This is a genomic window from Pseudomonas batumici (assembly GCF_036585405.1).
GTDB classification, from domain to species: domain Bacteria; phylum Pseudomonadota; class Gammaproteobacteria; order Pseudomonadales; family Pseudomonadaceae; genus Aquipseudomonas; species Aquipseudomonas batumici.
In genome coordinates this window covers 4842237-4957579 of sequence record NZ_CP144470.1, presented here as the reverse complement: position 1 = coordinate 4957579, position 115343 = coordinate 4842237, and the positions used below count along the sequence as shown (strand labels likewise).

Sequence of the window (115343 nt, the reverse complement as noted above, 5' to 3'; positions counted from 1 at the left end):
TGATATTGATCGTCACCGTGTCGGCCGAGGCCATGAACGGTCCACTGTAGAACCCCAGGTGTCCGACGGGATAACCCGGTATGTTATGCATGGCAAAGATCGCGTCACACGGAAAGCGTTCGAGCAAGCCGTCCTCCAGCATTTTCCGGGCACCGCCCAGCCCTTCTTCGGCCGGTTGGAAGATCACCTGCAGCGTGCCGTTGAACGCCCGGGTCCGGGCCAAGTGCCTGGCGGCTGCCAGCAAGGTTGCCGTATGACCGTCGTGGCCGCAGGCATGCATGACCCCGTCGATCCGGCTGGCATGGGGCAAACCGCTGGTTTCCTGAATCGGTAGCGCGTCCATGTCGGCACGCAAGCCGATGGAGCGGCCCTCACCATTTCTCAGGGTACCGACGACACCGGTCTTGCCGACACCCGTGCTCACCTGAAAACCCCACTGGGTCAAACACTGGGCAACACGTTCGCTGGTGACGAACTCTTCAAAGCCCAGTTCGGGATGCGCGTGAATGCTGCGACGCAGCGCGATCATTTCATCTTGCAGCGCTGCAATACCAGGCAGGACATGGCCAGCATCCATTTTTGTACCCCTTCGACAAGAGCTGAGCGGTTGATGGAGTGGATCTTAGGGAAGGGACCCTGGGCTGGGGAGACGCAGTTTGGTTATGATGACAACCATGAGTTGTCACCAGGGTGCGCAGATGAAGCTGCATCAATTACAGGCGCTGATCGCCTGTGCCGAAACCGGCAGTATCCGGGCTGCTGCGCGTTCGCTGGACATCTCCCAGGCCGCGGTGACCAAAGCCCTGCGCGAGCTTGAAACCAGCCAGCAGCTACCGCTGTTCAGCCGAACGCCCAGCGGCCTGAACTTCACCGAATACGGCAAAGTCCTGCTGACTCACGCCCGACTGGTGATCAAGCAGCTGGAACACGCGCAAACCGAGCTTGATCACCTGCGTGGCAAGGCTCAGGGACGGCTATGTGTCGGAGTCACCCCCTGGATCGCGCTGACCTTCCTGCCCGAAGTGGTGGTGGCCTTTCGCGAACGCATGCCGGAAATTCACCTGGAACTGTTCGAAAGCCTGATGGCGGTGGCCCAGCCGCTGTTGCGCGATGGCAGCATGGATTTTGCGATTGGCCAGTTGCACCCGACGCCATCCGCCCAGGAGTTCGCCAGTGAGACCTTGCTGGACTACCAGACATCGGTGCTGGTCCGCCAGGGTCATGCCTGCCAGGGTGCGCGATCGATCCATGAACTGCTGGAGCAGGACTGGACCCTGAACTATGCGCCGGACGGGCACGATAGGTTGATGCAGGAATTGTTCTGGCAACACGGCGCTCGGATCGATGAAAAACGCATCGTCCGCGCTCATTCGCTGGCCATCCTGCAAATGCTGCTCGAGCGGGCCGACATGTGTACCTGGGGGCCGTCCATCCTCAGTATGGCACCGCCCTTTCTTGGTCGATTGGTGTCCCTGGAGTTGCTTGAACAGTTCGAACCGAGGCAGCTCAGCATCGTGACGCGCCGCAATGGCGCGTTGAGCAAGCCGGCGCAGTGCTTCACGGATTGCCTGTTGCAGGTCATCCGGCGCCATGCGCGCTCGGCGAAAAAGGAAGATCGGCAGCTTTTTGAAACCTTGCGGCTGAGACTGTGAGGACGCCTGCGAAAGAGCGAGAATCGAGCGGCGTTACGACGGGAGAAACCCAGGATTCGATATCATCACCTATGCTTTCGGCGACCACTCCAGCGCATCGCCGCCATGGACTCGCCCAGCCCCGTCGACATCATCGAAGGTCCGGGCTGGAAAGGCATGCAGACAACCCAGACCTGTGGCGTCGGTGACGAAGAGAGCGGTTTCCATGCCGCCGGGGGCACCTGCCTGATGGCTATCGTCTACAACACCAAGACGCAGTTGCTGTTCGACACCGTCGGTTACTACCAGGACTTCGACACCATTGGCGCGATCATTCGGTCGGTTCGGTTTGATGAGAAGAAGTAGAAAATGCGCTGCCAACGGAATGGTGGCTTCTGAACTTAAGTGCGACTCACGCCCTTGAAATCGGCAATGCCTTTAAGCCACTGGGTGTTTGAATATGCGCGATCAAAAACGGGGTTGAAGTATCTTTGAGCGCATGAAGATACACCGGCCCCGAAAAATTCATGGTCATCAGAACCGCTTTGACTTTATCCGGATCAGTATGGAAGACGTCCAATGCCAATAGTGAACAGCCTTTGTCTTGTAACGCGCTTGCGGGATGAGTCGCATGTTCCCATTGGATTATCGTGGGGGCTGATCCGCCCAAAGGGAGGCTTCCGTCCGCAGGTATCGTTATCTGCCAGGACAATGTTCCTCTAGTCATCGGCTCGACATCCCCAACGATGTCGTGGCAGGAAGCGCTAACAGCATGGATATCATCGGTTCGTGCAACCCATGCCGCCAAGCGTGCGGGTGAGTCAGGCGCAAGTTGATCAAGGCCGAACCAGCGAGGCCGATTCGGGCGTTCAGCTGATGGGTCAACGGCAATCACTTCCAGGTAGAGCTGGGGGCCAAGGCGCAGCAGCCTGTTGTGGGTGCCCATGCGTGGATGGGCACCGCCCGGTTGAAGGTCCACGCCCAGCAAGTCGGTGACGAACGCACAGCCGGTATCGAGGTCCGGCGCCACGATAGTCAAGTGATCGATAGTGCTTTTCACGTGAGCAGCTCCTTCAAGAGATTTTTCCGCCCCGGTTTTATTCAGCCTCGCTCGTGCTGTCACCCCGCCAAACTGAACGGCGCCCTTCCCCTCCACGCCCTGCCGCCTCACGCGACTCACGCAACTGCCTCTTCAGCGTGCGCAGCGGAGGCGCGTACAGAAAGCCGAACGACACGCTGTTCTCGCGCCCCTTCACCGCGTGGTGCAACAGGTGCGCCTGATACAGGCGCTTCAGATAGCGATGGCGCGGTCGTGGCCGAAACGGCCAATAGCGGTGGACGATGCCGTCATGCACCACGACATAGATGATCCCGAACGCTGCCACCCCGGCACCGATCCACTGCAGAGGGTCGTACCCGCTATTGCCCAGCACGATCAGGGTGATGGCCACCGCCGCCAATACCAACAGGTAGACGTCGTTGGTCTCGAAGGTGCCCAGATGCTCCTCATGATGGGAGCGGTGCAGAAACCAACCCCAGCCGTGCATGACGTACTTGTGCGCCAGGTAGCCGACCCCTTCCATGGCCATCAAGGTGCAGAGAAACAGAGCAACGTGGGTGATCATGGAACGCCGTGAGCTCGCAGGTACGTCGGGAAAAGCGGCTGGGAAATGCTTGAGCCGTGCTCAAGCATACCTCGGTAGGCGAGCAAATCGAATGCGATGAGTGATTCCACATCCGCTTTTTTCAAAGGATTCAGTCTCTGACGAGGAAGGAGGCAACCCAACAGCCGCCCCTGGGATCCGAATCAAAACCCGCCCCGATCGAAACCGGGGCAGGCCACTTCAATAACCCTTACCGCTGATTATCGTAGTGATCCCGCAGAAACTCATACAGGTGATAAACCCGTAATAAGTTAACTACGAGGCTCCAGGTACGTCGAAGAAACTTGGACATACATTGACCCCCAAAGTGGGCCAACTCTCCAGCATACTTACCGGAACACGTATGCCTTCGAGAACTCCGCTAGCAGTCTCATTGAGGTGGCCAGGCTGATGGCCCCCTGAGCCAATCCGGCACGGGTTACTAAGCCGTGTCAGGAGGTCCCAAATGCGCGCGCTGGCTTGACCACTTCAAAAAGTCTTTTTAACGAAAGAGCCAGAAAATCATACCCCAGCTCGAATGCGGCAATAGAGATAAAAAGTGTTACGTTCCCCGATAAACTTCATTCAAAAAATTTCAAGCTCCTTCCTTAAATATTCAGAAACATCAAAAATAACTCTCGGACTTGCGCAACATACATGATTTCAGTAACGTAAGGGTCCGCTAGCGGTCTCTGTGAGATGAGCAAGCCGGTCCCATATCAGGCTTGCGGAAAAAACCACCCTACTAAGGTGGTTTTTTTTCGCCTCGATTTTTTAGGCGACTACCACATGGCAGCTCGCTTGCCCTCAAAACCGGGACCTGCGTGAAGAGGCCGCGTCAGCCTGACGGCCACCGCGAGCAAGCGTGTTCAGAGGAAATGTCGAGAGGGTAAGGCACAGCAGGTGTACAGACAGGATGCTCTTCAGTCGAACAGGAGCACCCAACGTGCCCCTGCCCATCGGCGCCAACACCGACGACCAACCCGGACTCACTCAAGCCCGAAATCAGCGACTCAGAACCAGCCTCTTTTACCGACCACATAAGTCTGCTCGAAGTCTTCATCGGACTTGATCAGGTAAATGATGAATTCGATAAAGGCGACAATACTGATCACGATCGACGGGATGCCGAGCAACAGCCAGCCGAACAGGAACACCAGCAACATGATCACGCCTTGGGTTTTGTAACCCAGGTAGAACTTGTGCACGCCAAAGGCACCGAGGAAGAACGCCAGCAAGGCCGCCGGGATTTTCTTGGAGTTGCCGCTCGCCGCCGCGCTGTCGGCGAAGATGGCTTCGGCAAACGCACCATTGCTGGCAAAGTCGACACTCGCGCCGACCTTGGGCAGTACCGCCGCTTTCCACTCGACAACGTCGAAGGTGTAACGGTTGCCGTCATCACCGGAAATAATGCCGTTACGGGTGTTGTTGTCGTAACTCAGAATCTTGCCTTTCATTTACAGCTCCTTGGGAAGTGCGGGACGGGGAACGCGGGATAGCCTCTAGGAGATTGAACGCCGTGGGATCACTTTTACCGGACAACCTGCACCTGCGCGAACGCTCCGTCGACAATCGCCGAACAGAGGTCGTCGATATCTATCAATACGGTCAGGTGTTTTCAGGTTTGAGAAGCTGGACCGACAGGCCATCGCTCATCCTTGAAAAGTGATTGCCGAGCCGGGCTGAAAGCGTTCAGCACGTCATCGGCAGTTTCACTGCATCTTCCTTAACCGCTATGAAGGCCTGGGTCGCTGGCACATGGAGACGGCCAGGAGCAAAGGGCTTTGGTGAGAAAAGCTACTATTTCGCCGGCGCGGCGTCTAGAGGCAGCACGGGAGTACTGCCTCTCTGCCCCTCAAACCAAAGGTCGACCCATCATCCGTGTCAGGATCGCCAAGGGGTTGGCCTGGGGGTCGTACTGCTTGTCGGCGGGGATGTGCAGGGTCTGTTCGAGCATGTATTGGCCGGACATGACCGCGTGCGGCACCTGGTCCGAGAAGCACACCCAGACCGAACCCGCGGCGAATGGCATGGTCACCTGCTCGGCGGTTTCCTGGTAGGCCTGATCACCCTTCATGCCGTCATGCAACTGCAGCATCAGGTGATCATATTCACTGCGGTATGACTTGGTGATCCGCAACGCCTTCAGCAGACCCGCCTGCCAGGCCACATAAGGTTTGGCCCGTGGCAGGAACTTGCGAGCGACCGTTTCGAAAGGCTCGCCGACACGCCACACGCGGGGTACGCCTTCGGGGTTGATGTTGCTGAACACCCGCAGAATGCGCTCGCCATAGTTGGGACGCGAAGGAAAGGCGTCGACATGCAGGCGACGGTCATCGGCACGCCAGGACTGCGCGCGGGTCTCGACCTGCATCGGACGGTAGCTGGTAGGGGCCAGACGCAAGGCGCCCTGATAACGGGGCAGCAGCGAGTACACCAGCGTCTGCGCCTGCTCACGGAAGCGTCCGATCATCTCGGTCAGCGCCTGTTGCACGGCGGCATCGCCTTCGGCACCCTTGAGATGATTATTTGCATCCAGGCTGATATTGCGTGCCTTGGGCGAGCGAATATCCGGACGGAGCAAGGACTTCTCTTCTTCCCGCAACTCAAACGACAAGCGCGGGAAGTACAGCACCTTGCCTGCTTCCAACGCGGCAATCCAGTCCGCGTTCACTTCAGGCATCCGCCAGTCGGCGAAGTCGATGCCTATGATCTGAGAATCCATTTCCTCAGGGGGCCTCTTGGTGGAATAGGCCGGTAATGATGCGGCGCTCCGACCGACCATTGCAATGTTTTGTTACCCCTGATTTCAAGACGCCCCCTCTCAAGAGAGCCAAGCTAGACACTTCAACGACTTTGTAGAACCCTCTGAAAAGCCCGGGAGTCATGGGCGCAAAAGATTGCAGTGACCTGCAGCCACGCCTCCCGGAAAGGGGAGCTCGAAGCGACAAACGGTCGTATTTTCTGGAAAAACGTCAGGGAATACGGATGAGCAAAACCCCCGGCGATTAACCGGCCTGATTGATCAGATCGACTCTTGCCCGGGCGCCCACGGCCTCTCCGATCTCAGCCGATACGGCAAATTTCAGAATCGCATCGCCGTGTGCAGAGGTTTTCAGCCACAGGTTGTATTCACCCGCACTGGTTTCAACCCATTCATAATGTGTTGCACTTTGCATTCTCCGTATCGCCTCTTGCGAGGGCGCTTTATAGAGTGCGCAAAAACTGCCTTCGACGTCGCACTCGGGATTAGCGAGCAAGGCATCAAAGACAATGTTCAGGCGCTGGTCCTGCTCATCGTATTGAATGACACCCGTCAGGGTTTTATCCTGGCTCGCGGCGCTGTACAGACAGGTCATCCGCCCTATGAATCCATGCCCCGCCAGGATCTCGAAACAGGGCCACATATTATCCGGCCACTCGAAGGTATCGAGCATGGGCAAAAACAGATACCGCCCCACTAATGATTCAAATGTCATCACGACCACTCCTTTGGCATGAGTAAAAACTATAACACCCCGTTCCCACGCCACTGGAGCGACTGTATGAACACTTGTTTCAAATCAGGCCCGTCACCAAGGCCACCGTCTTATACATCCGCCTGCACCACTTCAACGCCCATTCGCCGATAAGCCTCAATAACGTCCGACGGCACGAAACGCTCGGTAATCATCGTCTGCAAGCGCGTACAGGGCGCCACCACAAAAGGCTCCACGGCCCCGAGCTTGTCGGCCGTGGTCACCGCCACCACGTGCGAGGCGCTGTCGAGCATGGCCTGTTTCACCGCGACTTCGTCGTAATGCACGGAGGTAATCCCCATCTCCGGATGAATCGCGCAGACGCCGGTAAACAGCAGGTCGGCCTTGACGCCCTGGATCAGCCGCAGCGCCTCGTGCCCGCCAGAGGCCATGGTCGCGGGGTTGAGCTTGCCGCCGGCCAGGATCACGGTGATGCCCGGGTGCTCGGCCAGGGTCATGGCGATCATCGGCGAACAGGTGACAGCGGTGATCGATAGTCCAGACGGCAGCGACTGGGCGATCTGCAAGGTGGTGGTGCCGGAGTCGAACAGCACGATCTGCCCTTCCTCGACCCGCTGTGCCGCCAGCTGCGCCAGGCGGGTTTTCACTTCGTTGGGTTCGGCGATCCGGGTGAGGTAATCCTTGCCGGTGTCCTTGGGCCGCGGCAACGCGCCGCCATGGACCCGCTGCAACAGCCCGGCCTGGGCGAGTTCCGCGAGGTCGCGGCGGATGGTGTCTTCCGAGACCGCGAAATGCTGGCCCAGCTCAGAGGCCATGACCTTGCCATCCCGTTCGAGCAATAACAGGATCTTTTGCCGCCGCAGGTGCGGCAGTTCCGACGCTTGATGAAGGTTTTGCATGCTTTTGCCTGGATCTGCACGTTTATGCCGATTTATACGAGACTCCCGGGCGAATGGCAACTCTGCGTGAAGGCGCCCCTGAATGAAGGGCTCCTCAAATACGGAAACCGCTGACCAACTGCTCCAACCGGGCCGTCTGCTCTTCCAGGTCGGCACAGGCCAGCAGCGTGGCATTGAGATTCTCCACCGCGTCCTTGTTCAAGGTGTCGATCTGGGTGATGTCCATGTTGATCGCCTCGACCACGGCGGTCTGCTCTTCGGTGGCGGCGGCCACCGACTGGTTCATCCCGTCGATCTCGCCGATGCGCCGGGTGACCTGCCCCAGATGCTCGCCGGCCTGATTGGCGATGGCCACGCTCTGCGCGCTGTACTGCTGGCTCTCGGTCATGGTGCGGACCGCCTGGCGGGACCCGACCTGCAGTTCCTCGATCATCCCGTGGATCTGCTGGGCCGAGGCCTGGGTGCGTCCGGCGAGATTGCGCACCTCATCGGCGACCACCGAGAAACCGCGCCCGGACTCGCCCGCCCGGGCAGCCTCGATGGCGGCATTCAGCGCCAGCAGATTGGTCTGCTCGGAGATCGCCTGGATCACCTTGAGGATCTGGCCGATGCTCGACGTGTGGCTGTTGAGTTGCTCGATCCGCGCGCTGGAGGACAGGATCTTGGCCGACAGTTCATCCATCGCCTGGATCGAGCGCTCGACCACCCGCCGCGCTTCATCCGCCGTGTCCCGCGCATCGGAGGCGCCCTGCGAGGCGTCCGCGGCATTCACGGCAATCTCCTGGGCGGCGGCGCCCAATTGATTGATCGCCGCCGCGACACTGCTGGTGCGATGGGACTGATCATCCGAGTTGCTCATCGAGGCATTGGAGGCCTCGACGACCCGGCTGGCCACCTGGCTCAAGCGGGCGGTGGTCGAAGCCACTTCGCGGATCGAACCGTGGATGCGCTCGACGAAACGGTTGAAAGCGCCCGCCAGGTTGCCGAACTCGTCGCGCGACTGGATCGCCAGGCGCTGCGTCAGGTCGCCATCACCCTGGGCAATGTCTTCCAGTGCACGGGTCATGTGGTGCAAGGGCTTCATCAGCAACCGGATCAACAGGCTGAGCAGGACAAAGGTGATCGTCAGCAATACCACGGTCGCGATCAGCACCGAGAGGCGAAACCGGGTCAACGCCGCGTAGGCTTTGTCCTTGTCGACGGCCAGGCCCACATACCATTTCACCGAAGGCAAGCCCTGCACGGGCATGAAGGTCAGCAACTGCGCGCTCCCCGCCTGTTGCACCTGGGTCAGGTCGGCACCGATCCGCGACGGCTCCATGCCGTAGATATCCCGCAGGTTCTTGGTGACCAGGGTTTTGTCGGGATGTACCAGGATATTGCCGTCGGCACTGACCAGGAAGGCATAGCCGATGCCGCCGAAATCCTGGGCATTGATCATCCTGGCCATCTTGTCCAGGCTGATGTTGACGCCCAGGACACCCAGGACCTGGCCACCGGACTTCACCGGGGCCGCCTCGCTCATGACCAGGTAGTCGCTGCCCACGCCGATATAGGGCTCGGTCAGGATCGGACCGTTTTTGACCGCATCCGAATACCAGGGCCGCAGGCGGGGATCGTAGCCATCGGGCATGACCCGCTCGGGAAAGATATCGAAGGCGCCGTCGCGTGTCGCGCTGTAGCTGGCGACGAAGGTCGAGGTGAGCGCCGGCTGTTGAAGTAGCGTGCGGACTTTCTCCCGGGCCGGGTCGAGCGCGACCACCTGGGCCATCGCCTCGACCAGCAGTAAACGATCGCTCAGCCACGTCTGGATATTCTGGGCCAGGACCTGCCCGGTGGTGTGCAAGTTGCTTTCGATATTTCCACTGATTTCATTGCGTTGCTGATAATCGCCATAAAGTGCGAAAACCGCAAAGACCACAACTACAACTGTAGAAACGGCGAGCAGGATCTTCTGACTGAACTTCAAACGAATATTCATAGTTTTGGCTACTGCACAATGGAGGACTTTTTGTTGGGTGTTATATCAAGGCAGGACAAAACAATGGGCAGGGTAAAAACCACCCTTAATAGGGAAAGTTTCAGCGCTCGCTAAAATGTTGTCAAACAACAAATAGTTGGGGGCTGGGATCAAAAAAAGTGATCACCTCACTTCGATAAGTGAACATATAGCAGGGTGTGAAGTTGTAATAACGTCACTGACCAGTTTCTGACACGATGACCGACACATCCGCCGAACACCGCCTACAAGCCCCCTTGCACCGGTAACGCCACCAAGGCGATCAACCCGCCACCCGCGCGATTGCTCAGTGTCAGCTCGCCCCCCTGCTCCAGCACAATCGCCCGTGCCGCCGACAATCCCAATCCGACGCCCCCCGTGCTCCTGTTGCGCGAACTCTCCAGTCGAAAGAACGGTTCGAACACCCGCTCAAGATCAGCCGGCGCAATACCCGGCCCACGATCCTCTACGCGGATCAACAGCCGCTCGCCTTCCGGCTCCAAGCGGATCGTTGGCTCACGGCCGTATTTGATGGCGTTATCCAGCAAATTGCCGACAACCCGCTTGAGTCCCAGCGGGCGCCCGAAATACACCCATCTGGCCGGTCCCTCGAAGCCAACCTCAATGGTCTGGTCGCGATAATCGTCCACCAGGGTTTGCAGCAATTCCGCCAGATCGAAGGACGTCGTCTCTTCCAGGCGCGCATCGTCGCGGAAGAACTCCAGCGCGGAGTTGATCATCGCCTGCATCTCATCGACATCGCGAAACAGTCGCTGTTGTTGCTCCTCGTCCTCGATGAATTCCCCCGCAGGCGCATGCGGGTCAAGGGCGTGCGCAGGTCATGGGAGATGGCCGCGAGCATCTGCGTGCGATCCTTGATGAAGTGCTGCAACTGAGCCTGCATGGCATTGAAGGCGAGGATCGCCTGGCGGATTTCATGGGGCCCGACCGGCTCCACCGGCGGCGCGCGGAAGTCGACGCCAAAACGCCGCGCGCCCTGGGCAAACTGTTGCAGGGGTCTGGCCAGACGGCGGGTGGCAATCAAGGTGACCACCGCAGTGGAGATCAGCACCAGTATGATCACGATCAGCCGGCGCGGCCCCTCCTCCAGCCCCCAACTGCGCGACGCGGCAGAACACATCAGCCAAGAGCCGTCGGTCAACTGGATCAGCAACGCATAACGCCCGTTCGGCCCCTCCCAATCGGAGGGTTGATAGGCCTCGATCCAGCGATTTGGCGAGCCCAGCGCTTGACGCATGGCCTGTGCACCACGGCCCTCGGCGGCTTTGACAGTTTTCGGCAGGACAATGTCGTGACGATCAGCGTACCAATTCACCTGCGTGTTCGGATCACTGACCAGCGCGGCCAGACGGGCACGCTGCCCGGGCTCCGAGGCCTCGATCACACGGCTGAGGGACGCGACCTTTTCCAGCAGGCCGGTCTCGCTCAGCGGCGGATAAGCCCAGACACCGGCCAGCTTCACGAACAACGCATTGAACGCCAGCGCCGTGAGCATGGCCATCAGGATGGTCAAGGCGATCCAGCGCGCCACGGTGTCCTTTGGACGATAACGCCCGGTTCCGCGGCCGCTCACTGGCGTGTCACATCAGGGGTGAACAGGTAGCCGCCATTGCGCACCGTGCGAATCATCGCCGGGCGCTTGGTGTCGAACTCCAGCTTGCGCCGCAGGCGACTGACCTGGACATCGATGCTGCGGTCAAAGGCGTCATGCCTGTGCCCCCGCGCCAGATCCAGCAGTTGCTCGCGGGTAAGGATGCGCTGGGGATGCTCGACAAACACCAGCAGCAGATCGAATTCCCCGGCCGACAGCGGGATCATCACCTGATCCGGCGAACGCAGCTCGCGTCGGGTCAGGTCCAGTTGCCAGTCGGCAAAGCGGATCAGCGGGCGCGGCAGCTCGCCGCTCAAGGGCCGGCTTTCCCCGGCCCGGCGCAACACCGCCCGGACCCGTGCCAGCAGCTCGCGGGCGTCGAAGGGTTTGCTCAGGTAATCGTCGGCGCCCATTTCCAGGCCCACCACCCGGTCGCTCAACTCGCCCATGGCGGTCAGCATGATCACCGGGGTCGCGTACTGCCGGCGCAGGCGCTGGCACAGCATCAGGCCGTTCTCCCCCGGCAGCATCAGGTCGAGGATGATCAGGTCCGGGGCCTGACGCTCCAGCGCGGCCCACAGCGCGGCGCCATCGGCGGCGACCTCTACCGTATACCCCTGCAGCACAAAGAACTTCTTCAACAGGGCAAGGACCTCGAGGTCATCGTCCACGATCAACAGACTGCTCACCGGCGGCCATCACTTGAAGTTGGAAAGAGCCCATCTAAAACCATTCGACGCGTTCCGTCATATATTTCAATCCGGTAATAAACCGTCAGCGGTGCAATAAAGCAGACATCTTTGAGCAAGACGCGGCTGGCAGCATCCGCCAATCTTCTTCCGCAGAGACCGTTTGCCCATGTCCTCGCTCAAGTGTTCGCCCGCCCTGATCCGCCACGCCACGCTGTTGCTGGCCGCCTCGTACCTGGTCGGCTGCAGCAGTCCGGCTCCGGTGGCAAGCGCCCGTTGCGCGCAGGTCGACTACCCGGTCTTCGACCCGGCCCAGCGGGTCAACCGGGGGATCTTTGCCTTCAACAAGGCCGTCGATGACTATGCCCTGGCCCCCGTGGCCCGGGGTTATCGCCACCTGCCGAATGTTTTCCAGCAGGGTGTGCACAACTTCACCACCAACTTTGCCGAACCCAAGGTGTTCGTCAACGACCTGCTGCAAGGCAACCTGAAGCGTTCGGCCAATACCCTGGGGCGTTTCACGGTCAACACCACCCTCGGCCTGGTGGGCCTGATCGACGTCTCGGACCCGATGGGCATCCCCCGTCATACCGCCGACTTCGGCCAGACGTTCGGCGTCTGGGGCATCGGCAACGGCCCTATCGTCGAACTGCCGCTGCTGGGCACCGGCAACGCCCGCGACGCCGCCGGACGCGTGCTCGGCTTGGCCTTCAACCCCTTCGGCAGCAACAGCGACAGCCTGCAGACCCTGGCGACGACCAGCCTGGTCGGTGGTGTGATCGACCAACGCGCAGAGCTGCTGCCGCTCACCGACAGCCTGCAAAAACTGCCGGACTACTACAGCGCACTGCGTGACGTCGTCGCCGAACATCGTGCGGCTTTCGTGCTGGAAGGCAAGCGGGGCAGCACCCAACCGGAGAAAGACCGCTGCCAGGGAGCCACCCGGGATGGCTTCTGAACAGCCGGCACTGATCCTTGAACAACGGGTGAGCAAGCACGCCGACAGCGACCTGCACTGCCATGAAGTCAGCCTGCGGCTGTCGAACGACCGCCACCACCTGATCCTCAGCCACTATACCGAGCACTACAGCCCGCAAGGGTCGCAATGGGTCGAACGCCATCACCAGGTGCCGATGAACGAGGTATTGCACTGGTTTGCCCAGCAGGCGGGACACAACGCCTGACGCACGGCCCTCGAGGCCCGCCACGATCCTACAGCTGATTCTCTATTTCCCGCTCGAACCCGCGTAATACTTGAGCCCCGCACCTTCGGGATTTAATATCCACGCCGCTTATGTCGAGCATTCAGTACCGGTTGCACGCCTGGCCCGCTCAGGTCGACACCGAGAAGAAAAACTAGAGAAGGTGAAGCAATGACGGGTGAAAACCTGACACCGGGTTTGCTCAAGCGCGGCCTGAAAAACCGCCATATCCAGCTGATTTCCCTGGGCGGGGCCATCGGCACCGGGTTGTTCCTGGGGTCTGCCGGCGTACTCAAGTCCGCGGGCCCAGCGATGATCCTCGGCTATGCGATCTGTGGTTTCGTCGCGTTCCTGATCATGCGCCAGCTCGGCGAAATGATCGTCGAGGAACCGGTGGCCGGCTCGTTCAGCCACTTCGCCCACAAATACTGGGGCGGCTACGCGGGCTTTCTCTGCGGCTGGAACTACTGGGTGCTCTACGTGCTGGTGGGCATGGCCGAGCTCACGGCCGTGGGCAAGTACGTGCAGTTCTGGTGGCCCGACGTGCCGTCCTGGGTCAGCGCGGCGGTGTTCTTCGTGCTGGTCAACCTGATCAACCTGACCAACGTCAAGGTGTTCGGCGAAACCGAATTCTGGTTCGCGATCATCAAGGTGGTGGCAATCATCGGCATGATCGCCCTCGGTTGCTACCTGCTGATCAGCGGCACCGGCGGCCCGCAAGCCTCGGTCAGCAACCTGTGGAACCATGGCGGGTTCTTCCCCAATGGTTTCAGCGGCCTGCTGATGGCGCTGTGTTTCATCATGTTTTCCTTCGGTGGCCTGGAGCTGGTGGGTATCACCGCCGCCGAGGCCAGCGAGCCGCGCAAGGTAATCCCCAAGGCGATCAACCAGGTGGTGTTGCGGATCCTGATCTTCTACGTCGGTGCACTCACCGTGCTGTTGTCGCTGTACCCGTGGGATCAGTTGCTGATCACCCTCGGCGCCTCCGGCGACGCCTACAGCGGCAGCCCGTTCGTGCAGATCTTTGCCCTGATCGGCAGCGATGCGGCGGCACAGATCCTCAACGTGGTGGTCCTGACCGCCGCCCTGTCGGTCTACAACAGCGGCGTGTACTGCAACAGCCGCATGCTGTTTGGCCTGGCCGAACAAGGCGATGCGCCAAAATCGCTGATGAAACTGAACAAACAGGGGGTGCCGGTACGGGCCATCGGCGTCTCGGCCCTGGTGACGCTGCTGTGCGTGGTGGTCAACTACGTGGCGCCCCATGAAGCGCTGGAGCTGTTGATGGCGCTGGTAGTGGCCTCGTTGATCATCAACTGGATCGTGATCAGCCTGACCCACCTGAAATTCCGCAAGGCCATGGAACAGCAACGCGTGGTTCCGGGCTTCAAGGCGTTCTGGACACCGTTCAGCAACTACCTGTGCCTGGCCTTCGTCGCGCTGATCCTGGGGGTGATGTTGATGATTCCGGGGATCAGCGTGTCGGTGTATGTGATGCCGGTGTGGGTGCTGTTCATCTATGGGCTGTACCGCCTGCGGCTGGCCAAGGGCCGGGTGCGGACCGTCAGCTGAGGCGTCAGTTTTCACGTACTTGCGGGGGATTGCTGATCCCCCACAAGTGCCCGCCTTCATCCACCGTTCAAGGCAAGCGCACGTCACCGTCATACGGCGTCTGCAGATCCCGCTCCGGAATCTCCCAGATCAGCAACTTCGGCGGCGTCTGCCGGAATGCCGGGCTGTCGAAGTAGGCTTTCGCCGCCCCGGAAAACTCGCCGCCATCCTTGGCAAAGTTACCCACCGGCGCCCCCACCGCAGCCTCCAGGAATCCGACAAAATTCGAGTTGCGCGAAAACGACGTGCCGATCAACGCGGTGTTCGGCAGATTGCCATCGCCAAACAGATCGTCGAGGTTCTCACCCGTTGCCGCATCGGCCCGTTCCTTGACCTGCGTCGTCGCCACGCTCTCGGCCTTTGGCTGCAGCGCCAACGGCAACCTATCAATCCCCGCCAACCGCACCAGGTCACCCGGGCGCACGGCACTGGCTTGCGTACTCAACTCATAGCCCTTGTGCGGCGTCGCACTGAACTTCAAGGCACTGACCGCCTCGACAATCCGCCCCGCCGCCGCCCTGGCCCCGGCCTCGCTCCAGTGGGTGTCGGTGCGCAGGTAGGCGCCCTCGCCCAGTGCCTGCAAACCCGGCGTCAGGTCCACCGCCGCCACGCCCGCGCCTTGCAGCCCGGCCAACCAGCCGGCAATCCGTGGCTGGAATGAGGCCGGACGCCTGAGCGCACACAGTTGCGCCGCCGCGATTCGGCTCTTGTCCGGCACCACCGCCACCAGCAACTCGATACCGCGTTTGTTCAACGCCTGGCGCAACTCGATCACCGCCTGCGCCTTGGCCTGGGCATTGACCGCCGCGTTACGGTTCAGTCGCAGTTCGTCACTCAGGAACAACCAGTCCGGGCAGCCTTCGCGTACCCGTGGCCCGAGGTCGCCGACGATCAGCCAACTGCCACCGCGTTCAAGGTCGGCGGCCTGTTCAGGCAACGGCGCATCCGACAGTGTCTTGGCGAAACGATGGGTGATTTCGCCGTGCAGGAGCATGTCCGGCGTCACCACCTTGGGCACGAACTCGATCGAACCCTTGATCATCAACCAGACGCAGGACAACGCCCCAACGCCAGGAACAGGGTGAATATCACGCCCGCCAGGGGACTGGCGCGCACCGCCAGCGCGCTGGGTGGCGTGGGGGCGACGGACGGGGATTGCGTTGGCTGGTTCATCAGAATTGGAAGTACAGAAAGGGCACGGCTTCACGGCTGGCGATCAGGGCGAACGACAGGGTGAACCCGAGCACGGGCCAAAGGGCCGCAGCCAACACGAACAGCTCGTTGCCTGCGAATCGTCGTTCCACCCGCGCCTGCAACAGCGGCGCGAGAATGCACACCAGACCCAGCAACGCCGCCAGTCCGTGCACCGGGCGCAAGGTCACGGCCAGGGCGTCGCCGAGGGCAAAGCCGTGCCGACCGAACTGGCCGCCGTACATGCTCAGGGCCGTGGCGAAGTCCGGCGAACGGAACAGCGTCCAGGCCAGGCAGACGAACAACAAGGTGGCGACATGGCAGGCCCAGAGCGGCAGACCCGGCAGGCTGGAACGCGACCAGGCCCGGTCGACGCACAACGCCACGCCATGGGCCGAGCCCCAGAGCAGGTAGTTCCAGCTGTCGCCGCCATGCCAGAGCCCGGCGATGGCCATGGTCAGGAACAGGTTGTGGTAGGTTTTCCACATACCTTTGCGATTGCCACCCAGGGCGATGTACAGGTAGTCGCGCAGCCAACTGGACAACGACAGGTGCCAGCGCCGCCAGAAGTCCTGGATGCTGTAGGCCAGGTAGGGTCGGTTGAAGTTTTCCGGAAAGTGAAACCCCAGCATGAGCCCCAGGCCGATGGCCATGGCGCTGTAGCCGGCGAAGTCGAAGAACAGCTGCAGCGAATACGCCAGGCAACCGATCCAGGCGTCGGCGAAGGACGGGTTGTCCAGGTGAAAGGCCACGTCCACCAGCGGCGACAAGGTGTCGGCCACCAGCACTTTCATGCACAGGCCGATCATGAACCGGCGCGCGCCCAGGGAGAAATTCGGCCAGTTGAAATAGCGCTGGTTCAGCTCGCGACGGACCCAGTCATAACGAATGATGGGCCCGGCGATCGAATGGCCGAACATGGAAATGTAGGTGGCGTAGTTGATGAAGCTGCGCTCCACCGGTACCACGTGGCGGTGCACGTCCACCAGGTAGGAGATCGCCTGCAGGACAATGAACGACAACCCCGCCGGCAAGGCCACGCGCTGCCAGGCCATGGGCATGGCGCCGTACCAGGTGATCCACTGGTTCCAGGTCGCGGCGAGGATGTTCGCGTACTTGTACCAGCAGAGCACGGCGGTGTTGATCACGACCAGCGCGATCAACAGGCGTATCCGGCCCCGCGAATCCTCCCGCGAGCGGTCCACCAGCAAGCCACCGACCCAGGCCAGCAGTGTCAGCACCATGTGCAGGAACAGGAACAGCGGACTCAACCAGCCATAGAACAACCAACTGCCCAGCAACAGGATGAGGTTACGCCAGCCAGGTCGGGCCAGGGCATAGACCAGCAGGAACGCTGGCAGGAACAGTGTCAGGAATTCAAGCGAGGCGAAGACCATGGCAACGGGCGCTTCCGATTCAGTTGGACAAGCTATCCGTGGCGGTAATCAGGCGCGGCCCCGTCGACGAAGGCAGTAATAACAAACTGTAGCGCTTGTTCGCTTCCAGCGCCCCGAGTTCGACCGTCGAACCCACCGGGCTGCCCGCGCAGACCAACTGCACCGCCAGCGATGCCCGTGGATTCAGCTCCTGGCGCCGGGGGTTGCCGGCAGGCGCCTTCTGGAACAGGTCGACATCACGCCCGGCCAGGTTGACCCGCGCATCGCTACAACCGGAGTCGGCATCGAACAGCGCCAGCGATGCCTTGAGCTGGTTGGGGATATCGAAGGCCTCGCTGACCAGCACTTGCCGGATGCCCTGCCGCGCATCGACCAGGGCGAACACCGTGGCGAAATCGCCCGCGTTCACCTTCACGTCCAATGGCACGCTTTTGCCGTCGCGGCTCAAGGTGCCCCTGATCGGCCGACCGCCCGACACCGGTATAAAGCCGCTGACCGCCTGGCCATTCTCCAGTTTCAGGCTGGTCTTGGCGCCCTCGGGCGTCAGTTCCAGAGAGGTGTCGCCGGCATTGACGAAGCGCAGGTAGGCCGAGTCCTGGGACGGGCCGGTGGGATACAAGGCAATGGGACCGCTGAATGCACTCGCACTCAGGGCCAGGCCGGCCAGGGCGCCAACGCCATTTAAAATCCGTTTCACTTGGCTGCTCCTTTCACCGCTTCGGCGGGCAGTTCGTTCAATGATTTACCAATGGCCGCCGCCCAGGATTTGTAGCCGGCGATGGTGAAGTGCTGGCCGTCGGAGGTGGTCCACTCGCCGGGCTTGGAGAACTTGGTCGAGTCGATGTAGGTGCACGGCGCGACCATATTCGCCAGGGTGCCCGCCACCAACTGGGTGCGGACCTGGTTCTTGCCGTACTGGTTTTCATTGGTGTTGCTGCCGTTGGCCTTGCCCCACGCCGGCCCTACCCACACGCACTTGGCACCGCTGTCGGCGATCTGCTTGGTCAGCGCGGTGACGCTCTGGTAGGCCCAGACCTTGGGAAACGGCGTGGTCTTGTAGGAAGCCATGGTGTCGCCCATGATCAGCACCACCAGGTTCGGCTTGTCCTTGGCGATCACGTCCTTGATCGGTTGCGTGTCCAGGGTGCCGCGACTCATCACCTTGATCTTTTCGCCCGGCTCGCGAATCGCGCCGCAATCGAGCTTCAGCTTGGGGGTGACCCAATCCGCCGGGTTGGCGCCGCAGGCACCGATGGCGTGGACCTGGGCGCCTTGCTGGGTCAGGTTGTCGTAGAGCGGATTCATCAGCGAGTCGGGGAAACTCATGTGGCTTTCGCCAATCACGAGCAAGGTCAAACCTGCGAGTACGGAAGAAGCCATGAATCATTTCCTCGTTGAGTCAATTCGAATAAGGGGAGCCGAAGGGGCTGACCGGCAGGGCCATCGGCCCGGTCATGTCCTCGAAGGTGTAGCGCAGGTACAGGCCGCCACTGAGCTGCCGGTAATCGCTGGAGTTGTCCACGCCCAAGGTGCCGCCGAGGAAGAAGCTCGAACCGAACTTGTACTCGCCGGCGGCATTGAGGCTGTAGCCGATGCCGGTCTTGCTGGTGCTGCCGTAGCCGGTCAGCCCGGCGGCCGTGGCCCGTGGTTGCAACTCGCTGTGGCCGGGGAAGACCTCGGCGCTGTCCTGGCCGATATGCTGGACACCCACCGAGCCTTTGATCCGGTAGGTGAAGCGCTCGGTGCGTTGCGACCAACTGATCGGCACGCCCAGGGCGAAGAAGGTCTGCGGGCTGAAGTAACCGCCGTGGCCGTAGGTGTAGAAGTCCTGGTTGTTGGCATAGGTCAGCGCCGAACCGCTCAGGCCCAGGGTGAGGATGCTGTCGGGGGCGTTGCGCAGGTACCAGTAGATACCGCTGCCCAGTTCGAAGCGGTTGTTCGACTCGACGTTGTTACCCAGCAGCACATGCGCCGAACTGTAGCCGTAGGCGCCGACTTGCTGGTCGTCGTAGCTCAGTTCACCGCGTACGCCGTTGGCCGTCACACCGCCCCACTTGTCCCCGGTGCGCGAATCGCGGGAGCCGGCAAAGGAGGTCACGCTGTCGGTCACCGCCCGGCGCGAGACACTCACCCCGTAGCGGTAATCGGAATTGCCGTCGAAGGGTCGATTGAGGCTGACACCGCCGATCGGCGTGCTGTAGAGGAAGCCCACGGGGCTGACACCCAGATCGGCCTTGAGGCCTTGCTCCTTGTCCCGGTAGGCCACGGCCACGCCGGTGCCGTTGGCTGTCTGCGAACCGACGGGGTCCAGGCCGCTGGCCCCGAAACGCGCCTGGGCGGAATTGGAACTGTCCGGGCTGCCGGAAGACAGCGACACCGGGGTGATCTGCAGCGCCATGCTGGCGCTGTTGTCGCCCACCGGCACGCTGACTTCGAACGGGGCCTCGATGTCCGTCAGCTTGCTCAGGCCCTTTTCGCCGTTGTTGCTGCGCACGGTCAGTCCCTGGGCGACATAGCCGGTGCGATCTTCGACGATCTCGTTCAAGGCCCGTTGCGCAGGGCTCAATGCCGGACGCGAGGTGCTTTCGCGGGCGTAGGGATTGTCGAAGGCATTGGCCGCCACTAGACCGCTCCTGCGTTCGATCGCCGTCGGTACCGCGTCGCTGTCGCCGCTGCCCAGGCCCACGCCCAAGCCTACGACCGGGGCATTGACCGGCGGCGGAACCTGGTTCGCCGATGCCAGGGTGGTCACCTGACTGCGTTGTCCGGGCAAGCCGACGAAGGGGTTGGCGGACTGCGCCGGGGCTTGCGCGGGCGCCATGACATAGAGCTCCTGGCGCTGGCTGTCTTCGATCTCGATGGCCTTGCGCAGCAGCTTGCCGGCCTCGCCGGTCTTGCCCATGCCACGATAGATCCGCGCGGAAGCGGTCAGGGTCTGCGGCACCCCGGGCTCCAGCTCGAGGGCCTTTTTCACCGATTGCTCGGCCAGGTCGAAGTCCCGTCCTTGCAGGGCGATATCGGCCAGTCCCAACTGCAGTTTCGCATTGCCCGGGTCGGCCTTGATCAGCGGTTCATAAAGCTCCCGGGCCTTTGCCGTATTGCCGCTGGCGGCATACATGCGCGCCAGGGACGATACCGCCTGGCTGTCGTTGGGCCGTTGCTTGAGGGCCGGCGACAGCATGTCGAAGGCCGCCACCAGGTCGTTCTTTTCCCGCAGCTGATCGGCCTGCTTGACCCGGTAGAGGAACAGCAGGTCCTCATGGCGCTTGCTGGCGGTCTCGCTCATCGGCTTGCCCTGCAAGTCCCGCAGGATATCGCTGGCCTGCACGTCCTGGTCGGCCTTGAGCAGCACCCCGGCATAGAGCAATTGCAGGTCGGGGGTCGACGGCGACTTGTCGAGCAACTGGCGCATCAGGCTCACGCCCTGTTGCGGGTTGCCGGCTTCGGCATAAGCCGCCGCCAGCACGGCAACCCGCTCGGGCTTCTGCCCGGCCAGCGGCTCGCAGCGCGACAGCAGGGCCCAGGCTTCCTGGCGCTGGCCACGGCGGGCCACGTCCACCGCCAACTCGGTCTGCAGATGCAAACGGATATCCAGCTCCATCTCATTCATGTCGCGGCTGCGCTTGTCCGGCGGGATCCGCGACAGGGTGCGCTTGGCCTTGCTCCACTCACCCAGTTCGGCCGAGAGCAAGGTACTGGTGTAGAGCGCGTCGGGCTGATCGGGTTGTTGCTTGAGCAATTCGTCGATCAGGTCGCGGGCCACCTGGGTCTGGCCGTCACGCAGGTAGACACGGGCCAGGGCGAAGCGGGTCCAGGGATTTTTCGGGTCGTCGGCCAGCGCGTCCTTGTAGGCCTTTTGCGCCGCTGCCAGATCACTGCGACGTTCGGCCAGCTTGGCCACCTGAATGGCGCGCAGGGCACGAATTTTCACGCTGGGTGCCAGGCGTGCCTGGTCCGCCGCCGACAATCCGTCGATCAGGCGCAACGCCTCGTCGGACTTGCCGCCCCGGGACAGTACGTTGATCAGCCCGGCCAGCGCCTCCGGATAATTCGTCGTGCGCGCCAGCACCTGCCGGTAACCGGCCTCGGCGGCGTCCAGTTGCCCGGCCTGGGCCTGCCAGTTGGCCAGGGCCGTGGGACCGGCCGGCTCGGCGGGATTCTTGGCAATCGCCTGTTCGATCAGTTCGCGGGCCTGGGCCTGGCGACCGCCGCGCTGGGCCTCGCCGGCCTTGTCCAGCAGGATCCAGTAGCGCACGTCCTCGAGGGCTGCGTTCCACTGCGCGCCGCCCGGCAGGCGGGTGGCTTGCACCAGGTAGCTTTCGGCCTCGCCCAGGCGCTTCTGCTGCTGGCGCACGATGCCCATACCACCGAGGGCATCGTAGTCGTTGGGGCGCTCCTTGAGACGGGCCTGCAGGGCCTGTTCGGCAGCGGCGATATCACCGCCATCGAGAGCCTTGAGACCGCGCGCCACCTGCGGGTCGCGCTGCCAGCCGGCACCGCCACGACCCTGGGCGATGCCCTTGTCCATGAGGGCACGGATCTCGTTATCGCTGGGGTGCGCCTGCAAATACTGCTGGAACAACGACACCTGGTCGCGGGACGGCGGCCCCAGCCATTGCAAGGCGAAGCGCCAGGTTTCGTCGGCGTTGCCGCCGATGTCCGGGTTGTGCGACAGGCGCGCCAGGGCGCGAATGCCTTCCGCACGACTGTCGGGGTTGCGCGCCAGGTGCAGGGCCAGGAACAGGTCGAGGATCGCGTCGTCGGGGCGCTCCCGACGCAGCCGCTCCAGGCCCGCGCGGGCCTCGGGCCAACCACCGGTGGCAAAGCCCAGGGTGTTGTAGTACTCACGGGCGATCAGGCCTTGCGGCGGGTGTCCGTCGAGCAATTGCCGGTACACCGCCACCGCTTTGTCGCGCTCGTCGGCATCGCTCAGTTGCCGGGCCTTTTCCAGCAGTTGCTGCTTGTCGTCCGGGCTCAGGGCGATGTCCTGCTCCAGTTGCAGGGCCAGGCGCGGCAGCGGCTTGATCGCCTGCAACCGGGCCAGGTACTGGCGGGCACCGTCCAGGCGCTTGCGCTGCAGGTCGATCAGGCCCAGGCCATAGAGCGCGTCGGGCTGCTCGGGGGCCAGGTTCAACAGCTTGCTCCAGGCTTCGGCGGCCCGGTCGGGATGTTCCTTGGCCTGCCAGTAGTAACCCTGCTGGATCAGCAGCGACTGCGGGGTGCCGATATCGGCGGCCAGGCCCGGCAGGGCGACCAGCGCGGCACACACCGCCAGGGCTAGGGTTTGCTGGCGCATGGAGCCTCCCAGGACACTTTCAAGGTACCGTCCTTGTTGAACTGATAACGTTTTTCGCTCCAGCCCAGTGAAAACAGGCTCAACATCACGTGGTAGTACTGGTGCTGGTTGTAGGCCGGATCGGCGGGATTGCGGTAGTGCGCGATGGCCTCGTCGACGATGCGCAGCTGTTGGTCCGCCAGCAACGGCAGGCCCTTGGCCCGCAGGTAGGGCACCAGGGACGCAGAGAAACCGTAAGGGCCGATGCCCTCGGTGACGCCGGTGACGACCTGGACCTTTTCCGGCGGCACGCCGGTGGAAGCGACGGACTGGGCCATGCCGTCGAGGCTGTCGAGGATCGGCTTGGCCAGCGGGTCCGCGGGTGAGGTCAGGCCGGCCCACAGGTAGGTGCGGATGGCGTCGTAGCTGCCCTGGGCCGAGGTGAACTTGTCGACCACGAACATGCCCTTGTTGACGTCCGTCCCCCGGTAGCCGACCCAGTCGGGCACGAAGCCGAAACGGTTCATGTTCTTGTCGGCGATCATCTTCGCAGTGCTTTCGGCGATCTCCTTCCAGGCGCCGGACGGGCTCTCCAGGCTGAAGCGCCGCAACAGCGGGATCGGCGTATAGCTGGCGTTGAAGCGCCAGAGCTGGTCCGGGTGCTCATAGCCGACCGGGCCCGGCAGCAACATCCTGCCCAGGCCCGGGATGTTGCGCACCAGGGTCTTGTCCAGGTTGTCGAGAATCCGCCGGGCATCGCTGCGGTACTCGGGCTTGTGCCACAGGCGGTCGGCCTCCAGCAGCGCATAGGCGATCCAGAGGTCGGCATCGCTGGCCGAGTTACGGTCGAGCACGCCCCAGGTGCCGGTGTTCGTCGCTCCCCACAGCCAACCGGGCAGATTCTGCGCGATATCGGCGCCGGCCATGTTGTCGCGGGTCCAGTGCCACAGTGTCTCGAAGGTCAGCGGATCGTTGCCGACCAGGGCGAAGAACATCCCGTAGGCCTGGCCTTCCGAGCTGCTCTGGTTGGGGTCCATGCTCGACCCCAGCATGCGCCCGTCCTTCTGCACGAAACGCTCGGCGTAGTCTTTCCACAGCGGCCAGTTCTGCAATGAGCAGGACTCGGCCCGCGCGGCCATCGGCACCAGCAGCGCCAAGGACAACACGAGTGTGCGCAGGATCATGACAGGCGCTTCCTGGCACGGGCACGCAGGGCGAGGAACAGCAGGCTGGCCACCAGCAACAGTCCCGCCACGGTCACCAGCAGCATCCAGTGCATGTTCTGCGACAACAGCCATTGCACGCGCTTGAACAGGTTCAGCTCGCCGACGTAATACTGCTCGTCGGCCACCAGCGAAGTGATCTGCGTCCCCTGCACCACCGCCAGGCTGCCCTGGAGGCTGTCCTTGTAGGCGTCGCCGCCGATCATCGCGGCCGAGGCCTCGGCCAGCCCGTCGGGCTTGCCGCTGGCAATCACCACCACGCTGCGGCCGGACTTGAGCGGCGATTCGAAACCGGCCAGGTAGGTGCTGCTGCGCGGACCGCTGTAGCTCAGGTTCAAGGTCGGCTTGCGCTGGTTGGCCTCGGCGTCCGGGCTGATCCACTGGCGCACGCGCAAGGTCAGGTCGGACAACGAGAAGCTGTGGTTTTCTCCCGAAGCAACGGCCGGCAACCGGTCGGCCCACAGCTTGAGCAAAGGCTGGTTGTCGCCCGAGGCAAGCACCAGCAGGTCCTTGTCACTGACCGAGCGCACCTCCGCGGCCGTCACCACCTGCACGGCGGTGGCCGGGTAGCCGGTGGACTCGCCGAAGCGACCGAGCACGGTCAGGTAGGCGCCCCACTCCGCCGACCCGCTGCCATCGGGCAGCACCACGGCGCTCTGCGAAAGGTCGGCCAGGCGGGTGAACGGGAAGCCGCTGTCGTTGAACACGCCCAGGTTCGGCAAGGCGATGTAGTGGTTGTAGCCGCTCAGGTCGAGGGTCGAATCCGGGTCGACCAACCCGCGCATGTTGTCGATGATGATGTCGCGGCATTCGCCCTGCTTGATGTAGTCGAACATGAACCGCAGTTGCAGTAGCGACTGCGCGCCGGCGGAGCCCAAGGGGATCCGTACCGTGGCTTCGCGGGGCAGGCTTTCGTCCTTCTGCAACAGCGTCAGCAGGCTTTCTCCACCGCCCAGGCTCTTCATCGAAGGCAGGGGCATCGACTTCATGAAGGTGTCGTTCAGACTCACCAGCAACGCGGAATTGCTCGACGCCTGCTGCGGCGTGTAGCGGTATTTCAGGTCCAGCCGTACGCCTTCGTCGCGCCAGTGGAACAGATCCGGCGGCAGGCGCAGCGGCACGCTGATCGAGCCTGGGTTGTAGCCCGATACGCTGAGCAGCTTGGGATCGAGCAGTTCGCCGAGCTTCACCGGCCGGTCGGACGGCAGCCAGTTGGGCGCGTCATAGGGCTTGCGCGGGCTCAGCGAATCCAGACGCTCGATGACCACGCTGTTGCCCACCAGCGCCTTGTTGCCCAGGGCCACCGCCAAGGCCGCGAGCTTGAGTTCGGCGCCGTCGCGGCCGGCGACGACCAGGACCTTGCCGTGGGAGTCGCCGGGATGGCTCACGAGGCTGACCGTCGGGCCCTTCGGTGCGGGAATGGTCAGCCCACCCAGCTGCACGGCGTCCTTGCTCTCGACCAGGACGATGGCGTTGCCCTTGTCCGGCAGCTGTCCCACATTGCCGGTAAAACGGGCCCCGCGATAAGCCGCCAGGGCCCCCAGCCACGACGACAGCGCACCGGCCCCTTCCAGGGCGGCAGGATCCGGCGCCTTGGCAAACACGAACGGCAGGTTCAATGGGCGCGCGTCGCGACGGTCGAAAAACGGCAGTGGCAGGATCGACAGATCGTCCTTGAGCGGGATCGGCGACACGTTGAGTTCGAGCTGCGAACTGTTGTTGATCTTGGCCCACAGGCTGCTGTGCTGCGGGTCCTCGCACTGCATGGTGTAGTGCCCGATGAACTGCAGGCGCAGGCGGTTGAACTCGGTGATCAGGTGCGCCGGAATATTCACCACCTGCTCTTGCGGCTTGCCGGCGCCGTCCTTGGGCAGGGCCAGGCTGGCAGCCACTTCATCGTTGACCAGCACGTTGATCTGCGACAGGTCGGCCAGCAACGCCGGCGAATAGCTGTAGCGCAGCAACAATTGCGCACTGTTGACCACCTCGTCGGCGCGGATGTTGAAGCTGACGCTGTCGGCCGCTTCCACGCCCTGCAGGTTCATGGTGTCCAGGCGCCCCAGTTGCTTGAGGGTCAGGCTGTGGCTGTAACTGTCGGCCGGCGCTTGCGGCGCGACGTTGGCCGGCACGACGTTGGCCGGCACGACAGGTACCGCGGCGGCGGTCTCGGCCCAGGCATCATGGACCAGCCCACCCAGGCACAGCGCGGACGAAGCCAGGAGCATGAGCGAACGACGTGTGTGACGCAAAGCGCTGCGGGTCAAAGGTGTGTGGGTCATGACTTGTCCATAAGTGGTTCGAGCGGTTTCAAAGAAGCCTTTTTCCTGACAGCTGGAGCCGGGCGCGCAGACGCCTGCGGGTCGACCCGACGCTGACGCACCGGCAGCAACAGCGCCTTGACCAGCGTGCCCATGCCGGCCAGGCCGATGGCACTGACCTCACGCAAGGCCGACAGCGGTGTATCGAGCTTCCCGCTGCCCCAACTGGTGGCCCAGGTGTCGGCGCGGGAAAAGGTCATGCGCACCAGCTCGCTTTGCTGGCGCAGGGTCAACGGGTCAAACAGCGCCCCCAGGTACTGTCCCTTGCTGAACACCACCGTGGTGTCGAACTCGCAGGTAATGGCACTGCGGGACAGCGTCACCCGCACCCGCTCACCCGCCGTGACCGTGGTGCCCACCGGCAACTTGATGCCGAGCCCGCGCTGGGAGAAGTCCTGGGTCACGCCATGCACCGACGAGCCATCGGGCAGTTCGACCTTGACCGGCAATTCGGCGCCCACCCGCGGCTCGGCACGGATCTGCCGCGACTCACTGGCCACCGCCACCGCGGCACTGGTGATGATCAGGTTGTAGAGGGTCCAGAGGGCGTTGATCAGCACCGTGATCGCCGTGTCAGGATCGCCCCAGATCCATTGGTGGACGGCAAAGCCCAGCCCGGTGAGGTTCAGCACCAGCAGGACGAGATAGGGCCGGGCCAGCTTCCAGTCGAAGAACTGCTGGTCGATGATCCCGCCCTTGTCGGTGACGTTGAAACCGCCGAAGCCGGGCTTGACCAGCGCCATCAGCACCGGCGGCATGATGTACCAGGCCAGCACCGTCTCGTAGACCTCGTTCCAGAACGAATGCCGGAAACGTCCCTGGATACAGGAGTTGGTCAGGTTGGAATGGAACAGGTGCGGCAGCACGTAGGCGGTGATCATCAACGCTGAAGCGTGGAAGATCTGCGCACCGAAGATCAGGTACGCCAGGGGCGCGGTGAGGAACACCAGGCGCGGCAAGCCATAGAAAAAGTGCAGCATGGCGTTGGCGTAGCAGATCCGTTGGCCGAGCTTGAGACCCTTGCCCATCAGCGGGTTGTCCAGGCGGAAGATCTGCGCCATGCCCCGGGCCCAGCGGATACGCTGGCTGATATGCCGCGACAGGCTTTCGGTGGCCAGACCCGCCGCCTGGGGGATCGCCAGGTACGCGGTGTTGTAGCCGGCCCGGTTGAGCTTGAGGGCGGTGTGGGCATCCTCGGTGACGGTTTCAATCGCCACGCCACCGATTTCCTCCAGAGGCTGGCGCCGCAGGATGGCGCAGGAGCCGCAGAAGAAGGTGGCGTTCCACAGGTCGTTGCCATCCTGCACCAGCCCGTAGAACAGCTCGCCTTCGTTGGGCACGGCGCGGAAGGTCTTGAGGTTCTTCTCGAACGGATCCGGCGAAAAGAAAAAGTGCGGTGTCTGCAACATCGCAAGCTTAGGGTCCTTGAGGAACCAGCCCATGCCGATCTGCAGGAAGGAGCGGGTCGGCACATGGTCGGCGTCGAACATGGCGATGTACTCGCCATCGGTCACCTTGAGGGCCGCATTGAGGTTGCCGGCCTTGGCGTGGGCGTTATCGCCACGGGTGATGTAGTTGACGCCGATGCTCTGGCAGAACCTTCGAAACTCGTCGCGACGGCCGTCGTCCAGCACATGCACCCGCAGCTTGTCCTTGGGCCAGTCCATCGCCTGGGCGGCGAAGATGCTTAGCTTCACGATGCTCAAGGATTCGTTGTAGGTGGGGATGAAGACGTCCACCGTCGGCCAGTCGCTGGGGTCAGCGGTCAGCAGCACCGGCCGCCGGCGCAAGGGCCAGGCGGTCTGCACATAACCGAAGAGCAGCACCACCAGGGCGTAGAGCTCCGCCAGCACCAGGCCATAGCCGAAGGCGATGTCCAGCCAGCCGTCAAAACCGAGGGTCTCGGTCAGGCGCCAGTACATATAGCGCAGCGAGGCGACCAGCGAGAGCACGATCAGCAACAGGATCGGCCAACGTCCCGGCACGCGCTTGACCAGCAAGGCCAGGCCGAAGCACAGCGCGGCGAACAGGCATTGGCTGTAAAGGTCCAGCGGTGCGCTGACGATGCTGAGCAGCAACAACCCGCCCAGCAGCGAACTGCCCAGGATCAGTGTCTTGCGCAATGCCGCCGGCCATTGATTGAAGCGTGCCAGCCAAGCGTTGAGGCGCAGTTCGGAGCGCCCCGGGGGATGGGGCGTAAGGTTTGGATCGCGGGTCATGACAAAGAGGACTCTTGCGTACCGTGCATGAGCAGTTCGCACAGCGAACCTGTAAGGTCGAGGACGTCCTGACAGCCTCGGGTGCTTGGGGTATGCGCCAGCGGATTGCGCTCGTACGCCAGGGCTTCACTGATGAAATGATCCTGGCGGATCACCCCCAACAGCTGATGGCCTGTTCTTTTCTTCAGCACTTCGCAGAGGTCGAGGCTGAACTGGCGGGACGTGTCCAACTGGTTGATCACGACTTTGTATTGCGCGGGGTTTTCCCGTTGCAGGTAGGGCGCCAGCAGCCGGTCCAACTGGTTGAGGCTGGTGTAGGCGGCCGCATCGGCCAGTGTCACCCCCAGCACGACATCAGCGATTTCAAGGGCCTGGGCCAGGTACACCGTCGCCCCTGGCGGGGTGTCGATGACCACAGTGTCCTGCTCATCCAGGGCCAGCTGCGCCAAATTGCGGGCCAGCCAGAGACGATCGTTTTCCAAGCAGTGTTCCAGGGACCGACGAACCGGCTCGCCGGCGACGCCATACGCCAGGCAACGGCTACCGGCGAAGCCTTTGCGAATCAGCGGTTGCCAATCTTCGTCAACGCTGTCGGACGCGGCGATACCCGGCCAGTCCTCGCTGCCGCCCAGGTGCAGGCACAAGGCATTCTGCGGGTCCAGGTCAAGCGCGAGCGTGCGCCCGCCGGAGCGTTTGATCGCACAGGCAAAGGCAGCGGCCAGGGTGCTCTTGCCCACCCCGCCCTTGGCCGAGACAACCACGATCACCTTGGCCTTGAGCCTTGGCGCAGCGTGCCCAACGGGACGCTCGACAGACACGCCAGCGCGCTGTTGTTCAATTTCCACCAGCAGCCGGCTCAGCGGCGTGGGAGACGACGCGATGACGCTCAAGGGTTCGGCCGGCTGTGGGACGAGGTGGGAAGCCTGAGGTTCTGGCGCCGGGATTTCGCAGGCTCGTTGCGCCGTGTCCAGGCCAAGGTTGAATGGCTCCACAGCGTCTTCGATGTAGTCGTAGCCGGGTTCGATTTCCCGATAGCTCTCGACACTCCCCCCAAATCGATTGAACAGATTTGCAATGTCATCCGAACGGTGCATGTAGGTATCCCTTCGTACAATCAGGTTCAACTCAAATGTAGGGGGACAAGCACACGCCTAATTCGCACATTCCATTGCCCATGGTTCCCAATTGCTCCTTCCCCACGCGATATCAATTTGATAGTGTCATTATTTTGTTGTCCAATAGATTTTTATCATAAAAATTTTGACACTCGCCAATAAATTGGCGAAACCGCCCAACCCCTTCATTATCAGGAGTAAATTTGCCTCAGCCGATGCCGCCGACCGGTTGAGCCGTGACAACGGTGCGTGGGTCCAATAGATTAGGCGCCCTGAAATGCCCAGGGCATTTCGAGCCTCACCCCAGTCAAACGACACTGAAATAGCGAAATTTCGATGCCTGATTCCCATACCGATGAAGCCGTAACCTCCTTGTCCGCCAAGCGCGAATACGAAAACGCCATCCATCTTTCCCAGCATGTGTCCCAGGCCAAGACCATCAGCGAGATGGTCCTCGACGCCTTCCACACTTCGAAAGAAAGCGACCAGATTCGCGAACTGCGCGCATCGATCCGCCAGGCGCACGACCGTTTCGACGACGACAAAGCCTACGAACTCATGGGCCAGCTCAAGCAACTCAAGGACGCCGAGGCTGCCGACATCGCGGCCCTGGAAGACCTGAGCACGAAATTCCCGATCAGCCGGATCCTGTCCAGCTACAAGGACGACCCGGCGTTCCAGGAACTGGTCTATGGCCTGGCGCTCAAGGTGCTGAACCAGACTCACCAGGCGGTGAGCAACCCCGGCGCCGGCAAGGGCAAGGCCGCGCGCAGCAAAAAGGAGGCGCCGGTATTCGTCATCAGCAAGGCAGACGTCAGCGTCACCTTCCCGCTGCGTACACCGCGCACCAAGGCCAATGCCGATCGCGAGGCGTTCGAATTCCTCGGCTTTGCCTTTGCCGGACACGGCGACCTGGCCGAATTGCTGAGCGAGACCTTTGTGGATAACGAGGGCAACGAACAGCCGGCGACCCGCCAGAACATCATCACGGCGATTCAGCAGCAGACGGCGTTTGCGGGGTACAGCGTAGTCCAGCAATGACAATCCGCCGCTGAATGGGAGCGGCGGCGAATGAAAAGGGGCTGGTGCGTTTCGAGGTCAGCCCTACCGACCCGCTTACCTCTATATTTCCCACAATAAACGGTACAGTATTACCCTGCCATAGACCCTCGCGTCCCAGCTTTTGGCCCGTGACACCCCAATCAATGCCAAAGGAGTGAGCAGCGATGGTCGACACCACCCACAATGGCCCCTGGAACACCCCACTCAGTGATATCAACGACGACGTCGTGCATGCGATCCTCGAGCTGGTCAGCGATGGCGTCTGGGACTGGAACGCCAATACCGGCCTGGTCTACCGCAGCCCCGGCTGGTACGAGATGCTCGGTTACTTGCCCAACTCCCTGCCGAACAGCGTCTTCGCCTGGGAGAGCGTGATTCATCCCGACGACTACTCGCGGGTCATGGCCCATTTCGACGATCACCTGAATGAACGCACCCTGGGCTATCACGCCGAGTACCGCTGCCGAACCCGTAGCGGCCGCTATATCCTGGTTGAAGACCGCGGCTATGTGATCGCCCGCAACCCCGACGGCTCTGTCGCCCGCATGATCGGCGCCCACCGTAGCCTCGAAGACCAACGGCGCCTGCTCGAACAACTGGAACTGCGCACCCTGTCCTTCGAGGCCATCGTCGCCGAGCGGACGGCCGAGTTGTCCCGGGTCAATCGGCAGTTGCAGGCCCAGCTCGAGGAAAACCGCCGCCTGGCCGAGAGCGACTCACTGACCGGGGTCGCCAACCGCTATCGCCTGGAAAAGATCCTGTCCAGGGAGTGCCAGCGCGCCGGGCGCTTTCGCCAGGCGCTGTCGCTGATTGCCATGGATATCGATGACTTCAAGCGGATCAACGACCAGCACGGGCATCAAGGTGGCGACACCGTGCTGGTCGAGGTGGCGCAAACGCTCCAGGGCTGCCTGCGCGACACCGATCTGCTGGCGCGCTGGGGCGGCGACGAATTCATGATTGTCCTGCCCGACAGCCCGATTGCCGTCGCCATGAACCTGGCGCAACAGATGCGCGAGCGCCTGCTGCACTGCAGGCCCCTGGGCCCGAGTTCACTGACCATGAGTTTCGGGGTGGTGGAACGTTGCGCCGACGAAGCCATGGCGGAACTGATGGGCCGGGCCGATCAGGCCCTGTATCGCGCCAAGGGCGCCGGCAAGAACGTGATTTCCAATTGAAGTCGTGGTCACCCCGGTCGTGACCCGGCATCGCCGCTTTTGCCGACCCAAACAGAAAACCCCGCCGAAGCGGGGTTTTCTTCTGACCATTCCAACGTCCTGTCGGCTGCCATCCTGGCTATGGTCGATCGTCCCTGATCCTGTGCACATCCTTGCGCAGCAGTGATGGAGCTAGATTAAGGCGGCCGCTCAAACACTCATAGAGGCGATTGCTGGCCCGCTCTGTAAGCCTTTCGCCATTACCCCGGTTTTTTCCGGCTGCAACACCTCACACACGCCCTTCACAATCATCTCGACCTCGTGCTCGTCCAGGATCAGCGGTGGCAACAGGCGGATGACCTTGCCCCGGGTCACGTTGATCAGCAAGCCCTGGTCCCGGGCCGCGATCAGGGCCAGCTCACGCACCGGCTGCCGGAGTTCGATACCGATCATCAAGCCCTGCCCGCGTATCGCCAGGACCTGCGGGCAGTCGCCCAGTTCGGCCCGTAGCCGTGCCAGCAGACGCTCACCCTGCTGCCGGGCATTGGCGACCAGGCCCTGCTCCTCGATGATGTCGAGCACGGTGCAACCCGCCCGACAGGCCAGCGGGTTACCGCCGAAGGTGCTGCCATGGCTGCCCGGAGTGAACAGTTCGGCCGCCTTGCCCCGCGCCAGGCAGGCACCGATGGGAATGCCGTTGCCCAAGCCCTTGGCCAGGGTCATCACGTCCGGGACGATGCCTTCATGCTGGAACGCGAACCACTGGCCGGTACGCCCGATGCCGGTCTGGATTTCGTCGAGCATCAGCAACCAGGAGCGCCGCTTGCACAGGTCCCGTACGGCTTTCAGGTAGCCCGGCGGCGGCAGTTGCACACCGCTTTCGCCCTGGATCGGCTCCATCAGCACGGCGCAGATCCGCTGGCCGTGGCTGCGGGCAATGCTGTGCAGCAGCGCCAGGTCGCCGTACGGCACCTTGATGAAGTCCCCCGGCAGCTCATGGAAGCCCAGACGCACCGCCGGGCCATCGCTGGCGGACAAGGTGCCGAGGGTGCGTCCGTGGAAGGCGTTTTCCATGACCACCACCAATGGCTTCTCGATACCTTTGTGCCAGGCGTGCAGGCGCGCCAGTTTCAGCGCACTTTCGTTGGCCTCGGCGCCGGAGTTGTTGAAGAACACCCGATCCATGCCCGACAGCCGGGTCAGGCGCTGGGCCAGCCGTTGCTGCCAGTCGATGCTGTAGAGGTTGGAGGTGTGCAGCAGCAGGCCGGCCTGCTCGCAGATCGCACTCACCAGGCGCGGGTGGGAATGACCGATATTGGTCACCGCCACGCCCGCCACCGCGTCCAGGTACTCGCGCCCTTCGCGGTCCCATAGGCGGGTGCCCAGCCCCTTGACGAAACCCAGGTCCAGCGGTTGATAGGTGGTCATCAGGCTAGTAGCGGTCATGGCGTCGAGCTCCAGGCATCGTGGTGTTTTTTTTAGTATCGTTAGCCACCTGAGTTGGATAAACGCCGACTTACTTTAAACATTTTAAAGCCGGGCTTGATAATGGACCTTTTCCAGGCAATGTCGGTGTACGTGAAGGTAGTGGAAGCCGGCAGCATGACGGCTGCCGCGCGGGCGTGCGAAATGTCCACGACCATGGTCGGCAATCATTTGCGCGCGCTGGAGCAACGGCTGGGTGTCAGCCTGCTCAGTCGGACGACGCGACGCCAGCGCCTCACCGAGTTCGGCGCGACTTACTATCAGCGCTGCCTTGAGGTGCTGGGGCTGGTGGCCGACTCCGAGCAGTTGGCGGAACAGGCCCTCGGCGACCCCAGCGGCACCCTGCGAATCACCGCGCCGCTGACCTTCGGCTCGGAAAGCCTGGCCCCGGCCTTGAATACGTTCACGCAGCTTTATCCACAGGTCAAACTCGATGTGGTGCTGACCAACGACCGCATGGATCTGATCGAGAATGGCTTCGATGTGGCGATTCGCCTGGGCGCCATCGAACCGTCGAACCTGATTGCCCGACCGCTGGAAGACTATGCCCTGACGATCTGCGCGGCGCCCGCCTACCTGGAACGCCACGGCACGCCGCTGGAGCCTGCGGATCTGAGCCATCACCACTGCCTGGCATTCGCCTATCCCGCGGGGGATGACTGGCGCTCGGCGGAAAAGCTGTGGAGCCTGACGGGCCCTGCGGGAGAGATCCTGGTCCCGGTGAGCGGGCCGATGACGATCAACAGTTCCGCCGGGCTGTATCAGGCCGCGCTGACCGGCATGGGCATCGTGATGCTGCCCGACGTGCTGCTGCATGACGATCTGCGGAGCGGGCGACTGGTGCCGATCCTCGAGACTTACAAGCTCCCCTGCCGACCGATGAACCTGATTTACGCCCAGGATCGTTACCGGTTGCCCAAGCTACGCTATTTCGTCGACTTTGCGCTGCAGCAGTGGGGCAAGCGTTGACGAAATCGGGCATGGTTGACGCGACAAACCGTCTGATCACCTATCACACATCGCTACAGGAACCTGCGAGTGCCTATGTTCGAACACATCGACTTCAATAACCTGCTCGCCACCTACGGCTACCTGGCCGTGTTCATCGGCTGCCTGCTGGAAGGGGAAACCATTCTGATTCTCGGCGGGGTGGCGGCGCACCAGCAGACCCTGCACCTGCCGCTGGTGATCTTCTGGGCCAGCCTCGGCGGGATGCTGGGAGACCAGGCACTGTTCTGGATCGGCCGCTACTTCGGCGCCCGCCTGCTGCCACGCCTGCATCGCCAGCAAGCCGCCATAGAACGGGTGACCGGACTGATTCAACGCCATCCGCTGACGTCGATCTTCTCCGTGCGATTCCTGTATGGCATGCGCCTGGTGGGTCCGATGGTGATCGGCGCCAGCCGGCTGTCGCCGCTGCGCTTCAGTCTGATGAACCTGCTGGGGGCGCTGGTCTGGGCCGCGCTCTTTGCCAGTGCCGGCTACTGGGCCGGGCAGTTTCTCGAGAGCCTGCTGGGCGATCTCAAACCCTATCGCCTGCCCATCGCGGTCGGCGTGGTGATCGTCGTCGGGGGGATCGCCCTGGCGCGACATCTACGGGCCAAGGCGAAGGAACAGCACAAGGCCTGAGCCGGGCTCACACCCGGAAGCGCCCCACCATGCCCTGCAACGAGTTCGCCAGCCGCGACAATTCATGGCTGGCGGCGCTGGTCTGATCGGCCCCCGTCGCCGAGCGTAGCGACAGGTCGCGAATGTTCACCAGGTTACGGTCGACTTCCCGGGCCACCTGGGCCTGTTCTTCCGCGGCACTGGCGATCACCAGGTTGCGCTCGTGGATTTCATGCACCGAGGCGGTGATGGTCAGCAACGCCTCGCCGGCCCGTTCGGCCAAGGCCAGGGTGCTGGCGGCCCGGGTGCTGCTGGTGTGCATGGACTCCAGGGCCAGGGTCGAGCCACTGCGCATGCCGGACACCATCTGCTCGATTTCCTGGGTTGACTGCTGCGTGCGATGGGCCAGGGCCCGCACCTCATCGGCCACCACCGCGAAACCGCGACCGCTCTCCCCGGCCCGGGCCGCCTCGATGGCGGCATTGAGCGCCAGCAGATTGGTCTGCTCGGCAATGGCCCGGATCACCTCCAGTACCTTGCCGATACCCTGCGACTGATCGGCCAAGGAGCGCACCAGTTCTCCAGTGCGCTCGACATCCCCGGACAGGGCACTGATGGCGCCGACGGTTTCACTCACCCGTTCCTGGCCGACTCGCGCCGATTCACTGGATTGGCGCGTGGCGTCGGAGGTGGAGACGGCATTGCGCGCGACCTCCTCCACTGCCGTGGTCATTTCGTTGACCGCCGTGGCCGCCTGTTCGATTTCATGGCTCTGCTGTTGCAGGCCCTCGTTGCTGCCCTGGGTGACCGCATTCAGTTCGTCCGCCGCCGTGGCCAGGGTGGTCGCCGAACCGCTGATGCCCTGCAAGGTGTCGCGCAAGGTCTGCTGCATGGTGGCCAGGGCTTCGAGCAAGTGACTGACCTCATCGTCGCCGTGGCTTTCGATGCGTTGGGTCAGGTCACCGCGCGCCACATTCTGCGCCGCATTCAGGGCCTGCCCCAGGGGTTTGACGATGCTGCGCGTCAGCAGCATCGCCAGCCCCACGGTGGCCAGGGCCGCCAGGACAATGAACAGGATCACAATCATCCGTGAGCGGCTGTAATGCGCCTCGGACTTCTGGCTCTCGGCCGCCACCTGCTTGGCAAAGAGGTCGGCCAGGTCGGTCAGTTGCTTGCCGGAACCGTCGACCACGGTCTTCATGTCCACCAGCAGCAGCTTGATCAGGTCGTCGCGCCGGCCCTGCTCGGCCAGGGTGAAGGATTGGGCAATACCGGCACGGTACGCGGTGAAGGTCGTCTTGAACTGGTCGTACAACACCCGGGCCTCGGGGTGGTGACCAGTTTGTCGTAGGCGGCGATCCGCTCGCTCAATTCCTTGTCGCGGACGTCCATCTGGCCACGGTACACCGCGATGTTCTTCGGGTCCTGGTCCAGGGCCATGCGCAGGGAGATGGTACGGATCCGCAACATGATCTCGCGGATCTCGTCGCCGCCGCGAATACTCGGCAGCCATTGGTTTTCCACCGCCAACTCACCGTCGCGGATGTTCGACATCTGGCCCAGGGCGAACACCCCGAGCCAGGCCACCAGCACGGCGATCAAGGCAAAACCCAACGCGGCGCGAGGTGCGATATTCAGTTGACGAAGAAACATGACGACCGCCTTTTTGTTATGGCTTCGGGTCAGCGACCCCCAGCCCGTAGCTCCAGAGTTGGCAGGCTATCGGCACGTTGTACGACAACTTGAAATAATTGCCGGACAATTTCACTCCCGCGACAGGATGGCTCAGGGGGCTTTCTGCCCGGGCGCGGGAACGATCTTGACCTTGTAGGTGATGTGCGTGCGATAACCCGCCTGGAGGATCTGCGTGGCACGCTGATTGATGCTGTCGGGCTTGGCCTCATCGGCCGAGACGCTTTTGAGCTGCGTGCGCTGGGTGCGGGCCTGCCAGCTGGACACACCCTGGTCCGGCGCGCAGGGCTGCGCGGCGAAACTGACCTTGCCATCATGACCTACGCATTTGTAGGCGTCGGCACTGAACGCCGAGCAGGAGGCGCTGAGGAATAGAACGAAGACCAGGCATCTGCCCATGCGTGTGCGTCCCTGTACGTGATGGTCATCCACAGATAAAAGAAAACCCGCCGAAGCGGGTTTTCTCCAAAGCATTCCGACATCCTGTCGGCGGCCTCCATGGCCTGGGTCGATCATCCGTGATCCTGCACGCATCCTTGCGTAGCAGCGATGGGTTTAGATTAAGCCCGGTGGTAAAAGGTCAACAGAGGAGATTACTGTCACAGCATGTACGCCTTTCGCCATCCCCCGACACACACGCCTATGGGGGCGCAAACATGAAAAAGCCCCGCGCTTCTTCCGAAGGCGGGGCTTTCTCGTCAGGCCATGAACTCAGTGCGCGTAAGTCAGCAACAACTCGGTCGGCACCTTGAAGTCCAGGGACATCATCACGCTCAGGGCCGTGATGGTGAAGATCGAGAACACGAACAGCTTGCGTGCCCAGACCGTGTCATCCACTGCCTTGTAGCCGGTCCAGGCCATGTACAACCAGTACATGCCCATGGCCGCGGCCACGGCGAGGTAGCTCATGCCGGCATAACCACTGAACGTCAGCATCAACGTCGCGCCCAGGAAAGCCAGGATGTACAGCAGGATGTGCTTCTTGGCCACGCGGATCCCACGCTTCACCGGCAACACCGGAATCGATGCGGCCAGGTAATCGTTGAAGCGGAAGATCGCGATCGCGTACGAATGCGGCATCTGCCACAAACTGAACATCACCAGCAGCGTCAGGGCAGCCATGTCGAAGCTGTTGCTCACCGCCACGTAGCCGATCACCGGAGGCATCGCCCCCGACAGACTGCCGATCAGCGTGCCGTGAACCGATTTGCGCTTGAAGTACAGGCTGTAGAGGCCGACGTAGATGACAAAGCCGATCACCGCGAACAGCGCCGCCAACGGGTTGGCGACGCGGTACAGCAGGGCCACGCCGGCGACCCCGAGGACGGTTGCATAGACCAGGGCCAGCTTCAGGGAGATAAGGCCCTGGACCAGCACCCGGTTCTTGGTGCGCTCCATCTTCAGGTCGATGTCACGGTCGATGCAGTTGTTGAACACGCAACCGGAGGCCACCACTAGCGAAGTGCCGATCATGGCCGCCAGGAAGATGGCCAGATCGACATGCCCCTTGGAGGCCAGGAAGAAGCCACCCGCCACAGAAAGCACGTTACCGAAAATGATCCCCGGTTTGGTGATTTGGATAAAGTGCTTGAGCGACATCGGGTCTACCTCACTTCGCCATCATGACGGTGTGGATGGTGAACATGATCCACAGCGACAGACCCACCAGCAGGACGATCACCAGCGCCGCGAAAATAAACGCAATCACGTTGTTACGCTGCGCCGCCGAACGGTCCAGGTGCAGGAAGTACACCAGGTGCACCAGCACCTGGATCACGGCGAATACCAGGACGATCCCCAGGGTGGCCGCCTTCGGCAGCGACGGGTACATCACCAGGCCGAACGGAATGATCGTCAGGATGATCGACAGGACAAAGCCGACCATGTAGGACTTCACGCTGCCGTGGTTGGCATCACTGGAATGGTGTGCATTAGCCATTTACAGGGTCCCCATCAGGTAAACAACGGTGAATACGCAGATCCACACGACGTCCAGGAAGTGCCAGAACAGGCTCAGGCAGCTCAGGCGAGTGGTGTTGGTCGGCGTCAGGCCGTTTTTCCAGACCTGGTACATCATCACGGCCATCCAGATCAGGCCGCTGGTGACGTGCAGACCGTGGGTCCCGACCAGGGTGAAGAAGCCGGACAGGAAGCCGCTGCGGTTAGGGCCGTAGCCTTCTTCGATCAGCTTGTGGAATTCGTTGATTTCCATGCCGATGAAGCCCAGGCCGAACAGGAAGGTGATCGCCAACCAGCCCAGTACCTGGCTTTTCTTGCCCTTGAACAACGCCAGCATGGCGAAGCCGTAGGTGATCGAACTGAGCAACAGGCAGGCGGTTTCACCCAGCACGTAAGGCAGTTCGAAGATGTCGTGGCCCGACGGGCCACCCGCTACGTTGTTAACCAGTACCGCGTACGCTGCGAAGATCGACGCAAACAGGATGCAGTCGGTCATCAGGTAGAGCCAGAAACCGAAGACGGTCATCTCGCCCGAGTCGTGGTGATGGTCATCGTGCCCATGGTCATGACCATGGGCGTGTCCAGCATGAGTCACTGCATTCGACATGGTTTAAGCCTTTTCCAGCGAAGATTCGACACGGGTGGCAGGAGTCAGCTTCGCAGCCGCCAGCACCTTGTGCTGCTCGGCTTCGATGCGCTCGATGACGTCCACTGGCACCATGTAACCCTGATCATCACGCGCGGCGTGGATGATGAAATAGATCACGGTACCGGCCAGGCCGGCGATGGCCATCCACCAGATGTGCCAGATCATCGCGAAACCGAAGACGGTCAGCAGGGCACCCATGACCAGGCCGGTCGCGGTGTTGTTCGGCATGTGGATCGGCTGGTAGCGCTTGGGCACCGAGTAGGCCGTACCGTTTTCCTTGGCTTCGGTGAACGCGTCGACCACATCGGCCTTCGGCAGTTCGGCGAAGTTGTAGAACGGCGGTGGCGAGGAAGTCGACCATTCCAGGGTGTGGCCGTTCCATGGGTCGCCGGTGACGTCCAGGTTCTGCTTGCGATCGCGCACGCTGACGTAGATCTGGATCAGTTGCGAAGCGATACCGAAGGCAATCAGGACCGCGCCGAACAGTGCCACGTACAGGTAAGGCACCCACTCAGGGTTGGTACTGGCGTTCAGACGACGGGTCATGCCCATGAAGCCCAGTGCATAGAGCGGCATGAACGCGACGAAGAAGCCGGTGATCCAGAACCAGAACGCGGCCTTGCCCCAACCTTCGTGCAGCTTGAAGCCGAACGCTTTCGGGAACCAGAAGCTGAAGCCGGCGATGTAACCGAATACCGCACCACCGATGATCACGTTGTGGAAGTGCGCGATCACGAACAGGCTGTTGTGCAGGACGAAGTCGGCACCCGGAACGGCCAGCAGTACGCCGGTCATGCCGCCGATGGCGAAGGTCACCATGAAGCCCAGGGTCCAGAGCACCTGGCTGGTGAAACGCAGACGACCACGGTAGATGGTGAACAGCCAGTTGAACAGCTTCACCCCCGTCGGGATCGAGATCAGCATGGTCGCCAGGCCGAAGAAGGCGTTGACGTTGGCACCCGAACCCATGGTGAAGAAGTGGTGCAGCCAAACCATGAAGCCCAGCACCGAGATCGCGCCACTGGCGTAGATCATCGAGTGGTGGCCGAACAGTTTCTTGCCGGAGAAGGTCGAGATGACTTCGGAGAAGACCCCGAACGCCGGCAGGATCAGGATGTACACCTCGGGGTGACCCCAGGCCCAGAACAGGTTGACGTACATCATCGGATTTCCACCCAGTTCATTGGTGAAAATGTGGAAATCCATGTAGCGGTCAAGCGTCAGCAAAGCGAGGGTAGCGGTCAGGATCGGGAACGAAGCGACGATCAGCACGTTGGCCCAGGTGCAGGTCCAGGTGAAGATCGGCATGTCCATCAGCTTCATGCCAGGGGTACGCATTTTCAGCACGGTGGCCAGGAAGTTCACCCCGGTCAACGTCGTACCCAGCCCTGATAGCTGTAGCGCCCAGATATAGTAATCCACCCCCACGCCCGGACTGTATTGCAGGCCCGACAGCGGCGGATAGGCAACCCAACCGGTCTTGGCGAATTCGCCGACACCCAGGGAAACGTTGATCAGCACCACGCCGGAGACCAGCAGCCAGAAGCTCAGGGAGTTCAGGAACGGGTAGGCCACGTCACGCGCACCGATCTGCAGCGGCACGACGATGTTCATCAGGCCGGTGAAGAAAGGCATCGCCATGAAGATGATCATGATCACACCGTGGGCGGTGAAGATCTGGTCATAGTGGTGAGGCGGCAGGTAGCCAGGGGAACCCTCGGTGGCCATGGCCAGCTGGGTACGCATCATGATGGCGTCGGAGAAACCGCGCAGCAGCATGACCATGGCCACGACGATGTACATGACACCGATTTTCTTGTGGTCGACGGAGGTCAACCACTCGGTCCACAGGTAGGTCCACTTCTTGAAGTAGGTGATCGCCGCGAACAACGCCAGACCACCGACCGCGATCATGGCAAGGGTCACCATGACAATCGGTTCGTGGAACGGGACCGCGTCCCAACTTAATTTACCAAACATCGTTTACTCCTCTGCCCCGGCAGCTGAATGCGAACTCATGTCCATCCCTTCCGATGCGGCCACTTCTTTCTTCTCGTGCTCGACCGGCTTGCCTGGTTTCATCCCTTCGTACTTGTCGACGATGGTCTGGAACAGGTTCGGCGTAACGGTGGAATAAAGCTCGACCGGATTGTCTTGGCTTGGCTTGGAAAGGGCTGCGTATTCAGCTTGTTCAAGCTGTTTAGGTGCCTTCTTGACCTCAGCTACCCAGGCATCGAAATCCGCCTGGCTGGTTGCGGTCGCTTTGAATTTCATACCGGTGAAGCCGGCGCCGCTGTAGTTGGCGGAAATCCCTTCGTACTCATGATTCTCGTTGGAGATCAGGTGCAGCTTGGTCTGCATGCCGGCCATCGCGTAGATCTGACCGCCCAGGCCCGGGATGAAGAACGAGTTCATCACGCTGTCGGAAGTGATCTTGAAGTTCACCGGGGTCTTGGCCGGGAAGACCAGCTTGTTGACGGTGGCGATACCCTGTTCCGGGTAGATGAACAGCCACTTCCAGTCCAGGGCGACCACTTCGACGGTGATCGGCTTGACGTCGGACTCGAGCGGAAGATAAGGGTCCAGGGCGTGGGTCGACTTGTAGGTCACGATCCCCAGGAACAGGATGATGATCGCGGGAACGGCCCAGATCACGATTTCGATCTTGGTCGAGTGGTTCCATTTTGGCGCGTAGGTGGCGTCCTTGTTCGACGCGCGGTATTTCCAGGCGAAGGCCAGGGTCATGAAGATAACCGGCACCACGACCAACAGCATCAGCAGCGTAGCGGTGATGATCAGGTTACGTTCGTCCAGGCCCACCTGACCCTTCGGGTCGAGCAAGGTCATGTTGCACCCTCCCAGCAACAACGTGCCGAGCAGCGGCAATAAGCCTAAGAATCTGGGATACCTTGTTTTACTCATCTCACGACCTCTAAAGCAGCTTGCGCAATGCAGTTGGGTTTCGATAGCCAACACTTCACCCTGCCAAGGGTTGGCAATTTTTTCCGATTGAATAAGGGCCTGTCCGTCGCGCCGATCGCCGATCGACACCTCTGGAACGGGCGTGAGTTCTTATTCGATTTCTTGGGTCATAGGCCTTTTTACAGACCAATTCCATTTGGTGCGGATACTTGGAAAGACTGCCAGCACCTGGGGTCGCATAGCGCCCTTGCGCCCTTCGACCGCCCTATTGCGCTCAGGCAGAGCGGCGCCGGACATTCAGTGCGGCGATTGTAGTGAGGTCGCGTTTTATAAACCACGTCTCATCCTGAAATATTTTTTATCAATTCAGGCAACAATCATTAACTGTTTTTGCAACGATCGTGAATTGTATCGATTTTCATTCTCAACAAAAAGCTGTGATCTTTTCTTTTGTCGGACAACTGATCCGCCCCGAAAGCGCCGTGCCGGGGCTTTTGAAAGAGGCTCTGGACCAAGCATGACGGGGTGTTGCGCGGGTATCCGGGGGGTGTCGAGGCCGCCTCGGCAAACCGTCGATGCCGGGAGGGAGGAAGGGAACTTTTTCGAGAATGGCTGTCAATCAGAAGATGACATCGAGGTCCGAAACCGCGGGTGCGACCGCTGCGACGTGACAATATGTCGCACTTTTTTCGCCCCTCTTATTGCCCCGCATCAGGGTGTCTTTCAGCAGGTTTGGCGGACACGAAAACGCCCCGACCTTGTACAAAGAATCGGGGCGTTTTTGCAAGGACCAGACGCAGGAGTCAGCGGCTTTTCCGGCGATTGCGGTAGATGCCCACCGGCACCAGCAGCACCGTCAGCACGAAGGCCACCAACGCCCATTGCGCCAGGGACAGACCCAGCACCGGCGGGTACGGTGTTTCGCAGAAACCCTCGACCTGGAAGCCCAACGGGAAGATCGACGCCAGGGGCAAGCCATCGACGATCGGTTGCAACACGTCGATGCCGCAGCTCACCGCCGGGTTGGCCTGGATATAGACATGCCGGCCCGCCGCGATGATGCCGCCGACGGCACTGAGCCATACCAGCACTTCCAGCACCGTGAGGCTGCGCGTGGTGCGCATGGACGCGCCGATAAAGGCGAAGAGCGCAATGAACAGCAAGGCGTAGCGCTGCAGGATACACAACGGGCAAGGCAGTTCGCCCAGCACCACCTGCATGTACAACGCGCCGCCGATCAAGGCGAGGCAGATCAGCCCCAGCAGGACCAGGAAGCGCTTTTCCCGTCCCAGCCGCATCATTTCGTCAGTCATCCTGTTTCCCTTAGACTCGTTGTTGGATCGGCCAGAGCGCAGCGCAGCGCGCTGCGCCATCAGACCGAGGTTGTGTCCCATAGGCCCATGGGTCGCGATCCGACCGTTTCAACCCGACGGACATTCATTGCCGACAAGTCTACACGTTGACCATGACCTTTGAGCGTATTGAACACACCACGCCAGTGTCCGCGGGAGTATGGGTAAACCACCACAGGATCGCCGACGATGATCGGCGAATTAACGACAAACCGATTAAACCGGGATTAACGCGCCCGGGGATTTTTATCCAGCCGCGCAATCCCTGATCCCGACAGCCGTGGAGGATGCGCCTGCCACGGCTGTCTCGCGGGTTACTCCAGCGCCGCGGCCGGGCCGAAGAACTCATACCGGCTCTGCTTCTCTGGCACCCCCAGGGCTTTCAAGTGACGCTTGATCGCGCCCATGAACCCCTTGGGTCCGAGGAAGTAGGCATCCAGGTCACGTTCCTGCGGCAACCACTCGCCCAACTGTTCCAGGCTCAGCAAGCCGACCTTGTCCGCCGGCGGGCTCACGCCGTCATCCTCGGCATAGCAATAGAAGCGTTTGAGTTGCGGATGACGCTCGGCCAGGCCATCGACCCAGTCACGGAAAGCATGCACCTGGCCATTGCGCGCGCAGTGGATAAAGTGCACCGGCCGCTCGCTCGCCAAGGCGGCTTCGAGCATCGGCAAGGTGGGCGTGATACCGACCCCGCCGCTGATCAACACCAGCGGCTTGTCGCTGGCCGCCAGGGTGAACTCGCCCGCCGGCGGGAACAGCTCCAGGGTGGCGCCGACCGCCAGTTGGTCATGCAGGTAGTTCGACACCCGCCCCCCCGCCTCGCGCTTGACGCTGATCCGGTACTGCCCGGCCTTCGCCAGCGCCGAGAGCGAGTAGTTGCGCCGCACCTCTTCGCCATCGATGACCAGTTTCATACCGATGTACTGCCCGGGCGTGAACGCCAGGATCGGCTGGCCGTCCACCGGTTCGAAGTAGAACGAGGTGATTTCCAGGCTTTCCTCGACCTTGGCCGCGACCTTGAACAGACGGGCACCGCGCCAGCCGCCGGGCGCCAGGGCCTTCTCGTCATAGATCGCCGCTTCGGCACCGATCAGGATGTCGGCCAACTGGTTGTAGGCCGCGCCCCAGGCAGCGATCACCTCGGGGGTGGCGATTTCATCGCCGAGCACTTCACGGATGGCCCGCAACAGACAGGTGCCGACAATCGGGTAATGCTCCGGAAGGATCTGCAGCGCGACGTGCTTGTTGATGATCTTGGCCACCAGGTCGCCCAACTGGTCGAGCTGATCGATATGCCGGGCATACATCAACACACCGTTGGCCAGGGCCCGGGGCTGGTCGCCGCTGGACTGGTGGGCCTGGTTGAACAACGGGCGCACCTCCGGATACTCGGACAGCATCATCCGATAGAAGTGAGTGATCAGCGCCTCGCCGCCGCTTTCCAGCAGCGGGACAGTCGATTTGACGATGGCACGGTCTTGAACGCTCAGCATGGGTCAACTCCTGGGTTTGAGATTTGATCTGAATTGACCTGTATCAATCACACTCCATGCCAAAATTAAAAACTTTACAAATCAACAACTTAAAATAATATTAGTCATAAAGACCACAAGCATCTTATAGTCATTATGACACCACAGGAGTCAATATGACTGCAAAACTCTTGCTGACCACCCTGCTGCCGCTGGTCTCGGATCTCTCACGGGAGCTGCCCGAAAGCGAACGCTATCGACGCCTGCTCGAAGCCATGCGCGCCCTGCTGCCCTGCGACGCCGCCGCGTTGCTACGCCTGGACGGCGAGTGGCTGGTGCCGCTGGCCGTCGATGGCCTGAGCACCGACACCCTCGGTCGGCGCTTCAAGGTCAGCGAGCATCCGCGTTTCCAGATCCTGCTCGGCAGCCACGGGCCGACCCGTTTCGACAGCGACACCGATCTGCCGGACCCCTACGACGGCCTGGTGGAGGGCTTGACCGAACACCTGGAGGTCCATGACTGCCTGGGCTGCCCACTGTTCATCGATGAACGCCCCTGGGGCCTGCTGACCCTCGACGCCCTCGACCCGGAGCGTTTCGAACGGATCGAACTCGATGCCCTGCAGGCCTTCGCCAGCCTCGCGGCGGCCACGGTCAATGCCGCCGAACGCATCGAACGCCTGGCGTTGCGCGTCGAGGACGAACACCAGCGCGCCGAACTCTATCGCCAGGCCAACGGCCCGCAAAATCGCGAAATGATTGGCCAGAGCAAAGCCCACAAGCGCCTGGTGGAAGAGATCAACCTGGTGGGCGGCAGCGACCTGACGGTGCTGATCACCGGTGAAACCGGGGTCGGCAAGGAACTGGTCGCCCAGGCGATCCATGCCGCCTCGCCGCGTTCGGAAAAACCCATCATCAGCCTCAACTGTGCCGCCCTGCCGGATACCCTGGTGGAGAGCGAGTTGTTCGGTCACGTGCGCGGCGCCTTCACCGGCGCCGTGAGCGATCGCCGGGGCAAGTTCGAGCTGGCCAATGGCGGGACGCTGTTTCTCGATGAGGTCGGCGAGCTGTCGCTGACCGTCCAGGCAAAATTGCTCCGGGTGCTGCAAAGCGGCCAGCTGCAGCGATTGGGCTCGGACCGCGAGCATCAGGTGGATGTGCGCCTGATCGCCGCTACCAACCGCGACCTGGCCGAAGAGGTGCGCAGCGGACGCTATCGCGCCGACTTCTACCACCGCCTGAGCGTCTACCCGCTGCAAGTGCCGGCGCTGCGCGATCGCGGTCGCGATGTCTTGCTGTTGAGCGGTTTTTTCCTTGAGCAGAACCGCTCGCGCCTGGGCCTGGGCAGCTTGCGCCTGAGCCCGGATGCGCAGGCAGCGCTGCTGGCCTACAACTGGCCGGGCAATGTACGGGAACTGGAACACCTGATCGGGCGCAGCGCCTTGAAAGCCCTGGGCAATTGCCACGAACGACCGAAGATCCTCAGCCTGAGCGCCGCCGATCTGGACTTGCCGACGGCGGCGGCAGAGCCCCCGGCAGCGCCAACCCCTGCCCCGCCGAGCCTGGAGAGCGGTGTCGAGCTGCGCCAGGCCACGGAAAACTACCAGCGGCAACTGATCAGCGCCTGCCTGGAGCGACATCAGCACAACTGGGCCAGCGCCGCCCGGGAACTGGGGCTGGACCGGGCCAACCTGGGGCGGATGGCGAAACGCCTGAACTTGAAGTAAACCTACGGGGGAGTTGTGCATGACACCTAAAGCCAGCTCCCCTTGGGTCGATAACCCGTCATCGAGAGCCGTTCAGGGTTAACCTGTCCCGGACCACCTTTTTCCACAGAAGGTTTCTATGTCTTCCAACAAAGCCCGCGCAGACTCGCTGTCACTTCTGCTCTTTACCTTGCGCAGCGGCAAGCTGATGGCGATCAACCTGCTGAAAGTCAGTGAAATCATTCCTTGCCCGCCGCTGACCAAGCTGCCGGAGTCCCATCCCCACGTCAAAGGCATCGCCACCCTGCGCGGGGCTTCGCTGTCGGTGATCGACCTGAGCCGCGCCATCGGCGAACGGCCCCTGGTGGACCCGGATGGCGGTTGCCTGATCGTCACCGATATCAGCCGCTCCAAACAGGGCCTGCATGTCCAGGCGGTGAGCAAGATCGTCCATTGCCTGACCACCGATATCCGCCCGCCACCCTACGGCTCCGGCGGCCCCAAGGCCTTTATCACCGGGGTGACCCAGGTCGACGGGACGCTGGTCCAGGTGCTGGATATCGAAAAGGTCATCCACGCCATCGCGCCGGTGCAGATCGACGTCACGCCGACCGAACTGAGCATGGAAGAAGCGGAAATCCTCGGCCATGCGCGCATCCTGGTGATCGACGACAGCCAGGTGGCCCTGCAGCAATCGGTGCACACCCTGCGCACCCTCGGCCTGACCTGCCACACCGCCCGCAGCGCCAAGGACGCCATCGGTTGCCTGCTGGAGCTGCAAGGCACCGCCGAGCAGATCAACGTGGTGGTCTCCGACATTGAGATGTCCGAGATGGACGGCTACGCCTTCACCCGCACGGTGCGCGAAACCCCGGATTTCCAGGACCTCTATATCCTCCTGCATACCTCGCTGGACAGCGCCATGAACAGTGAAAAGGCCAGGCTGGCCGGGGCCAATGCGGTGCTGACCAAGTTTTCCTCGCCGGAACTGACCAAGTGCCTGATCCAGGCCGCCAGGACCGTCGCGGGCCAAGGGATCTGAAATGCCGGACCGTCACTGCCAGTTGCTGCGAAAGGACCTCGACGACTTGCTGGACATCCCCCAGTGGCCGAGCGGTATCCGCGTGGGCGTGTTGCGAGCGGACCTGATGGAAGCGGTGCATGGCTTGCTAAAGCTGGGCTACCGGGACGGCGGCGGCAGCGTCGAAGGCTTCGCCGAGTGGCGCGAACGCTTCATCAGCGACGCCGAATTCGATCCCTCGTTGTGCCTGATCGCTCTGGACGAGCACGGCCTGGTCGGTGTCGCCCTGTGCTGGACCAGCGCCTATATCAAGGACCTGGTGGTGCATCCGCGGCGACGCGCCCAAGGCCTCGGCCTGGCCTTGCTGCGCCAGGCCTTCAAGGTGTTCGCCTCGCGGGGCGAAGCCTTCGTCGATCTCAAGGTCATGGAAAACAACCTGGTCGCCAGGCGGCTCTACGAGCGCGCCGGCATGCGCTTTATCGAACGCTATGAAGTCAGCCCGGCTCAGGCATAATCCCCCCTTGCCCGCCGCCCTTGAGGGAGACCTGTCATGAAAGCCTTCACCCTGCTCTTCATCAGCTTCGTCACCCTGGCCAGCCAGGCCCAGGCCGCCAGCCCGGACGTCTGGGCAAGCTACAACAAGGCCGTGGTCGCCAGTTGCACCAAGGCCAGCAAATTGAAAAACGTCAAGCCCGTGGGCAATCCCGCGCAATTCGACGACAAGGTCGGCTACACCGCCCTGCTGCTGCACGGTCGCTATCCCCAGGCGCACATGAAGAACCAGCCGGGCACCGAATTGTGCCTGTACAACAAGAAGAGCAAGAGTGCCGTCATCAGTGAATGGGACTCGGTCATGCCCGCCCGCAGCAACTGAGCGGCTGGCGCATAACTTGCTTTGACCGAAGCTTCCACGGCGAAACAAAACGGAATTACGTCACCGTCCCTGCCCTGTCCTTGCCTTTCGGTCGTTTCCCCCATGAGTACCCATTTTTCCTGCGTCGGTTGCGGCAAATGCTGCACCGATCACCATGTGCCCCTGACGCTTGCCGAGGCCCGGCAATGGGCCGCGGACGGCGGCCAGGTGATTGTCCTGGTCGAGGGCTTCCTGACGGATGGCCCGGGCCTGCCGGAAGCACAACGCGATCATGTGCTGCGCCGCTCCTGGGGCGTGCCCAGCGGTCGCACTGAAGCCCGTGTCGCCATCACCTTTGCCGCCTACAACAGCGGCCCCTGCCGGAATCTTGACGAAGACCTGCTCTGCCGGATCTATCAACGGCGGCCACTGGTGTGCCGGATCTACCCGATGGAAATCAATCCGCATATCCCGCTGCGGCCCGAGGCCAAGGACTGCCCGCCCGAGTCCTGGCAAGACACGCAACCGCTGCTGATCGTCGGTGGACAGTTGCAGGACCCGGAACTGGCGCGGCTGATCGAGGCCTCGCGCCAGGCCGACCGTGACGATATCCAGGCCAAGGAAGTGATCTGCGCACGGCTGGGCATTCGCACCACGGCGCTCAAGGGGGACGGCTTTACCGCCTACCTGCCGCAGATGTCGGCGTTCGCGGCGGCGATTGACCAGGTGCAACAGCTGACGCACTGGCCGGCGGCGGGCGAGTGGAGTTTTCATGTCTCCGGCCCGGGCATCGCCGACCAGTTGCAGGCGGCGGGGGCGCGGGTGGTGAGCGAAGCGGCGACAACCTATGCCTTTATCGCCTTGCAGGCAGCCTGAGCCCCACTCCTGCGGGGGCCGCGCTCAACAGCGCTTGCGCCAGAACTCCTGGGCCAGTGAGCGCAGGTCGTCGGCGAGTCCCGCCACATCGCCCGAGTTGAGATGGCTCTGCTTGCCGACACTGACCAGCGCCTCGCAGGCATTGCGGATGCTGACGATATTGCGGCTGATGTCCTCGCTGACGCTGCTCTGCTCCTCCACCGCCGAAGCGATCTGCTGGCTCATCTGGGTGATCCGGCTGACCCGCTGACTGATCCCGGCCAGGGCATCGGCCGCCTGCTGGACCTGCTGCACACTGTCCTCGGCCTGCTGGCTGCTCTGCTGCATCACCGTCACCGCATTGCGCGCGCCGTCCTGCAGGTTGCTGATCATCCGCTGGATTTCGTTGGTCGACTGCTGCGTACGCTGGGCCAGCCCACGCACCTCGTCGGCCACCACCGCGAACCCGCGGCCCTGCTCCCCGGCGCGGGCGGCTTCGATGGCGGCATTGAGCGCCAGCAGGTTGGTCTGGTCGGCAATTCCGCGGATCACTTCCAGCACCGTGGAAATCTCGGTGCTGTGGCTTTCCAGGTGCAGGATGACCTCGGTGGCCCGCGCCAGTTCGTCGGCCAGGCGCAACACCGCGCTGCGACTTTCCCCCACCAGATGATGCCCCTCACGGGTTTCGCTACCCACCTGGTCGGCCGCTTCGGACGCCTGCTGGGCATTGCTGGCGACCTGGGCCACGCTGACGCTCATCTGCTGGATGGCCGCTGCGACCTGGTCGGTTTCGGCCTGTTGATCCAAGGTACTGCCGTGACTGCTTTGAATATCCCGGGCCAGCGCCTGGGCATGCCCGGACAGGCGCAGCGAGGCATCGCCGATACGCCCCACCACCGCACCGACCTGGGCCTCCAGCATATTCAGGGCAAAGCCGATCTGGCCGAACTCGTCGCTACGGCCGGTATAGATCGCCTGGCTCAAGGGGTTGTCGGCAATCTCTCGGGCGCGCGCCGTCAGTTGCGCAAACGGACGTAGGGCCCAATGGGTCAGCGCGCCGACCAGCACACTGCCCAGGGCCCAGAGCCCCAGTTCGACCTCCACCGACAGCCCGGCAAAGCCGTGCCCCAGCACCAGGACAACCGCGAAGGCCACGCTGGATTGCGCCCAGAGCCGGGTCTGCAGGCTCAGGCGGGGCAGGCGCTGACGCCAGGGCAAGCGCCCGTTGCGCAACCAGCCGTACCAGCGCTCGGCGGCCTCGATCTCCGCGGCGCCGGGCCGGGTCCTCACCGACTGGTACTCCACCGTCTGGCCGTCGCGGGTCACGGGGGTGGCGTAGGCACTGACCCAGTAGTGATCACCATTCTTGCAGCGATTCTTCACCAGCCCCATCCACGAGCGCCCGCCCTTGAGGGTCTGCCACATATGCGCGAACGCCTCGCCGGGCATGTCCGGATGGCGCAGCAGGTTATGTGGCGAGCCCAGCAACTCCTCGCGGCTGTAACCGCTGATCCTGATGAAGTCGGGATTGGCGTAGGTTATCGCGCTGTCCAGATCGGTGGTCGAAAGGATGTTGGCATCAAAGGCGACGTCTACATTTCGCCCGGTAATCGGGAGATTGATCTTCATCGAAAGCGCGCTCGGAGAGTGAGAGGAGTCGGCAGGGCGTCGACTCTAAGCGCACGGAAAAGCAAAACACTGATCCAGCTCATGATACTGGCATTTAGCCCATTTCATGACAATTCGACGACAATCCCCCCTTGTAGATACCGTCTTGCCTCTCATCGCCAGCAAGCCGGCTCCTACAGGGGGGCGTAGGGCGATGTATGCGGTGAAACGCCGAGCGCGACTCAGCGTTTGCCCATGGACCGGCGCGTGCCATTGGGCGCGCGGCCCGGCCTCTCGTGATGCCCGTCCTTGCCACCTTTCTGGTGCCAGGTCTGGCCGGTCTTTTTCGCCGCGGCAAATTCAGCGGGCTTGAACGGAAAGCTGAAAGCCGGGATGGCGGGCTTTTCGCCGACCGCAAGCTCGGCCTCGACCACAGGTTCCTCACCCGGGTTAGCGGAAACGGACGGTTGTTCAGGGGAAGTCATGGAAGCTCCGAAAAGGCGGGACGGATCAGGTCGAACCGAAAGGTCGCAGTATACCTGCGAGCGCCCTGCCCGCGCCGCCGCCCACGGTCATTTATAGAACAAATCGACCACCACCCCGGCGGAGAACGGCCCGGCCTTGGGCCGGTCGCTGTTCCACACCAGCTCGGCGTCGAACCGTGCCATGGCCGCCCGGGTTTCGCCCAGCAGTTCGGCCAGATGAAAGGAGCGGTCATAGGGAATCCCCTGGCCTCCGTCCGCCCGAACGATCCGGATCCCCACCCCGTCATTGCCCTGGGGGATCAGCAAGTCCCCGGACACGCTACCCGACACCGGTTTCAAGCGGGCGTCCAGACTGAACGCGGTGTCACAGGTTCGGCTGGTGTGCAGGGCGAATGGACGACGCGCGGCCACCTCGCCCATGACCACCCGCTCGATGGCGACCCGCCCGAAGTCGACTGTCTCGGGAATCACCTGCAGCTCGGCATCACAGGCGACGAAACGCAGGCCCGCCAGGTTATTGATCACATAATTGAGCGAACGCCCAGCCGCACTCGGTCCCGCGCCCCCGTCCAGTTGAAACAGGCGATAGTCCTGCAGGTTGCTCGCCACCCCCGAAGGCGGCGTGGGCCCGAACTTCTCGATGAACACCGAGAAGGCCAGGTTGAAACTCAAGGGCGGGCACGTCCCCTCGAGGCAGCCCGGTACACGCCGCCCGGTGGCGATTCGCCCGCTGCTCTGGTGATGATCGACACCGTCATGGGTCAAGCCGGCACGGATGCCCTGGCCGATCACCTGGCCGGCCGGGTTGAGGTAGATGAACACGTCCTCGTCCCCGCCCTGGGGGTTGTCCCGGACGCAATCGACCGCCAGGTTGAGCGGTTCCGAGCGCCAGATCACGCTGCCGTTGGGGGACGAGGCCGGTATCGCGACCGTGCTGCCCAGGTCGGCGTTGACAAGGGTGGCACCACTGCCCTGCAACGTGCAGGTCAGGGCAAACGCGCTGGCCGGACTCAAGAGTCCGAGGCACAGCAACGGACGCAACCAGGCACGGCAATCAAGCTTAGTCATGGGATGAAACCTTCTGTTCGGAATGGGCGGTGTCGGCACTCAGTGATGCATTGAAGGGGGTACCGAAGGCCAGCCGTGCGCGGTAGACGCGCTGGCCGCCATAGTCGGTCAATGCCTTGAAGCGCAGGTGCTGCGCCGGGGAACGGGCCAGGATCAGCTCCCGGCGTTCTCCCGGCGGGACCAGCAGATCGTCCCCCAGATGCTGGGGGGTGCCCTGGAGCGGGTCCTCCTCGACCTGAATGTTCAACAGGGCGGCGTGGAACACCGTCGGGTTCTCCACCCGCAGCCGATGGACGCCACTGTCATCACGCACCAGCGTCCAGTTCAGGCGCTGCGGGGTGGCCGCCGGATCGCCCGGCAGCCCCGGCGGGCGGTACAGCACATTGATCCGCTGGCGGATCGCGATGTTCAGCAGCCCGTCGCCCGGACGGCTGCGGGGAATCTCCAGCACATACAGGTGCAGCAGCGACTCACGCCCCGCCGGCATGCCCAGCCCTTCGTACATCAGGCGCAAGACCTGGCGACTTTCGGGTGCCAGCCGCGCCAACGGCGGCGTCAGCACAAAGGGCAGGTTCGCCGACGGCTCCGGCCCCTCGTTCGCATCGCTCAACCAGGCCTGCAACAGGACCTCCTCCGTGCCACGGTTGCGCGCTTCGATACTCACCTCGCGAAAGCGCCCGTCGAACACCAGCCGCGTACCGCTGAGGGACACCGCGGCCTGCAGCGGGCCGCCCGCCAGCAAGCCCAGCAGCACCAGCATCAGGTTCAGGCCCTTCACCGGCACACACCTCGAATCCGCTCGTAGCTCCGTTGCGGGTCCCGAGGGGGCAGCTTGAACGAAAACCGGCAGCGCCGATCCGACCAACTGACGGTCAAGACACCTTGCTCCTGCTCACTGAGCACCAGCGCGCGACTGCTCGGGTCGACCACCGCCAATGTCCGGCCGTCTGCGTCCTGGACACTCGCCCCCAGGGGAATCGGGCTGCCATCGGCCTGGCTCAGCTCGAACTGCACCCGCCGGCCGGCACTGGCCTTGAAGCTCGCCAGCACCACCGCACCACGCCGCGGGACCACCTGGGCGATGGCGTTATCCACCTCCACGTCGGCGCCCAGGTTGCGGGTATCCAGGCTGATCCAGTTGGCCCGGTAGGGTTGCGCATAGGGCACCACCGCATAGCCGTTGGCGCCGGTTTCGACACCGCTGAAGTTGTTGAAACGGGCGCCGCTGATACCGGGCACCTGGGCCAGCACAAAGGTGTCGCCCAGCGACTGGCCGAGGTTGATGCCGCCGCCATGGGCCACCAGCGAACCCCGGGCCCCGAGGTTCCAGCTGTTGAAGTCGCGGCCATGGCTGTAGCCGGCTTCGAAACGCCCCATGGACGTGGTGCTGTTCAGGCTGACCGAACCCGCACCGGCGCCGCTGCCGTCATTGCCGGCCAGTACCGAATAGAAGGTGTCGCGACTCTCCGGCAGCCGCCCGGTCAATCCGGCCAGGGCGCTGGAGCCGCCCTGGCTGTCGTGCGTACCGGTAAACGAGGCACGGGTCGACCGCTCATGACTGCCCAGCGGCAGCGAAAGCGTCAGGGTCAATTGATGGTCGGTACCGGCCTGCCCGTTGATATCCAACACTTCGGCGCGGTCCAGCGACAGGCTGTAGTTGAGATCGCGCCAATAGCCGCCGTAGGTCAGGTTGTACTGCCGGGAAGTGCCGGGCAGGTCCCAGAAACGCTGTTCCAGGGCCGAGACACTCACGGTCCCGTTGCCCAACGGTTGACTGAGGTTGAGATCCAGGCGGTCCCTGGCCCGCCCCGGCAGGATCAATCCGGGCTGGCTGCGCTCCTGCACATGCTGGTCGAACGTACGGTATTGCTCGCTGGAATAGCGGTAACCGGCGATGGCAAAGGTGGTGCCGGTGGCATTCACGGTATTGGCGTAGCGCAAGCGTACGCTCTGCCCGCCCAGGTCCGCCGCCGGCTGGTGACTGATCGAATGGGTCAGGTCCGCCGAGATCGCCCCCAGCCCGGTATTGACCCCCGCCCCCAGGTTGCTGGCCTGGTAGTCCCCGGCCAGTTGCAGGCCACCATAGCCGGTCAGGTGCTCGGTCAGGCCGTAGATCAGGGTAGTACTGGCAAAGCCGGGGGTCTGGTAGCCGCTGCTGTTGCTGTCGTACTGCCCGGCTTCGACGCTGTAGCTGAAGGTGCCCTCGGGCACCATGATCGGCAGGGAGGCGAACGCCTGGGTAAAGGTGCGACGCCGACCATCGGCCTCGATCACGGTCACCAGCAGATCGCCATTGGAGCCACTGGGGTAGAAGTCGCGGATCTCGAAAGGCCCGGGCGCCACATTGGCGCTGTACAGCAGGTAGCCGTTCTGGCGGATCTCCACCGTCGCGTTGCTCTCGGCCACGCCGCGGATGGTCGGCGCATACACCCGTTCGCTGTCCGGCAGCATGCCGTCGTCGGTGGCCACCTGGACACCGCGAAAACGCACGCTGTCGAAGATCCGCGAGTCGGTATAGGTCTCGCCCAGGGTCAGTTGGCTCTTCCAGGCGGTCAGGTCGCGCTGGGCGAAGGTGCTGTTGCTGCTCCAACGCGCCGATTGATCGGTACCTTGCAACAGCGAGGACTGGTTGCGCAGACGCCAGTCGCCCAGGTTCAAACCGTTGTTCAGACCCAGGTAATAGCTGTCGGTGCGCACCCCGCTCACCTCGCGGCGGTTGCCGGTAAAGCTGTAGTCGATGAATCCGCTGTTCACGCCACGGTCCCACAATTGCGGCGAGATATAGCCACGGGCGCTGCGGCGCAAGGCGATCTGCGGCACGCTGATGTTCAGTTGCAGGCTATTGGGCTGGTAGTCGACGCTGGCCTGGTCCAGGCGGCGCCAATCGAAGCACTGCTCGGGTGCCCCGCCCTCGGTCAACACCCCGAGGCTGCGCAGGCGCTCCAGGTCCAGCCCCAGGTCGTCGAGTACCGGCAACGTCAGGCAAGGTTCGACCTGGCCGTTCGCGGCGTTGCGGACAAATAACAGGTCTCGGCGCGCACTGAGGTTGCGATTGAGGTAGATATCCACCCGGTAGGTCCCCGGCAGTACGCTGTTGCCCTCCAGAAAGGCCTTGAGGTCCGCCGCCTGTTCGCCGCCGTGGATGAAGGCGGTATTGAAGCGCGGTCCCTGCCTGTTTTCATCGCCCGACGGCTCGGAAAAGGCAGCGCCCGGCGCGATCAGCACCACCCCCAATGACCATTTGAAGCCCCATGGACCTCGTGCCTGCTCAAACAGGGCGCGGACGAAACCACCGGCGCCCTCATGATGTGATAACCCGAGAACTTCCTTTGTTCGCTGATAAAGCCAGTCCATTTGCAACCTTCACTCAATAGCTTGAAGTGTGTTCCAGGCGAATTCCTTTTCCGCGCGCGCAACGCCCTGACCTGCGCACGGGGCCCGGCATTGAAAGAAAAATCGGATAACGATCGGAGACGCTAACTGTCCAGCGGTTGCGCCTGGCCCTGGGTCCAGTCACCCGAGGACAACCGATAACGCACCAGGGCCCCGTGGTCGTTGATGACACTGAAATTCAACTGGGCGTTCTGCGCCTGGGCATGCTCCTGCAGCTCATAGTCGACGGACTGCCCCGGGGCCAGCATCGAATTCTTCTGGTGCAGGACCCGATGCCCCCCGGACAGCAACTGGATGTTCACCAGCGTCAGGTGATAGGGCCCGGTGTTGACGACATTCAGGACGCCGCCACGGCGCAGGCTCCAGCGCAGTAGCCCGGGCGCCTGCTCGACATCCTCGTTGAGCCGGCCCGGGCGGTAGAACACCTTGATGCGCTGGCGAATGCCGATCTGCAGGACATTCTCCTGCTCGCTGGCCTGGGGAATCTCTTGCACGTTCAACCAGAACAGCGACTCACGGTCCGGCGGCATCGCCGCCCCGGAATGAATGAGGCGAACCGTCTGCCGACCGCCCGAGGGCAGTTGCACCAGGGGGGAACCACCACGAAGGGCGGCTCTTGCGTGCCCCCTTCATCGGCTTCGAGCCAGGACTGCAGCAAGATGGCCGAGGAGTTGTTGTTCAGTACACTGAGTACCGCTTCCTTGTCTTGCGCCGGGTAAACCACCCGTGTCGTATTCAACACAATACCCGCCCGCGCATCGGCTCCTATCGATATGGCCAGGACCATACCGATCACCGGAGCAAAAACGTTCCGCATCTGAACTACCCGTCTCAATGAACAAAAGAACGGAGCTGTGAAAAGCTCCGTTCAAGAAAACCGCTTAGTTATAAGTCAGGACAAAAGGCACGGTGCCGGTTGCGCCACCGGGTACCGTGGCCACACCGTTCTTGACAAACACCGCCCTCAGGGCCAGTGCACCGCTCGAGCCGGTACCGCTGGGCTGGAGGACACCGTCAATGGTGTCGGTGGGATCCTGGATATTGAGGAAGGCATCGCTGTCGCGGCGCACCAGGCCGATCCCCACGCCCTGGGCGGCGCCGGCGGTGGTCAACAGGTAAGGATCGTTGGCATCGGTTTGCGCGGGCCGGAACGACATGTGCACGGTGTTCTCCGCCGCGGGTTGCAGGCAGGTCACCACCAGGTCGATGTTTTTCGCGGTGCCCAGCCGCGAGTCGGTGCGGTTACCGATATCGGCAAAGGACACACGCCCCAGGTCCACCGGGATGTTATCGGCCGAACCGCCTCCGGAAGATACTTCGCAACTGGTGTTGGTCAAGGCACCGGTAAAGTTCAGCGTGCCACCGTTGGCTGCGTGTGCGGTAGTGATTGCCCCCAGGGTCGCCGCCAATAAAGCCAGGGTCATAGAGATCTTTTTCATGCGAACACAATCCTTCGAGTTAATTCGTTTGTACCCATCACTTGGGTGGCGAGCACTATAGACTCGAAGACTATATAACGCTGTAAGCCCTTCGCGACTGGACAACTAAGACCGCGCTTACAAAGAGGCACGCTAATACTGTCAGAGTTCGGTGTCATTCCAAACTCAAAGAAACAGGAACAATTAGCGTTTAATATTCAAACTGTTTTCACGAAACAGCTCACCCGCAAGACACAATGACAAATTACTTTGATACTGATCTGATGCCAGCACGAATAGTTGCAAACAGCGCTATTTGTTCAATATCGCCAAGTTCCGGGCATGCGCGCTCCCGCAGGTCGCCGGATTTTTACCCGCCTGGCGGCCCGTCTATACACACCATCGACAACACCTGGCGCGTGAGCGCACGTACAACTCAGTTGTACGTGATGATCACCACGCCTTGCCCTGTCGTCTGTCGGGTCGCGACACTCGCCGCTAAGGGCTGATAGCTCACGCTAAAAGGCACCCGCCCCTCGCGACAGGCATTGGCTGCCGTATCGACATTCAAACTCAATACAGAGGAGACTTTGAGCCATCGACTCTGCGGCCCGACATTGTCTGTTGCCTGCGTCCCGACTTCGCAACCGGACTCCACGATCTGTCCGGAAAACCTGATCAGCCCGGCGCTCTTCGCTGTCGGTACGTTGAAACCGCCGGTAATCAGCAACAGGACGCCGAGACTTATTATTTTCCCGTTCATTTCCAACACTCCCAAAACAGGGTCGGCATTAGCAAGTAAAGATCACTGCACGCCACCGCACCAGAAATTAAAGAATCGTCTGTAGGATATATCTCCATTGATTGTCCGCCCTGGATACTCTTTAACGTTATCGCCCAAAGTGATAGGCGCTTTAATACCCGGCGGGTTATAAGACAGACGGTTTTCTGACAGCCCTGACAGGTGGCCGTCACCTTGCTGACCCGGTCGGGGGGTTATAAAGGAGCGACTGTTCTGCCAGCATTCACCTCCCTATCCCTTTGTCCCGGCGCTCTGACAGCATGCGTATCCCGAAGAAAACCGCGTTGATCCTTGGCCTGGTGGTGCTCCTGGCCGCTGCCGCGATCTGGGCGCTGACCCGACCGTCCCAGGCCAAGCCCACCGCCAGTGCCAGCGTGCCGGTCAAGGTGGTCAGCGTGGCCCGGCAGGACGTGCCGCGTTATGTCAGCGGTATCGGCTCGGTGCTGTCGTTGCACAGCGTGGTGATCCGCCCGCAGATCGACGGCATCCTCACCCGGCTGCTGGTCAAGGAAGGACAACTGGTCAAGGAAGGCGACCTGCTGGCGACCCTGGATGATCGTTCGATCCAGGCCAGCCTGGCGCAGGCCAAGGCCCAGCTGGCGCAAAGCCAGGCGCAGTTGCAGGTGGCGGAGGTCGACCTCAAGCGCTACAAGTTGCTGACGGTCGACAACGGTATTTCCAAGCAGACCTACGACCAGCAACAAGCGCTGGTCAATCAGTTGAAGGCCACCGCCCAAGGCAACCAGGCGGCGATTAACGCGGCGCAGGTCCAGCTCTCCTATACCCAGATCCACTCGCCCGTCAGCGGCAGAGTCGGCATTCGCGCCGTGGACGAAGGCAACTTCCTGCGCATGAGCGATGCCCAGGGCCTGTTCTCGGTGACCCAGATCGACCCGATTGCCGTGGAGTTCTCCCTGCCCCAACAGATGCTGCCGACGCTGCAAGGTTTGCTCGCCAGCAGCCCGCCGGCGCCGGTCAGCGCCTTCCTCGGGGACGACGGGCACAGCGGCCTGCTGCTGGGCGAAGGCCACCTGACCCTGATCGACAACCAGGTCGCGGCGGGCACCGGGACCATCAAGGCCAAGGCCGAATTCAGCAACAAGACCCAGAAGCTCTGGCCGGGCCAACTGGTGAACATCAAGATCCAGACCGCCCTGGAGCGCGACGCCCTGGTGGTGCCGCCCTCGGTGGTCCAGCGCGGCCTGGACAACTACTTCGTCTACCGGGTCAAAGGCAGCGGCGTGGAAGTGGTCGCGGTGCAGATGGCCTACCAGGACAGCGACCTGAACATCATCACCGGCGTGCAGGCCGGCGATGTGCTGGTCAGCGACGGCCAGTCGCGGCTCAAGCCCGGCTCGCGGATCGAAGTACTGGGCGAAGCCAAGGTGGCTGACCGGCAGAGCGCCGTGGAGTCCAAGCCATGATCAAGGACAGCCGCGGCGTTTCGGCCTGGTGCATCGATCATCCGGTGGCGACCCTCCTGCTGACCTTCGCCCTGGTGCTGCTCGGTGCGATCGCCTTCCCGCGCCTGCCCCTGGCGCCGTTGCCGGAAGCGGAGTTCCCGACCATCCAGGTGTCGGCCCAGCTCCCCGGCGCCAGCCCGCAAACCATGGCGTCTTCGGTCGCCACGCCGCTGGAGGTGCAATTCAGCGCCATCCCCGGCATGACCCAGATGACCTCCAGCAGCGCCCTGGGCACCACCACCCTGACGTTGCAATTCACCCTCAGTAAAAGCATCGACACCGCCGCCCAGGAAGTCCAGGCAGCGATCAACACCGCCTCGGGCAAGCTGCCCAAGGACATGCCGACCCTGCCGACCTGGCGCAAGGTCAACCCGGCCGACAGCCCGGTGCTGATCCTCAGTGTCAGCTCCAGCCGGATGCCCGGCACCGAGCTCAGCGACTACGCCGAAACCCTCCTGGCCCGCCAGCTCAGCCAGATCGATGGCGTCGGCCAGATCAACATCACCGGCCAGCAGCGCCCGGCCATCCGGGTCCAGGCCTCGGCGGACAAGCTGGCGGCCATCGGCCTGACCCTGGCGGACATCCGCCAGGCGATCCAGCAGACCAGCCTCAACCTGGCCAAGGGCGCGCTGTACGGCAAGTCGAGCATCTCCACCCTGTCGACCAACGACCAACTGTTCCAGCCGGAGGAATACCAGCAGCTGATCGTTTCCTACAAGAATGGCGCGCCGGTCCAGCTCAAGGATGTCGCCCGGGTGATCCGTGGTTCCGAGGACGCCTACGTGCAAGCCTGGTCCGGTGACGAGCCGGGGGTGAACCTGGTGATCTCGCGCCAGCCGGGGGCCAACATCGTCGAGACCGTGGACCGTATCCAGGCCGCCCTGCCGGAACTGCAAGCCATGCTGCCGGCCTCGGTGCAGGTCAAGGTGCTGATCGATCGGACCCAGACCATCCGCGCCTCGCTGCATGAAGTGGAAATGACCCTGCTGATCGCCATCCTGCTGGTGGTGGCGGTGATGGCGCTGTTCCTGCGCCAGTTGTCGGCGACCCTGATCGTCTCCGCCGTGCTCGGCGTGTCCCTGGTGGCCAGTTTTGCCCTGATGTACGTCATGGGCTTCAGCCTGAACAACCTGACCCTGGTGGCGATCGTCATCGCCGTGGGCTTCGTGGTGGACGACGCGATTGTCGTGGTGGAAAACATCCATCGCCACCTCGAGGCCGGCGACGGCATGCGCGAAGCCGCGATCAAGGGGGCCGGGGAAATCGGCTTTACCGTGGTCTCGATCAGCTTCTCGCTGGTCGCCGCGTTCATTCCGCTGCTGTTCATGGGCGGCGTGGTCGGACGCCTGTTCAAGGAATTCGCCCTGACCGCCACCTCGACCATCCTGATTTCGGTGGTGGTCTCGCTGACCCTGGCGCCGACCCTGGCCGCGCTGTTCATGCGCGCGCCGGTGCATCACGAACATGCCAAACCCGGTTTCGGCGAACGCCTGCTGGCCGTCTACGAGCGTGGCCTGCGCCGCGCCCTGGCGCACCAGAAACTGATGTTCGGGCTGTTCTGCCTGACCCTGGGCCTGGCCGTTGCCGGCTACGTGTTCATTCCCAAGGGCTTCTTCCCGATCCAGGACACCGGCTTCGTCCTCGGCACCACCGAAGCCGCCGCCGACGTTTCCTTCAACGACATGGTGGCCAAGCACAAGGCCCTGGCCGAGATCGTCGCGGCCGACCCGGCGGTGCAGGCGTTCTCCCACTCGGTGGGCGTTTCCGGCAGCAACCAGACCATCGCCAACGGCCGCTTCTGGATCGCACTCAAGCCCCAGGACCAGCGGGATGTGTCCGCCAGCGCCTTTATCGACCGCATTCGCCCAAAACTGATGAAGATTCCCGGCATCGTCCTCTACCTGCGGGCCGGCCAGGACATCAACCTCAGTTCCGGGCCGAGCCGGGCCCAGTATCAATACGTGCTCAAGAGCAATGACGGCGACACGCTCAATACCTGGACCCAGCGCCTGACGGAAAAACTGCGGGCCAACCCGGCGTTTCGCGACCTGTCCAACGACCTGCAACTGGGCGGCAGCATCACCCATATCAACATCGACCGCAGCGCCGCCGCGCGTTTCGGCCTGACCGCCAGCGATGTCGACGAAGCCCTCTACGACGCCTTCGGCCAGCGGCAGATCAACGAGTACCAGACCGAGACCAACCAGTACAACGTGATCCTAGAGCTGGATGCCGCGCAGCGCGGCAAGGCCGAAAGCCTGAACTACTTCTACCTGCGCTCGCCGCTGACCGGAGAGATGGTCCCGCTGTCGGCCCTGGCGCGCTTCGACGTGCCCAGCAGCGGCCCGCTATCCATCGCCCATGACGGCATGTTCCCGGCCGCCAACCTGTCGTTCAACCTGATGCCTGGCGTGGCCCTGGGCGATGCGGTGCTGATGCTCAACCAGGTGAAGAACGAAATCGGCATGCCGGCCTCCATCAGCGGTAACTTCCAGGGCGCGGCCCAGGCCTTCCAGAGCTCCCTGGCCAGCCAGCCGTGGCTGATCCTCGCGGCGCTGGTGGCGGTCTACATCATCCTCGGGGTGCTCTATGAAAGTTTCGTGCACCCGCTGACGATCATTTCCACCCTGCCGTCCGCCGGTCTCGGCGCGCTGATCATGTTGTGGCTGCTGGGCCAGGACTTCTCGATCATGGCGCTGATCGGCCTGGTGCTGCTGATCGGCATCGTGAAAAAGAACGGCATCCTGATGATCGACTTCGCCCTCGAGGCCCAGCGTAGTGGCCTGTCGCCCGAGGAGGCGATCTACAAGGCCTGTATCACAAGGTTCCGCCCGATCATCATGACCACCCTGGCCGCCCTGCTCGGCGCCCTGCCGCTGATGATCGGCCACGGCACCGGCGCCGAATTGCGCCAACCGCTGGGGATCGCCGTGGTCGGCGGGCTGCTGGTGAGCCAGGCGCTGACCTTGTTCACCACCCCCGTCATATACTTGTGGCTCGAGCGGCTCTTCCATCGGCCGACACCGGCGCCCGCGCCGGCGATCACTCTCTGAGGCGGGCTCATGCGCGTTCTGATTATCGAAGATGAAGAAAAAACCGCCGACTACCTGCATCGCGGCCTGACCGAACAGGGCTACACGGTGGACCTCGCCCGGGATGGAGTCGGCGGCCTGCACCTGGCGCTGGAAAGCGACTATGCAGTGATCGTGCTCGACGTGATGCTGCCGGAACTGGACGGCTTCGGCGTGCTCAAGGCACTGCGCGCGCGCAAGCAGACGCCAGTGATCATGCTCACCGCCCGCGAGCGTGTCGAAGACCGTATTCGCGGCCTGCGCGAAGGCGCCGACGACTACCTGGGCAAACCCTTTTCCTTCCTCGAACTGGTGGCCCGCCTGCAGGCCCTGACCCGGCGCAGCGGCGGCGGCCACGAGCCGGTGCAGATCAGTGTCGCCGACCTCTGGGTCGACCTGATCAGCCGCAAGGCCAGCCGCGCCGGGGTGCGCCTGGACCTGACCGCCAAGGAGTTCTCGCTGCTCAGCGTGCTGGCTCGGCGCCAGGGCGAAATCCTCTCCAAGACCGCCATTGCAGAGATGGTCTGGGACATCAATTTCGACAGCGACGCCAACGTCGTCGAAGTCGCGATCAAGCGCCTGCGGGCCAAGCTCGACGGCCCGTTCGAGCAGAAACTGCTGCACACCATTCGCGGCATGGGCTACGTGCTGGAGAGCCGCGGTGCCGACTAACAGCATCGCCCTGCGCCTGAGCGGCCTGTTCAGCGGCGTGGCGCTGCTGGTGTTCCTGTTGATCGGCGGGGCCCTGTACCAGCAGGTGGACAAAAGCCTGGGCCTGTTGCCGGAAGCCGAGCTGGAGGCGCGCTCCAGTGTGCTGCTGTCATCGCTAAATCACGACAGCACCCTGGAGCACTGGGCCAAGGTGAGCGCCAAGCTCAAGCAATTGGGCGAAGAGGACATGCGCATTCGTTTCTGGGTGGTCAGTGGCAATGAAAACTACGAGTACGGCACTCCCGACGCTCTGGTTCGCACCTTCGCCGAAGGCCCCGCCGGCATGCGCAACCTGCGCTTGCCGGGGCATGCCTACCCGTTCAAGGTGCTGGTCAACGCCTTGCCGGCCAAGGGACCGCGTCCGCCGCTGAAGTTTCTGATCGCCATCGACACCGAAACCTTCCGCCAGACCCAACATCACTTGCTGATCGCCCTGATCGGCCTGGCCATCATCGGCATCGCTCTGGCGTCCGCGTTGGGTTACTGGGTGGCGCGGATCGGCCTGAAACCCCTGATCAAGCTCTCGGAAGAGGCGCAGAAACTGGCACCGCCGAGGCTGTCCGGGCGCCTGCAGCTGTCGCCGCTACCACCGGAGCTCAGCCAGTTCGTCAATTCCTTCAACTCGACCCTGGAACGCGTCGAGCAAGCCTATTCGCGACTGGAATCGTTCAACGCCGACGTGGCCCATGAACTGCGCTCGCCGCTGACCAACCTGATCGGCCAGACCCAGGTGGCACTGACCCGCGGACGCTCGGCGGAGCATTATTTCGAGGTCCTGCAATCGAACCTCGAAGAGCTGGAGCGCCTGCGCTCGATCATCAACGACATGCTGTTCCTGGCCAGTGCCGACCAGGGCAGCAAGGCCACCAAGCTGATCAGCACCTCGCTGGCCGGCGAGGTGGCGACCACCCTCGACTATCTGGATTTCATCCTGGAGGACGCCCAGGTCCAGGTGCGGGTCAGCGGCGACGCCCAGGTGCGGATCGAGATCGCCCATTTGCGCCGGGCCCTGATCAATCTGCTGAGCAATGCGGTGCAGCACACGGCGCCGGGGCAGGTGATCGAGGTGCGCATCGAACGCGAGGGCGCGCAGGTGGCGATTGCCGTCTCCAACCCTGGCGAAGCCATTGCCGGGGAGCATCTTGCGCGGCTGTTCGAACGCTTCTACCGGGTCGATGCCTCGCGCAGCAACAGTGGCGCCAATCATGGACTGGGGCTGGCGATCGTCAAGGCCATCGCCCTGATGCATGGTGGCGACGTGTTCGTGCGCAGCCAGGATGGGGTCAACACCTTTGGCCTCCACCTGCCGGCCTGAACCAGTAGCGAACTGGATCGGCCCCAGGCCGACCCGATCGAGGTTTTCCTGAGCTGAAACTCCACAGACACGTCGTTTGAGACTGGCGTTTTTCTTGCGTGGGCCGTATACATGCGCCAATAAACCCATGCGATGAGAGTGCCATCATCCACCACCACTCTGCAAAACCCGCCAACCCGCAGCTCCTGCTGATCCTGGGTAGCACGCTCACGGTCGTTGCCATTCTCGCCATCGTGACCTACCTGCTGGTCCGCGAGCGCGGCAGTGCTGCCCAGGCCGCCGCCCGGGCAGCGAGCAATATCGTGCAACTGATCGATGCCGATGTGCTGCGCAACGTGGAACTCTACGACCAGGCGGTCAAGGGCCTGATCGAGGCCTCGCAACGCCCGGACCTGGCGAGCGTGCCGCCCCAGGTTCGTCATCTGGCGCTGTTCGACCGGTCCTCGACCACCTCCCACAGAGGCGACGTTCTCCTGCTCGATCGCCAGGGCGATGTCATCGCCGACTCGCTCTCGATCAAGCCGAGAATGGATAATTTCTCCGACCGTGAATACTTCCAGGCTCATCTGCACGACCCGAGCCCGAGACTGATGATCAGTCGCCCGTTCAAGGCTCGCCGGGCGCCCCATCCCTGGCTGATCGGTTTCAGCCGCCGGGTATCCTCGGCAGATGGCGAGTTTCTCGGGTCGCCGCGGCCGCCATGCGCCTGAGTTACTTCGACGCGCTGTTCAAGACCTTGAATGTCGGCAAGGGCAGTTCGGTCAACCTGATCAGCACGGCGGGTATTCTCCTGGCCCAGCAGCCACCACTGGCCGAGGAACTGGTCGGAAAGAACTTCGGCAATCGCCCCAACTTCATCCGCATCCTGCACGAGGGCGAAGGCAGTTTTACCAGCGTCTCCAGCGTCGACGGCGCCGAACGGCTCTATACCTTCTCCCAGGTGGGTGAGTTGCCGCTGATCGTGGTGGTCGCGCTCTCCACCGATGATGTCTATCGCGCCTGGCGGCATACCGCGTCGCTGGTCGGCCTGGCCACGGGCGTTCTCTGCCTCATCGTGCTCTGGCTGACCTGGCTGCTGTCCCGGGAACTGCGCCTGCGCCTGCGCGCCGAAGAGGAACTCGCCGAACTGGCGGCGACCGACTCGCTGACCGGCGTGGCCAATCGCCGGGCGCTGGATGAAGCCCTGCAGCGCGAGTGGGCCAGGGCGCAACGGTCGGGCAAACCCCTGTCGCTGCTGATGATCGATGCCGATCATTTCAAGGCCTTCAACGACCGCCACGGCCACCCGGTCGGCGACCAGGCCCTGCGGCAGCTGGCGCAGGTGATCGGCGACAGCATTCGGCGTCCTGGCGACATGGCGGCGCGTTATGGCGGCGAAGAGTTCGCCGTGGTGTTGCCGGAAACCGACGAGCACGGTGCGTTGAACCTGGCGCAAAAGATCCGCGCGGCCATGGCCGCGCAGGCGCCCTTCAAGGGGGACGCGCAAGCGATCACCGTCAGCATCGGCGCCAGCACCACGTCCCCGCCCAGCGAAGGCACGGTGGAACAGTTGCTGCGCAAAGCCGACCAGGCGCTGTACCAGGCCAAGCACGAGGGCCGCGACCGGGCGGTGCATGCGAGCCTCGCTCCTACAAGAACGCGGGCATAAAAAAAGCCGCCCGAAGGCGGCTTTCAAATACGACAAAAGGAGAGAGTCGTTACACGGCCGCAACGGGACGCATGTAAGAGATCGGCGCGGTGCTGGCGTCTTCGAAGGTCACCACTTCCCAGGCATCCTTCTGCTCGATGAGCTTGCGCAGGAGCTGGTTGTTCAGCGCGTGACCGGACTTGAAGCCCTTGAACTCACCAATCAGGCTATTGCCCAACAGGTAGAGGTCACCAATGGCGTCGAGGATCTTGTGCTTGACGAATTCGTCTTCATAACGAAGGCCGTCTTCGTTCAGTACACCATCCGAATCGACCACGATGGCATTTTCCACGCTACCGCCGAGTGCGAGGTTGTGCTTGCGCAGGTACTCGATATCACTCATGAAACCAAAGGTCCGGGCGCGGCTGACTTCTTTTACGAACGAAGTGCTGGAAAAATCCACGCTGGCACTCTGGATGCGGTCACGGAACACCGGGTGATCGAAATCGATCTCGAAGCTCACCTTGAACCCTTCGAAAGGCACGAAAGTGGCGCGCTTGTCGCCGTCTTCCACTGTGACTTCACGCAGGATGCGGATGAACTTCTTGGCTGCGTCCTGTTCTTCCAGGCCGGCAGATTGAATCAGGAATACGAAGGGTCCAGCGCTACCATCCATGATCGGGACTTCGGACGCGGAGAGCTCGACGTAGGCGTTATCGATGCCCAGGCCGGCCATGGCCGAGAGCAGGTGCTCCACCGTGTCCACCTTGACGTCACCGTTGACCAACGTGGTCGACATCGTGGTTTCGCCAACATTTTCCGCGCGAGCAGGAATCTGCACCACAGGGTCGAGGTCGGCACGACAAAACACGATGCCGGTATCCACAGGCGCTGGCTTGAGGGTCAGGTAGACCTTCTCGCCGGAGTGCAGGCCGACACCTGTGGCACGGATAATATTTTTCAGGGTGCGTTGTTTAATCATGGCATGGGCCGCTTCAGCGCAAATTGCGAACAGGTATCAACAAAGGCTGGCGATAATAGCAGACCAGGCCTTTGCTGAACACCAATCACCCTAATACTCCTGATACATTCCATCAATCAGCCTGGCGACGCAGGAAAGCCGGGATATCCAGATAGTCCAGGTCGTCCTGCGGGTTCATCTTCGCGGCAGTCGCAGCACCGGCCTGGGCCTGGTTGCGCATGACGGTCGGACGGTCGAGATCACGGTAGTTGACCGACGGCAGTTCCTGACGCGCCGGCGCTGGCGCCTGGGCGGCAGCCGACTGGCTGGTCTGCAGGGTGTTGTCGATGACCTTCACAGGCTTCTCGATACGTGCACCCAGGCCGGTGGCAACCACGGTCACGTGCAGCTCGTCGCGCATGTCCGGATCGATCACGGTACCGACCTTGACCATCGCCGCTTCGGAAGCGAAGGCTTCGATGATGCTACCCACGTCGGAGTACTCGCCCAGGGACAGGTCCGGACCGGCGGTGATATTCACCAGGATGCCGCGCGCGCCTTGCAGGTTGACGTCTTCCAGCAGCGGGTTGCGGATCGCCGCCTCGGTGGCTTCACGCGCACGGTTCGGACCGCTGGCGCAGCCAGTGCCCATCATCGCCATGCCCATTTCGCTCATCACGGTGCGTACGTCGGCGAAGTCGACGTTGATCATGCCCGGACGCTTGATGATGTCGGAGATACCGCGAACGGCACCGGCCAGCACATCGTCAGCCTTGGCGAAAGCCGACAAGAGGCTTGCGTCTTTACCCAGGATGGTCAGCAGCTTCTCGTTGGGGATGGTGATCAACGAGTCGACGCTTTCGCTCAGCGCGCGGATGCCTTCATCGGCGATCTGCATGCGCTTGCGGCCTTCGAACGGGAACGGACGGGTCACCACCGCAACGGTGAGGATGCCCATTTCCTTCGCCACTTCGGCAATGATCGGCGCCGCACCGGTACCGGTACCGCCACCCATGCCGGTGGTGATGAACACCATGTTGGTGCCCTGCAGCACTTCGGCGATGCGCTCGCGATCTTCCAGCGCGGCCTGGCGACCGACTTCCGGGTTGGCGCCGGCACCCAGCCCCTTGGTCACGCCGGTACCCAGTTGCAGGATAGTCCGCGCGCCAATGTTCTTCAGGGCCTGGGCATCGGTGTTGGCGCAGATGAACTCGACGCCTTCGATGTTGCTCTTGACCATGTGGTTAACGGCGTTGCCGCCGCCACCGCCTACGCCGATAACCTTGATTACCGGACTCTGTGGGACGTTGTCTACGAGTTCGAACATGTTCCCTCTCCTTTCATTCTCTAGTTTTTTCGCCTACTTCTACTGCTTTGAAACTTTAAAAGTTGCCCTGGACCCAGCGTTTCAAACGCTCCAGCACAGGTGCTTTCTGATCTTCATCGCGATAGTCGTTTCTGTTGCCGCCGTTGTAGCCGGACAGGGAAATGCCGTCCGACTGCTTTTGCAGCCCGTACAGCAACAGCCCCACCCCAGTTGAATAGATCGGGTTGCGGACCACGTCCGACAGACCCTTGACCGTGTGCGGAACACCCAGGCGCACCGGCATGTGGAAAATTTCTTCGGCCAGTTCGACCGCGCCTTCCATCTTCGAGGTGCCGCCGGTCAGCACGATGCCGGCCGGGATCAGGTCCTCGTAGCCGCTGCGACGCAGCTCGGCCTGGATCAGCGTGAACAGCTCGTCGTAACGCGGCTCCACCACCTCGGCCAGGGCCTGGCGGGACAGCTCGCGCGGCGGACGATCGCCGACGCTCGGCACCTTGATGGTTTCACCGGCACCGGCCAGTTTCGCCAGGGCGCAGGCGTAGCGGATCTTGATCTCTTCGGCGTACTGGGTCGGAGTGCGCAGGGCCATGGCGATGTCGTTGGTCACCTGGTCGCCGGCAATCGGGATCACCGCGGTGTGACGGATCGCGCCTTCGGTGAAGATGGCGATGTCGGTGGTGCCGCCGCCGATGTCCACCAGGCACACGCCCAGCTCTTTCTCGTCGTCGGTCAGCACCGAGTACGCGGACGCCAGTTGCTCGAGGATAATGTCGTCGATTTCCAGGCCGCAGCGACGCACGCACTTCTCGATGTTCTGCGCCGCGTTCACCGCGCAGGTGACCACGTGGACCTTGGCTTCCAGACGGACGCCGGACATGCCCAGGGGCTCGCGCACGCCTTCCTGGTTATCGATCACGTAGTCCTGCGGCAGGGTGTGCAGCACCCGCTGGTCCGCCGGGATCGCCACGGCCTGGGCCGCATCCAGCACGCGCTCGAGGTCCGCCGAGCTGACTTCGCGATCACGGATCGCGACGATGCCGTGGGAGTTCAGGCTGCGGATGTGATTGCCCGCCACACCGACGAAGGCCGAGTGGATCCGGCAGCCCGCCATCAACTGCGCTTCTTCCACGGCGCGCTGGATCGACTGCACGGTGGACTCGATGTTCACCACCACGCCCTTCTTCAGGCCGCGAGAAGGATGGGTACCGATACCGACGATTTCCAGCGTGCCATCGGCCGCGACCTCGCCCACCAGCGCCACCACCTTGGAAGTGCCGATATCCAGTCCGACGATCATTTTGCCGCTTTGCACATTTGCCATGGTCCTGCCTCTTCTCAATTCTTCGCAACGGCGGGTTTGGCCGTCGCGGGCGCCACAGGTTCCCGCCATCCGACGGCCAGGCCGTTGGAGTAGCGCAGATCGATGCTGGCAATGTTCGTAATCTGTTCTTTCAACGTTTTTTCATAAATGGCAATGAAACGGCGCATCTTCTCGACCAGATGGTCGCGGCCCAACAACAGCTCGATCCCCGGCCCCGCGCTTCCCGCGCCGGTGGTCAGGAACCAGCTGCCCCGTTCACGCAGCTCCAGCCGGGCAATCGAAAACCCCAGCGGACGCAGCATCTGACTCAACACCTGATACTGCTGCATCACCTGCTGCTGGGCCCGCTGGGGACCGAACAGCTGCGGCAGATGTTCGTAGTTCGCCAATTCCCGTGGCGCGAACGCCTGGCCCTGGTTGTTCAACAACGCCCCGTCGCCCCAGCGGGCCACCGGTAATTGCTCTTCCAGGCGGATCACCACCTGGTCCGGCCACACACGCCGGACCTCGGCGTGGGCGATCCACGGCATGGTTTCCAGCTCTGCGCGCATGCTCGCCAGGTCGATGGTGAAGAAGCTCGACGCGACGTACGGCGCGATCCGCTGCTGCACCGCCTGCTGGCTGATGTAGCTCAGGTCGCCCTGCACGTTGATCTTGCTGATCGGCCGATCCGCGTAGGGCAACAGGCGCTGGGCGCCTTCGTAGGTACCGAAGCCCAGGGCCACCAGCAGTACCGGCCACATCAGGCTTTTCAGAAAACCGAAATTGGCTTTGGGCAGGCGCACCGACATCGGCTCTTTAGCCACCATCCGGCTGGCCCCCCGCTGCACCGGCTTGTTACGGCCGGAAACGGGTGGCTGATGACGAATCTGCGCGCCGTGCATAGGATTAACCTCTTCCCTCAAAGCTTTCCGCCAGGATCGCCAGCACCAACTGCTGGAAATCCAGGCCGGCTGCCCGTGCCGCCATGGGGACCAGACTGTGGTCGGTCATGCCCGGCGCGGTGTTGACTTCCAGGAACCAGAATTGTCCGTCGGCATCCTGCATCACGTCGGCCCGGCCCCAGCCGGCGATACCGAGCGCCTCGCAGGCCTTGGCCGTGAGGTCCATCAGTTCCTTTTCCTTGGTACTGTCGAGGCCACAGGGAATCCGATACTGGGTATCGGAAGCCAGGTACTTGGCGTCGTAGTCGTAGAACGAATGCGGGGTGCCGAGGGCAATCGGCGGCAGGATCTGGTCGCGCAGGGTGGCAATGGTGAATTCCGGACCTTGAATCCACTGTTCGACCAATACTTGCGAATCGTAGGTGGCGGCGGCTTTCCAGGCGGCGATCAGATCGTCGGCGCAGGTCACCTTGGCCATCCCAATACTGGAGCCTTCATGAGCAGGTTTGACGATCAAAGGGAAACCCAGTTCCGCGCCGGCTGAAATACAGTCGGCCTCGCAGCCCAGCACGGCGTGACGCGGGGTCGGAATCCCCAGGCTGTGCCAGACCTGCTTGGTGCGCAGCTTGTCCATGGCCAGGGCCGAGGCGAGGATGCCGCTGCCGGTGTAGGGAATCCCCACGCACTCCAGCAAGCCTTGCATGCTGCCGTCTTCACCGCCGCGGCCGTGAAGGATGATAAAGGCGCGATCGATCTTCTCGTTGAGCAGGCGTTGCAGCAAATCGTCGCCGACATCGATACCGAAGGCGTCGACCCCGGCGCTTTGCAGCGCTTGCAGCACCGCGTTGCCGGACTTCAGCGACACCTCGCGCTCGGCGCTCTTGCCGCCGAACAGCACGGCGACGCGGCCGAAGGCTTTCGGATCGACGGTCGAGAACAGGTTGGCGTAGGCAGCACTCATTTCGATTTCCCCTGGCTGGCTACCGCACTGACGAACAGCGGGCTGTTGAGCAGTTGCGGGGCAAGGCCACCGATATCGCCGGCGCCCTGGCACAGCAGGATGTCACCGGGCAGCAGCAGCGGCTTGACCAGCGGCGCAAGATCCACGCCACGCTCGATATAGATCGGGTCGAGCTGGCCACGCTGGCGAATGCTGCGGCACAGCTGGCGGCTGTCCGCGCCCGGAATCGCTTCTTCGCCGGCCGGATAGACTTCCATCAGCAGCAGGACATTGGCGTCGGCCAGCACCTGGACGAAATCGTCGTACAAGTCGCGGGTACGGGTGTAGCGGTGTGGCTGGTAGACCATCACCAGACGGCGCTCCGGCCAGCCGCCGCGCACGGCCTTGATCACCGCCGCGACTTCGGTCGGGTGGTGACCGTAGTCGTCCACCAGCATCACGCTGCCGCCGTCCACCGGCAGTTCGCCGTAGACCTGGAAGCGTCGACCGACGCCCTGGAAGCCCGACAGGCCCTGGACAATGGCTTCGTCGCTGATGCCCTCGTCAGAGGCGATGGCGATGGTTGCCAGGGAATTGAGCACGTTGTGGTTGCCCGGCATGTTCACCGACACGTCCAGCGGCTCGCGGTCGCGGCGCAGCACGGTGAAGTGGGTCTGCATGCCGGCCTGGCGGATATTGATCGCACGCACGTCGGCGTCTTCGTGCACCCCGTAGGTCACGGTGGGACGGGCGATCTGCGGGAGGATCTCACGCACCACCGGGTCATCCAGGCACACCACGGCCAAACCGTAGAACGGCAGGTTATGGAGGAACTCGACGAAGGTTTTCTTCAGCTTGCTGAAGTCGCCTTCGTAGGTGTCCATGTGGTCGGCGTCGATGTTGGTAACCACGGCCACCAGCGGCTGCAAGTGCAGGAAGCTGGCGTCGCTTTCATCGGCTTCGGCGATCAGGTAGCGGCTGGTGCCGAGCTGGGCATTGGTACCCGCGGCATTCAGCCGGCCACCGATGACGAAGGTCGGATCGAGGCCGCCGGCGGCGAACACCGAGGCGATCAGGCTGGTGGTGGTGGTCTTGCCGTGGGTACCGGCGACGGCGATGCCGTGGCGATAGCGCATCAGCTCGGCCAGCATCTCGGCCCGTGGCACCACGGGAATACGCCGCTCCAGGGCCGTGGCGACTTCCGGGTTGGACTTGTTCACGGCGCTGGACACCACCAGCACATCGGCCTGGGCGGCGTTCTCGGCGCGGTGACCGATATAGATGTGGGCACCGAAGGATTCCAGGCGCTCGGTCACCGGCGAAGTCTTGAGGTCGGAACCGGAGACGTCATAGCCCAGGTTCAACAACACTTCGGCGATACCGCACATGCCCACGCCACCGATACCGACGAAGTGGATACGGCGGATACGGCGCATTTCCGGTTGCGGTATGGCTTTCTGACTCTCAACCATGGGCCACCTCCAGGCAGATCTCGACCACGGTGCGGGTGGCATCTGGCTTGGCCAGACGGCGGGCGGTAAGCGCCATGCTGTTCAGTCGTTCCGGTTGCATCAAAACCTCTGTCAGGCGTGCCGCCAGGTCGGCGGCGCCAGTCGTTCTTTGCGGCAGCAGGAAGGCAGCGCCCTCCCCGGCCAGATATTCGGCATTGCGGGTCTGGTGATCGTCGATCGCATGGGGCAAGGGCACCAGCAACGAGGGCAGACCGGCGGCGGCCAGTTCACTGACGGTCAAGGCGCCGGCGCGGCAGACCACCAGGTCGGCCCAGCCATAGGCTTGGGCCATGTCTTTGATAAAGGGCGCCACTTGCGCCTCGACGCCGACCGCCTGGTAGCGTTCGGCGGTGATTTCGTCGTGATTGCGCCCGGCCTGGTGGAACACTTCCGGGCGGTACTCGGCCGGCACCTGCGCCAGGGCTTCGGGCAACAGCTTGTTCAACGGTTCGGCCCCCAGGCTGCCGCCGAGGATCAGCAAGCGCGCGCGGCGTCCGGCCAGGGCCTGGCGCGGGGTTTCCAGGAACAGTTCGCTGCGCACCGGATTACCGGTGGTCCGCCGTTTGCCCGAGGCGCCGAAGGTATTCGGGAAAGCTTCGCAGACCCGGGTCGCCAACGGCACCAGCAACCGATTGGCGGTACCGGCCACGGCGTTCTGTTCGTGAACGATCACCGGGATACCGGCCATCCGCGCGGCCACGCCGCCGGGGCCGGTGACGTAGCCGCCAAAGCCCAGCACGCACACGGGCTTGAGTTCACGCATGACCTTGCGCGCCTGCCACACCGCCTTGAGCAGGACGAACGGCGCCTTGAGCAGCGACAGCTTGCCCTTGCCCCGCAGGCCGCTGACCTGGATCAGATGCAGCGGCAGGCCGGCGCCCGGCACCAGGTCGTTCTCGATGCCACGCGGTGTGCCCAACCAGTGCACGTCGAAGCCCCGCGCCTGGAATTCCCGCGCACAGGCCAGCGCCGGGAAGACGTGCCCGCCGGTACCGCCGGCCATGATCAGCACTTTAGCGTCCATGGGGCGACTCCTCGGCGAAGTCACTTTCATCGAACTCCATCTCTTCGCTGCCCAGGTGGGTTCGACTCTCCCACTCGATACGCAGCAACAAGCCGAGACAGGCACAGCAGATCACCAGCGAACTGCCGCCGTAACTGAGGAACGGCAGGGTCAGGCCCTTGGTCGGCAACAGGCCGACGTTCACACCGATATTGATCAGGAATTGACCGATCCACAGGAACGCCAGGCCGTAGGCCATATAGGCGGCAAAGAACTGCTTGGCCTTTTCCGCCCACAGGCCGATGTACATGGCCCGCACACTGACGAAGACGAACAGCGCGACCGTGGCCAGCGAACCCACCGCACCCAGCTCTTCGGCCAGCACGGAGAACACGAAGTCGGTGTGGGCCTCGGGTAGGTAGAACTGCTTCTGCACGCTGTTGCCCAGGCCCACGCCGAGCCATTCGCCGCGACCGAAGGCGATCAGCGCCTGGGTCAACTGGTAGCCGGAGCCGAACTGGTCGGCCCAGGGGTCGGTAAAGGTAGTCAGGCGCGCCATCCGGTAAGGTTGCGCCTTGATCAGCACCACCACCGCCACCACCGCGAGCAGGACCATCAGGCCGAAGCGCAACAGCCCGACCCCGCCGAGGAACAGCATCGCCGCCGCCGCGCCCATCATCACCACGGTGGCCCCGAAGTCCGGTTCCATCAGCAACAGCCCGGCCATCGGTAGCAAGACGATGAACGGCTTGAAGAAGCCCATCCAGCTTTCCCGCACTTCCTTCTGTCGCCGTACCAGGTAACCGGCGAGGTAGATCACCACGAAGACCTTGGCGACCTCCGAAGGCTGCACGTTGAAGAAGCTGAAACCGATCCAGCGCATCGAACCGTTCACCTCGCGGCCGATGCCCGGCAGGAGCACCATGACCAGCAGGCCGAAGGCGCCCACCAGCATCATGAAGCCCATGCGCTGCCAGGTGGCGATCGGCACCATCATGGTGGCGATGCAGGCGCCCAAACCGAGGACCATGTAGATCAGGTGGCGAATCATGTGGTACAGCGCGTTGCCCGACTGCACGGCGGCGACTTCCGACGACGCCGAGGTGATCATGACCAGCCCCAGCCCCAGCAGTCCCAGGGCACCGGCCAGCATCGCGAAATCAACGTCGACGCCACGACCGCTGATGATTGGCGACGGGTAAGGCTTGAGAATGTTGAAATTCACGCCAACCCCTCCACTGCCTGGGCGAACAGGCGCCCGCGTTCTTCGTAATTCTTGAACATGTCCAGGCTCGCGCAGGCCGGCGACAGCAACACAGCGTCACCCGACTCGGCCAGTTCGGCACAACGTTGCACCGCCTCTTCAAGGGTCTGCACACGGATCAGCGGCACACTGTCACCCAAGGCCTCGGCCAGGCGCTCGGCATCCCGACCGAGCAGCACCACCGCCCGGCAGTTGGCCGCGACCGGGCCGCGCAGGCCGGCGAAATCCGCGCCCTTGCCGTCGCCACCGGCGATCAGCACCAGTTTGCCGGCAATGTCGGCCCCCAGGCCTTCGATGGCGGCCAGGGCCGCACCGACGTTGGTGGCCTTGGAGTCGTTGTAGTAATTCACGCCCTTCAACTCGCGCACCCATTGGCAGCGATGTTCAAGGCCGGCGAACGTGCGCAGGCTCGACAACATGGCATCGAACGGCAGCCCGACCGCATGGCCCAGGGCCAGGGCCGCCAGGGCATTGGCCTGGTTGTGGGCGCCGCGAATACGCAGCTCGCTCACCGGCATCAGGTTCTGGAATTCGAAGGCCAGGTACTTCTCGCCGTTCTCTTCGCGCAGGCCGAAGGCCTTGAAGTCCGGTTTGCCCAGGCCGAAGGTCCAGCACGGCAGGCCTTCGCTCATCAGCGGCCGGGACAGCGCGTCCTGGCGGTTGACCACCACCTGCCTGGCCCCACGGAAGATCCGGTGCTTGGCCAGGTGATAGGCCGGCAGGCCGCTGTAGCGGTCCATATGGTCTTCGCTGACATTGAGCACGGTAGCCACTTCGGCACCGAGGTGGTCCGTGGTCTCCAGCTGGAAGCTCGACAGCTCCATCACGTACAGCTCGACGTCGTCGCTGAGCAGGTCCAGCGCCGGGGTACCGAGGTTGCCGCCGACCGCGACCCGCTTGCCGGCCGCCGCCGCCATCTCGCCCACCAGGGTGGTGACGGTGCTTTTCGCATTGGAGCCGCTGATGGCGACAATCGGCGCCTTCGCGTTACGCGCAAACAGCTCGATGTCGCCGGACAATTTCACCCCACGGGCGGCCGCGGCCTGCAGGGCCGGGGTCGCCAGGGCCAGGCCGGGGCTCACGTAGAGCTCGTCGGCACGGCAGAGGAATTCCACGTCCAGCTCGCCACAACGCACTTCCACCTGCGGGTAGTCACGGCGCAGCGTGGCCAGCTCCGGCGGGTTGTCCCGCGTATCGGCCACCGCAAAGGCAACGCCCCGGCTCGCCAGGAAGCGAACCAGGGACATGCCGCTCTTGCCGAGGCCGACAATGATGCGGAAATGGTCAGAAGCGATCAGCGACACGGGTTCTACCTCAGCTTCAACGTGGCAAGGCCGATCAGCACCAGAATCACGGTGATGATCCAGAAACGGACGATCACCCGCGGCTCGGGCCAGCCCTTGAGTTCAAAGTGGTGGTGAATCGGCGCCATGCGGAACACACGGCGACCGGTCAGTTTGAAAGAAGCCACCTGGATCACCACCGACAGGGTTTCCATCACGAACACCCCGCCCATGATGAACAGGACGATTTCCTGGCGGACGATCACCGCGATGGTGCCCAGGGCCGCGCCCAGCGCCAGTGCGCCGACGTCGCCCATGAAGACCTGGGCCGGATAGGTGTTGAACCAGAGGAAGCCCAGGCCGGCACCGATCAACGCGCCGCAGAACACGATCAGCTCGCCCGCGCCCGGGACGTAGGGAATCAGCAGGTATTCGGCGAACTTCACGTTACCCGACAGGTAGCAGAAGATCCCCAGCGCGCCGCCGACCATCACCGTCGGCATGATCGCCAGGCCGTCGAGGCCGTCGGTCAGGTTGACCGCGTTGCTCGAACCGACGATGACCAGGTAGGTCAGCACCACGAAGCCCACGCCCAGGGGAATGCTGACATCCTTGAGCATCGGTACGATCAGGGTGGTCTCGACCGGGGTTTGCGCGGTCATGAACAGGAAGATCGCCGCCCCCAGGCCGAACACCGATTGCCAGAAATATTTCCAGCGGCTCGGCAGGCCACGGGAGTTCTTCTCGATCACCTTGCGGTAGTCGTCCACCCAGCCGATGGCACCGAACAGCAGGGTGACCAGCAGGACCACCCAGACATAACGGTTGTGCAGGTCAGCCCACAGCAGGGTGCTGATACCGATGGCCGAGAGAATCAAGGCACCGCCCATGGTCGGTGTACCGGACTTGGACAGGTGCGATTGCGGGCCGTCGTTACGCACGGCCTGGCCGATCTGGCGGTTCTGCAACGTGCGGATCATCCAGGGACCCAGGCACAGTGACAGAGACAACGCGGTCAGTACCCCGAGAATCCCGCGCAGGGTCAGGTACTGAAAGACCGCGAAGCCTTTGTAGAACTGTTGCAGGTACTCCGCTAGCAGCAGCAGCATTAATGCTTCTCTCCCTTGTGTTCGTCAGAAGCAGGCCCGCACAAAGCCGCCACGATGTTTTCCATCGCAGCGCTGCGCGAGCCCTTGATCAAAATGGTGGTGTCAGTGTCTTGCTCGGCGCCCAGCGCTTCGATCAGATCGGCCTGGGTGGCGAAATGACGGGCGTGTGGGCCAAAGGCGTTGACGGCATGAACCATCATCGGTCCCACCGCATACAGCGCTGAAACCTTGTCGGCGGCATAAGCGCCTACTTCACGATGTCCTTGCTCCGCCCACGCGCCCAACTCGCCGATATCTCCGAGCACCAGAACGGTGCGGCCGGAAAAGCCGGCGAGTATATCAACGGCAGCGCAGATTGAGGCAGGGTTGGCGTTGTATGTGTCGTCAATGACACGAATGCCATTGATTGCTAATTGCGCTACCGCACGACCCTTGACCGGCTGCACTGCTTCCAGCCCGGCGACTATACCCGGCAGGGCAACGCCCAGGGCGTGGGCGGCCGCGGCAGCAGCCAGGGCATTGGCCACATTATGGTTGCCCAGCAGGTTCAACTGGACCCGGGCACTGCCCAGCGGACTGTGCAGTTCGAAACCCGGGCAGCCGCGCGGGTCGCGGGAAATCTGTCCGCCATGGAAGTCGGCGGCAGTATTTTCAAGGGCAAAACTCAGGACCTTGCGACCGGCGGCACGGGTTTTCCAAATACCGAAAGCCTTGTCGTCCAGGTTGAGGACCGCGATGCCATCGGCCTGCAGCCCTTCAATGATCTCGCCCTTGGCCTCGACGATCTTCTCGGGGCCACCGAACTCGCCGACATGGGCGGTTCCGGCATTGTTCAAGACGGCCACATGGGGCTTGGTCATGGCGACGGTATAGGCGATCTCGCCAACACGCGACGCCCCCAACTCGATCACCGCGGCGCTGTGTTCCGGGGCCAGTTCGAGCAGGGTCAGCGGCACGCCCAGGTCGTTGTTCAGGTTGCCGCGGGTCGCCAGGACCGGCCCACCGGTACGCAGGATGCTCGCGAGCAGTTCCTTGACCGTGGTCTTGCCGCTGGAGCCGGTGATGGCCGCCACTGGTCGAGTAAAGGCGGCGCGGTTCAATGCACCCAGTTGGCCCAGGGCCAGACGGCTGTCGGCGACCAGCAACTGTGGCAGCTTGCTACCGGTCACTTCACGCTCGACCAAGGCCGCAACGGCGCCTTTGGCGGCGACATCCTCCAGGTAATCGTGACCGTCGAAACGCGGCCCGGCCAGCGCGACGAACAACTGGCCCGGCTGAATCGCCCGGCTGTCGATGCTCACGCCGTTGAAGCTGGCATCGCTCGACACCAGGCGAGCCGACAGCGCGCCGGCCACTTCACTGAGCTTCATCGCTTCAAGCATGGGCAGCCTCCCAGGCGTCCAGGGCCTTGGTGGCCTCGACCAGATCGGAGAAGTCATGGCGCTCGCCGTTGATTTCCTGATAGTCCTCATGGCCTTTGCCGGCCAGGACGATCACGTCATCGACCGAAGCACCGGCAATCAGTTCGGCGATGGCCAGGCCGCGACCGGCGACGAAACGGACTTTGTCCGCGGCCACGAAGCCCGTGCGGATATCGTCGAAGATCCGCGAAGGGTCTTCAGTTCGAGGGTTGTCATCGGTGACCAGCACGCCATCGGCCAGACGCTCGACCACTTCAGCCATCAGCGGGCGCTTGCCGCGATCACGGTCGCCGCCACAGCCGAACAGGCAGAGCAACCGGCCCTTGGCGTGGGGACGCAGGGCCAGCAGGACTTTTTCCAGGGCATCCGGGGTGTGGGCGTAGTCGACCACCACCAATGGCCGGGCACCGCCGCCCAGGCGTTGCATACGACCGGCCGGTCCTTCGAGCTGCGGCAGTACCCGCAGGATCTCGTCCAGCGGGTAATCCAGGCCCAGCAAGGCACCGACCGCCGCCAGCAGATTGCTCAGGTTGAAGCGCCCGAGCAGCGACGCGCGCAGGTGATGCTCGCCTTGCGGCGTCACCAGCGTGGCGCGCACACCGTCATCGCTGAATTGGCTTTCGCGGCAATACAGGTAGGCGCCAGGGTCTTCCTGGCTGTAGGTCAGCAGGCGCGATTCATGTTTTTCAGCGGCCAGTTTGCGACCGAACTCATCGTCGATATTGATGACGCGGCAGCTCAGGTCGGCCCAGTTGAACAGCTTGGCCTTGGCCGCGCCATAGGCTTGCATGCTGCCGTGATAATCCAGGTGGTCGCGGGACAGGTTGGTAAACACCGCCACGTCGAACGCCAGCGCGGTCACCCGGCCCTGGTCCAGGCCGTGGGAAGACACTTCCATGGCAACGGCCTTGGCCCCGGCCTTCTTCAAGTCGGCCAGGCTCGCCTGGACGGCAATCGGGTCCGGCGTGGTCAGCATCCCGCTCTGCAGCGCACCGTGGAAGCCGGTGCCGAGGGTGCCGAGAATGCCACAATGCTGGCCCAGCAGATCCAGGGCCTGGGCAATCAACTGGCTGACGCTGGTCTTGCCGTTGGTGCCGGTCACGCCCACCAGGTTCAACTGGCGGCTCGGATCGCCATAGAAACGCCCGGCGATATCGGACAGTTGCGCGGCCAGGCCCTTGACCGGGATCAGCGGCACATCGGTGATCGGCAGCACGGTGGCGCCTTCCACTTCATAGGCGACCGCCGCCGCGCCGCGCTGCAAGGCGTCGGCAATGTGATTGCGACCGTCGACCTTGGCGCCCGGCACCGCCAGGAACAGGTCGCCGGCGCGGACCTTGCGGCTGTCCAGCGCCAGCTCGCGAATCAGCAGATCGCGACCGGCGTGGGCAAAAATCTTGTTCAGGCTCAGGGACATCAACCACGTCCTCCTTTGACCGGGACAGGCGCGACAACAGCCTGCTGTTGCGGCGTTGTCGGCAGATTGTCGGGGATGACGTTCATCAGGCGCAGGGTGCCGGACATGACTTTGCTGAAGACCGGTGCCGAGACCAGGCCACCGAAGTAACCGGCCTTGCTCGGTTCATCGATCACCACCACGATGGCATAGCGCGGGTCGCTCATCGGGCCGAAACCGGCGAACAGGGAACGGTAGGCGTTTTCCTCATAGCCCTTGGAGGCCGTCGAGGTCTTGCGCGCCGTACCCGACTTGCCGGCCACATGATAGGCCGGGACTTGCGCACGCCAGACACCGCGCGGCGCCTCGATCACTTGTTGCAACATACCTTGCATGGTCTTGGCGACATTTTCCGGGATAACCTGGGTACCCTCGGGGATCTTGTCGGACTTGATCAGGGTCAGCGGCACGATCTTGCCATTGTTGGCCAGGGCCGAGAACGCGTGCACCAGTTGGATCGCGGTGATCGACAGGCCGTAGCCGTAGGACAGGGTCGCGGTCTCGGCCTTGCGCCATTCGCGGTAGTTCGGCAGGTTGCCGACCCGCTCGCCCGGGAAGCCCAGGCCGGTGTCCTGGCCGAGGCCGACTTTCTGCATCACGCGGAAAATCGCTTCGCCGCCGATATCGAAGGCGACCTTGCTCATGCCCACGTTACTGGAGTTGATCAAGATGCCGGTCAGGTCGAGTACCGGGCCTTCGGTCTTGGACACGTCACGAATGGTGTATTTGCCCAGCTGCAGGGTACCCGGATAGACCTCCACCGTATCGCTGGGCTTCCAGCGTCCGGTTTCCAGGGCCGCGCTCATGGAGATCGGCTTCATGGTCGAACCCGGCTCGAACACGTCGATCATCGCGCGGTTGCGCATCATCGCCGGTTGCAGGTTGCGACGGTTGTTCGGGTTGTAGGTCGGCTGGTTGACCATGGCGAGGATCTCACCGGTCTTCACATCCATGATCACCAGGCTGCCGGCCTTGGCGCCGTTTTCCACCAGGGCGTTGCGCAGCTCGCGGTTGGCCAGGTATTGCAGGCGCAGGTCAATCGACAACGCCAAGGGCTTGCCGGCCTTGGCGTTCTTGGTGACCTGGACATCCTTGATCAGCCGGCCGCGCCGGTCCTTGATCACCTGTCGCTTGCCCGGCACCCCGGCCAGCCACTCGTCATAGGCCAGTTCCACGCCTTCGCGGCCGTGGTCGTCGATGTCGGTAAAGCCGACCATGTGGGCCGCCACTTCGCCGGCCGGATAGAACCGCCGGAACTCCTCGATGCCGTAGACACCGGGCACCTTGAGGTCGAGCACGGCCTGGCCCTGCTCCGGGGTCAGGCCCCGGACCAGGTAGATGAATTCCTTGTTGGCCTGTTGTTCCAGGCGTTCGGTCAGCTGCTTCGGATCCTGCCCGAGGGCCATGGCCAGCGCCGGCCAGCGGTCCTTGGCCAGTTGCATTTCCTTGGCGTTGGCCCACAGCGTGGTCACCGGGGTACTGACGGCCAGGGGCTCGCCATTACGGTCGGTGATCAGGCCGCGGTGCGCCGGGATCGGGATATGCCGCATGCTGCGCGCATCGCCCTGGCCAATCAGGAACGCCCGGTCGATGACCTGCAGGTCGACGATCTTCCAACTGATATAACCGACCATGATCGCCAGTGCACCGAGCACCACGCGGAAGCGCCACGGATAGAGCGCGCCTTCGAGCTTCATCATGGCGCCACCATCCTGACTTCGGATGGGCTGGGGATGCGCATCTTCAGTTGTTCTGTGGCCAGGGTTTCGATCCGGCTGTGGGCGGTCCAGGTGCTCTGCTCGAGGATCAGGCGCCCCCATTCGGCCTGGGCCTTGTCGCGCACGCTCAGCTCGTTGTAGAGCGAGTTGAGCAACTGACGGTTCCAGTGCGCGCTGTAGGCCACGCCGATGGCGGATACCAGCACGGCGATAAACAGCAGGAACATGAAAAAGCTTCCGCCCGGAAGTGGCTTGGCGTAGAGCTTGCTCACCGCAACTTCTCCGCGACACGCATCACGGCGCTGCGCGCACGTGGGTTGGCTTTGAGTTCTGCTTCGGAAGCGAACTGGGCCTTGCCATGCACCTTGATCCGCGGCTCGAAAGCCTGGTGCCGGACCGGCAGGTTGCGTGGCAGGTTGTCGCTTTCGCCCTTGACCAGGCGCCGCATGAACAGCTTGACGATACGGTCTTCCAGCGAATGGAAGCTGATCACCACCAGGCGACCGCCGACTTCCAGGGCGTCGAGCGCCGCTTCGAGGCCGGTTTCGAGATCGCCCAGTTCATTGTTGACGTGGATGCGCAGGCCCTGGAAAGCCCGGGTTGCCGGGTGCTTGCCCTTTTCCCAGGCCGGGTTGGCGGCCTTCAGCACTTCGGCCAGGTCGGCCGTGCGCTCGAAGGGCTTGATTTCACGGCGCTCGACCAGCGCCCGGGCCATGCGGCCGGAGAAACGCTCTTCGCCGTACTCCTTGAACACCCGGGCAATTTCTTCCGCCGGCGCGGTGGCGATGAACTCGGCGGCACTGACGCCACGGGACGGGTCCATGCGCATGTCCAGCGGGCCGTCATTCATGAAACTGAAGCCACGCTCGGGATCGTCGAGCTGCGGCGAGGACACCCCCAGGTCCAGCAGGATGCCGTTGACCTTGCCGGCCATGTTGCGTTCGGCGATTTCCGAGCCCAGCTCGGCAAAGCTGCGCTGCACAACGACAAAGCGGCCGTCTTCGGCCGCTAGCGCTTGCCCGGTGGCAATCGCCTGAGGATCCTTGTCGAATCCGAGAAGTCGGCCACCCGGCCCCAGCTTGCTGAGGATCAGCCGGCTGTGCCCGCCACGACCGAAGGTGCCATCCAGATAGCAGCCATCAGGGCGTACGGCGAGAGCCTCGACGGCTTCGTCAAGCAGTACGGTGATGTGGTTGAAGCCGCTATCAATAGTCACAGGATCAGATCACGCAGTTCATCAGGCATGGCGCCCGGTTGTTGAATAGCCGCCAGGTCCGCTGCAGATATAGCGTTCCAGGCGTCCTCGTCCCACAGTTGAAACTTGTTCAGTTGGCCCACCAGCATCGCGCGCTTGTCCAGCTTCGCGTACTCGCGCAGGCGCGGCGGCACCAGGAAACGGCCGCTGCTGTCGAGCTCGAGGTCGACAGCATTACCAATCAGCAAACGTTGCAGCCGGCGGTTCTCTTCCCGCAACGACGGCAACGCACGCAGCTTGGTTTCAATCAGTTCCCACTCATCGAGCGGGTATACGCACAAACAGGGGTCCGCGGCATCGATGGTAACGATCAATTGGCCGGAACTACGCGAATCGAGCTCGTCACGGTACCGGCTCGGCATGGCGAGACGGCCCTTGGCATCGAGACTGATAGCGTTAGCTCCGCGAAACACAGTTGCGTTTCTCCAAATATTAGCGTTTTACGTCCAAAAAACCCACTTCATGCCACTTTCCTCCACTTGCGCACACTATAGGAATGCGCCCACCACACCGTCAAGGCGCGGTCCTAAGGAAAAGCCTTACAGAACGGAGATTTAGGAGCATAAAGGGGGGTATTTCGACAATCGGGAGAGTGTTTCTGGAGACGAACTTCAACACACTGAGAATCTTGAGCGTGGAAGTTAAAGTGATTTATCAAGAGTAAGATTTTTTCGGTATTACAAATGCGCTTCTGCCAGCGATTGCGTGCAGGGAAGGAAAGAGGTGGAGAGTCGATCTGTAAGCCGGGTTCTGTCGAGGACAGTCATTCCTCTACGATGGCCATCACTGGACATCTTTAGCAACCTACCCGGTTCCAGCGCGGGCCACGCCTAGGAACCCTATTTGGTCTTGCTCCGAGTGGGGTTTACCTAGCCACGAACTGTTGCCAGTCGTGCGGTGCGCTCTTACCGCACCTTTTCACCCTTACCGGCGCCGAAGCGCTTAGGCGGTTATTTTCTGTGGCACTTTCCGTAGGCTCACGCCTCCCAGGCATTACCTGGCACTCCGCCCTATGGAGCCCGGACTTTCCTCCCCCCCCTAATTTTCATAGGGGGCAGCGACTGTCCAATCGACTCTCCGCTGCGAAGGTTACCGACACATGCCCTGAAGGACAAGCTTTAAAGGCGTTGCACGGGCCGGTGTTGTCCCGGCAAACACTGCCAGGACGGATCCCACACTTTGATAGGATCCAACCGACACCCGGATCAGTCAGGCATTTTTCTGCCGATCCAGCGCCACCTGGTACAGCAGGTTCTTGCGCACCCCGGTAATCTCCGCCGCCAGGGCCGCGGCCCGCTTGAGCGGCATCTCCTGGAGCAACAGGTCGAGGATACGCATGGCCTCGCTGCCGACCGCGTCGTCGTTTTCCGGCGCCGTCCAGCCGGCGACCAGCACCACGCACTCGCCGCGTTGCTGGTTGGCATCCGCCTCGACAAAGGCGCGCAGCTCGCTCAGGGGCAGCCCCTTGAGGGTTTCGAAGGTCTTGGTCAACTCACGAGCCAGCAGTGCCGGGCGCTCGGCGCCGAAGACCGCTTCCAGATCCTGCAGGCATTCGAGGATCCGATGCGGCGCTTCATAGAAGATCAGCGTACGCGGCTCTTCCTTCAGCAACTCCAGGCGCGCCCGCCGCCCCGCCGCCTTGGCCGGCAGGAAACCTTCGAAGATGAAACGGTCGGAAGGCAGGCCCGCCGCCGAGAGCGCGGCGATCAACGCGCAAGCTCCGGGAACCGGAACTACACTGATCCCTGCCGCCCGCGCCTGACGCACCAGGTGATAACCGGGATCGGAAATCAACGGCGTGCCCGCATCCGAGATCAGGGCCACGTCCTCGCCCGCCAGTAACCTGGCGATGAAACGGCTGCCTTCGTCACGTTCGTTGTGCTCGTGACAGGCCGCAAGCGGTGTCGTAATCCCGAAGTGCTGCAGCAATCTGAGTGAGTGACGGGTGTCTTCCGCGGCAATCAGGGACACCTCGCGCAACACTTTCATGGCTCGCGCACTGATGTCATCCAGGTTGCCAATGGGCGTCGCCACCACATAAAGCGAGCCGACAGCGGAATTCAAAGCACCTGGAGCAGTCAAAGCGCACACCTCGAGAAGAACGAAAACGCCATTGTAGCGCGTAGCCGTCCTGCCGATACGCTTCACAACGGCGGGTGCACGCCCGGCAAGCGCGCGATTCGTGCGCCGCGACACGCTTTGTACGACCTAATTTGACGGTTTCACGCCAGTAACATCGCGCCCCGGCCAGTGCTTGGGTACAATTCCACGCTCATATGATCGAGTAACAGGAACACTACATGATCGCTTGCCTGCGGCTGTTCTCTGCCCTCTGCCTCGCCGCCCTGCTGGCGGCTTGCGCCAGCTCGCCCTCCTCCAGCCTTGGCGAACTCCCACGGACCCCGAATGCCAGCATCGAGCAACTGCTCGAGCAGGCGGCTTCCAGCAAGACGCCGGAACAAGCCGCCGTGCTGCGCCTGAGCGCTGCCGACCTGGCCTACCGCCAGAAAGACAGCGGGCGTGCCGCGCAGATTCTTGCGCAGGTGCCCCTGGACACCCTCAAGCCGGCGCAACAGGTGTACGCCAGCACCCTGGCGGCCGAACTGGCCATGACCCGCAACCAGCCCAAGGCGGCACTGACCGCCTTGAGTCATCCGAGCCTGGAACGCCTCGGCGAACTGCCGGTGGACCAGCAGGTGCGTACCCAGACCGTGCGCGCCCGCGCCCTCGAAGCCGACGGCCAGACCCTGGCCGCCGCCCGCGAGCGCATCTTCATCGCCCCGCTGCTCAGCGGCGACGCGGCCAGGAACAACCATGAAGCCATCTGGGCACTGATCGCGGCCCTGCCGACCGACCAGCTGCAAGCCACCGGCAACGACGACCTCAGCGGCTGGTTGAGCCTGGCGCGGGCGGTGAAGTCGTCCGGCACCCTGGAGCAACAGCAGGCCGCCATCGACACCTGGCGCGCACAGAACCCCAAGCACCCGGCCGCCCAGCAATTGCCGCTGGCATTGGTGAAACTCAAGGAACTGGCCAGCCAGCCGCTGAGCAAGATCGCCCTGCTGCTGCCGCAGGACGGCCCGCTGGCCTCGGTGGGCAAGGCCCTGCGTGAAGGCTTCATGGCCGCTCACTACCAGGCCCAGCAGGCCGGCCAGAAGCCGCCCGCCATCGAGTTCTACGACAGCTCGCGCATCGGCTCCCTGGATGACTTCTATCGCAAGGCCCAGGCCTCCGGCGTACAGCTGGTGATCGGCCCGCTGGAGAAGCCACTGGTCAAGCAGCTCAGCGCCCGCCCGCAACTGCCGATCACCACCCTGGCGCTGAACTACAGCGAAAGCGCGCAGAACCCGGCGCAACTGTTCCAGTTCGGCCTGGCCGCCGAAGACGAAGCCCGCGAAGTGGCCCGTCGTGCCCGCGCCGACGGCCTGCACCGCGCCGCCATCATGGTGCCGAAAGGCGAATGGGGTGATCGCGTGCTCAAGGCCTTCCGCCAGAACTGGGAAGCCAACGGCGGCAGCGTGGTCGGTATCGAGCGCGTCGACCAACCGGTTGCCCTGGCCCAGCAGATCGCCGAGCTGTTCCAGCTGCGCCAGAGCGAAGGCCGCGCCAAGAGCCTGCAAAGCACGGTCGGCGGCCAGGTCTCCGCCCAGCCGTCGCGTCGCCAGGACATCGAGTTCATCTTCCTCGCCGCGACCCCACAGCAGGCGCAACAGATCAAGCCGACCCTGAACTTCCAGTACGCCGGTGACGTGCCGGTATACGCCACCTCCCATGTGTTCAGCGCCACCGGTGACCAGAACCAGTACAACGACATGAACGGCATTCGCTTCTGTGAAACCCCCTGGCTGCTGGACGCCAACGACCCGCTGCGCCGGCAGGTCACCGCGCAATGGCCGCAAGCCGGCGGCGCCCTCGGTCGCCTGTACGCCATGGGTGTCGACGCCTATCGCCTGGCTCCGCGCCTGGGCCAGCTCAAGGCCCTGCCCGACAGCCGCATCGACGGTCTCTCCGGCAGCCTGAGCATGGACGCGGCGCAACGGGTCGAACGCCAGTTGCCCTGGGCGCAGTTCGTCAGCGGCCAGGTCCAGCGCCTGCCGGATACGCCGCGCTGATGGCGCCAGCCGCCCATCTGGAACATGGCAAGGATGCCGAGCGCCTCGCGCTGCGGCATCTTGAACAACAGGGTCTGCGCCTGCTGGCGCAGAACTGGTCATGTAAACGGGGCGAGCTGGATCTGGTCATGCTCGACGGCGATACAGTAGTATTCGTCGAAGTTCGTTACAGGAAAAACACCCAATGGGGTGGCGCACTGGGTAGCATCGATGCCCGCAAGCGCAAAAAAGTAATATTCGCCGCGCAGTATTTCCTGCAACGCGAGTCACGCTGGGCCTATTGCCCTTGCCGTTTCGACGTGGTGGCCATAGACGGCCCGGTCGAGGCGGCGCCCCAGTTGAACTGGCTACGGAATGCCTTCGACAGCTGATCCAGGCTGCCGGCCCGATGTCTCTTTTCACACACCGATTTTGCTCTTTGCTTTGCGGGCTGCACATTCTTGTGCCGGGCAGCCACCGGGAAGACCCGGTCCGCGCTCGACCAGCCGCCCTACTTAAGGTCACATAGATGGATATGCAATCCCGAATTCGCCAGCTTTTCCAGGCCAGTATCGACACCAAGCAACAGGCGATGGACGTTCTTGCACCTCACATCGAGCAAGCCAGCCAGGTCATGGTCAATGCCCTGCTCAACGAAGGCAAAATGCTCTCCTGCGGCAACGGCGGTTCTGCCGGCGATGCCCAGCACTTTTCCTCGGAACTGCTCAACCGTTTCGAGCGCGAGCGACCGAGCCTGCCGGCCATTGCCCTGACCACCGACAGCTCGACCCTCACCTCGATCGCCAACGACTACAGCTACAACGAAGTCTTCTCCAAACAGATCCGCGCCCTGGGCCAACCGGGCGACGTCCTGCTGGCGATTTCCACCAGCGGCAACTCCGCCAACATCATTCAGGCCATCCAGGCCGCACATGACCGCGAAATGATTGTCGTAGCCTTGACGGGACGCGATGGCGGCGGTATGGCTTCCCTGCTGCTGCCTGAAGATGTCGAGATTCGCGTCCCGGCCAACGTCACCGCACGTATTCAGGAAGTCCACCTGCTGGCGATCCATTGCCTCTGCGATCTGATCGACAGCCAATTGTTCGGGAGTGAAGAATGACCATCAATCGCCTTAGCCTGCTGGCCGTGACCCTGTGCCTGGGCCTCAGCGGCTGCAGTTCGGTGCTGACCGCCACCCGCGACGAACCGATCAACGATGATCGCGGCACCCGCACCCTGGGCAGCAAGATCGACGATTCGCTGATCGACACCAAGGTCGCGGTCAACGTCGCCAAGGCCGACCCCGAGCTGGAAAACGGCTCGCACATTGTCGTCACCAGCTACAACGGGATCGTCCTGCTCGCCGGCCAGACCCCTCGCGAAGACCTCAAGGCCAAGGCCGAACAGGCCGCGGCGGCGGTCCAGCGGGTGAAGAAGGTCAACAACGAATTGCAGGTCCTCGACCCCTCATCGGTGGCGGCCCGCGCCAGCGACAACTGGCTGACCACCAAGATCAAGACCCAGATGCTGACCGACAACGCCATTCCCGGCTCGCGCATCAAGGTCGTCACCGAGAACGGTATCGTCTACCTGCTGGGCCTGGTCACCCGGGATGAAGCCAATCGCGCCACCAACCTGGTGCAGGGCGTCAGCGGCGTGCAGAAGATCGTCAAGCTGTTCGAGTACATCGACTAAGCCAACCGCCCAAACGGCAGACGTAAAAAAGGCGACCCGGATGGGTCGCCTTTTTTATTACTTCACCACCTTCAAGCTTGGCCGACCGCTGGGGCGCGGCGGCTCGGAACCTGGTGGCGGACCGTCGTCGTCCGGCTCGGCCCCGTCATCGCCCTCCAGGGGCGCTTCCAGCTCGAAGACCATGCCCTGGCCATTCTCCCGGGCGTAGATCCCGAGAATGGCACTGATCGGTACGTAAAGCGTATGCGGCACACCCCCGAAACGACCCTCGAAGCTGACCGCCTCGTTGTCCATGTGCAAGTGACGCACCGCACTGGGGGAAACGTTCAAGACGATTTGTCCGTCACTGGCAAAACCTTGCGGCACCTGGACCGAGGGATACTCGGAGTTGACCAGTATGTGCGGCGTACAATCGTTATCCACTATCCATTCGTACAGGGCACGAATCAAATAAGGGCGACTGGAGTTCATAAAACAGCTCCTTAGCGCATATCGCGTTCGACAGCAGACAGGCTTGCCTGGAAAGCCTCACGCGCGAACTGGCGCTCCATATAATCGAGCAACGGCTTGGCGGGCCGTGGCAATTCAATACCCAGAATCGGTAGACGCCAGAGTATCGGTAATAGACAGCAGTCCACCAGACTTTGCTCGGCACTCAAGAAAAATGGCTTGTCGGCAAACAGCGGCGACGCCCCTGTCAGGCTCTCACGCAGCTCCTTGCGCGCCTGCACACGCGCCGGCTCCTTGCTGCGCGGATCCAGAATCACATCCACCAGCGCACACCAGTCACGCTGGATGCGATGGATCAATAAACGACTGTTGGCCCGTGCCACAGGATAAACCGGCAGCAGCGGCGGATGCGGGTAACGCTCATCCAGATATTCCATCACCACCGTCGACTCCCACAACGCCAGGTCACGATCGACCAGGGTGGGCAGGCTGCCGTAGGGGTTCACTTCGATCAGCTTCGACGGCTGACGCCCCGCCTCCACGCTGATGATTTCGGCGCTGACACCCTTCTCTGCAAGTACGATGCGCACCCGATGGGAATAGTGGTCGGCGGGGTCGGAGTAACAGGCCAACCGATTGGTCACGCCCATGGCGGTCCTCCTCGCTTGTTGAATTTGTCGAAACGGAAAAACGCGCGCGCCCAAGGGAAGCCTCCCGTAGCCACAGGCCGGACAGCGGGTGAAACCGTTGCCGGCCCCACCCCGTCCGTACCCACTTGCTACATCTTCAGAGGCACCCTTGGGCGCGCACGATTGACCGCTATATTACAACGTTATCAGTGCACATCCTTCCAGTATTCGCGCTTGAGCAGATAAGCGAACACGAAGAAGAAGGCCAGGTACAGCAAAACGTAGGTACCGATGCGCTGATGCTCCAGCTTCACCGGGTTGGCCGAGTAGGCCAGGAAGGTCACCAGGTTCTTGACCTTCTCATCGAATTGCTCTTCGCTCAAGGCACCGGTTTTCGGCACGATGGTCAACTGGTCGCACGCCTCATGGGTCAAAGGCGTACCGGTCAGCGGATCATACTGCTTCTTGCCTTCCTCGACGATTTGAACCTGCTTGCATCCGATCACCTGACGACCCTGCAGCCCCACCAGCACGTTAGGCATGCCGACGTTCGGGAAGACCTTGTTGTTCACGCCCCAGGGACGTGTCGGATCTTCGTAGAAAGACCGCAGGTAGCCGTAGAGCCAGTCGGTACCGCGCACACGGGCAACCAGGGTCAGGTCGGGCGGTGCCGCCCCGAACCAGGCCTTGGCGTCAGCCGGCTGCATGCCGATGGTCATGTGGTCGCCGATCTTGGCACCGGTGAACACCAGGTTCTTGAGCATCAGGTCATGGGGAATCCCCAGGTCGTCGGCGACACGCTCATAACGCTGGAACTTGGCACTGTGGCAACCCATGCAATAGTTGGCAAAGGTCCGCGCGCCATCCTGCATGGCCGCCTTGTCGGAAACGTCGATATCGACTTTTTCAAGTTCCGGACCGCCATGCTCGGCGGCGAAAGACAGGAGCGGCAGGGCCGCAAGCATCAACACTGCAAATAATTTTTTCATCAGCCAGTCACCCTTTCCGGAACCGGTTTGGTCTTCTCGAGCCGGGTATAGAACGGCATCAGAATGAAGTAGGCGAAATACAGGACGGTGCACACCCGCGACAGCAGCGTACGCTCCGGCGTCGGCGGCATGACGCCCAACCAGCCGAGAGTGACGAAGGCGATGCAGAACACCCACAACCAGATCTTGCTCAGCCAACCCTTGTAGCGCATGGACTTGACCGGGCTACGGTCCAGCCACGGCAGGACGAACAGCACGGCGATCGACGCGCCCATGGCCATGACGCCCATGAGTTTGTCCGGAACCGCCCGCAGGATCGCGTAGAACGGGGTGAAGTACCAGACCGGGGCGATGTGCTCAGGCGTCTTGAACGCATTGGCCACTTCGAAGTTGGGTTTTTCGAGGAAATACCCGCCCATTTCCGGGAAGAAAAACACGATGGAGCAGAAGATGAACAGGAACACCACCACGCCGACGATGTCCTTCACGGTGTAGTACGGGTGGAAGGCGATGCCATCCAGCGGTACGCCGTTTTCGTCCTTGAGCTTCTTGATGTCGACGCCATCCGGGTTGTTCGAACCGACTTCGTGCAGCGCCAGCACGTGCAGCACCACCAGGCCCAGGATCACGATCGGCAAGGCCACCACGTGCAGGGCGAAGAAGCGGTTCAAGGTAATCCCGGAAATCAGGTAGTCACCACGGATCCACTGGGTCAGGTCGTTGCCGATGACCGGGATCGCGCCGAACAGCGAGATGATCACCTGGGCACCCCAGTAGGACATCTGGCCCCACGGCAGCAGGTAGCCCATGAAGGCCTCGGCCATCAGCGCCAGGTAGATCAGCATGCCGAACAGCCACACCAGCTCACGGGGTTTCTGGTACGAACCGTAGAGCAGGCCACGGAACATGTGCAGGTAGACCACGATGAAGAACGCCGAAGCGCCGGTGGAGTGCAGCAGGCGCAGGATCGAGCCGTACTCGACGTCGCGCATGATGTATTCGACGGAGGCGAAGGCCTCTTCCGCCGACGGGGTGTAGCTCATGGTCAGCCAGACACCGGTAACGATCTGGTTGACCAGCACCAGCAGCGCCAGGGAGCCAAAGAAATAAAAGAAGTTGAAGTTTTTTGGAGCGTAATACTTGCTGAGGTGGTCTTCCCACATCTTGGTGGCGGGAAAACGCGCATCGACCCAATCCATGAACTTACTCATCACGCTTTCTCCTGATCGACGCCAACGACAATGATCGTGTCGGACTCATAGGAATGCGGTGGAACCGGCAGGTTCAAAGGCGCGGGTTGCGACTTGTAGACGCGGCCAGCCAGGTCGTAGTGGGAACCGTGGCAAGGGCAGAAATAGCCACCGACCCAGTCTTTGCCCAGATCGGCGGGCGCCACTTCCGGACGGAATGTCGGTGAGCACCCCAGGTGGGTGCAGATACCGATCAGCAGCAGGACCTCTGGCTTGATCGACCGGTTTTTCGGGTCGACATAGGTGGGCTGTACGGAACTCTTGGACTCGGGGTCAGACAATTGACCCTCGATCTTGCCGAGATTTGCCAGGATCTCCGGGGTACGGCGCACGATAAACACCGGCTGACCTCGCCACTCGGCAATCATCTGCTGCCCGGGTTCGACCTTGCTGATATTCACCTTCACCGGTGCCCCTGCGGCTTTCGCCTTGGCACTGGGAAACCATGACCCCACGAACGGGACCGCAGCCCCCACCGCTCCTGCAGCTCCTACCACGGATGTGGCTGCTACGAGGAAGCGACGCCGGCCCGCATTCACGCCGTCATTGCTACTCATTCAGTCCTCTCCCATCAGCTTTGTGGCCTGTTAAATCAGGCGTCTACTAAGTCAAACTTTGTACTTATAAAAATTTTGCCGAATGGTAATGAAAAGCCCCACGTATGACAAGGTAATTACCCGGCCCACCCTGCCCTAAGCCTTGTAGTATAGGGGCTCTACGGATGTGGCAAGTTGTCACAGGAAAATATTTCGCCCATAAAAAAAGCCCGGTTTCGCGAGGAAACCGGGCTTCTTTTGAAACGAAGAACGAATTAACGCTTCGAGTACTGCGGACGCTTACGCGCTTTACGCAGACCGACTTTCTTACGTTCAACTTCACGAGCATCGCGGGTTACGAAGCCGGCTTTGCGCAGGGCGCTGCGCAGAGTCTCGTCGTAGTCCATCAGGGCGCGAGTGATACCGTGGCGGATTGCGCCAGCTTGACCACTGACACCACCACCGATGACGGTGACGTAGATGTCGAACTTCTCGACAGTCTCAGTCAGTTCCAGCGGCTGGCGAACGACCATACGGGCAGTTTCGCGGCCGAAGAACGTGTCCAGGGAGCGGTTGTTGATGGAGATGTTGCCAGTGCCCGGACGCAGGAAAACGCGTGCGGTTGCAGTCTTGCGACGGCCAGTGCCGTAATTTTGAGTCGCCGACATAATGAACTATTCCGTTAAATCTTCAGTTCTTGGGGCTGCTGAGCAGTATGAGGGTGAGCAGCGCCCGCATAGACTTTCAGCTTACGGTACATGTCGCGACCCAGCGGGTTCTTAGGCAGCATGCCTTTGACCGCGGTCTCGATCACGCGCTCAGGGGCCTTGGCGATCAGCTTTTCAAAGTTGATCGACTTGATGCCGCCCGGGAAACCGGAGTGGGAGTAGTACATTTTGTCGGTGGTTTTAGCACCGGTAACGCGTACCTGCTCAGCATTGATCACAACGATGTAGTCACCGGTGTCGACGTGCGGAGTGTACTCAGGCTTGTGCTTGCCACGCAGGCGGCTCGCGATTTCGGTGGCCAGACGACCCAGGGTCTGACCGGCAGCGTCGACGATAAACCAGTCGCGCTTAACTGTTTCCGGTTTAGCAGTAAAAGTTTTCATTCTTTATAGCCTCAGGGGCCGCCTGTAAATAAGACGGCGGATCTTACTGAATAGTGCGTACTTTGACAAGGTCAAAGGCAGCCGGATACAGACGCTTTCGGGGGCTCGGGTCGGCGCGTCCGTTCAACGGCAAGATTCTTTGGCGGCGGCGCATCACTTCCACTGCATAAAGAGGTGCGCAATTATGCAGATTGCCAAAAAAATTTCAACCTGCTTTTATGGGTGCTTTCCCACAGGAGCAGCCAATGGAATACCGCCAGCTAGGCCGGACCGATCTGAACGTGAGCGCAATTTGCCTGGGGACCATGACCTGGGGCGAGCAGAACACCCAGGACCAAGCCTTTGCCCAGATCGAACGGGCGAAAGGCGCGGGCATCAATTTCATCGACACCGCCGAGATGTACCCGGTGCCGCCCAAGGCCGAAACCTACGCCAGCACCGAACGCATGATCGGCAACTGGTTCAAGCAGCGCGGTGACCGTGCCGACTGGATACTGGCGAGCAAGATCGCCGGTCCCGGCAACGGCATCAACTATATCCGCGACGGCCAGCTCAAGCACAACCGCCGGCATATCGTCGAAGCCCTGGATGCCAGCCTCAAGCGCCTGCAGACCGACTGGATCGACCTCTACCAGTTGCACTGGCCGGAGCGCAGCACCAATTTCTTCGGCCAACTGGGCTACAAGCACAAGGCCGATGAAAGCTTCACGCCGATCGAGGAGATCCTCGAAGCCCTGGACGAGCAGGTCAAGGCCGGCAAGATCCGCCATATCGGCCTGTCCAACGAAACCCCGTGGGGCACCATGAAATTCCTGCTCGAGGCCGAGCGCCGCGGCTGGCCGCGGGCGGTGTCGATCCAGAACCCCTACAACCTGCTCAACCGCAGCTTCGAAGTGGGCCTGGCGGAAGTGGCGCTGCGCGAGCAGTGCGGCCTGCTGGCCTACTCGCCGATGGCATTCGGCTTCCTGTCGGGCAAGTATGAAGGCGGTGCACGGCCGGACAAGGCGCGCCTGAGCCTGTACAGCCGCTTCAGCCGTTACTTCAACCCGCAATCGGAGGCGGCCTGCAGCCGCTATGTCGCCCTGGCCCGCGAACACGGCCTGGACCCGGCGCAGATGGCCCTGGCGTTTGTGACCCAACAACCGTTCGTCACCAGCAACATCATTGGCGCGACGACGCTGGAGCAGTTGGACAGCAATATTGCCAGTATCGACCTGAAACTATCCGATGAAGTGCTGGCGGGGATCGAGGCGATCCACAAGGACCACCCGAACCCGGCGCCGTAACCCCTCCCCATCTGTAGGAGCGAGCTTGCTCGCGATGGTAGTCGGGACACCGCGGGGTATCAGGTTTCCCGCGTCATCGTTGACGCCCATCGCGAGCAATCGAGCGTCGACCGGCTGCTCCTACATTACAACGACCGGGCAATGATCTCCTTCATGATCTCATTGGTCCCGGCATAGATACGCTGCACCCGCGCATCCGCCCAGGCCCGGGCCACCGGGTATTCCCACATGAAGCCGTAGCCGCCGTGCAACTGCACGCATTCGTCGAGCACCTTGCATTGCAGGTCGGTACCCCAGTACTTGGCCATCGCCGCCGTCGGCACATCGAGCTGCCCCTGCAGATGCAACTCCAGGCAGCGGTCGACGAACACCCGGCCGATCTGGATCTCGGTGGCCATTTCCGCCAGCTTGAAACGGGTGTTCTGAAAGTCGGCAATGGATTTGCCAAAGGCCTTGCGCTCGCGGGTGTATTCCAGCGTCCACTGCAACGCCGCCTCGGCCGACGCCAGGCCACCCACCGCCACCGTCAGGCGCTCCTGGGGCAACTCCTGCATCAGATAGGCGAAGCCCATTCCGGCCTGCCCCAGCAGGTTTTCCCGGGGCACCCGCACATCCTGGAAAAACAGCTCGGAGGTGTCCTGGGCCTTCATGCCGACCTTTTCCAGGCGCTTGCCCTTGGCGAACCCCGGCGTATCGGCTTCGACGAGGAACAGGCTGGTGCCCTTGGCCCCGGCTTTCGGATCGGTCTTGGCGACGACGATCACCAGGTCAGCGAGAAAACCGTTGGTAATAAAGGTCTTCGAGCCATTGAGCACATACTCGTCACCGTCCAGCACTGCCGTGGTCTTCACCCCTTGCAGGTCGGAGCCGGCCCCCGGCTCGGTCATCGCAATGGCCGTGACCATCTCGCCGGACACCAGCTTCGGCAGGTACTTGAGCTTCAGCGCCTCGCTGCCGTAATGCAGGATATAAGGCGCGACAATGTCCGAGTGCAGCGAAAAACCGATGCCGCTCAAGCCCAGCCGGCTGATTTCCTCGATCACCACGGCGCTGTAGAGAAAGTCCGCCGCCATGCCACCGTAGGCCTCCGGCAGATGGGAGCAGAGCATGCCCGCCGCCCCCGCCTTGTTCCACAGCTCACGGTCGATATAGCCGCGTTTTTCCCACTGTGCATGGAAGGGCAACGCCTCCTGCTCGAGAAACTTGCGCACACTGCTGCGAAACAGCTCGTGCTCGGAACTGAACAGGGTTCTGGGGATCATGGGGCACCTGCAAGGACATTGAAGCCGGGATTGGCCCACAGAGCCTATGCCAGTGTTTTGCCGGGTAACACTGGACACATGCGACAAAAAATAAGACGATCCAGCCGTCAGTTGACCACTTTCCCCTATAAGAACTTTACCCTAATAAGAACAATGGAATTATGGCTAATCCACTCTCCACGCCCTTGCGGCGCGTCAGCATCCTGGCTATCGATCGGGTGTTCGCTTCCACCCTCATGCAAGCCAAGGACTTCTTCCACCTGGCCAGCCTGCGCTACGGCAAGCAGCTCGGCCACGGACTCACCAAGGCCTTCGAGACACGCCTGGTCAGCCCCGACGGCAAGCCGGTGTGTAGCTTCAGCGATGTGATCCTGCCGGTGGACGGCGGCCTGGGAAATGCCGACGTGATCGTCCTGCCCGCCTTCTGGGACGACTTCGATACCCTGTGCCGGCGTTACCCGCAAGTCATGCCCTGGCTGCGCGAGCAGCATGCCCGCGGTGCCGTGCTCTGTGGCGAGGCCACCGGGGTGTTCTGGCTGGCCGAGGCCGGCCTGCTGGACGGCAAGGAGGCGACCACCTACTGGCGCTTCTTCAATGCGTTCAGCGAGCGCTTCCCCAACGTCCAGTTGAACCAGGACAAGCACCTGACCGACGCCGACAACCTCTACTGCGCCGGCGGCACCACCTCGGCCTGCGACCTCTACATCTACCTGATCGAACGCTTCTGCGGGGCCAACGTCGCCCAGGCCGTGGCCCGCGACATCCTTTATGAGGTCCAGCGCAGCTACGCCCCGGGACGTATCGGCTTCGGCGGCCAGAAGCTGCATCAGGACGTGATCATCCTGCAGATCCAGCAATGGCTCGAAGAGCATTTCGCCGACAAGTTCCGCTTCGAGGATGTCGCCCGGGAACACGGCATGAGCATTCGCAACTTCATGCGGCGCTTCCAGACCGCCACCGGCGACAAGCCGTTGCACTACCTGCAGCGCTTGCGCATCGAGACCGCCAAGGGCCTGCTGTCGGGCTCGCGCAAGAGCATCAAGACCATCAGCTACGAAGTTGGCTATGACGATGCCAGCTTCTTTGCCCGATTGTTCCGCCAGCACACCGAGCTGTCTCCCAACCAGTATCGCCAGCAGTTCCAACAAGCGGCATGAAGCCCGTGCGCCTCTTTCGACCCTAGCCGAAAGAGGCGCACGACCTTGCATAATTAATTACCACAGCGCCCTGCCCTCGCCTTCGTAGACTCGCTCCGGCAATCACTACCGATTGCCACTGACAAGGAGCGTCGACCATGCCTATTGGATTGGCCCAACAGCACCCCTCTTTTCCTGCACCGACGGTGGAACACAAGCGCGCCTGGCGCGCCCGCTTCCCCAATCCGCCGGACCTGTGCTTCGACTATCGCCGACTGGTCGAGCAGCCCGGCGGCGTCGCCCGCGCCACGGACAAGTCCCACCGGATCTGCATCATCGGTGCCGGCGTCACCGGCCTCACGGCGGCCCACGAGCTGCTGCGCTGCGGCTTCACCGACATCACCCTGCTCGAACAATCCCGCCGAATCGGCGGCCGGCACCTGACCGTGATCGACAGGAGCCAGCCCGCCACCCGCGGTTCCACCCCCTTCGAAATGGGCGCGATGCGCCTGCCCTACTTCAACCGCGCGGACGAAACGCCGCTGCAGGGGCGCTCCGTGCTGGCGCACTACACCCAGCGGTTCGACCTGCGCCTTTCGGACTTCGCCAACCCGGGCAGCGCCCAGGTCAGCAGCACCGGGATCTTCCTGCGCGACGGCCTCCTGGAGGGGCAGGACACACCGCGGATGCTGATCTGGGACAACCAGGACGGCCAGACCCCGCCACCGGGAAAACTGCTGAAACAGGTCCACGAAAAATGGCGCCTCTTCGCCGAGCGCATGACCCGCCAGGTCCAGGCCCACTACGCCAGCGAGGGTTGGGAAAGCCTGTGGTCGGCCATTGTCCAGCGTTATGAAAGCCTGTCGTTTCGCAACCTCGTCAGCCTGCCGGCCATCAGCCACTGGCAAGCGGACGACCCGGGCAATTTTGGCGGCGTGGGCATGAGCGCCGAAGAGTCGGCGATCTTCTATGCCATCGGCATCGGCGACGGCAGTTGGGGCGCGTTCTACGACGCCTGCAGCCTGTACCCGATCCGCACCGCGATCTTCGGCTTCAGCCATCGCCTGCAATTGATGCACGGCCGTGTCGATGAACGCGGCGATCCACTGCCTTCGCCTCACCTGCAGGCCGGCACGCTGCTCGACAGCAACGGCCTGGCCTTCGACGCCCCGCGCTACCTGGGCGTCGCCGCCCTGGACGAATGCCTGCTGTTCATGCCGGTGGAAAAAAGCGGCCTGTCCTTCTATGAACATTGCCGACAGCGCGGCACCGGGTTTGCCACCCAGGCCCAGGTCAACGGCCTGAGCAAACTGCCCAACCAGCAGATTCGCGTTGACTATGCCTGGCAATGGAGCGATCCGCGGCGGCGCGAGCAGCGCAGCGAGCTGTTCGACTCGGTGATTCTCACCCTGCCGTCCTGGCTGATTGAAACCACCCTGGAGCTCAAGGGTTTCGACGAACAGATGCTGCCGTTCCACATCCGCAGCGCCTACAAGACCGCCCACTGGGAAACCAGCTGCAAGGTGTTTGCACCGCTGAAGAAAACCTTTTTCTCCGAGCCCCACGGCATCCCCCAGGCACTGGTCACCGACAGCCTGATCCATGACATGTACACCTACCGCTACAACGACACCTACCCTTACGACTGCATCCTGCTGAGTTACACCTGGGAGGACGACGCGACCAAACTCGCGCTGTTTTCGGACCAGGAACTGGTCGACAAATGCGTCGACGAACTGGATCGGATACTGCTGCACGCCAGCAATATCAATCGGCGGATCTCGCCTTATATCGACACGCAAAAGGCCGCGGTGCATCGCTGGATGAGTGATCGCAACGCCCTGGGGGCCGCCAAGCTCTACCGCCCCGGCACCTATTACGAAGCCATCGACCTGATGAACTACAACCGCCACTACGCCGCCCGCTCCGGCCTCTACCTGTGCGGCGAGTCCTTCTCGGTCGACGCCGGCTGGACCGAACCCTGCCTGCGGGGCGCCCTCGACGCCACCATCCACCTGTGCCAACGCACCGGCGCACAGTTCAATGGCGGCTTCAGCCTGGACCACTACCCCGAATACAGCGGACGACCGCCTGCCAACAACCCACCCTCGGCGCTCAGCATTCCCAAGTCGCGCTAGGAAATACCCGACTGACTTACCAGAGGGCAACCGACATACATCATTCATTGAATGGCTTCTCATAGGCATATCAATCCATTCGGGTTGAATAACAAGAATGAGAGCACCTCAAATGAACGAATCCCGCCCCTCCGTCAGTCCCGTCCGCGTTGCCGTCGTGCAGTTCGATCCCCAAGCCGGTGTGGCCCACACCCCGCGCAACCTGGACCGCAGCCTCGAGCTGGCGGGCCAGGCCATGCGTGGCGGCGCCGACCTGATCGTGCTGCCGGAACTGGCCAATACCGGCTACAGCTTCCAGAACCGCCAGGAGGCCTTCGCCCATGCCGAAGCGGTACCGGCAGGGCCCAGCGTGCAGGCCTGGATAAAATTCGCACAAGAACATCGGATTTACCTGGCGGCCGGCGTCGCCGAATGTGAGGGCGTGCAGTTGTTCGATACGGCGGTACTGGTCGGGCCGGACGGTTTTATCGGCAAGTACCGCAAGGCGCATCTGTGGAATGAGGAGAAGCTCTGGTTCACCCCGGGGAACCAGGGCTTTCCGGTCTTCGACACCCCCATCGGGCGGATCGGCCTGCTGATCTGCTGGGACATCTGGTTTCCCGAAGTGCCGCGCCTGTTGAGCCAGCAGGGGGCCGACATCATCTGCAGCCTGAACAACTGGGTCTGGACCCCGCCGCCGCTGTTCGACGAGACCGGCAAGTGCATGGCCTCCTACCTGACCATCACCGCCGCCCACGTCAACAATGTGTTCATCGCCGCCGCCAACCGCATCGGCAGCGATCGCGGCGAGCGCTTCCTCGGCTGCTCGCTGATCGCCGGAACCAACGGCTGGCCGCTCAGCAAGGTGGCCTCGCCCGTCGATGAGGCCGTGCTGTTCGCCGATATCGATCTGGTCAGCGCCCGCAGCGCGCCGATCTGGAACAGCCTGAACGACCTGCCCAGGGACCGCCGGACCGATCTCTACGATGGCATGCTCGGCTACACCCGACACCCTGGCCTGCCGCGCTGAGGGGCATCGACATGAACAATGCCTCCAACCCGAGCCGGCTCGCCTGCCTGTTCATCCTGGGCCTGATCGTGCCCGGTCTGCTGATTGCCTGGCTGACGCTGTTCGGCACTACATTCGGCGGGGCCGGCTACCTGCACATGATGGAGAACCTGCCCGCCCCCGGTGCCTGGCTGCGCTGGGTGATGGGCGATATCAGCGAAATGGTGTTCTACAAGCATGAGCTGGCCTCATTGGGCTTGTTGGCCGGTGCCGGCCTGGCCCATTGGGCTCATCGCCGGGGCAAGGCCTGGCAGGGCTTTGCCATTTGCTACGGCAGCGGCCTGTGGCCCTGGCTGATCGGCAGTTCGCTGTTGGGCCTGCTGTTGAGCAACCTGCTGTGGGGCTGGACCGTGCCCCGTTATGGCTGGCAACCGACCTTCGCCGCCTTCGTCTCCGTGCCCGCCGCCACCGTGTTGCTGTTCGGCGCGGGCATGAGGATCGCCGTCAGCGGTGCCGTCATGGGTGCGCTGCTGGTGACGCCGCTGTGCCTGCTGCTGGTCAACTTCGTCTGCAATCCGTTGAACCTGCCGGCGGTCATCGGCAATGTGCTGGGAATGGCCATGGGCAGCGTGATTGCCTTCACCCTCTGTCAGCGCTGGCCGGTGCTGGTGAAACCCGAGGCGCCAGTGACCGCTGCGCCAGCGCCTGCGCAGCCAACCGGCAAGCATGGGCTGATCTGGGGCCTGCGCCGGGTACTCGCCGACTTTTCCGAAGCGCCGTTCTTCGGGAATGAATGGGCGAGCCTGGGGTTGCTGATGGGGGTACTGCTGGCCTACGGGATCAACTCCGCCGGACCGGTCTACGGCTCGGACCTGTTGCTGCCGATACTCGCAGCCCAGGCCCTGGCGTCGGCCATCGGTGTGATGGTCTGGCGGCGGCAATGGATGGCGCTGGGCTGGTACCCAACCTACATCCCGATTGTCTCGGTCGCCCCGGCCGCCGTGCTGGTCCATGGTGGCGGCGCACTGGTGGTGATCGTCAGCGCCCTGCTCGGCGCCCTGATCGCACCGCCGCTGGCCGTCGCCCTGTCGCGGCGGGTTCCCGGGTACATGCACCCGTACATCGGTAATGTGCTGTCGATGGCGCTCAGTACGCTACTGATCGTGCCGTTGCTCGGTGGGCTGCTCAAGCTGGTCTGAATCGAACGTACTTTTCCCTCGATCCGGCTGTACGCTGGTGCAGCCGGCATCGCCTCTTCCCGACCTCTATCAGCGAGAGCACCATGTCCCTGCCTCAACTTTCCATCGCCGCCCTGGGCGGCACTGTCAGCATGCAAGCCGCCCATCCGGACCAGGGCGTGATCCCCAGCGTCAACGGCCAGGCCCTGCTGGAACAGGTGCCCCTGCTCGCCACACGGGCACGGGTCCACGTCGAGACCTTGTGCCTGCAACCCAGCGCTTCGCTGGACTTCGACTTTCTGCTCGGCGTACTGGACTGGGCCAGGCGGCAAGTCGAACAAGGCGCCAACGGCGTGGTGATCACCCAGGGCACCGACACCCTGGAGGAGTCCGCGTTCCTTTTCGAACTGCTCTGGGACCGCGATGAGCCGCTGGTGCTGACCGGCGCCATGCGCTCGGCCGCCGAGGTCGCTGCCGACGGCCCGGCAAACCTGCTGCAGGCTGGCCTGGTCGCCCTGGCGAGCACCAGCCGCGGACGTGGCGTCCAGGTGGTGATCAATGGCCAGGTCCACGCCGCGAGCCGCGTGCGCAAGAGCGACGCCCTGGCACTGGAGGCCTTCAGTTCGCCGCTGTTCGGCCCCAGCGGCCTGATCATCGAAAACACGGTCCGTTACCTGCACGCCCCGACCCCGAGGAAAACCTTGCCGCCACCGACAAGCACCCGGCAACGGATCGCCCTGCTCGAAGCGTCGCTGTCGGCCGATACGCTGATACTGGAGAAGTTGCCGGAGCTGGGCTACGACGGCCTGGTGATCGCCGGTTTCGGCGCCGGTCACGTCAGCGAAGGCTGGGCCCGGGCGATCACGCCATTGGCGCTGAACATGCCGGTGGTGATCGCCACGCGCACCGGTGCCGGTTCAACGGCGACCCACTCCTACGGTTTTATCGGCGGTGAAATCGACCTGATCGAGCGCGGCGCGCAGATGGCGGGTTTCCTGTGTCCGCGCAAGGCGAGGATCCTGTTGTGGCTGCTGATCGGCAGCCAGCGGAGCGCTGAGCTGCCCGACTATCTCCGCCACTTTGGCGAGTAGTCAAGCCCCGTCACCCTGGCGTTTTTTCAGCCCCGCCCAAACCGCTGTCGGTACTCAAGCGGGGTCAAGTCGGTCAGTTCCTTGAACATCCGACGCAGGTTGGAATCACTGCTGAAACCCAGGTCGGCGCTGATGGTATTGACCGCCGCAGACGTCAGCATCAACCGCTCGCTGACCTGGTTGAGCTTGATACAGCGGGCATAAGCCGCCACGGCCATGCCCGTCTCGGCACTGACCTTTCGTGCCAGGGTCCGCGGGGACAGGCTGAGCTGCTCCGCCAGCCGCTGCACGGTGATCTGCTCCGCCGGCGACTGCTCGACACACCTGTGCAACTGACGCAACAGAGGACTGGACTGCTCGATCAGGCTCATGGCCGCAAAGGCCGGGTGAGCCTGGACCGGACGCGCCAACACCATCAGCTTGGCCAGGTCGTGAAACATTTCCTCGCCGATCGCCCGTTCGATCAACGCCTGCGCAATCAGCAGATAGCCATTCACCCCGGATGCCGTCGCGGTCAACGGGTTGATCACGCAGTGACGCTCGCTTTGCCAATTCACGTTCCTGTAACGCTGGGCCATGGCGCCGGCCAACCACCAGGTCACCGTCGACGCCTGGCCATCCAGGCGCCCGCTCGCGGCGATCAGGCAGACACCCGTGCAGTAACTCCATAACTGCATCTGCTTCGAACAGGCCGACAAGGCCGATACCAAGGCCTGGTTGTCGCTCACGACTTTCTCCACCTGCCGGGACGACTCGGCCCAGAAACCGGCGACCAGCAGCGCATCGACATCAGCCTCCGCCAGGCTCCCGGACACCTGCAACGACAAGCCCTCGGCACACGCCACCGTACCCGCCCGCAAGGCGACAAATACCGTCTCAAAGCGTTCTTGCCCGGCACGACGATTGGCCGCGCGCAGCAAATCGGCAAAGGCCAACAGCCCCGCCGGCATGCAGCCGGGATAAAGAAGCAAACCGATTCGGAGGGGGCGGTGCATGGCAGAAACAGAATCCATTATGTCCAATCCTGCCATTCTGCGTGATGGCCCGGCCGGACACAATGCAGCCTCTCTACCGAGGTATGACCATGCACATTCATCAACTACGCAATGCGACGATTATCCTGGAGTTTGGCCGTCACCGTATTTTGGTCGACCCGATGCTGGCACGGAAACGCTCCTTGCCGCCCTTGCGGGTATTCAGCGCCAGGCAGCGCAACCCGCTGGTCGACTTGCCGGTTTCGGCAACGGCGGCACTGCAGTCGGTGACCCATTGCCTGATCACCCACTGCCAGAAAGGCCACTTCGATCACCTGGATCGCGCCGCGAAAAAGTGGCTGCGCGACACCGGCACGCCGGTGATCTGCACGCCCCACGACGCCGCCTACCTGGCCACCCATGACTTGAATGTGCAGCCGTTGCCAAGCGACCACGAACACCCCAGCCCCTTCCTTGACGGCCGGATTCGCACGGTACGCTGCACCCACGGGCAAGGACTGGTCGGCAAGCTGATGGAACACGGGGTGGGTTATCTGATTGAAATGCCGGGCGAGCCCAGCCTCTACCTGAGCGGCGACACCCTGCTCACACCCACCGTCAAGGCGTTCATTGCCGAGCATCGGCCGCAGCTGTCCGTCGTGCCGGCGGGCGGTGCCCGCTTCGATCTGGGAGGGGAGATCATCATGGGCATCGATGAGGTCATCGAATTCACCCGGCTGTCAGCGGGCCTGGTGATCGCCAATCACCTGGAAGCCCTCAGCCACTGCCCCGTGACACGCCGGTCGCTGGCCGATGCGGCGCAGTTGGCCAGCATCGAGGCACGCCTGCGGATCCCCAGGGACGGAGAAGTGTTGACCTTCCCCGCCATGGAGCAACCCTGAACACAGCGCGGCCCGTTGCAGGCCGCGCCAGGTATCGCGCTTAAGGCTTGTGCGCCCGCGACAGGAACTCATGGGACTGCATTTCCAGCAAGCGGCTCAGGGTCCGCTGGAACTCGAAGTTCAAACGCCCGCCGGAGTAGAGATCCTTGAGTTCCACTTCCGCCGAGATGATCAGCTTGACGTTGCGGTCGTAGAACTCGTCGACCATGTTGATGAAGCGACGGGCGATGTCGTCGGTGGCGACGCTCATCTGCTCGACGCCGCTGAGCAACACGGCGTGAAAGATCTTGCCCAGTTCGATGTAGTCGTTCTGGCTGCGCGGACCGTCGCACAGTGCGCGGAAGTCGAACCAGGCCACGTCATCACAGGTACGCAGGGCGCGGATCTCGCGGTTCTCGATCATCAGCACGTCGTTCTCGACGGCCTGGGTGCATTCCGGCGTCAACGCCCGGAAGCTCTTGCGCAGGCTCTCGTGAGCCGCTTCATTCAACGGGAAGTGGAACAGCTCGGCCTGCTCCAGGTGACGCAGGCGATAGTCGACACCGCTGTCGACGTTGACGATCTCGGTGTTCTGCTTGATCAGGGCGATGGCCGGCAGGAAACGCGCACGTTGCAGGCCGTCCTTGTACAGGCCGTCCGGCACGATGTTCGAGGTGGCCACCAGGGTCACGCCGTTCTTGAACAGCTCTTCCATCAAGGTGCCGAGAATCATCGCGTCGGTGATGTCGGAGACGAAGAATTCGTCGAAACAGATCACCCGGGTCTCGGCGGCAAAGCGTTTGGCGATGATGGTCAGCGGGTTTTTCTCGCCGCTCAGGGTCTTCATTTCTTCGTGCACACGCTTCATGAAGCGGTGGAAGTGCGTGCGGGTCTTTTCCTTGAACGGCAGCGCTTCGAAGAAGGTGTCCACCAGGTAGGTCTTGCCACGACCCACGCCGCCCCAGAAATACAGGCCCTTGACCGGCGCCTGGTCTTTCTTGCCGAACAGTTTGCCGAGCAGGCCCGGCTTGTTCTGCGAGGCCGCGATCAGGTCGTCGTACAGGCGCTGCAAATGGCGCACAGCCGTTTCCTGGGCCGCGTCGTGAAAGAACTCGGGGCGTTTCAGATCAGCTTGATATCGTTCTAGGGGCGTCATAATTTCGTTAGCGAGGTAACAAAAACGGGCCGTCACTTTAGCGATGGCCCGTGGGAATGGCAATCAACCCTTGGTCGGGAAGGCCTCGGATCAGTCCTGCGCCGGGGTCAGCGCGACTCGCAATGCCTCGATGGCCGCGTCACGCGACGCGTCATCGGCGAAGTCCGCGCTATCGGCCACGCACTCGCCTTCCAGCCAGACGCTGAAACGACCGGCCTCGCTGCGAATGTCCAGGGCCTGGCCGGACTGCAATTGCTTGGTCACCGCGCCGGCGGTCTTGCCATCGGCAAAGTGCCGCGACAGCAACAGCTGTTCGCCATCGGCGGCCAGCAGGCGGAAGCGGAAACTGCCGTCGTCTTCACGGAAGCTGACAAAGCGCGCGGCCTTGGCGGCTTTCTTCTTGGCGGTCGCGGCCACCTGGGTCGGGTTGACGAACGAGCGCAGGCCCACCGCCTCGCGCAACTCGCCGAGGAACGGGGTGGCCACGCTGCGCGCCTTCTTCGCCCCGGCCTGGAGGATGTCTTCCAGGTCCGACGGACGGCCGATCAGTTCGTGATAACGCTCGCGGGCCTCGCCCAGCTCGTTGTCCAGCAGGCTGAACAAGCGATTCTTCGCTTCGCCCCAGCCCAGGCCCGCCAGCAGTTCGCCGCGGAACTCGGCGGCCTGCGCCTGGGTGGAGAACGCCTGGAACAGGGTGAACAGGTGCGAGTTGTCCGGGTCCTTGGCTTCGCCCGGCGCGCGGGAGTCGGTGACGATGCGCGAGATGGCATCCTTCAGCTCCTTGGCGCTGCTGAACAACGGGATGGTGTTGTCGTAGCTCTTGGACATTTTCCGGCCATCGAGGCCCGGCAGCGTGGCGACGCTCTCCTCGATCAGCGCTTCGGGCATCACGAAGAATTCCCGGCCCTGGCCGAACAGGTGGTTGAAGCGCTGGCCGATGTCCCGGGCCATTTCCACGTGCTGGATCTGGTCGCGACCGACCGGCACCTGGTGGGCGTTGAACATCAGGATGTCCGCGGCCATCAGCACCGGGTAGCTGTACAGACCCATGGTAATGCCGGCATCCGGGTCTTCGCCGCCTTCGACGTTCTTGTCCACCGAGGTCTTGTAGGCGTGGGCGCGGTTGAGCAGGCCCTTGGCCGCCACACAGGTCAGCAGCCAGGTCAGCTCGGGGATTTCCGGGATATCCGACTGGCGATAGAAGGTCACGCGCTCCACATCCAGGCCACCGGCCAGCCAGGTCGCGGCGATTTCCAGGCGCGAGCGCTGGATGCGCAGCGGGTCATCGCACTTGATCAGGGCGTGATAGTCGGCCAGGAAGTAGAACGAATCGGCGTTGCTGTCGCGGCTGGCGAGGATCGCCGGGCGGATCGCGCCGGCGTAGTTGCCCAGGTGCGGCGTGCCCGTGGTGGTGATACCGGTGAGGATGCGCGTACGTGTGGTCATGGATGATCGCTTGTTCAATTCGAGAGGCGCGGCAGGATCAGATCCTTGAGATCGGTCAGCTTGCCGTGAAAAAAGTGTCCGCATTCTGCCACTTTCAGCAGCTCATGGGGACGTTGCAGCGCGGCGGACCAGTCATAGACCAGCTGCGGATCGATCACTTCGTCGGTTTCCGGCTGGATCAGGGTCAGCGGACAGCGTTCCGGCAGGCGGTCGACCGCACGCAAACGCATGACCGCCGCCGCCACCAGGAACAGGTGCCGCAAGGTTTCGCCCTGGGCTTCCAGGCGGCCGCCGAGGCTCGCGGCGACGAAACCGCCGAAGGAAAAGCCCAGCAGGGTCAGGGGCAGGTCCGGGTGCCGTGCGCGCAGCCATTGCGCGGCGGCCTGGGCATCATCGACCTCGCCGCTGCCCATGTCGTGGCTGCCGGCGCTGGCGCCGACGCCGCGATAGTTGAAGCGCAAGGTGATCAGACCGGCATCGCGGGCGGTGCGTTGCAGGGTCGAAACGACCTTGTTGAGCATGGTACCGCCCTGCACCGGATTGGGGTGGCAGATCAGCGCCAGGCCCCGTGGCTCGGGCATGTCCAGGTACAAGGCTTCCAGTTGGCCGACGGGGCCATCGATCAATACAGGGGTTTCACGCATCAGCAAGGAAGGAACTCCGTGACCTCTCAAGGGGTCGACTCGTCTAGCTAAAAGTCTGTGCCTGACATCACTGCGACCTTAAGATCGCGGTATACAGCGCAGGTCCGAGCCGTTAACGTAAAGCAAAGCCGTTTATAGAGGAAGGACTCGTGGAACACTCGCTCTTAGTTTGGTTGTTGCCGACTCTTGCCCTGGTTGCGGGTGTCGCCATTGGTTTCCTGATCGCCCGTCTGGTGCCGAGTGCCGCCCCGAGCAGCACGCAGCGTCAGTTGGACGATATCCAGGAACGTTTCGACAGTTATCAGAACGAAGTGGTCACCCACTTCAACAGCACCGCGAGCCTGGTGAAAAAACTCAGCCAGAGCTACCAGGAAGTGCAAGACCATCTCTCCGAGGGCGCCAACCGCCTGGCCCTGGACGATCTGACCCGCCAGCGCCTGCTCGCCGCCCTGCACGCCGATTCGGTACAGAGCCCACGGGAGCGCCTGACGCCACCGCGCAGCCAGGAGCCGCCACGCGACTACGCGCCCAAGGCGCCGAATGCGCCCGGCATGCTCGATGAGCATTACGGCCTGAAAAAGTAAGCCAGTTTCCGCTGTCAATAAAAAGCCCGCCCGATCAGTGATCGGGCGGGCTTTTGCTTTTGCATGCCTGGGGTTCAGTCAGGCGATCAAGGGTACTGCTGCACCGGCTGACCGTACTGCTGGCCCTGCTGGTATTGCGGTTGGCCTTGCTGCTGGTACTGCTGTTGACCTTGTTGCTGACCTTGCGGCTGGCCGTACTGCTGGCCGGGAATCGCCTTCAGGTTGACCTCCACCCGCCGGTTCTGCGCCCGACCGTTGACGTCGGCGTTGCTGGCCACCGGATTATCCGGGCCGGCACCGCGGGCCGAGAGGTTGGCCCCGCTCACCCCCTGGGAGGTCAGGTAGGTGGCCACGCTCTGGGCACGACGCTGGGACAGGTCGACGTTGTGCTGGCGGCTGCCGGTGCTGTCGGTGTAGCCGACGATCTCGATCTGGTTCTGGTTGAACTCCTTGAGGGAGCCGGCCAGGTTGTTCAGCGGCTGGTAGAAGCTGGGGGAGATATCCGCCGAATCGGTGCCGAAGGTGATATTACCCGGCATGATCAGCTTGATCTGGTCACCCTGGCGCTGCACTTCGACACCGGTGTTGGCCATGCTCTCGCGCAGTTTCTTTTCCTGCTGGTCGGCGTAGTAGCCGTAACCGGCACCGGCCAGACCAGCCAGGGCGCCACCGATCATAGCGCCCTTGCCATGGTTCTTGTGGTCGATCAGCGCACCGGCCGCGGCACCGGCCAGTGCGCCGAGACCGCCATACTTGACGGTGTTGCTCATGCCCCCCGAGCCCTGTTGTTGCTGCTGCTGTGCCTGTCCCTGGTTGTCATAGGGGTTTTGTTGCGATGCACAGCCGGACACTAGGGCGACGGCGGTAGCGAGGATAATCGAGCGACGCGTGGTGAACATGAATCAAGCTCCTACTCATATGAGGTGCAATGGACGTTGGCAATGGACCGTTGCTGACGTTGGAACATGACGAACGGCAAAAATTCCATGAAATCTTTCAGCCGCGAACGAAAGGATTCTCCCGTATCTCCTCGCCCAACCGGGTGTCGGGGCCATGCCCGGTGACCACCGTCGTCTCTTCGTCCAGCGTGTACAGGCGCTGTTTGATCGAACGCACGAGAGTGGCGTGGTCGCCACCCCACAAATCGGTGCGGCCAATCCCGCGACGAAACAGCGTGTCGCCGGCGATCAGCAGTTTAGCCTCGGAAAACCAGAAGCTCATGGAACCCGGCGTGTGCCCCGGGGTATGCAAGGCCACGCCACAGCCGCAGGCCAGTTCTTCGTCATCGGCCAGCCATTGGTCCGGCGACGGCACCGGCACGTAAGGCACGCCGAACAGGTTGCATTGCATTTCCAGATTGTCCCAGAGGAACTGGTCGTCCTTGTGCAGGTGTAGGGTGGCGCCGGTTTTTTCCTTCAGTTGGCCGGAGGCCAGGAAATGATCCAGGTGCGCGTGGGTGTGGATGATGCTGACCAGTTTCAGGCCATGGGCCTCAAGCCGGGCAAGGATCAACTCCGGGTTGCCACCCGGGTCGACGACGATGGCTTTTTTCGTCAGCGGATCGCCGATCAGGGTGCAGTTGCACTGCAAGGGGCCGACCGGGAAGGTTTCGCGGATCAGCGCGGGCTTTGCGGGGTTCATGGGTGTTCCTGCAATGGACTCGTCAGACACTCTCCCCCGCGTCATCCGAACGTCTCGACCGACCGGGGTAATCTGCCGAGAAAGTACAAGGGCGCAGTCCACCTCGTCCACTACCGCCCCTCGCAATGACTCAGGAAAACGGCCCCGAAGCCACCTCCCGGGTCGACTCCCCGCGATACCCCGTGCCAAAGGTCGCCTTCAACTGCTCGACACTGCGCACCAGCATCTCCTTGAGCTCCGGCAACCACTGCGGATCTTCCAGTACACGCGCCACCGCCGCCGCATCGCCATGCAACAGCTCGCGCTCCAGGGCGCCGGCACGCAGCGACAAGGCCTGCGCGCCCACGGTGCCGGCGCTGCCCTTGATCGCATGCAGCACCGCCGCCACCGCCGGCCCGTCGCGGTCCTGCACGTGCTCCGGCAGCAACGCCAGCTGTTTTTCCAGCTCCGCGCCAAAGCTGTACAAGACCGTGCAGATCAGTTCGAGATTGCCTCCGAAGCGGCCCATGATCGAATGGCGCGCCTCGATCACCGAGTCCGTCGAAGGACTCTGCACCGCGCTCATCATCAGCGGCTGAGGCGCCTCGCGCCCGGTCTGGACCCGTAGCGTCTGCACCAGTTGCTCAAGGTCGATGGGTTTGCTCACATGGTCGTTCATCCCCGCCGCCATGCAGGCTTCACGGTCGCTGTTGGACGCGTTGGCGGTCATCGCCAGGATCGGCAACAGGGCGAAATGCGGGTGCCGGCGAATCCGTCGCGTCGCCTCCATGCCATCGATGTCCGGCATCTGGATGTCCATCAGCACCGCATCGAAAGGCGTCGACGTCGACAGGACCTGGCTGACGCCCTCCAACCCGCCTTCCGCCAGGCTGACCTGGGCGCCCTCGCCCCTCAGCAGTTCGTCGGCGACCTGGCGGTTGAGGGCGTTGTCTTCCACCACCAGCAGGCGCAAGCCGGCCAGGCGCCGGGGCCGGGCAGGCCCGGGCAGCGCCTCGGGAAGCGGCGCGCTGGTGCTGAAGGCGCGCTGCACCGCATCGGCCAACTGCCGGGGCGTCACAGGCTTGGTGAGAAAACCCACGAACGGGGCATCGCCCTCGTGATGCACATCCGCCAGCACCTCGCGCCCGTAGGCGGTAATCATGATCACCATCGGTGGCGGCGCGGCCTGCTCCTGCAAACTGATCAACCGGGCGGCACTGAGGCCGTCCATGTCCGGCATGCGCCAGTCCATCAGCACCACGTCGTAGGGTTCGCCACGCTGCTGCGCCTTGCGCACGCTCTCGACCGCCAGCGTGCCACCGCTGACCGTGTCCGCCGTCCAGCCCAGGGAGCGCACGGTGCGCAACAGCAGTTCGCAGGCCATGGAGTTGTCGTCGGCCACCAGCAGGCGCATCGTCGAATCGACACCCGGGCATGACAGCCGCAGGGGCTCGTTGCGGGCCATCTCCAGACTGATATCGAACCAGAACCGGCTGCCAACCCCCTCCTCGCTCTCGACCAGCAATTCACCGCCCATCAACCCCACCAGCCGCTTGCAAATCACCAGCCCCAATCCGGTGCCGCCGAAACGACGGGTGGTCGAGGCCTCTGCCTGGGTGAAGCCGTCAAAGATGCGCTGCAGTTGCTCGGCACTGATACCGATGCCGGTATCGCACACTTCGACCCGAATCCTCACGGTGTCCTGCAAGCGCTTCAATTGCCGGATACTGACCACCACCTGGCCCTGCTGGGTAAACTTCAGGGCGTTACCCGCCAGGTTGATCAGCACCTGTTGCAAGCGCAGGCTGTCGCCCACCAGGCTGCCGGGCAGGTCGGAGTCGAGGTCGAACATCACCTCGACCTCCTTGCGGCCCTGGTTGCCTGCGAGCACCACCGCCAGGTCCCGCATCAGCGGTTCGAGTTCGAAGGGGTGCGGGTCCAGGCGCAGCTTGCCGGCCTCGATCTTGGAGTAGTCGAGGATGTCGTTGAGCAGGCCCAACAGCGACTTGGCCGCCGTCTGGGCCTTGACCACGTAGTCGCGCTGGCGGGCATTGAGGTCGGTGTGCTGCACCAACTGCAACATGCCCATCACGGCGTTCATCGGCGTGCGGATTTCATGGCTCATGTTGGCCAGGAAGAACGACTTGGCCGCGCTGGCGCTGTCGGCCTGGTTCTTGGCCTGGAGCAGGTGCGATTCCAGCTCGCGCTGGGCGGTGATGTCGCGGTTGATACCGGTCACCCGCAGCGCCCGCCCCTGGGCGTCACGCTCGACCTGGGCACCGGCCTGGATGAAACGAATCCGCCCATCCGGCCCCAGCACGCGGAAAATCGGGTCATAGACCCCCTCCCCGGCCACCAGCGCCGCCAACTGCGCGGCCACCGCGTCGACATCCTCGGGGTGGACCCGCTCGTACCAATGCGCATAACTCAGTCCATTGTCACGCAAGCTCAACGGCTGACCGTAGAACTCGAACATCCGGTCGTTCCATTGCAACGAGTCGTCCGCCAGCGTCCAGGTCCAGACACCCAGTTCGGCCACGTCGGCGGCCATCAGCAACTGGTCGCGGATCACCCGGGCCGACTGCAGGCTCACTTCCAACCCATGCTCGGCGGCCTTGCGCTGGGTGATATCGATGGCGATGCCCAGGTAGCCGGTCAGTTGCCCCTCGTCGTCGCGCAGGGAGGTCACCACCAGGCTGACCGGTACATGGGAGCCATCCTTGCGCACGTAGGTCCACTCGCGGGTTTCCGAATGCTCGAACTCCGGCTTGTGGGCCAGGACCCGGAAGCCCTCGATGACCTGCGTATACTCCGTGCTGAGTTCGGCGCCACGGTCGATGAGCTCCTGCTCGACGTGCAGGATCGCCGGAGTGACCTTGCCCAGCACTTCTTCGGCGCGATAACCGAGCATGTGCTCGGCACCTTCGTTGAACACACTGATCATGCCGTCCAGGTCGGTGGCTATGATCGACACCTCGGAGGCCGAACGCAGCACACTGCTGAACAGCAGGTTGATCCGCCGCAGTTCCGAAGTGCGCGTCGCCACCTGCACCTCGAGGCTGGAGTTGAGTTCGAGAATCCGCGCCTCGGCGGCCTTCTGCGCGGTAATGTCACGCAGAATCTTGGACGCACCGATCACCCGGCCGCTTTCATCGCGGATGGGCGAAACATTGACCGAAACACTGAGGCTGCAACCGTCCTTGCGGCGGCGAAGGGTGTCGAAGTTGGTAATCGATTCGCCAAGGGCAATACGCGCGAGGATATTGAGCTCTTCCGCGGCCAGCTCGGGGGGGACGATCAGGTTCACCAGCGGCTGGCCCACCGCTTCCTCCGCGGTATAGCCCAACAGGTTCTGCGCGCCGCTGTTCCAACTGGTCACGACGCCTTGCAGGGTCTTGCCGATGATTGCATCCGCCGAACCTTCGACGATCAAGGCCAACCTGGCCTGTTCGGCGATCACCTGGAGCCGACGCTGGGAGCTGACCCCGGCAATGGCGGCGAGCGCGGCCACCAGCAGGCTCGCCAGGACGCCGAGGAAAAACACCACCGTCGGCGACACCAGGTGCAAGTGCTCGACGAACAGCGGCAGTGCCTCCAGCTCGACCTGCCAGCGCCGACCGAAGACGTCCCGCTCCAGGGTATGGGTCATCACGCCTGTCGTCTGCGCGCCCGACTCGGAGGTCGTCTGGTAAAACTGCTCCGCCCCCCCCGGTACGCTGATGTCCTTGAGCCGCAGGTTGACCGCCTCGCCTGGCGGCACCAGACCGTCCAGCACATTCTCGATCACCAAAGGCGTATAGCCCCAGCCAACAATCGCCGCCTCTCGCTCCGCCTCGGTGGGCAGCACGATACCGTTCTTGTAGATCGGCAACAGAATCAGGAAGGACTGTTCCTCCTTGCCCACCGACCGCTCCAGCGTGATCGGCGCGGTGATCTGCGCCATCCCCGTACGCGCGGCCTTGCGTGCCGCTTCGGCCCGGTCAGCCTCCGAGGCGATATCCAGGCCGAACACCGCCGAGCGGTCGGTGTTCGGCTCCAGGTACTGGATGACATAAAGATCGCCTTCATGGGGCGCAAACTGGTGAATACTGAAGTCCGGCACACCATCGGCCCGGGCCCGCTGCACAAACTCATCGAGGTCCTGGGGTGACACCCGCCGGATAAAGCCGAACCCGCGGGCGCCGGGAAACTCCTTGGACACGTCGCGCATCTGGCTGAAGCGGTGGAAGGTCTCCCGCGTCATGTTCTCCACGCCGGCGGTGATAATCGCGCCACGGGTACCGCGCAACCCGAACTGATACAGCTGCAATCGACTCACCACCGAATCCATCGCTCTTTCGGCGGCGGTGCCAAGGGCTTCGCGGATGCGTTGCTCATTGATGTTCTGCAGGATCAGGCATCCCACGATAGTCGCCACCAGCCCAAGGGCCAGGAGCAGGGTGACGCGCCCATTCAGGGCATACAGGCGAGTTCGTTTCAACGCAGGCTCCCT

The 115343-nt window shown here is 62.8% G+C and carries 96 protein-coding genes, 1 other RNA gene and 8 pseudogenes (1 of these 105 only partly in view); 31 read left to right on the top strand and 74 right to left on the bottom strand.

Features of this window, described 5'->3' with window-relative positions; genetic code table 11:
• Positions 1–577 carry the start of a M20 aminoacylase family protein gene (locus NUH87_RS22565; RefSeq protein WP_338522744.1) on the bottom strand. Its footprint begins 593 nt before the window's first position, so 577 of the gene's 1170 nt are visible here — the first part of the coding sequence; its start codon is at positions 575–577; the stop codon falls past the left edge of the window.
• Between the two features lie 85 nt (positions 578–662).
• On the opposite strand from NUH87_RS22565, the gene NUH87_RS22560 reads away from it, so the two are divergent.
• Positions 663–1652: a LysR substrate-binding domain-containing protein gene (locus NUH87_RS22560; protein WP_338522743.1), complete on the top strand. Its 990-nt coding sequence runs from the start codon at positions 663–665 to the stop codon at positions 1650–1652.
• A gap of 105 nt (positions 1653–1757) precedes the next feature.
• Entirely contained in the window at positions 1758–1997 is a 240-nt protein-coding gene (locus tag NUH87_RS22555; RefSeq protein WP_338522742.1) for a hypothetical protein, read from the top strand.
• A gap of 46 nt (positions 1998–2043) precedes the next feature.
• Here NUH87_RS22555 and NUH87_RS22550 read toward each other — a convergent pair whose 3' ends face one another.
• The 10 genes and pseudogenes from NUH87_RS22550 to NUH87_RS22510 all read right to left on the bottom strand — a co-directional run bounded on the left by NUH87_RS22550 (position 2044) and on the right by NUH87_RS22510 (position 11952).
• Positions 2044–2691 (bottom strand): VOC family protein, encoded by a 648-nt coding sequence (locus tag NUH87_RS22550; protein WP_338522741.1) that lies wholly within the window; start codon positions 2689–2691, stop codon positions 2044–2046.
• A gap of 37 nt (positions 2692–2728) precedes the next feature.
• Positions 2729–3256, bottom strand: coding sequence for a sterol desaturase family protein (locus NUH87_RS22545; protein ID WP_338522740.1), 528 nt, complete (start codon positions 3254–3256; stop codon positions 2729–2731).
• A 1031-nt stretch (positions 3257–4287) separates the two neighbouring features.
• Positions 4288–4731 (bottom strand): TM2 domain-containing protein, encoded by a 444-nt coding sequence (locus NUH87_RS22540; protein ID WP_040070661.1) that lies wholly within the window; start codon positions 4729–4731, stop codon positions 4288–4290.
• A 398-nt stretch (positions 4732–5129) separates the two neighbouring features.
• Positions 5130–5999 carry a Kdo hydroxylase family protein gene (locus NUH87_RS22535; protein ID WP_338522739.1) on the bottom strand — a complete coding sequence of 290 codons (870 nt, stop codon included), beginning with the start codon at positions 5997–5999 and terminating at the stop codon, positions 5130–5132.
• A 283-nt stretch (positions 6000–6282) separates the two neighbouring features.
• Positions 6283–6756, bottom strand: a complete 474-nt coding sequence (locus NUH87_RS22530; RefSeq protein ID WP_338522738.1) for a hypothetical protein — start codon at positions 6754–6756, stop codon at positions 6283–6285.
• Positions 6757–6863: 107 nt separating this feature from the next.
• Complete coding sequence (locus NUH87_RS22525) at positions 6864–7652, bottom strand: DeoR/GlpR family DNA-binding transcription regulator (RefSeq protein WP_338522737.1); 789 nt, start codon at positions 7650–7652, stop codon at positions 6864–6866.
• A gap of 94 nt (positions 7653–7746) precedes the next feature.
• Positions 7747–8511 (bottom strand): methyl-accepting chemotaxis protein, encoded by a 765-nt coding sequence (locus NUH87_RS31350; protein ID WP_422393954.1) that lies wholly within the window; start codon positions 8509–8511, stop codon positions 7747–7749.
• Between the two features lie 93 nt (positions 8512–8604).
• Positions 8605–9633 (bottom strand): annotated as a pseudogene (locus NUH87_RS31345) (HAMP domain-containing protein); the annotation flags it as partial.
• Between the two features lie 263 nt (positions 9634–9896).
• Positions 9897–11173, bottom strand: a pseudogene (locus NUH87_RS22515) (sensor histidine kinase).
• Positions 11174–11241: 68 nt separating this feature from the next.
• Positions 11242–11952, bottom strand: coding sequence for a response regulator (locus NUH87_RS22510; RefSeq protein WP_040070668.1), 711 nt, complete (start codon positions 11950–11952; stop codon positions 11242–11244).
• Between the two features lie 169 nt (positions 11953–12121).
• Between NUH87_RS22510 and NUH87_RS22505 the strand changes: the two genes are divergently transcribed.
• The 3 genes from NUH87_RS22505 (at position 12122) to NUH87_RS22495 (ending at position 14726) form a co-directional block, all read left to right on the top strand.
• A complete protein-coding gene (locus tag NUH87_RS22505) occupies positions 12122–12910 on the top strand; it encodes a VacJ family lipoprotein (protein WP_338522735.1) in 789 nt (262 codons plus the stop codon).
• On the top strand, positions 12900–13136 hold the full coding sequence (locus NUH87_RS22500; protein WP_338522734.1) for a hypothetical protein: 237 nt from the start codon (positions 12900–12902) through the stop codon (positions 13134–13136). Before NUH87_RS22505 ends, NUH87_RS22500 begins: the two co-directional genes overlap by 11 nt.
• Positions 13137–13325: 189 nt before the next feature.
• Positions 13326–14726: an amino acid permease gene (locus NUH87_RS22495; protein WP_338522733.1), complete on the top strand. Its 1401-nt coding sequence runs from the start codon at positions 13326–13328 to the stop codon at positions 14724–14726.
• 67 nt (positions 14727–14793) lie between these two features.
• Here NUH87_RS22495 and NUH87_RS22490 read toward each other — a convergent pair.
• The 9 genes and pseudogenes from NUH87_RS22490 to bcsQ all read right to left on the bottom strand — a co-directional run bounded on the left by NUH87_RS22490 (position 14794) and on the right by bcsQ (position 29482).
• A pseudogene (locus NUH87_RS22490) lies at positions 14794–15938 on the bottom strand (alginate O-acetyltransferase AlgX-related protein).
• The gene (locus tag NUH87_RS22485; protein WP_338522732.1) at positions 15938–17353 is read right to left on the bottom strand and encodes an MBOAT family O-acyltransferase; all 1416 of its coding nucleotides are present in this window, start codon (positions 17351–17353) and stop codon (positions 15938–15940) included. Before NUH87_RS22485 ends, NUH87_RS22490 begins: the two are co-directional and overlap by 1 nt.
• A 19-nt stretch (positions 17354–17372) precedes the next feature.
• Positions 17373–18050 (bottom strand): cell division protein FtsQ, encoded by a 678-nt coding sequence (locus NUH87_RS22480; RefSeq protein WP_338522731.1) that lies wholly within the window; start codon positions 18048–18050, stop codon positions 17373–17375.
• On the bottom strand, positions 18047–18733 hold the full coding sequence (locus tag NUH87_RS22475) for an SGNH/GDSL hydrolase family protein (protein ID WP_338522730.1): 687 nt from the start codon (positions 18731–18733) through the stop codon (positions 18047–18049). The genes NUH87_RS22480 and NUH87_RS22475 overlap by 4 nt, the downstream gene beginning before the upstream one ends.
• A gap of 19 nt (positions 18734–18752) precedes the next feature.
• Entirely contained in the window at positions 18753–22649 is a 3897-nt protein-coding gene (locus tag NUH87_RS22470; RefSeq protein WP_338522729.1) for a cellulose biosynthesis protein BcsC, read from the bottom strand.
• A complete protein-coding gene (gene bcsZ / locus NUH87_RS22465) occupies positions 22631–23812 on the bottom strand; it encodes a cellulose synthase complex periplasmic endoglucanase BcsZ (protein WP_338522728.1) in 1182 nt (393 codons plus the stop codon). The genes NUH87_RS22470 and bcsZ overlap by 19 nt, the downstream gene beginning before the upstream one ends.
• Complete coding sequence (gene bcsB, locus NUH87_RS22460; protein ID WP_338522727.1) at positions 23809–26130, bottom strand: cellulose biosynthesis cyclic di-GMP-binding regulatory protein BcsB; 2322 nt, start codon at positions 26128–26130, stop codon at positions 23809–23811. The genes bcsZ and bcsB overlap by 4 nt, the downstream gene beginning before the upstream one ends.
• A complete protein-coding gene (bcsA, locus tag NUH87_RS22455; protein WP_338522726.1) occupies positions 26127–28388 on the bottom strand; it encodes a UDP-forming cellulose synthase catalytic subunit in 2262 nt (753 codons plus the stop codon). Before bcsA ends, bcsB begins: the two co-directional genes overlap by 4 nt.
• Positions 28385–29482 (bottom strand): cellulose biosynthesis protein BcsQ, encoded by a 1098-nt coding sequence (gene bcsQ / locus NUH87_RS22450; RefSeq protein ID WP_338522725.1) that lies wholly within the window; start codon positions 29480–29482, stop codon positions 28385–28387. The genes bcsA and bcsQ overlap by 4 nt, the downstream gene beginning before the upstream one ends.
• Positions 29483–29839: 357 nt before the next feature.
• Between bcsQ and NUH87_RS22445 the strand changes: the two genes are divergently transcribed.
• Both NUH87_RS22445 and NUH87_RS22440 read left to right on the top strand, forming a co-directional pair.
• Positions 29840–30544: a hypothetical protein gene (locus NUH87_RS22445; protein WP_338522724.1), complete on the top strand. Its 705-nt coding sequence runs from the start codon at positions 29840–29842 to the stop codon at positions 30542–30544.
• Positions 30545–30729: 185 nt separating this feature from the next.
• On the top strand, positions 30730–31743 hold the full coding sequence (locus NUH87_RS22440; protein ID WP_338522723.1) for a sensor domain-containing diguanylate cyclase: 1014 nt from the start codon (positions 30730–30732) through the stop codon (positions 31741–31743).
• Positions 31744–31932: 189 nt separating this feature from the next.
• Here NUH87_RS22440 and NUH87_RS22435 read toward each other — a convergent pair whose 3' ends face one another.
• Entirely contained in the window at positions 31933–33168 is a 1236-nt protein-coding gene (locus tag NUH87_RS22435; protein ID WP_338522722.1) for an acetylornithine transaminase, read from the bottom strand.
• Between the two features lie 102 nt (positions 33169–33270).
• Here NUH87_RS22435 and NUH87_RS22430 point away from each other — a divergent pair, with 102 nt between their 5' ends.
• Positions 33271–34176, top strand: a complete 906-nt coding sequence (locus NUH87_RS22430; RefSeq protein ID WP_338522721.1) for a LysR family transcriptional regulator — start codon at positions 33271–33273, stop codon at positions 34174–34176.
• A gap of 75 nt (positions 34177–34251) precedes the next feature.
• Positions 34252–34836, top strand: a complete 585-nt coding sequence (locus NUH87_RS22425; RefSeq protein ID WP_338526902.1) for a DedA family protein — start codon at positions 34252–34254, stop codon at positions 34834–34836.
• A 7-nt stretch (positions 34837–34843) separates the two neighbouring features.
• Here NUH87_RS22425 and NUH87_RS31340 read toward each other — a convergent pair whose 3' ends face one another.
• The 10 genes and pseudogenes from NUH87_RS31340 to hmpA form a co-directional block, all read right to left on the bottom strand.
• Positions 34844–35848 carry a methyl-accepting chemotaxis protein gene (locus NUH87_RS31340; protein ID WP_422393953.1) on the bottom strand — a complete coding sequence of 335 codons (1005 nt, stop codon included), beginning with the start codon at positions 35846–35848 and terminating at the stop codon, positions 34844–34846.
• 126 nt (positions 35849–35974) lie between these two features.
• Positions 35975–36468: pseudogene (locus NUH87_RS31335) on the bottom strand (MCP four helix bundle domain-containing protein); the annotation flags it as partial.
• 132 nt (positions 36469–36600) lie between these two features.
• Positions 36601–36906: a DUF4124 domain-containing protein gene (locus tag NUH87_RS22415; protein WP_338522720.1), complete on the bottom strand. Its 306-nt coding sequence runs from the start codon at positions 36904–36906 to the stop codon at positions 36601–36603.
• A 312-nt stretch (positions 36907–37218) separates the two neighbouring features.
• Complete coding sequence (cyoE, locus tag NUH87_RS22410; RefSeq protein WP_338522719.1) at positions 37219–38106, bottom strand: heme o synthase; 888 nt, start codon at positions 38104–38106, stop codon at positions 37219–37221.
• A gap of 10 nt (positions 38107–38116) precedes the next feature.
• A complete protein-coding gene (cyoD, locus tag NUH87_RS22405) occupies positions 38117–38446 on the bottom strand; it encodes a cytochrome o ubiquinol oxidase subunit IV (RefSeq protein ID WP_040070701.1) in 330 nt (109 codons plus the stop codon).
• Entirely contained in the window at positions 38447–39073 is a 627-nt protein-coding gene (locus tag NUH87_RS22400) for a cytochrome o ubiquinol oxidase subunit III (protein ID WP_040070704.1), read from the bottom strand.
• Positions 39074–39076: 3 nt separating this feature from the next.
• Positions 39077–41095, bottom strand: coding sequence for a cytochrome o ubiquinol oxidase subunit I (gene cyoB, locus NUH87_RS22395; RefSeq protein WP_338522718.1), 2019 nt, complete (start codon positions 41093–41095; stop codon positions 39077–39079).
• A 3-nt stretch (positions 41096–41098) separates the two neighbouring features.
• Positions 41099–42037 carry a ubiquinol oxidase subunit II gene (gene cyoA, locus NUH87_RS22390; protein WP_338526900.1) on the bottom strand — a complete coding sequence of 313 codons (939 nt, stop codon included), beginning with the start codon at positions 42035–42037 and terminating at the stop codon, positions 41099–41101.
• Between the two features lie 803 nt (positions 42038–42840).
• Positions 42841–43350 (bottom strand): disulfide bond formation protein B, encoded by a 510-nt coding sequence (locus NUH87_RS22385; protein WP_040070709.1) that lies wholly within the window; start codon positions 43348–43350, stop codon positions 42841–42843.
• A gap of 353 nt (positions 43351–43703) precedes the next feature.
• Positions 43704–44885: an NO-inducible flavohemoprotein gene (hmpA, locus tag NUH87_RS22380; RefSeq protein ID WP_338522717.1), complete on the bottom strand. Its 1182-nt coding sequence runs from the start codon at positions 44883–44885 to the stop codon at positions 43704–43706.
• 155 nt (positions 44886–45040) lie between these two features.
• Between hmpA and norR the strand changes: the two genes are divergently transcribed.
• The 5 genes from norR to NUH87_RS22355 all read left to right on the top strand — a co-directional run bounded on the left by norR (position 45041) and on the right by NUH87_RS22355 (position 49320).
• The gene (norR, locus tag NUH87_RS22375; protein WP_338522716.1) at positions 45041–46591 is read left to right on the top strand and encodes a nitric oxide reductase transcriptional regulator NorR; all 1551 of its coding nucleotides are present in this window, start codon (positions 45041–45043) and stop codon (positions 46589–46591) included.
• A gap of 118 nt (positions 46592–46709) precedes the next feature.
• A complete protein-coding gene (locus tag NUH87_RS22370) occupies positions 46710–47612 on the top strand; it encodes a chemotaxis protein (protein WP_338522715.1) in 903 nt (300 codons plus the stop codon).
• Between the two features lies 1 nt (position 47613).
• On the top strand, positions 47614–48105 hold the full coding sequence (locus NUH87_RS22365; protein WP_338522714.1) for a GNAT family N-acetyltransferase: 492 nt from the start codon (positions 47614–47616) through the stop codon (positions 48103–48105).
• 36 nt (positions 48106–48141) lie between these two features.
• Positions 48142–48465: a hypothetical protein gene (locus tag NUH87_RS22360; protein WP_338522713.1), complete on the top strand. Its 324-nt coding sequence runs from the start codon at positions 48142–48144 to the stop codon at positions 48463–48465.
• Positions 48466–48567: 102 nt separating this feature from the next.
• Positions 48568–49320 (top strand): YkgJ family cysteine cluster protein, encoded by a 753-nt coding sequence (locus NUH87_RS22355; protein ID WP_338522712.1) that lies wholly within the window; start codon positions 48568–48570, stop codon positions 49318–49320.
• A gap of 24 nt (positions 49321–49344) precedes the next feature.
• Here the strand turns inward: NUH87_RS22355 and NUH87_RS31330 are convergent.
• From NUH87_RS31330 to NUH87_RS22310, 10 genes and pseudogenes are all read right to left on the bottom strand, one after another.
• A pseudogene (locus NUH87_RS31330) lies at positions 49345–50340 on the bottom strand (methyl-accepting chemotaxis protein); the annotation flags it as partial.
• Positions 50341–50646: 306 nt separating this feature from the next.
• Positions 50647–50928: pseudogene (locus NUH87_RS31325) on the bottom strand (PAS domain-containing protein); the annotation flags it as partial.
• Between the two features lie 221 nt (positions 50929–51149).
• On the bottom strand, positions 51150–51392 hold the full coding sequence (locus NUH87_RS22345; protein WP_338522710.1) for a hypothetical protein: 243 nt from the start codon (positions 51390–51392) through the stop codon (positions 51150–51152).
• Positions 51393–51479: 87 nt separating this feature from the next.
• Entirely contained in the window at positions 51480–52460 is a 981-nt protein-coding gene (locus tag NUH87_RS22340) for a fimbrial protein (RefSeq protein ID WP_338522709.1), read from the bottom strand.
• A complete protein-coding gene (locus tag NUH87_RS22335) occupies positions 52453–53220 on the bottom strand; it encodes a molecular chaperone (protein ID WP_422393952.1) in 768 nt (255 codons plus the stop codon). The genes NUH87_RS22340 and NUH87_RS22335 overlap by 8 nt, the downstream gene beginning before the upstream one ends.
• A gap of 14 nt (positions 53221–53234) precedes the next feature.
• Positions 53235–55814 carry a fimbria/pilus outer membrane usher protein gene (locus NUH87_RS22330; protein ID WP_338522707.1) on the bottom strand — a complete coding sequence of 860 codons (2580 nt, stop codon included), beginning with the start codon at positions 55812–55814 and terminating at the stop codon, positions 53235–53237.
• Between the two features lie 122 nt (positions 55815–55936).
• Positions 55937–56155 carry a hypothetical protein gene (locus tag NUH87_RS22325; protein WP_338526898.1) on the bottom strand — a complete coding sequence of 73 codons (219 nt, stop codon included), beginning with the start codon at positions 56153–56155 and terminating at the stop codon, positions 55937–55939.
• 159 nt (positions 56156–56314) lie between these two features.
• Positions 56315–56640: pseudogene (locus NUH87_RS22320) on the bottom strand (molecular chaperone); the annotation flags it as partial.
• 94 nt (positions 56641–56734) lie between these two features.
• A complete protein-coding gene (locus tag NUH87_RS22315) occupies positions 56735–57292 on the bottom strand; it encodes a fimbrial protein (protein ID WP_338522706.1) in 558 nt (185 codons plus the stop codon).
• Between the two features lie 415 nt (positions 57293–57707).
• Entirely contained in the window at positions 57708–58034 is a 327-nt protein-coding gene (locus NUH87_RS22310) for a type 1 fimbrial protein (RefSeq protein WP_338522705.1), read from the bottom strand.
• A 299-nt stretch (positions 58035–58333) separates the two neighbouring features.
• Here NUH87_RS22310 and NUH87_RS22305 point away from each other — a divergent pair, with 299 nt between their 5' ends.
• The 5 genes and pseudogenes from NUH87_RS22305 (at position 58334) to NUH87_RS22285 (ending at position 66281) form a co-directional block, all read left to right on the top strand.
• Positions 58334–59497, top strand: coding sequence for an efflux RND transporter periplasmic adaptor subunit (locus tag NUH87_RS22305; protein WP_338522704.1), 1164 nt, complete (start codon positions 58334–58336; stop codon positions 59495–59497).
• Positions 59494–62589, top strand: coding sequence for a multidrug efflux RND transporter permease subunit (locus tag NUH87_RS22300; RefSeq protein ID WP_338522703.1), 3096 nt, complete (start codon positions 59494–59496; stop codon positions 62587–62589). Before NUH87_RS22305 ends, NUH87_RS22300 begins: the two co-directional genes overlap by 4 nt.
• Positions 62590–62598: 9 nt before the next feature.
• On the top strand, positions 62599–63279 hold the full coding sequence (locus tag NUH87_RS22295) for a heavy metal response regulator transcription factor (protein ID WP_338522702.1): 681 nt from the start codon (positions 62599–62601) through the stop codon (positions 63277–63279).
• Positions 63269–64633, top strand: a complete 1365-nt coding sequence (locus tag NUH87_RS22290) for a heavy metal sensor histidine kinase (protein ID WP_338522701.1) — start codon at positions 63269–63271, stop codon at positions 64631–64633. Before NUH87_RS22295 ends, NUH87_RS22290 begins: the two co-directional genes overlap by 11 nt.
• A 146-nt stretch (positions 64634–64779) precedes the next feature.
• Positions 64780–66281, top strand: a pseudogene (locus tag NUH87_RS22285) (diguanylate cyclase).
• A gap of 49 nt (positions 66282–66330) precedes the next feature.
• Here NUH87_RS22285 and lpxC read toward each other — a convergent pair.
• The 18 genes from lpxC to rsmI all read right to left on the bottom strand — a co-directional run bounded on the left by lpxC (position 66331) and on the right by rsmI (position 85777).
• A complete protein-coding gene (gene lpxC, locus NUH87_RS22280; RefSeq protein WP_040070738.1) occupies positions 66331–67242 on the bottom strand; it encodes a UDP-3-O-acyl-N-acetylglucosamine deacetylase in 912 nt (303 codons plus the stop codon).
• 112 nt (positions 67243–67354) lie between these two features.
• Entirely contained in the window at positions 67355–68548 is a 1194-nt protein-coding gene (gene ftsZ / locus NUH87_RS22275) for a cell division protein FtsZ (protein ID WP_040070740.1), read from the bottom strand.
• A gap of 55 nt (positions 68549–68603) precedes the next feature.
• Positions 68604–69869: a cell division protein FtsA gene (gene ftsA / locus NUH87_RS22270; protein WP_040070741.1), complete on the bottom strand. Its 1266-nt coding sequence runs from the start codon at positions 69867–69869 to the stop codon at positions 68604–68606.
• Positions 69870–69883: 14 nt separating this feature from the next.
• A complete protein-coding gene (locus tag NUH87_RS22265) occupies positions 69884–70753 on the bottom strand; it encodes a cell division protein FtsQ/DivIB (protein ID WP_338522700.1) in 870 nt (289 codons plus the stop codon).
• A 4-nt stretch (positions 70754–70757) separates the two neighbouring features.
• Complete coding sequence (locus tag NUH87_RS22260) at positions 70758–71714, bottom strand: D-alanine--D-alanine ligase (protein ID WP_338522699.1); 957 nt, start codon at positions 71712–71714, stop codon at positions 70758–70760.
• On the bottom strand, positions 71711–73165 hold the full coding sequence (murC, locus tag NUH87_RS22255; protein ID WP_338522698.1) for a UDP-N-acetylmuramate--L-alanine ligase: 1455 nt from the start codon (positions 73163–73165) through the stop codon (positions 71711–71713). Before murC ends, NUH87_RS22260 begins: the two co-directional genes overlap by 4 nt.
• Positions 73158–74228, bottom strand: coding sequence for an undecaprenyldiphospho-muramoylpentapeptide beta-N-acetylglucosaminyltransferase (gene murG / locus NUH87_RS22250; RefSeq protein WP_040070749.1), 1071 nt, complete (start codon positions 74226–74228; stop codon positions 73158–73160). Before murG ends, murC begins: the two co-directional genes overlap by 8 nt.
• The gene (gene ftsW / locus NUH87_RS22245; RefSeq protein WP_338522697.1) at positions 74218–75432 is read right to left on the bottom strand and encodes a putative lipid II flippase FtsW; all 1215 of its coding nucleotides are present in this window, start codon (positions 75430–75432) and stop codon (positions 74218–74220) included. Before ftsW ends, murG begins: the two co-directional genes overlap by 11 nt.
• Positions 75429–76775 (bottom strand): UDP-N-acetylmuramoyl-L-alanine--D-glutamate ligase, encoded by a 1347-nt coding sequence (gene murD, locus NUH87_RS22240; RefSeq protein ID WP_338522696.1) that lies wholly within the window; start codon positions 76773–76775, stop codon positions 75429–75431. The genes ftsW and murD overlap by 4 nt, the downstream gene beginning before the upstream one ends.
• Positions 76776–76780: 5 nt before the next feature.
• On the bottom strand, positions 76781–77863 hold the full coding sequence (mraY, locus tag NUH87_RS22235; protein ID WP_040070754.1) for a phospho-N-acetylmuramoyl-pentapeptide-transferase: 1083 nt from the start codon (positions 77861–77863) through the stop codon (positions 76781–76783).
• On the bottom strand, positions 77863–79245 hold the full coding sequence (locus NUH87_RS22230; RefSeq protein WP_338522695.1) for a UDP-N-acetylmuramoyl-tripeptide--D-alanyl-D-alanine ligase: 1383 nt from the start codon (positions 79243–79245) through the stop codon (positions 77863–77865). Before NUH87_RS22230 ends, mraY begins: the two co-directional genes overlap by 1 nt.
• A complete protein-coding gene (locus NUH87_RS22225) occupies positions 79238–80701 on the bottom strand; it encodes a UDP-N-acetylmuramoyl-L-alanyl-D-glutamate--2,6-diaminopimelate ligase (RefSeq protein WP_338522694.1) in 1464 nt (487 codons plus the stop codon). Before NUH87_RS22225 ends, NUH87_RS22230 begins: the two co-directional genes overlap by 8 nt.
• The gene (locus tag NUH87_RS22220) at positions 80701–82437 is read right to left on the bottom strand and encodes a penicillin-binding protein 2 (RefSeq protein ID WP_338526896.1); all 1737 of its coding nucleotides are present in this window, start codon (positions 82435–82437) and stop codon (positions 80701–80703) included. The genes NUH87_RS22225 and NUH87_RS22220 overlap by 1 nt, the downstream gene beginning before the upstream one ends.
• Entirely contained in the window at positions 82437–82730 is a 294-nt protein-coding gene (gene ftsL, locus NUH87_RS22215; protein ID WP_040070760.1) for a cell division protein FtsL, read from the bottom strand. The genes NUH87_RS22220 and ftsL overlap by 1 nt, the downstream gene beginning before the upstream one ends.
• Positions 82727–83674, bottom strand: a complete 948-nt coding sequence (gene rsmH, locus NUH87_RS22210) for a 16S rRNA (cytosine(1402)-N(4))-methyltransferase RsmH (protein WP_422393877.1) — start codon at positions 83672–83674, stop codon at positions 82727–82729. The genes ftsL and rsmH overlap by 4 nt, the downstream gene beginning before the upstream one ends.
• Positions 83671–84126: a division/cell wall cluster transcriptional repressor MraZ gene (gene mraZ, locus NUH87_RS22205; RefSeq protein ID WP_040070763.1), complete on the bottom strand. Its 456-nt coding sequence runs from the start codon at positions 84124–84126 to the stop codon at positions 83671–83673. The genes rsmH and mraZ overlap by 4 nt, the downstream gene beginning before the upstream one ends.
• A 310-nt stretch (positions 84127–84436) precedes the next feature.
• An RNA gene (rnpB, locus tag NUH87_RS22200) (RNase P RNA component class A) lies at positions 84437–84790 on the bottom strand.
• A 132-nt stretch (positions 84791–84922) separates the two neighbouring features.
• On the bottom strand, positions 84923–85777 hold the full coding sequence (rsmI, locus tag NUH87_RS22195) for a 16S rRNA (cytidine(1402)-2'-O)-methyltransferase (protein ID WP_338526894.1): 855 nt from the start codon (positions 85775–85777) through the stop codon (positions 84923–84925).
• Between the two features lie 236 nt (positions 85778–86013).
• Between rsmI and NUH87_RS22190 the strand changes: the two genes are divergently transcribed.
• From NUH87_RS22190 to NUH87_RS22175, 4 genes are all read left to right on the top strand, one after another.
• A complete protein-coding gene (locus NUH87_RS22190) occupies positions 86014–87825 on the top strand; it encodes a penicillin-binding protein activator (protein ID WP_338522693.1) in 1812 nt (603 codons plus the stop codon).
• Positions 87825–88196 (top strand): YraN family protein, encoded by a 372-nt coding sequence (locus NUH87_RS22185; RefSeq protein ID WP_338522692.1) that lies wholly within the window; start codon positions 87825–87827, stop codon positions 88194–88196. The genes NUH87_RS22190 and NUH87_RS22185 overlap by 1 nt, the downstream gene beginning before the upstream one ends.
• Positions 88197–88333: 137 nt before the next feature.
• Entirely contained in the window at positions 88334–88927 is a 594-nt protein-coding gene (locus NUH87_RS22180) for a phosphoheptose isomerase (RefSeq protein ID WP_040070768.1), read from the top strand.
• A complete protein-coding gene (locus NUH87_RS22175; RefSeq protein WP_338522691.1) occupies positions 88924–89502 on the top strand; it encodes a BON domain-containing protein in 579 nt (192 codons plus the stop codon). The genes NUH87_RS22180 and NUH87_RS22175 overlap by 4 nt, the downstream gene beginning before the upstream one ends.
• 57 nt (positions 89503–89559) lie before the next feature.
• Here NUH87_RS22175 and NUH87_RS22170 read toward each other — a convergent pair whose 3' ends face one another.
• From NUH87_RS22170 to rplM, 7 genes are all read right to left on the bottom strand, one after another.
• Positions 89560–89973, bottom strand: coding sequence for a ClpXP protease specificity-enhancing factor (locus NUH87_RS22170; protein WP_338522690.1), 414 nt, complete (start codon positions 89971–89973; stop codon positions 89560–89562).
• Positions 89974–89984: 11 nt separating this feature from the next.
• Entirely contained in the window at positions 89985–90602 is a 618-nt protein-coding gene (locus tag NUH87_RS22165; RefSeq protein WP_040070771.1) for a glutathione S-transferase N-terminal domain-containing protein, read from the bottom strand.
• 185 nt (positions 90603–90787) lie between these two features.
• A complete protein-coding gene (locus tag NUH87_RS22160; RefSeq protein WP_338522689.1) occupies positions 90788–91570 on the bottom strand; it encodes a cytochrome c1 in 783 nt (260 codons plus the stop codon).
• Positions 91570–92781, bottom strand: coding sequence for a cytochrome b (locus NUH87_RS22155; protein ID WP_040070774.1), 1212 nt, complete (start codon positions 92779–92781; stop codon positions 91570–91572). The genes NUH87_RS22160 and NUH87_RS22155 overlap by 1 nt, the downstream gene beginning before the upstream one ends.
• The gene (gene petA / locus NUH87_RS22150) at positions 92781–93377 is read right to left on the bottom strand and encodes a ubiquinol-cytochrome c reductase iron-sulfur subunit (RefSeq protein WP_338522688.1); all 597 of its coding nucleotides are present in this window, start codon (positions 93375–93377) and stop codon (positions 92781–92783) included. The genes NUH87_RS22155 and petA overlap by 1 nt, the downstream gene beginning before the upstream one ends.
• 254 nt (positions 93378–93631) lie before the next feature.
• The gene (rpsI, locus tag NUH87_RS22145) at positions 93632–94024 is read right to left on the bottom strand and encodes a 30S ribosomal protein S9 (protein WP_007956794.1); all 393 of its coding nucleotides are present in this window, start codon (positions 94022–94024) and stop codon (positions 93632–93634) included.
• Positions 94025–94038: 14 nt separating this feature from the next.
• Complete coding sequence (rplM, locus tag NUH87_RS22140; RefSeq protein ID WP_040070777.1) at positions 94039–94467, bottom strand: 50S ribosomal protein L13; 429 nt, start codon at positions 94465–94467, stop codon at positions 94039–94041.
• Positions 94468–94712: 245 nt separating this feature from the next.
• Between rplM and NUH87_RS22135 the strand changes: the two genes are divergently transcribed.
• Positions 94713–95753 carry an NADP(H)-dependent aldo-keto reductase gene (locus NUH87_RS22135; protein WP_338522687.1) on the top strand — a complete coding sequence of 347 codons (1041 nt, stop codon included), beginning with the start codon at positions 94713–94715 and terminating at the stop codon, positions 95751–95753.
• A gap of 125 nt (positions 95754–95878) precedes the next feature.
• Here NUH87_RS22135 and NUH87_RS22130 read toward each other — a convergent pair whose 3' ends face one another.
• On the bottom strand, positions 95879–97015 hold the full coding sequence (locus tag NUH87_RS22130; protein WP_040070780.1) for an acyl-CoA dehydrogenase family protein: 1137 nt from the start codon (positions 97013–97015) through the stop codon (positions 95879–95881).
• Between the two features lie 260 nt (positions 97016–97275).
• Here NUH87_RS22130 and NUH87_RS22125 point away from each other — a divergent pair, with 260 nt between their 5' ends.
• From NUH87_RS22125 to NUH87_RS22105, 5 genes are all read left to right on the top strand, one after another.
• Positions 97276–98172: a GlxA family transcriptional regulator gene (locus tag NUH87_RS22125; RefSeq protein WP_209437201.1), complete on the top strand. Its 897-nt coding sequence runs from the start codon at positions 97276–97278 to the stop codon at positions 98170–98172.
• 137 nt (positions 98173–98309) lie between these two features.
• The gene (locus tag NUH87_RS22120) at positions 98310–100289 is read left to right on the top strand and encodes a flavin monoamine oxidase family protein (protein ID WP_338522686.1); all 1980 of its coding nucleotides are present in this window, start codon (positions 98310–98312) and stop codon (positions 100287–100289) included.
• Between the two features lie 112 nt (positions 100290–100401).
• Positions 100402–101298 (top strand): nitrilase family protein, encoded by an 897-nt coding sequence (locus NUH87_RS22115; RefSeq protein ID WP_338522685.1) that lies wholly within the window; start codon positions 100402–100404, stop codon positions 101296–101298.
• Positions 101299–101309: 11 nt separating this feature from the next.
• A complete protein-coding gene (locus NUH87_RS22110; protein ID WP_338522684.1) occupies positions 101310–102476 on the top strand; it encodes a hypothetical protein in 1167 nt (388 codons plus the stop codon).
• 83 nt (positions 102477–102559) lie between these two features.
• Complete coding sequence (locus tag NUH87_RS22105; RefSeq protein ID WP_338522683.1) at positions 102560–103546, top strand: asparaginase; 987 nt, start codon at positions 102560–102562, stop codon at positions 103544–103546.
• A gap of 26 nt (positions 103547–103572) precedes the next feature.
• Here the strand turns inward: NUH87_RS22105 and NUH87_RS22100 are convergent, their stop codons facing one another.
• Complete coding sequence (locus NUH87_RS22100) at positions 103573–104541, bottom strand: GlxA family transcriptional regulator (protein WP_338522682.1); 969 nt, start codon at positions 104539–104541, stop codon at positions 103573–103575.
• Between the two features lie 89 nt (positions 104542–104630).
• On the opposite strand from NUH87_RS22100, the gene NUH87_RS22095 reads away from it, so the two are divergent.
• Positions 104631–105422 carry an MBL fold metallo-hydrolase gene (locus tag NUH87_RS22095; protein WP_338522681.1) on the top strand — a complete coding sequence of 264 codons (792 nt, stop codon included), beginning with the start codon at positions 104631–104633 and terminating at the stop codon, positions 105420–105422.
• A gap of 40 nt (positions 105423–105462) precedes the next feature.
• Here the strand turns inward: NUH87_RS22095 and zapE are convergent, their stop codons facing one another.
• The 3 genes from zapE to NUH87_RS22080 form a co-directional block, all read right to left on the bottom strand.
• Positions 105463–106557, bottom strand: a complete 1095-nt coding sequence (zapE, locus tag NUH87_RS22090) for a cell division protein ZapE (protein WP_338522680.1) — start codon at positions 106555–106557, stop codon at positions 105463–105465.
• A 90-nt stretch (positions 106558–106647) separates the two neighbouring features.
• Positions 106648–108003, bottom strand: a complete 1356-nt coding sequence (locus NUH87_RS22085; protein WP_338522679.1) for a tryptophan--tRNA ligase — start codon at positions 108001–108003, stop codon at positions 106648–106650.
• Positions 108004–108017: 14 nt separating this feature from the next.
• Positions 108018–108647 carry an alpha/beta hydrolase gene (locus NUH87_RS22080; RefSeq protein WP_040070850.1) on the bottom strand — a complete coding sequence of 210 codons (630 nt, stop codon included), beginning with the start codon at positions 108645–108647 and terminating at the stop codon, positions 108018–108020.
• 149 nt (positions 108648–108796) lie between these two features.
• On the opposite strand from NUH87_RS22080, the gene NUH87_RS22075 reads away from it, so the two are divergent.
• Positions 108797–109231, top strand: coding sequence for a YhcB family protein (locus NUH87_RS22075; protein WP_040070791.1), 435 nt, complete (start codon positions 108797–108799; stop codon positions 109229–109231).
• 86 nt (positions 109232–109317) lie between these two features.
• Here the strand turns inward: NUH87_RS22075 and NUH87_RS22070 are convergent, their stop codons facing one another.
• The 3 genes from NUH87_RS22070 to NUH87_RS22060 form a co-directional block, all read right to left on the bottom strand.
• Positions 109318–110130, bottom strand: coding sequence for an OmpA family protein (locus NUH87_RS22070; RefSeq protein ID WP_338522678.1), 813 nt, complete (start codon positions 110128–110130; stop codon positions 109318–109320).
• Positions 110131–110227: 97 nt separating this feature from the next.
• Entirely contained in the window at positions 110228–110872 is a 645-nt protein-coding gene (locus NUH87_RS22065; protein WP_338522677.1) for an MBL fold metallo-hydrolase, read from the bottom strand.
• Between the two features lie 130 nt (positions 110873–111002).
• A complete protein-coding gene (locus NUH87_RS22060) occupies positions 111003–115331 on the bottom strand; it encodes a CHASE domain-containing protein (RefSeq protein WP_338522676.1) in 4329 nt (1442 codons plus the stop codon).
• Positions 115332–115343 lie beyond the last annotated feature (12 nt).

Bases quoted from the DNA above. Each gene is read 5' to 3' on its own strand.
- NUH87_RS22560 (WP_338522743.1), top strand. From the start codon at position 663: ATGATGACAACCATGAGTTGTCACCAGGGTGCGCAGATGAAGCTGCAT.
- NUH87_RS22555 (WP_338522742.1), top strand. From the start codon at position 1,758: ATGGACTCGCCCAGCCCCGTCGACATCATCGAAGGTCCGGGCTGGAAA.
- NUH87_RS22545 (WP_338522740.1), bottom strand. From the start codon at position 3,256: ATGATCACCCACGTTGCTCTGTTTCTCTGCACCTTGATGGCCATGGAA.
- NUH87_RS22540 (WP_040070661.1), bottom strand. From the start codon at position 4,731: ATGAAAGGCAAGATTCTGAGTTACGACAACAACACCCGTAACGGCATT.
- NUH87_RS22535 (WP_338522739.1), bottom strand. From the start codon at position 5,999: ATGGATTCTCAGATCATAGGCATCGACTTCGCCGACTGGCGGATGCCT.
- NUH87_RS22525 (WP_338522737.1), bottom strand. From the start codon at position 7,652: ATGCAAAACCTTCATCAAGCGTCGGAACTGCCGCACCTGCGGCGGCAA.
- NUH87_RS31350 (WP_422393954.1), bottom strand. From the start codon at position 8,511: ATGAGCAACTCGGATGATCAGTCCCATCGCACCAGCAGTGTCGCGGCG.
- NUH87_RS22505 (WP_338522735.1), top strand. From the start codon at position 12,122: ATGTCCTCGCTCAAGTGTTCGCCCGCCCTGATCCGCCACGCCACGCTG.
- NUH87_RS22500 (WP_338522734.1), top strand. From the start codon at position 12,900: ATGGCTTCTGAACAGCCGGCACTGATCCTTGAACAACGGGTGAGCAAG.
- NUH87_RS22495 (WP_338522733.1), top strand. From the start codon at position 13,326: ATGACGGGTGAAAACCTGACACCGGGTTTGCTCAAGCGCGGCCTGAAA.
- NUH87_RS22485 (WP_338522732.1), bottom strand. From the start codon at position 17,353: ATGGTCTTCGCCTCGCTTGAATTCCTGACACTGTTCCTGCCAGCGTTC.
- NUH87_RS22475 (WP_338522730.1), bottom strand. From the start codon at position 18,733: ATGGCTTCTTCCGTACTCGCAGGTTTGACCTTGCTCGTGATTGGCGAA.
- NUH87_RS22470 (WP_338522729.1), bottom strand. From the start codon at position 22,649: ATGCGCCAGCAAACCCTAGCCCTGGCGGTGTGTGCCGCGCTGGTCGCC.
- bcsZ (WP_338522728.1), bottom strand. From the start codon at position 23,812: ATGATCCTGCGCACACTCGTGTTGTCCTTGGCGCTGCTGGTGCCGATG.
- bcsB (WP_338522727.1), bottom strand. From the start codon at position 26,130: ATGACCCACACACCTTTGACCCGCAGCGCTTTGCGTCACACACGTCGT.
- bcsA (WP_338522726.1), bottom strand. From the start codon at position 28,388: ATGACCCGCGATCCAAACCTTACGCCCCATCCCCCGGGGCGCTCCGAA.
- bcsQ (WP_338522725.1), bottom strand. From the start codon at position 29,482: ATGCACCGTTCGGATGACATTGCAAATCTGTTCAATCGATTTGGGGGG.
- NUH87_RS22445 (WP_338522724.1), top strand. From the start codon at position 29,840: ATGCCTGATTCCCATACCGATGAAGCCGTAACCTCCTTGTCCGCCAAG.
- NUH87_RS22440 (WP_338522723.1), top strand. From the start codon at position 30,730: ATGGTCGACACCACCCACAATGGCCCCTGGAACACCCCACTCAGTGAT.
- NUH87_RS22435 (WP_338522722.1), bottom strand. From the start codon at position 33,168: ATGACCGCTACTAGCCTGATGACCACCTATCAACCGCTGGACCTGGGT.
- NUH87_RS22430 (WP_338522721.1), top strand. From the start codon at position 33,271: ATGGACCTTTTCCAGGCAATGTCGGTGTACGTGAAGGTAGTGGAAGCC.
- NUH87_RS22425 (WP_338526902.1), top strand. From the start codon at position 34,252: ATGTTCGAACACATCGACTTCAATAACCTGCTCGCCACCTACGGCTAC.
- NUH87_RS31340 (WP_422393953.1), bottom strand. From the start codon at position 35,848: ATGCTGCTGACGCGCAGCATCGTCAAACCCCTGGGGCAGGCCCTGAAT.
- NUH87_RS22415 (WP_338522720.1), bottom strand. From the start codon at position 36,906: ATGGGCAGATGCCTGGTCTTCGTTCTATTCCTCAGCGCCTCCTGCTCG.
- cyoE (WP_338522719.1), bottom strand. From the start codon at position 38,106: ATGTCGCTCAAGCACTTTATCCAAATCACCAAACCGGGGATCATTTTC.
- cyoD (WP_040070701.1), bottom strand. From the start codon at position 38,446: ATGGCTAATGCACACCATTCCAGTGATGCCAACCACGGCAGCGTGAAG.
- NUH87_RS22400 (WP_040070704.1), bottom strand. From the start codon at position 39,073: ATGTCGAATGCAGTGACTCATGCTGGACACGCCCATGGTCATGACCAT.
- cyoB (WP_338522718.1), bottom strand. From the start codon at position 41,095: ATGTTTGGTAAATTAAGTTGGGACGCGGTCCCGTTCCACGAACCGATT.
- cyoA (WP_338526900.1), bottom strand. From the start codon at position 42,037: ATGAGTAAAACAAGGTATCCCAGATTCTTAGGCTTATTGCCGCTGCTC.
- NUH87_RS22385 (WP_040070709.1), bottom strand. From the start codon at position 43,350: ATGACTGACGAAATGATGCGGCTGGGACGGGAAAAGCGCTTCCTGGTC.
- hmpA (WP_338522717.1), bottom strand. From the start codon at position 44,885: ATGCTGAGCGTTCAAGACCGTGCCATCGTCAAATCGACTGTCCCGCTG.
- norR (WP_338522716.1), top strand. From the start codon at position 45,041: ATGACTGCAAAACTCTTGCTGACCACCCTGCTGCCGCTGGTCTCGGAT.
- NUH87_RS22370 (WP_338522715.1), top strand. From the start codon at position 46,710: ATGTCTTCCAACAAAGCCCGCGCAGACTCGCTGTCACTTCTGCTCTTT.
- NUH87_RS22365 (WP_338522714.1), top strand. From the start codon at position 47,614: ATGCCGGACCGTCACTGCCAGTTGCTGCGAAAGGACCTCGACGACTTG.
- NUH87_RS22360 (WP_338522713.1), top strand. From the start codon at position 48,142: ATGAAAGCCTTCACCCTGCTCTTCATCAGCTTCGTCACCCTGGCCAGC.
- NUH87_RS22355 (WP_338522712.1), top strand. From the start codon at position 48,568: ATGAGTACCCATTTTTCCTGCGTCGGTTGCGGCAAATGCTGCACCGAT.
- NUH87_RS22345 (WP_338522710.1), bottom strand. From the start codon at position 51,392: ATGACTTCCCCTGAACAACCGTCCGTTTCCGCTAACCCGGGTGAGGAA.
- NUH87_RS22340 (WP_338522709.1), bottom strand. From the start codon at position 52,460: ATGACTAAGCTTGATTGCCGTGCCTGGTTGCGTCCGTTGCTGTGCCTC.
- NUH87_RS22335 (WP_422393952.1), bottom strand. From the start codon at position 53,220: ATGCTGGTGCTGCTGGGCTTGCTGGCGGGCGGCCCGCTGCAGGCCGCG.
- NUH87_RS22330 (WP_338522707.1), bottom strand. From the start codon at position 55,814: ATGGACTGGCTTTATCAGCGAACAAAGGAAGTTCTCGGGTTATCACAT.
- NUH87_RS22315 (WP_338522706.1), bottom strand. From the start codon at position 57,292: ATGAAAAAGATCTCTATGACCCTGGCTTTATTGGCGGCGACCCTGGGG.
- NUH87_RS22310 (WP_338522705.1), bottom strand. From the start codon at position 58,034: ATGAACGGGAAAATAATAAGTCTCGGCGTCCTGTTGCTGATTACCGGC.
- NUH87_RS22305 (WP_338522704.1), top strand. From the start codon at position 58,334: ATGCGTATCCCGAAGAAAACCGCGTTGATCCTTGGCCTGGTGGTGCTC.
- NUH87_RS22300 (WP_338522703.1), top strand. From the start codon at position 59,494: ATGATCAAGGACAGCCGCGGCGTTTCGGCCTGGTGCATCGATCATCCG.
- NUH87_RS22295 (WP_338522702.1), top strand. From the start codon at position 62,599: ATGCGCGTTCTGATTATCGAAGATGAAGAAAAAACCGCCGACTACCTG.
- lpxC (WP_040070738.1), bottom strand. From the start codon at position 67,242: ATGATTAAACAACGCACCCTGAAAAATATTATCCGTGCCACAGGTGTC.
- ftsZ (WP_040070740.1), bottom strand. From the start codon at position 68,548: ATGTTCGAACTCGTAGACAACGTCCCACAGAGTCCGGTAATCAAGGTT.
- ftsA (WP_040070741.1), bottom strand. From the start codon at position 69,869: ATGGCAAATGTGCAAAGCGGCAAAATGATCGTCGGACTGGATATCGGC.
- NUH87_RS22265 (WP_338522700.1), bottom strand. From the start codon at position 70,753: ATGCACGGCGCGCAGATTCGTCATCAGCCACCCGTTTCCGGCCGTAAC.
- NUH87_RS22260 (WP_338522699.1), bottom strand. From the start codon at position 71,714: ATGAGTGCTGCCTACGCCAACCTGTTCTCGACCGTCGATCCGAAAGCC.
- murC (WP_338522698.1), bottom strand. From the start codon at position 73,165: ATGGTTGAGAGTCAGAAAGCCATACCGCAACCGGAAATGCGCCGTATC.
- murG (WP_040070749.1), bottom strand. From the start codon at position 74,228: ATGGACGCTAAAGTGCTGATCATGGCCGGCGGTACCGGCGGGCACGTC.
- mraY (WP_040070754.1), bottom strand. From the start codon at position 77,863: ATGCTGCTGCTGCTAGCGGAGTACCTGCAACAGTTCTACAAAGGCTTC.
- NUH87_RS22230 (WP_338522695.1), bottom strand. From the start codon at position 79,245: ATGCTTGAAGCGATGAAGCTCAGTGAAGTGGCCGGCGCGCTGTCGGCT.
- NUH87_RS22225 (WP_338522694.1), bottom strand. From the start codon at position 80,701: ATGTCCCTGAGCCTGAACAAGATTTTTGCCCACGCCGGTCGCGATCTG.
- NUH87_RS22220 (WP_338526896.1), bottom strand. From the start codon at position 82,437: ATGAAGCTCGAAGGCGCGCTCTATCCGTGGCGCTTCCGCGTGGTGCTC.
- NUH87_RS22190 (WP_338522693.1), top strand. From the start codon at position 86,014: ATGATCGCTTGCCTGCGGCTGTTCTCTGCCCTCTGCCTCGCCGCCCTG.
- NUH87_RS22185 (WP_338522692.1), top strand. From the start codon at position 87,825: ATGGCGCCAGCCGCCCATCTGGAACATGGCAAGGATGCCGAGCGCCTC.
- NUH87_RS22180 (WP_040070768.1), top strand. From the start codon at position 88,334: ATGGATATGCAATCCCGAATTCGCCAGCTTTTCCAGGCCAGTATCGAC.
- NUH87_RS22175 (WP_338522691.1), top strand. From the start codon at position 88,924: ATGACCATCAATCGCCTTAGCCTGCTGGCCGTGACCCTGTGCCTGGGC.
- NUH87_RS22170 (WP_338522690.1), bottom strand. From the start codon at position 89,973: ATGAACTCCAGTCGCCCTTATTTGATTCGTGCCCTGTACGAATGGATA.
- NUH87_RS22165 (WP_040070771.1), bottom strand. From the start codon at position 90,602: ATGGGCGTGACCAATCGGTTGGCCTGTTACTCCGACCCCGCCGACCAC.
- NUH87_RS22160 (WP_338522689.1), bottom strand. From the start codon at position 91,570: ATGAAAAAATTATTTGCAGTGTTGATGCTTGCGGCCCTGCCGCTCCTG.
- NUH87_RS22155 (WP_040070774.1), bottom strand. From the start codon at position 92,781: ATGAGTAAGTTCATGGATTGGGTCGATGCGCGTTTTCCCGCCACCAAG.
- petA (WP_338522688.1), bottom strand. From the start codon at position 93,377: ATGAGTAGCAATGACGGCGTGAATGCGGGCCGGCGTCGCTTCCTCGTA.
- rpsI (WP_007956794.1), bottom strand. From the start codon at position 94,024: ATGTCGGCGACTCAAAATTACGGCACTGGCCGTCGCAAGACTGCAACC.
- rplM (WP_040070777.1), bottom strand. From the start codon at position 94,467: ATGAAAACTTTTACTGCTAAACCGGAAACAGTTAAGCGCGACTGGTTT.
- NUH87_RS22135 (WP_338522687.1), top strand. From the start codon at position 94,713: ATGGAATACCGCCAGCTAGGCCGGACCGATCTGAACGTGAGCGCAATT.
- NUH87_RS22130 (WP_040070780.1), bottom strand. From the start codon at position 97,015: ATGATCCCCAGAACCCTGTTCAGTTCCGAGCACGAGCTGTTTCGCAGC.
- NUH87_RS22120 (WP_338522686.1), top strand. From the start codon at position 98,310: ATGCCTATTGGATTGGCCCAACAGCACCCCTCTTTTCCTGCACCGACG.
- NUH87_RS22115 (WP_338522685.1), top strand. From the start codon at position 100,402: ATGAACGAATCCCGCCCCTCCGTCAGTCCCGTCCGCGTTGCCGTCGTG.
- NUH87_RS22110 (WP_338522684.1), top strand. From the start codon at position 101,310: ATGAACAATGCCTCCAACCCGAGCCGGCTCGCCTGCCTGTTCATCCTG.
- NUH87_RS22105 (WP_338522683.1), top strand. From the start codon at position 102,560: ATGTCCCTGCCTCAACTTTCCATCGCCGCCCTGGGCGGCACTGTCAGC.
- NUH87_RS22100 (WP_338522682.1), bottom strand. From the start codon at position 104,541: ATGCACCGCCCCCTCCGAATCGGTTTGCTTCTTTATCCCGGCTGCATG.
- NUH87_RS22095 (WP_338522681.1), top strand. From the start codon at position 104,631: ATGCACATTCATCAACTACGCAATGCGACGATTATCCTGGAGTTTGGC.
- zapE (WP_338522680.1), bottom strand. From the start codon at position 106,557: ATGACGCCCCTAGAACGATATCAAGCTGATCTGAAACGCCCCGAGTTC.
- NUH87_RS22085 (WP_338522679.1), bottom strand. From the start codon at position 108,003: ATGACCACACGTACGCGCATCCTCACCGGTATCACCACCACGGGCACG.
- NUH87_RS22080 (WP_040070850.1), bottom strand. From the start codon at position 108,647: ATGCGTGAAACCCCTGTATTGATCGATGGCCCCGTCGGCCAACTGGAA.
- NUH87_RS22070 (WP_338522678.1), bottom strand. From the start codon at position 110,130: ATGTTCACCACGCGTCGCTCGATTATCCTCGCTACCGCCGTCGCCCTA.
- NUH87_RS22065 (WP_338522677.1), bottom strand. From the start codon at position 110,872: ATGAACCCCGCAAAGCCCGCGCTGATCCGCGAAACCTTCCCGGTCGGC.